The following is a 109,754-nucleotide window of genomic DNA, read 5'->3' on the forward strand; positions in this document are numbered from 1 at the left end:
TCGCCTTCGGCGACGGCGGCTCGGGCCTTTGGGGCGGACTGGGCAAGGCGTTTCTGAACGGCGTCGATGCCGACAGCCTGTCGGGCACCCTGCCCGAAGTGCTGTTCTTTGCCTTCCAGATGACCTTTGCCATCATCACCCCGGCCCTGATCGTCGGTGCCTATGTGGAACGCGTGGGCTTTGGTTTCGTGCTGGTCTTTTCGGGCCTTTGGATGCTGTTGTGCTATGCGCCGGTGGTGCATTGGATCTGGGGCGGTGGCATCCTGACCGATGGCGGCATCCTGGGCGAGGTTGGCGTGCGCGACTTTGCCGGTGGCATCGTGGTGCACGAAACCGCCGGTCTGGCCGCTCTGATCATCGCGTGGGTCCTGGGGCCGCGCAAGAACCGCACCACCCCGCCGCACAACCCCGGATACGTCATGATCGGGGCCGCGATGCTGTGGGTCGGCTGGTTCGGCTTCAACGGCGGCTCGCAGCTGGCCGCGGATGGCGGCGCGGCCATGGCGCTGACGGTCACGCATATCTCGGCCGCCACCGCATCGCTCAGCTGGGCGCTTTGGGAGCGGATCAAATACGGCAAGGCCTCGCTGGTCGGTCTGGTCACCGGGACCATCGCGGGTCTGGCCTCGATCACGCCGGCCTCGGGCTATGTCGATCCTATTCAGGCGCTGATCATCGGCGCGGTCGCCGGCATCCTGTGCCAGGAGGCGGTAAACGTGGTCCGCAACGTGTTGAACATCGACGATACGCTGGACGTGTTCGCCGTGCATGGCGTGGGCGGCATTTTCGGCACCATCATGATCGCCGTCTTCGGCTTGGGCGCCTGGACCGCGCAGTTGGGCGGGCTGGTGATCGTGGGTGTCTTTACGTCAGTTGTCACGTTTGTGCTGATCAAGGTGGTTGCGCTTGTCATCCCGCTTCGCGTAGACGCCGAGACCGAAACGAACGGGCTCGACCTGTCGGTCCACGGCGAACGGGCCTATGACATGAGCAGCTAAGCCCACCTTGGCTGGCTCGACTGCCCATCCGGGCATCAAGCGGACCTCTTGGGAGGTCCGCTTTTCTTTTGCGCCAACCCCTCTCGACATCGGGCCGGTCGGCAGGCTATCAGCCCGCAACGTCATTTCAGCGCCGAGGTCCCGCCATGATCCCCAGTTCCTTTCCCGACAGCACGGAAATCGCCCGCCTGACCGCGCGGATGCTGCTGGAGATCAAGGCGGTGCATTTCAACGCGCGCGAGCCGTTCACGCTGGCCAGTGGCCTGCCCAGCCCCACCTATATCGATTGCCGCAGGCTGATCTCGTACCCGCGCATCCGGTCGACCCTTATGGACTTCCTGACGGTCACCGTCATGCGGAATGCCGGGTTCGAAGCCTTCGACAACATCGCCGGTGGTGAGACCGCGGGCATCCCCTTCGCCGCGATGGTGGCCGAGCGCATGGCCCTGCCGATGACCTATGTGCGCAAGAAGCCCAAGGGCTATGGCCGCAACGCCCGGATCGAAGGGGCCATGACCGAAGGCCAGCGCGTGCTGCTGGTCGAGGACCTGACCACCGACGGCGGCTCAAAACTGTCCTTCGTGGACGCAATCCGCGAAACCGGCGCCACCTGTGGGCATACGGCGGTGATCTTCTATTATGGCATCTTCCCCGAAACCGAAAAGACGCTGGGCGATCACGGTGTGCAACTGCACCACCTGTGCACCTGGTGGGACGTTCTGGCCGAGGCCAAGGCACAGGGCACGTTCGACGCCGAAACGCTGGACGGGGTCGAGGCCTTCCTGAACGACCCGCGCGGCTGGCAGGACGCCAACAAGAGCTGACTGTCGAGCCATTGTTGCCGGCCAGGAAACACTGGCCGTCAGCCTTGCTACCTATCCACAAGATGTTGACGAATGACCGATCCCTGCGGCAAGATGCAGGAGCGGAAGATATGCACAGCATATCCCCAGAAAACATACAATTTGCCCCGACTCACGGGGCCGCGATATGACCTTTGTCCCATGGGGACAGCGAGAGCAGCAATGAACGAGATCAGCAGTATCGAGCAGGCAGCGGCGCAGATTCAGAACGCCGAGACCATGCCGCATTCCATCGAGGCCGAACAGCAGCTTCTGGGCGCGATCCTGACCAACAACGACCTGTATGACCGGGTCGCCTCGATCATCGGGCCCGAGCATTTCTATGACCCGGTCCATGCCCGCATCTATGAGGTCGCCGCCGCGCGCATCGCCAAGAACGCGCTGGCATCGCCGGTGACGCTGAAATCCTTCATGGCCGAGGACGAGGGTTTGAAGGAACTCGGCGGCCCGGCCTATCTGGTCAAGCTGGCCGGGGCCTCGATCAGCGCCTTCGCCGTGCATGACTATGCCCAGATGATCTATGATCTGGCGATCCGGCGCGAACTGATCCGGCTTGGTCGCGACATCTCGGACAAGGCCGCGCGGGTCGAAGTGGCCAGTGAGCCCAAGGAACAGATCGTCGAGGCCGAGCAGAAGCTCTACAAGCTGTCCGAACAGGGCCAGACCGAACAGGGGTTCAAATCCTTCCTCAAGGCCGTGACCGAGGCGGTGAATGTCACCAACGAGGCCTATCAGCGCGGCGGCGGCATGGCCGGGATTTCGACCGGGCTGGTCGATCTGGACAAACAGCTGGGCGGGTTGCACCCGTCGGACCTGATCATCCTTGCCGGGCGTCCGTCGATGGGTAAGACCTCGCTGGCGACCAACATCGCGTTCAACGTGGCCAAAGCCTATAAGCGGGGTCAGCGCGCCGATGGCACCGAGGGTGCGGTGGACGGCGGCGTCGTCGGTTTCTTCTCGCTGGAAATGAGCGCCGAGCAGCTGGCCGGACGGATTCTGGCCGAGGCGTCCGAAATCTCCAGCCACAAGATCCGTCAAGGCGACATGACCGAGGACGAGTTCCGCCGTTTCGTCGATGCGGCCAAAGCGCTGGAAGCCTGTCCGCTTTACATCGACGACACACCGGCTCTACCGATCTCACAATTGGCGGCCCGGGCGCGGCGGCTCAAGCGGACGCATGGGCTGGACCTGCTGGTCATCGACTATCTGCAGCTGTGCCGCGGCATGTCTGACAACCGCGTGAACGAGATCGCCGAGATCTCGATGGGCATGAAGGCCATCGCGAAAGAGCTGAATATTCCCGTCATCGCCCTGTCGCAGTTGTCGCGTCAGGTGGAAAACCGCGACGACAAGCGCCCGCAGCTGTCCGACCTGCGCGAATCCGGCTCGATCGAGCAGGACGCCGACGTGGTGATGTTCGTGTTCCGCGAGGAATACTACAAAGAGCGCGAAAAGCCAGGCGATCACGAGCTGGAGAAGATGGAAGAGTGGAAGCAGGCGATGGAGCGCCTGCACGGCAAGGCCGAAGTCATCGTCGGCAAGCAGCGCCACGGCCCCATCGGCACGGTCGAGCTGTCCTTCGAGGCGCAGTTCACCCGATTTGGCAACCTTGTCAAACCCTGGCAGCAGGGTGGCCAGATCGAAGGCTACTAAGCCCATCAGGCCCGAATCCATGTGCCGCGGCCCAATGCGCCGGATGAACGATCTGGATCAGCCAACGGTTTTGGCCCGGATAGGCGGACAATGCTGGCAGGCTGTCTTGCCCGCGTTCAAGCCCGCCCGGACCTGCGCAACCCGGCTACAAGCCGCCCATGGCAAGGACTTTACGCGCGTTTGCAGCGCATTCCCCCTTGACCTCGTGCGGCGCAATGTCATGAACGGGTCATGAGTACTGCACGTTTGACGATCAACCTTCATGCGCTGGCCAGTAACTGGCGGGCGCTGGACGCAAAAACCGATGTCGAGACCGGAGCCGTGGTCAAGGCCGACGCCTATGGTCTGGGCGCCGGACCTGTGGCCAACACGCTGGCCGAAGAAGGCGTCCGCAAGTTCTTTGTCGCCGTTGCCGAGGAAGGAGCCGCCGTCCGCCAAGCGATTGGCCCCGGCCCCCTGATCTGCGTCTTTTCAGGCCATATGGAGGGCGACGCCGACCTGTTGCGCGATCACGACCTTGTGCCGCTGATCAACTCGCCCGAGCAATTCCGACGCCACCTGCAGGCGCTGCCGGTCCATCCGTTCGGGATTCAGTTGGACAGTGGCATGAACCGCCTCGGGCTGGAGCCTTCCGACTGGGCCGCTCTGCGCAGCCGGGCCGAGGCGCTGAACCCTGTCGTGGTCATGTCGCACCTGGCCTGTTCGGACGAACCGGACCATCCCATGAACCGGCAACAGCTGAAAACCTTCCGCGAGATGACCGGTGGCGTATCGGCTCCGCGTTCGTTGGCGGCCACCGGTGGCCTTCTGCTGGGGCCGGAATTCCACTTTGATTTCTGTCGGCCCGGCATCGGCCTGTATGGCGGCTTGCCCTTTGCGGGCGCCAAACCTGTGGTCACCGTCGATCTGCCGGTGATACAGGTGCGCGACCTAGCAGTCGGAGAAACCGTCGGCTACGGCAACACGTGGAAAGCCCGGCGCCCCTCGCGGATCGCAACCGTGGCCGCGGGTTATGCCGACGGGCTGCACCGCGCCATCGGTGGCGGCATCGACACCTTCGCCGGCGACCTGCCCTGCCCCGTCGTCGGACGTATCTCGATGGATCTGATCACCGTCGACGTCACCGACCTACCGCACACGCCCGAACGTCTGCGCATTCTGAACGGCCATCAGACGGTGGACGACCTGGCCGAGGCCGCAGGCACCATCGGGTACGAGATCCTGACCTCACTCGGCAGCCGCTACTCGCGGGGCTATGTCGAATGAATCCACTCGCATGGCTTGGCGAACTGGGCCGCGCGGTCCTGAACCTGCTGGCGGCGTTCGGCCGCGTGGCGCTGTTTGCATTGGATGCTCTGTCACACATCTTTCGACCGCCGTTCTACCCGCGTGAACTGGGCATGGCTCTGCTGAACATCGGCTGGCTGTCGCTGCCGGTCGTAGGCCTGACGACCATATTCACCGGCGGCGCACTGGCGCTTCAGATCTACGCCGGCGGCGCGCGTTTCAACGCCGAAGCCGTCGTGCCCCAGATCGTGGCCATCGGCATGGTCCGCGAGTTGGGTCCTGTCATGGTCGGCCTGATGATTGCGGCGCGCGTCACCTCGTCGATCGCCGCCGAGATCGCCACAATGAAGGTGACCGAGCAGATCGACGCCCTGGTCACCCTGTCGACCCACCCGATGAAATACCTGGCGGCCCCGCGCGTTCTGGCCGCATTGATCACCGTCCCTGTTCTGGTTGCCGTGGGCGACATCATCGGCATCGCGGGCGGCTACGCCGTGGCGACGCAGAACCTCGGCTTCAACCCGGCAGCCTATCTGAAAAACACGGTCGATTTCCTCGAGCCGCTCGACATCCTGTCCTCGCTAGTCAAAGGAGCGGCGTTCGGCATGATCGCGGCCATCATGGGCTGCTATTTCGGCATGCATTCGGGACGCGGCGCGCAAGGCGTGGGCCGCGCAACCAAGGGCTCGGTCGAGGCCGCCGCTGTGCTGATCCTTGCCGCCAACTTCGTTCTCACGGGGGTGTTCTTCTCGCTATGATCCGGATGGAGAACGTACACAAGGCCTTCGGCGACAACCACGTGCTCAGGGGCATGAACCTCGAGATTGCCAAAGGCACGTCCATGGTGATCATCGGTGGCTCGGGCACCGGAAAATCCGTGGCGCTGAAATGCATCCTTGGTCTGATCAAACCCGACAGCGGCAAGATTTTCGTCGATGGGCAGGACGCCCAGACCGGTGACCGAGACGCCTTTCTAGCCAGGTTCGGTATGCTGTTCCAAGGGGCGGCCCTGTTTGACTCGTTGCCCGTCTGGCAGAACGTGGCCTTCCGCCTGCTGCGCGGCTCGCTGAAACGACCGACGGACGAGGCACGTGAAATCGCGATCGAGAAACTGCGCCGCGTGGGCCTGCGCGCCAAGGTGGCAGATCTCTACCCGTCCGAACTGTCGGGCGGCATGCAGAAACGTGTAGGTCTGGCCCGCGCCATCGCCGCCGAACCCGAGATCATTTTCTTCGACGAACCCACTACGGGGCTGGACCCGATCATGTCGGGCGTCATCAATGACCTGATCCGCGAGATCGTGACCGAAATGGGCGCCACCGCAATGACCATCACGCACGACATGAGCTCCGTCCGCGCGATTGCCGACAACGTGGCGATGCTGCATGACGGGGTAATCCAGTGGACCGGACCGGTCAGCCAGATGGATTCCTCCGGCGATCCTTATGTCGAACAGTTCATCAGTGGGAGTGCGGAAGGGCCGATTGAGGCGGTGCGGTAGGTCTATTCTACATCCATCCACAGTTTCGCTTTTTCTGAAACATCACCGGGCAACACCTCAGCCCGGCGTGTTTCCAAGTTCAGCAAAACACATTTAAACACAGCGGTGAAAGCCGTTTCACCGTCCGCTACTTTTCTAAGCGTGTGGCGGAAAGTCATGGATTTCTTTCCAATTTCCAGAATTTCGCTCTCCATTTGGATCGCTTCGCCCGAACCAAGTTCCTGCCGGAAGTCGCTGTTGATATTCACCACTGCGAAGGAAAGCCGCCTACCGCTCCGCATATCGTCTGCCGTCAAACCCATTTCTGCCTGCATGGCTAAAACGGAATCTGAACATGCTGCAAAATACCTGGATACATTCATGTGCCCAAGGAAATCGCAATCGGAAGGATCAACCACCGACTTGAACGCCAAATAGGCGGGCATAGAAATTATCTCCTTGCCGAATGACTTTACATGACTTCACTTGTAGACGTTATCACATCATTCAGTCGAAGAAAGCGTCGTCCATAAACCCTACGATTTAAGCATAATGACCCTCCGCCTCGCCACCCTCTCGCTCCTGATCCTCTACCCCATCGCGTGGTTCGCCCCGCTGATGCGCGCGGGCCTGCTGCCGATCTTCGGCCTCAGCGAGATCAGCGTCATCACCGGCCTCCAGTCCTTGTGGAAATCCGACATCTTCCTCGCGCTGGTCGTCACCGTCTTTGCCCTGTTCGCCCCGTACATCAAAACCATCGGCACCGCGCTGGTCCAATGGGACCTGCTGGACCCGCGTGTCCAACCCGCGCTGAACATCATGGGCAAGCTCGCCATGGCCGATATCTTCCTCATCGCGCTCTACATCACGTTGGCCAAGGGCATCTCATACGCAACGATCGAAACAGCGTGGGGCCTGTACCTTTTCACCGGCTGCATCCTTGCGTCGATCGCGCTGGGATACGTTACCGAAGTGAAACTTGGTTCACGAAACCTCCGGACCTGATTGATTGAAAACGCATTTCTGGCTATGATGGCCAGTATTCGAGCAGCCAAGTCATTTTTGTTTCAGGGTCCGACGCGGACCGTCTTGCACGTTTGATGGATACTCCGCCCGGGCCCGGTATTGCCGGTTTCAAAAGGAGTAGGACTGCCATGGCCGCCCTCCATTCGATTTCAATTCATTTCCAGAACGTATTCCTGCGACTGACTTTTTTCCTGATCTGCGCTGCCGCTCTGTTTGCCGTATCCGCCACCCTGCTTGCCGCCGTGAATGTCTGGCCTTGGCTGACGATGCAGGCTGGATTGGGCGGTCAGGACATTCCGAACGCCGGCGTCTACATCCAGATCGGCCTGACCGCTCTGGTTCTGATGCTCGCCTTCTACCTGCCCTCCAGCGCGCGCATGATGGCGTTGGAAAACGCGCATCGGAAGTTCTCGCTGCAGATGCAGGACGTGGTCGATGCCTACCAGATCGCCCATGCGGCCGACCGCAGCGGCGTGTTCGCGCTGGCCTCGGAGTTTGACGCGGTCAAGGAGCGCATGGCCTTCCTGCGCGATCATCCCGACCTGCAATCGCTGGAGCCCGAGATCCTTGAACTGGCCGCGCAGATGAGCCAGGTCAGCCACGAACTGGCCGAAACCTACGGCGCGGCCAAAGTCGCCCGAGCGCGGGCGTTCCTGCAACAGCGGCAGGAAGAGGTCGAACTGTTCCAGCAACGGATCGAAGACGCCCAGACCATACAGCATGAATTGCGCCAGTGGACCCGCGACATCGAGATCGAGGAATCCATCGCCAAGGCGCAATTGTCCCGTCTGCGCGAAGAATTGTTCGAGCTTTTGCCCGAGCTTTCCGCCCAGTTGCAGACACCGCCGGACGACAGCGACCCGACCGCGTCGAGCGTCATCGCCATGCCCCCGCCCCGCGCCGCCGAATAGCCACTCACTCACCAGGTGCGCCAGCACCCGCCGCGAAGGATGGCCCGCCCGGGCCTGACGCCGCGGCCCGTCAGTCCGGATTGAACACCGGAAGGGCTTGAAGAACCGCGCAAGCTCGGGCACGAATTGCGCCATGGCAAAGACGACGACTTTCATCTGCTCGGCCTGTGGCGCCTCGCAATCCCGCTGGTCCGGCCGCTGCGACGGCTGTGGCGAGTGGAACACCATAGTTCAAGAGGCCCCATTGTCGGCAGGCCCGGCCAGGAAATCGCTGGGCGGCAAACGGGGCCAGGCCGTCACCCTGACGGACCTCTCCACCGAGGAGGCCCCGCCGCCCCGCACAGTCTGCGGCGTCGAGGAACTGGACCGTGTCCTGGGCGGCGGGCTGGTCCCTGCCTCGGCCCTGCTGGTGGGCGGCGATCCGGGCATCGGCAAATCCACCCTGCTGTTGCAGGCCGCCGCGCGATTTGCCCGGTCGGGCCTGAAAACCATCTATGTCTCGGGCGAGGAAGCCAGCGCCCAGGTTCGCATGCGCGCGCGCCGCCTGGGGCTCGAGGACGCGCCGGTGCAACTGGCGGCCGAGACCAACCTGCGCGACATTCTCACCACGCTCGAGGCCGAGAAACCCGGCCTTGCCATCATCGACTCGATCCAGACCATGTGGGCGGACAATGTCGACAGCGCGCCGGGATCAGTCAGTCAGGTCCGCGCCGCCGCGCACGAGTTGACCAGCTTTGCCAAGCGCCACGGCGTGTCCATCATCATGGTCGGCCATGTCACCAAGGAAGGCCAGATCGCTGGCCCCCGCGTGGTCGAACACATGGTCGATACCGTCCTCTATTTCGAGGGCGAGCGCGGCCACCAGTTCCGCATCCTGCGCGCGGTCAAGAACCGCTTTGGCCCCGCCGACGAAATCGGTGTGTTCGAGATGACGGGCAAGGGTCTGGCACAGGTCACCAACCCCTCGGCCCTGTTTCTGTCGGAACGCGGCACACCCAGCCCTGGCTCGGCGGTTTTTGCAGGCATCGAGGGCACCCGGCCCGTTCTGGTCGAACTGCAGGCGCTGGTTGCGCCCTCGCCCCATTCACAGCCCCGCCGCACGGTCGTCGGCTGGGACAGCGGGCGGCTTGCGATGATCCTCGCCGTGCTCGAAGCGCGCTGCGGCATCCCCTTTGCCGGGCTCGACGTCTATCTGAACGTGGCCGGGGGGCTGAAGATCAGCGAGCCCGCAGCCGACCTTGCCGTGGCCGCCGCCCTGCTGAGCGCGCGCGAGGACACCGCCCTGCCCGCCGACACCGTGGTTTTCGGAGAAATCTCGCTATCCGGGGCACTTAGACCAGCGCCGCAGACCGAAAACAGGTTGAAAGAAGCGCAAAAACTTGGTTTCACAGCAGCAATTGCTCCGGCAGGCGGCAAAACCGGTACTGTGGCAGGTCTGACACTCACCCGACCCTCTGATTTGGTCGGGTTTGTTGGCGAAACCTTCGGAGCAGGTTAAAGTCGCGCCTCGAGGGGCAGAAAAAGAACAGGCGAGGGCCATGGAAGGTTTTACAATAATTGACGGGCTCGTTGCCCTGATCATCGTGCTGTCGGGGATTCTGGCCTATTCGCGCGGCTTCATGCGCGAGGTCATGGCCATTGCAGGTTGGGTTGCCGCCGCAGTTCTGGCCTTCATCTTTGCACCGCAAGCCGTGCCGCTGGTCAAGGAAATCCCGGTGGTCGGAGACTTCTTGCGTGACAGCTGCGAATTGTCGGTGATTACGGGCTTTGCCGCGGTGTTTGCCATTGCGCTGATCGTGGTCAGCATCTTCACCCCGTTGTTCTCGTCCCTGGTACAGCGCTCGGCGCTGGGTGGGCTGGATCAGGCGCTGGGGTTCTTCTTCGGCATTGCCCGCGGCATTCTGCTGGTTGCCATCGCCTTCTTTGTCTACGACACCGTGATGACCGGCCAGTCCTACACGATCGTCGATGAAAGCCGCTCGGCCAAGGTATTCGAGCAGTTCAGCGACAGGATCGAAGAGCAGAACCCCGAGGCCGCCCTGGGTTGGGTGACCACCCAGTACGAAGAGCTTGTTGCATCCTGCACAGCGGATTCTCAGGGCCAGTAACAGCTACCAGCCAAGCAAAACGAAGCAGCCCGGCGGCCAGCCGGGCTTTTCTTTTGTCAGAGGGTCAGACGAACCCTTCGCCCCCACAAACCGAACAGCGGTTGGTTTTCAGGCCAAAGCATCCGTCGCACCGGCTGAACTGGGGCTTGCCCAAGTGATCTCGGCCCTTCAGGACTTCGCCCTTGCCGTTGCATATCTGACAAGGTGCACGTCCCATTCCGCGGCACCGATGGCACCGGCGTTTGACGTGCTCGTCCTTTTTCTGGCTCGGTCGTCCCTGCCACATACCTGTTTTGCCCTCGGTCAAATGCTGCCGGCGTCATACCATGCAGCGCGTTCAAAACACGGGAAACACTCATGTTCGCGGCCCCATCAAACCAGAAACCCGGCCTGCGGCAAAACGAATTATGATCCTTTGGTGACATGGGGGGCATTAGGCATTATGTGAGGGCCAACTCGCCATGGAATCGGAGCTGCCTGTCTTGCATAGCCCGCAGATGCCCCCCGCCCACCCGTTCGATGATGACAAGCTCCGCGAGGAATGCGGGATTTTCGGGGTCGTCGGTGTCAAAGATGCCGCCAATTTCGTTGCTCTTGGTCTGCATGCCCTGCAGCACCGCGGGCAGGAAGCCGGCGGGATCGTCACCCATGATCCTGAACTCGGCTTCAACTCGGCCCGTCGATTTGGCTATGTGCGCGACAATTTCACCTCGTCCGACGTGATGGAAAGCCTGCCCGGGCCGATCGGGATCGGCCATGTGCGCTATTCCACGGCCGGGTCCAAGGGCCAGACCGCCATCCGTGACGTACAGCCGTTCTTCGGCGAGTTTTCGATGGGCGGCGCCGCGATTGCGCACAATGGCAACATCACAAACGCCAATGCCCTGCGGCGCGAGCTGATCGAGCGCGGCTCGATCTTCCAAAGCTCGTCCGACAGCGAATGCATCATCCACCTGATGGCCCGCTCGCTACAGCGCAACATCCCGGAACGGATGGAAGACGCACTGCGCCGGGTCGAGGGCGCCTTCTCGGTGGTCGCCATGACCCGCACCAAGCTGATCGGCGTCCGCGATCCTCTGGGTGTGCGCCCGCTGGTATTGGGCAAAATCGGCGATGGCTGGTGCCTGGCCTCGGAAACTTGTGCCCTGGACATCATCGGTGCCGAATTCCTGCGCGAGATCGAGCCCGGCGAAATGGTGGTGATAAATGCCCAGAATGGTGTTGAAAGCCACTTCCCGTTCCGCCGACAACCCAGCAAATTCTGTATCTTCGAGCATGTCTACTTTTCGCGCCCCGACTCGATTCTGGGTGGACGCTCGGTCTATGAGACACGCGAAGCCATTGGGCGCGAGTTGGCCAAGGAAAGCCCCGTCGAGGCGGATCTGGTCTGCCCCGTGCCAGACAGCGGCACGCCCGCGGCCATTGGGTACTCGTTGGAGTCGGGCATCCCCTATGCGATGGGGATCATCCGCAACCAATACATGGGCCGCACCTTCATCGAACCCACCGAACAGATCCGCAACATGGGCGTGCGGCTCAAGCTGAACGTGAACCGCGCCCTGATCGAGGGCAAGCGGGTGATACTGGTCGACGACTCGGTGGTGCGCGGTACGACCAGCCGCAAGATCAAGGAAATGATCCTGGATGCCGGCGCGAAAGAGGTGCATTTCCGCATCGCCTCGCCGCCCACGGCCTGGCCCTGTTTCTACGGCGTGGACACGCCACAGCGCGAAAAGCTGCTGGCCGCCACGATGACCGAGGAAGAAATGACCAAGCATCTGGCTGTCGACAGCCTCAAGTTCATCTCGCTGGACGGGCTGTACCGGGCGGTCGGCGAATCGCAGGGTCGCAGCAAGGACTGCCCGCAATACTGCGATGCATGTTTCTCGGGCGAGTATCCCGTTACTCCGGCGGACATGGTTGAACAAGGGTTCAAGATGCAACCGGCGGCCGAATAAGGCCGGAATTCAGAGACTTCTCCAAGGGGCCGCAGGGCCCCTTTTTTTCATGGTTCGGATCAGCGTGGCGAAACATGGCCGAAACCTGATGCACCGGCTTTTCCTTCCCCTTTGGCTCTGCTAGCCAACCGGCTGCTCACTCACGCAATCACACGGAGGCCGGGCCACCGGGCCGGCCAGTTTTCATGGCAAATCCCAGAGTCGACAGCGCGGCCACCCAAAAGGGCGCGCTCAGCAAGAATGGTACGACCGTCCTGGGCGTCTTTGGCCCGCAGAACGACATGCGCGCCCTGATGCGCTCATCGTCTGGACGGGTGAAAGAGGTCAAGACAGGCAGCCGCTTTGGTTCGGGCACGATCGTGGCCATCGACAAAGACGGCATCATGCTGCGACAAAGCGGCCGGACCCAGCGCATCGCCATCCCCGGAAGCTGATCCGGGCTTGACGGGCTGCGCGCTTGGGTTCAAACCCCGCGCATGACCGATCACACCAAAACCGCACTTGTTACCGGCGCGTCGCGCGGCCTTGGTGCCGCTCTGGCCGAGGCGCTGGCGCCCGAGTATCACATCGTCGCCGTTGCCCGCACCACCGGCGGGCTGGAAGACCTGGATGACCGCATCAAGGCCAAAGGGGGCGCGGCCACCCTGGCGCCGATGGACATCGCCGACCCCAACGCCATGGCCACGCTGTGCCGCGGCATCCATGACCGCTGGGGCAAGCTGGATCTGTGGCTGCATACGGCCATTCACACCGCACCGCTGACGCCCGCAAATTTCATCGACCCCAAGGATTGGCAAAAGTCCGTGGACGTGAACGCCTCGGCAACTTCGGTGCTGATCCCCTATATCGCGCCCTTGCTGGGTGAGGCTGGACAGGCCGTGTTCTTTGACGACCCGCGTGCCGGCGAGAAGTTCTGCGCCACCTACGGCGCAACCAAGGCCGCGCAGATCGCCATGGCGCGCAGCTGGGCCGCCGAAACCGTGCGCACCGGGCCGAAGGTTCATGTGTTGCAGCCCGAGCCGATGGCCACAGCCCTGCGCGCGCGTTTCTTCCCCGGTGAGGACCGGTCTAAGCTGGCCAGCCCCTCGGACGAGGCAGCGCGCCTGCTGTCGATGCTGGGCTGAGATTTTTCGGCCAGATCGACGGGAAAGATGTTGCGGCGCCCCAAGCGGGCGCCGTTTTCATTCGATGTGAACGCCCTTCCGGCCAGCCAGATCGACAAAGAACTGCCACGCCACGCGGCCCGAACGCGCGCCGCGCGTGGCCTGCCATTCGATCGCCTCGGCCCGCAGAACGTCGGCATCGACGCTTACGCCATAGGCCGCGCAATACCGGTCGATCATCGCAAGGTATTCGTCCTGATCGCAGGGGTGGAACCCCAGCCACAGGCCGAACCGGTCGGACAGCGAAACCTTTTCCTCGACCGCCTCGGACGGGTTGATCGCGCTCGAGCGTTCGTTCTCGATCATGTCGCGCGGCATCAAGTGGCGGCGGTTCGACGTGGCATAGAACACCACGTTTTCGGGCCGGCCCTCGATCCCGCCGTCCAACACGGCCTTGAGCGACTTGTAGTGCTGGTCGTCATGGCTGAACGACAGGTCGTCGCAGAACAGGATGAACCGGTAAGGTGCGGCGCGCAGGTGGTTCAGCAACCGCGCGACCGAGCCCATGTCCTCGCGCTGAAGCTCGACCAGCTTCAGGTCGGGAAACTCGGGCTGAAGGGTGCCGTGCACCGCCTTGACGAGGCTGGACTTGCCCATTCCGCGCGCCCCCCACAAAAGCGCGTTGTTGGCCTTGTACCCGGCCGCGAAGCGGCGCGTGTTGTCCAGCAGCGTATCGCGCGACCGGTTGATGCCCACCAGCAGATCCAGATCGACGCGGTTGACATGGTGCACCGGCTCCAACCGGTCGGGCCCGATGTGCCAGACAAAGGCGGGGGCGGCCGAGAAATCGGGCGCGGCCAAGGGCGCCGGGGCCATGCGCTCCAAGGCGTCGGCGATGCGGTTCAGGGCTTGGTCGTCCATGGGTCCTCCGAAGTCTTGCGGCCGATTTCAACCACGTTCACGGGCCGCCAACAAGACCCGCATGAAGAAAGGGCGCACCCGCCAAGGCACGCCCTTCCCCATTTACTGCTCGGGTTTATTTGCCGTCTTCTGCGTCAAACTCGTCCATCATCGCATCATCGGCGGCTTCTTCATCGTCATAGTAGCCTTCGGCCCGCAGCTGTTCTTCACGCTTTCTCTCGACCCGAGCCACCAGGAAAATCGAAATCTCGTACAGGCCATAGACCACGACGAACAGGATGATTTGGGTGATCACGTCCGGCGGGGTCACGATGGCGGCCAGAACCAGAATGCCCACCACGGCATATTTGCGCACCGCGCCCAAACCTTCGGCGCTGACCAGCCCGGCCTTGCCCATCAGGGTCAGCAGAACCGGCAACTGGAAACACAGGCCAAAGGCCACGATGAACTTGATCGTCAGGTTCAGATATTCCTGCGCCGATCCCTGGAACACCACGCTCAGCGGCGCGGTGGCGCCATCCGCCAAGGCCTCACCCTCGGCCCCGAATTGCTGGAACCCAAGGAAGAAGTCATAGGCCAGCGGCGTGACCACGTAAAAGGCAAAGCTCGCGCCCAGCAGGAACATGAAGGGCGAGGCCAGCAGGAACGGCAGGAAGGCGTTCTTCTCGGATCGATAGAGCCCCGGCGCCACGAACCGCCACATCTGCATACCGATATATGGAAAGGCCAGAATGAACCCACCCAAGAGCGAGACCTTGATCGCCACGAAGAAGCCCTCCTGCGGCGAAATGAAGATCAGGTCGCAGTCCTGTCCGCGCTCGGACAGAACATCGCACAGGGGCTGGGTCAGAAAGTTGAAGATCGGCGTGGCAACCGTGAAACAGATGATCATACCGATCAAAAAGGCCACGACGCTGTGGATCAACCGCGTGCGCAGCTCGGTCAGATGCTCGATCAGGGGGGCCGAGGTATCTTCGATCTCGTCGGTCTTGCTCATGTCTTGCCTTCGGTTTTCAGCGCGGCTTCGGCCTCTTCGGCCTTGGCCAAGGCCTCGGCGGCTTCTTTCGCTTTGCGCTCGGCGGCGGCACGGGCGGTTGAGGCCTGGATCTTCTTGGCCCGCTCGGCCCGCTCAGCGGCCAGTTTGCCGGTTTCGCTGTCGGGGTCGAACTTGGTCGGGTCCATGCTCTTGGCCATGTCCTGGGCCGCCTGCTTGACGCCGTCCATCGCACTGCCCACCGGGTTGGTGGCCGCGTCCAGACCTTTCTTGATGTCGTTCACGCCCGCCTGGTCGGCCGCCTCGTTCATGGCGCTTGAGAACTCGCGCGCCATACCGCGGGCCTTGCCGACGAACCGTCCGACATTGCGGAACAGAACCGGCAGGTCCTTGGGCCCCACGACGATCAGGGCAACGATGCCGATGACCAGAAGTTCGGTCCAGCCCAGATCAAACATGGGCGATTAGACCTTGTCTTTGTCGGACTCGGGCGTGACATCCTTGGCCAGCTCGGACGCGTCCTGTTCGATCTCTTCGGTACCGTCCTTGACGCCTTTCTTGAATGCGGTGATGCCCTTGCCCACTTCACCCATCAACGAGCTGATCTTGCCGCGGCCGAACAGCACCAGCACCACGACGGCGATCAGCAGCAGGCCGGGAAGGCCGATATTGTTGAGCATGTCTCTTCTCCTTCTACGTCGGCGCGCCGCGCCGGGAATGTGATCTGGAAGCCTGTCTACGCCCACCGGGCAGCCGAAAAAAGTGACGCAAGTCAAATCCGCGTTCAAATCCGGGCCGCTCGGGCGCTTTTTGCGGGCTGGCAATTCTCTACTGACAGGTTTATGTCAGTTGCAGGCGACTAGGAACAGGGCATCGAAACCTGGTCAACGGAGACTCACATGACCCATGTTGCTGAAATCGTCACCTTCACCCTCGCCGATGGCACCACGCCGAAGGAGTTCGTCAGGCTCAGCCAGACGACCGAGGCCTTCGTGCGCGCGGCCCCGGGCTTTGCCCACCGACAGCTGAGCCAGGGCGAGGATGGCCGCTGGACCGATTATGTCATCTGGACCGACATGAAGGCCGCGCAGGACGCCGCCGCGCAGTTCCCGCAGCAGGATTTTGCCGCCGGTCTGATGGCGGCCATCGACCCCTCCAGCATCCAGATGCGTCACGAGAAAGTGCTATGGAACATGACCGCCTGATCGCGGTCCGGACGGCGTGTCATGCGCCGCACTGACCGCCTGTTCGACATCATCCAGATCCTGCGCGACGGCAAACTGCACCGCGCGCAGGACATCGCGGACCGGCTCGAGGTTTCGGTCCGCACCATCTATCGCGACATGGACACGCTGGTGGCGTCTGGCGTCCCGGTCGAGGGCGAACGCGGCGTGGGGTACATGGTGCGCGAGCAGATCACCCTGCCCCCGCTGAACCTCACCCCAGCCGAGCTTGAGGCCCTGAACCTCGGCATGGCGATCGTGGCCGAGGCCGCCGACCCCGACCTGAAGGCCGCCGCCGAGGCGCTGGCCGCCAAGATCGACGCGGTACTGCCCACCCAGGTGGTGGCCGAGGCGGATGCGTGGAAATTCGCCGTCTACCCCTTTGCCGATGCCGCGCGCGGGCTGGCGCATATGGCTCCGATCCGGGCGGCCATCAAATCGCGCCAGAAACTGCGGCTGACCTACCGGCGCATCGACGGAACCCTGACCGAACGCACGATCCGCCCCCTGCACATGGAATACTGGGGCCGGGTCTGGACCCTGACCGCCTGGTGCGAGCTGCGCGACGCCTTCCGCGTGTTCCGCATCGACCTGATCGAAAGCGTCACACCGCTGCCCGAGATATTTGCGGACGAACCCGGAAAGCGGCTGGCTGACTACAACCCGACCGCCTGATCCCGTTTTTCGCGCAAGGCTACTTGGAACGGCGCTCAGACCCTCAGCGCAGATAGGTTTCGGGGTCGACGGACTCGAACCCTTTGCGTACCTCGAAGTGCACATAGGCGTTCTCACCCCCGCGCAGCTTGGCAATGCTCTGGCCGCGGCTGACCCGGTCGCCCTTCTTGACCGAGATGTTCTCGACATTCGCGTAGACCGTCAGCAAATCGTTGGTGTGCTTGACGACGATGATCGGGATCTGATCCGCATCCGCCGTAATGGCCGCCACGGTACCGGCTTCGGCCGCCTTGACCGATGCACCGGGCGAACCGGCGATGTCGATCCCTTCGTTCTTGCCTTTGGCATACGGGCGAATGATCTTGCCGGTTACCGGCAGAGCCAAGGCTGACGAGCTGGAATTCGTCGGGGCCTCGGCCGTCACGTCCGGAGCGGGCGTCAACGGCGCAACTTTTTCGTCCGGCAACGGCTGCGTTGCACTGGGCGGCGTCGGGGTGGGCGATCCCTGCCCCGGTTCGGTGGTCGCCGTGGGCGCTGCGGCGGCAGCTTGGCGCGGTGCAACCTGATTCTTGACGGGGATCAGCAGAAACTGCCCTTCGCGCACGGCGAAGTCCGAACCCAAACCGTTCCATTCAGCCAGCGCATCGACCGGAACCTGATACAGGCGCGAAATGGTATAGGCCGTCTCACCCCGCTTGACCTTGTGCCGGATCGGCTCGTCCGTCGAGGTGACGGGTGCCGGTTTGGCCGGCTCAAGGTTCGTGACCCGCACGCCGCCCGTGTCCGGCGCCTGATCAATCGCGGTCGTGGCAATCGAGGCGATATCGACGTTCCCCGCTCCGGCGCCGACGGACCGTGGCAAGGCCAGCACCTCGCCCTCGCGCAGCTGGTCGGTGGGCTTGAGACCGTTGAACCGGGCCAGCTCCGCCTCGGGCAGACCGACCCGCGCAGCCACGGCGGCGACGTTGTCACCCCGTTGCGCGACGGCAACCTGATATGTCGGATAGGTGATCACGCCACGGCTGTCCGGCGCCGGTCGGTTCGTGGTGGCTGATTGTGCGGCCGGAGTGGTCGAAAAACCGCCGACCTGACCGCGCAGGTCGTAATCCAGCGGGCCTTCGCAACCGGCAAGCACCAGCGCGGCAACCATCGCCGTTGTTCCACGACCCAAGACTGACTTGGAAACTGCTCTCATATCACTGTCCTCAACACCTGCCCCTGTTTGCCGGGGTTCTGGCGCCCAATTCCTAAACCTACGTTACGCCTCGTCCTTTCCAAGCCCTTCCAGCAAGGGCACGAACCGAACAGGCAACAGTTCGTCATATTCCAGCCCGGTCTCGGTTCTGGTGACCCGTATCAGGGTCTGAACCGCATCCGACTGCCCAACGGGCAAGACCATGATACCGCCGATTTTGAGCTGCGCCAAGAGCGGGCCCGGCGGGTCCTCGGCCGCGGCGGTGACGATGATGCGGTCAAAAGGAGCCTGTTCGGGCAACCCGAAAGATCCATCCGACAGCATCGCCGTGATATTCGTCAGCCCCAACTCTCGAAACAGCTCTCCGGTTTCGCGTACCAGACGCTTGTGGCGTTCCACGGTGTAGACCCTCCGCGCCAGCTTGGACAGCACCGCAGCCTGATACCCCGAACCCGTCCCCACCTCGAGCACCTTGTCGCGCGGCGTGACCTGCAGCGCCTGCGTCATCAGACCTACGACCGAGGGCTGGCTGATCGTCTGGCCGCATGCAATCGGCAGTGGCGTGTCCTCGTAGGCACGCTCGGCGAACAGGCCCCGCACGAACTTGCCGCGGTCGATCTGCTCCATCGCGTCAAGAACACGCGCATCCGTCACCCCGCGCGACCGCAGGGCGAACAGGAACTGCATCTTGGTTTCGGGGTCCAGTCCGGTCATTCGATCGTCTTCAACGCCTCCAGCGCATCATCGGCGGTCAGGTCGGCCCGCATCGGCGTGACCGAGATATAGCCGTCCAGGTTCGCCGCTGCATCCGTTCCCGGAGCCGTCGGGTTGTGCTGATAGCCCCCCTTGATCCACAGGAAACGGCGGCCCGAGGGCGAGCTGTGCGGTTCCACCCCAAAATGCGTGTCGCGTCGGAATCCCTGACGCACCACGCGGGCGCCAAGAACTTCTTCGGCAGGCACCGGAGGGAAATTTACGTTGTAAAACAGGCGGTAGTCTTCCTGCGCGGGCGGATCGGCCTCAAGAATGCGTCGTACCAGGTCCGCTCCGAACCGCGTGGCGGCCTCGAACGGGTCGTCCAGGCCAAGATTGCGCGGACCAAAATACTGTGACAAGGCAATCGCCGGAATGCCCTGGAGCGCCGCCTCCATCGCGCCGCCGATCGTGCCTGAGTACAAAGTGTTCTCGGCCGAATTGTTGCCCCGGTTCACGCCTGAAAGAACCAGATCAGGTCGCGCGTCCTTCATCACGTCATGAAGCCCGGCCAGTACGCAGTCGGCCGGCGACCCTTCGGCCGCGAAACGACGCTCGCCCAGTTTGGCGACCATCATGGGATGGGTATAGCTGATGCAATGCCCGACCCCTGACTGTTCGAAAGCCGGAGCCACGATCCAGACCTCACCATCCGGGCCGGCCACATCCGCAGCAATCGCCTCGAGCGCGATCAGGCCCGGGGCGTTGATCCCGTCGTCATTTGTCAGAAGTATGCGCATTGCCTGCCTGTGCCCCCGCGTTTCGCCCTTGATAGACGGCCCCAAAGGATGCGGCAAGCGATGCCCCGGCGCATTCTGCGGCATTCGCGCACCACTCGCCGGGAAATCGACCTGCTGCAGCGTCTAGGCTGGAAAAACGAAGCAGCGATCCCGCCGGATGGTCAACCACATCACCCGGCCCGGATTGGGCACGAACACGTTCGGGACGGTCGCCTTGAGGATCGAACCGTCATAGTCCATCCGAAACTCGATCAGGCTTTCGTTGCCCAGAAAGCGAGCGCGCTCGACCACGCCGCGGGCTGCAACGCCATCGGTCGCCGTCGGCAGCGGTCCCTTGCCATTGCGATCAAAGTCCAGCCGCACATGCTGAGGGCGGAAAACGATTTCGACGTCCGTGCCATCGGGAACGCCCGGCGCCAGGAATTGACCAAATGGCGTTTGCGCCAATGCTCCATTCACCTGGGACTGCAACACATTGACATCACTAAAAAATGCCACGGCAGCCTTGTCTACGGGTCGGGTGTAGACATTGTAGGGCGCGCCCTGCTGCACGATCTTGCCGCGGCGCATCAGTGCAATCTCGTCGGCCATGCGCATCGCTTCTTCGGGCTCGTGCGTGACCAGCAGCACGGCGGCGTCCTCTTCCTTGAGGATGGCGAGGGTCTCGTCGCGGATGCCGTCGCGCAGACGGTTGTCGAGGCCAGAAAACGGCTCGTCCATCAGCATGATCCGCGGACGCGGCGCCAACGCTCGGGCCAGCGCGACCCGCTGCTGCTCGCCCCCTGACAGTTGATGCGGAAACCCGTCGATATGGCGGATCAGGTCGACCTTTCTCAGCAACTCTTCGACACGTTCCCGTTTTTGCTCTTTGGCCCCCTTCAGGCCAAAAGCCACGTTGTCGGCCACGCTGAGGTGCGGAAACAAAGCGAAATCCTGGAACATCAGTCCGATCTCGCGACGTTCCGGCGGCACCCTGAACACCGTGTCACAGACCAACTTGCCATCGACGTAGATTTCGCCCGAGTCCTGCATTTCGACGCCGGCAATCATCCGCAACGTAGTGGATTTGCCGCAGCCCGACGGGCCCAGCAGACAGGTCACCTGCCCCGCCTGAACAGTCAGCGAGACATCATCCACCACCGTGCGCCCGCCGAACCGACAGACCAGATTGCGGATTTCCAATCGCGGAGGAGCTGTGTTGATTGCCACCGACGGACCCCAATTGCCTTTTCCCGATCAATTTCATCGGGCTTGCGCCGGGATAACAACCCCGCCCATCGGGCGCAAGAGAGGCGCTAGGCCAGCAACTCGAACGGCACGCCCGCGCGGACCTTGCCGTTGACCTGAATCTCAAGCCTGTGCGGCCCCGGAACCAGCCGAAACGTGGTGGCGTCGCCCTTGAGTTTGTGACGCTTGCTCAGCCGCAGGCGGCCATCTGACAGATTGGCCTGCTTGAGCTTGTGAACCTTAGGTGAGATTTTCCCGCCAGGTCGCTGAAAATGCACGATATAGTCAATCAAGACCGGATGATCATCGGGCCCTGATACCGAGACGGCGAACTCCAGAACCCCGCCGATGCGGGCCTCGCCAATCACCTCAACATTCACCTCTAGCGGTGCGTCGGGATCATAACCCAGCAGCGCCATCGCCCCGCCATGGCCGGACTTGACCAGCCCGCGCAGCGCATGTGCGGTGATCCACCGCATCTCGTCGCTGTCTTGCGCGCCCGAGGCATGCCACGCCTTCAGGCGGTTCAATGCCAAGTCGGGGTCTTTCTTGGTGATGTCGTTGAGATGGTTCGCCACCGACCGCGTGACATAACGCGTCGGATCCGAGTGTAACCGATCCAGCAGCGGCAGCGGGTCCGACAGGTCCAGCCCAACCGCCTGCCCCCAGGGCAGCCGCGGGCGCGTGCCTTCCGAGACCAGCCGCCGGACGTGATAGCTGGAATGCCCGCACCAGTCCTGCATCCGGTCCAGCACCAGATCGGGATGGCTGTTCAGAAAGGGCCGGATCGCCCATTCCATCGAAAATCGCTGAGTGATCTCTGCAAGGACATCCAGCGCCATGTCGGGATGGTCCGCGCCGACCTGCGCCACCCACTCGCCCAATGGGGCAAAGATGAAGTCACCGAAATCGTCATCACTCAGGGACGGGTCCAGAGGCTGCGGCAAGGCGCGCAGGATCACCGGGGCCACGTCGGGCAGCGCGCCGGGAAAGGCCGTCTGCAAACAATCGGCAATCCACGCGATCCGCTGCTTCAGCTCCAGCTCCGGCAGGCGCGACATGATCCGCGCCTCAAACGCCTCTCCGTCAAACCCGGGGTCGGCCTGCGCGAACAGGCCGGCCAGGTAACGGGTCTTTTCCGCGTTGAACAGCTGATCCTTCAGCGAAAACCCCTGCGCCACGGTCACATCGTCAGGTTGGTCGCGCCACCATCCAGCAGGATGTTCTGCCCCACGATGAAACCGGCATGTTGCGAGCACAGAAACGCGCAGGTCGCGCCGAATTCCTGCCGCGTGCCATAGCGCCGCGCCGGGATCGTGGCCGCGCGTTCGGCCCGTGCCTCGTCCAGCGAGATGCCCTTCTGCGCCGAAACTCCGGCATCCAGCGAGTCCGCCCGGTCGGTGGCATGAATGCCGGGCAACAGGTTGTTGATGGTCACGCCGTAGGGCGCAACCTGCCGGGCGGTTCCGGCCACATAGCCGGTCAGCCCGGTGCGCGCCGCGTTCGACAGGCCCAGTACCGCGATCGGCGCCCGCACGGATTGCGAGGTGATGTTGACCACGCGGCCCCAACCCTTGTCCATCATTGACGGCAACAGCGCCTTCATGAAGGCGATCGGCGTCAGCATGTTGGCATCCAGCGCCTTAATGAAATCCTCGCGGTCCCAATCGGACCACAGGCCCGGCGGCGGACCACCGGCGTTTGTCACAAGGATATCAACGCCCTGCGCGGCCTCGATCACCTGCGCCTGGCCGTCAGGCGTGGTCACATCGCAGGCCACGGTCTGCACCTCGACGCCATGTTCGGCGCGCAACCGGTCGGCCTGCGCCGCCAGCGCGTCAGGCCCACGTGCGTTCATCACCAGATCAACACCCTCGGCCGCCAGCGCCTCGGCGCAGCCCAGCCCCAAGCCCTTGCTGCTGGCACAGACCAGCGCGCGTTTTCCTTGTAGTCCCAGATCCATGTGATCCCCCCTGTCATTTGTTACCCGCATGTCTAGCACCGGCCAGACAGGGAAGACCAGATTGGCGTCGGCAAATCAGTAGAAGAACTCTTCCCGCACGATCTTGCCGTTGACCACGTGATAGACGCCGACCTCGCGCATGTCGAAAGCTTCACCGCTTTCCTTCACCTTGCCCTGCACTTCAAAAATCACGGCGAAGCTGTTTTCACCATGCAGGAACGGGTCGCTGACCGACGCGCCCGAGACCTCGTGCGCGCTTTCCCACCAATCATGCTTGCCGCGGATGCCCTCGATGCCGTGGGTCTCGCGGCCCATGCCCTGCATGTCCATCGCCTCGACCGAGACGGCATCGGCTGCATACAACTTGTCCAGATTCTCCTTGGCGCGGTTTTCGCGGCAACCCGCCACCAGTTCCTGGGCGATTTCTTTCAAATTCATTGATCCACTCCATTATTTGTTCACTATATGTTCTTATTGGCATATCCACCTGATTCGAACCACCCCCTTTGTCTTGCCTCGGCAGGATTCCCCGCCTATACGCGCCTTCATGCTTGATACCGCCTCGAACCAACCCACCCTGCCGCCCGAGATCGCGCGGCGCCGGACCTTTGCCATCATCTCGCACCCGGATGCGGGCAAGACGACCCTGACCGAAAAGTTCCTTCTGTATGGGGGTGCTATCCAGATGGCCGGACAGGTGCGCGCCAAGGGCGAGGCACGGCGTACGCGCTCGGACTTCATGCAAATGGAAAAGGACCGGGGGATCTCGGTCTCGGCCTCAGCCATGTCGTTCGACTATGGCCCCTATCGGTTCAACCTGGTGGACACACCCGGCCACTCGGACTTTTCGGAAGACACCTATCGCACGCTGACCGCCGTTGACGCCGCGGTCATGGTGATTGACGGGGCCAAAGGCGTGGAAAGCCAGACGCAGAAGCTGTTCGAGGTCTGCCGCCTGCGCGATCTGCCGATCCTGACCTTCTGCAACAAGATGGACCGTGAGAGCCGCGATACGTTCGAAATCATCGACGAGATCCAGGAAATGCTGGCCATCGACGTGACCCCGGCCAGCTGGCCCATCGGCGTGGGGCGCGATTTCATCGGCTGCTACGACATGCTGCGTGACCGGTTGGAACTCATGGACCGCGCCGACCGCAACAAGGTGGCCGAAAGCATCGAGATCAACGGGCTGGACGACCCCAAACTGGCCGAGCATGTGCCCGCAGAACTGCTGGACAAGCTGCTGGAAGAGGTCGAGATGGCGCGCGAATTGCTGCCTGCGCTGGACCCGCAGGCGGTGCTTGAAGGCCACATGACCCCGATCTGGTTCGGCTCGGCCATCAACTCGTTCGGCGTCAAGGAACTGATGGAAGGCATCGGTGCCTATGGACCGCAGCCGCAGGTGCAATCGGCCGAACCGCGCCAGATTTCGCCGGACGAGAAAAAGGTGGCGGGCTTTGTCTTCAAGGTGCAGGCCAACATGGACCCCAAGCACCGCGACCGGGTGGCCTTTGTCCGCATGGCCAGCGGCCACTTCAAGCGAGGCATGAAGCTGACCCATGTGCGCAGCAAGAAGCCCATGGCGATCACGAACCCGGTTCTGTTTCTGGCCTCTGACCGGGAACTGGCCGACGAGGCATGGGCCGGCGATATCATCGGCATCCCCAACCACGGCCAGCTGCGCATCGGCGACACCCTGACCGAGGGCGAGGCGATCCGCGTTACCGGAATTCCATCCTTCGCGCCCGAGCTGTTGCAGGGCGTGCGCGCGGGCGATCCGATGAAGGCCAAACACCTGGAAAAAGCGCTGATGCAGTTTGCCGAGGAAGGTGCTGCCAAGGTGTTCAAGCCTTCGATCGGCTCGGGCTTTATCGTCGGCGTGGTGGGCGCGCTGCAGTTCGAGGTGTTGGCCAGCCGGATCGAGTTGGAATACGGCCTGCCGGTGCGGTTCGAGGCCTCGCAATTCACCAGTGCGCGCTGGGTGTCGGGCGACAAGGCCGAGGTCGAGAAGTTCGTCAATGCGAACAAGCAGCACATTGCCCACGATCACGATGGCGACATCGTCTTTCTCACCCGCCTGCAATGGGACATCGACCGCGTGGTGCGCGATTATCCCAAACTGACGCTTACGGCGACCAAGGAAATGATGACCTGATGCTGACCCCGCCCCCCGCCAAAGCAACAGAGGCCGTCATCGCATGACCGCAGCCGGGCCGAGCTGGGGCATCGTCTCGACGGTGCGTGGATCGGCCCGCGACATTCTGAGTTTTGCGGCCTACCACCTGGATCTGGGCGCGGATCACCTCTACCTCTACCTTGATGAGCCCAACCGGCGGGCTTTTCGCCCCCTGCGCCGCCACCCCAAGGTGACCGTCCGCATCTGCGACGATGCGTTCTGGGCGGCGCGCAAACGGGACAAGCCCGAGCGCCACCAGGTCCGCCAGACCGTTCATGCGACCTTTACCTATCGCCACACCGATCTCGATTGGCTAGCGCATATAGATGTGGACGAGTTCCTGTGGCCCACGGCCCCCATCGCGGACTTGCTGGGCGAAGTGCCCGAAACGGTGCACGCGGTTCGGGTTCGTCCGATCGAGGCCCTGGCCTGCGGCGACGATCTCTACAAAGCGTTCATCCCCCAGGGCCCCGAACGCGAAGCGCTTGTCGAGACGATCTATCCAAACTACGGCGCTTTCGTTCTGGGCGGCTTTCTGAGCCACGTACAGGGCAAGCTGTTCGTGCGCGCGGGGATGGAGAACCTCAATTATCGCATCCACAATCTGTTTCAGAACAAGGTCATCTTGCCCTGTAAGACCGAGATGCCGCAGATCGACCTGTGCCACCGCCACGCCCCGGATTGGGAGCATTGGTGGTCACACTATCGGTTTCGACTGGAACGCGGCTCGTACCAGCCCGGCATGGCTCCGAACGTACATCGCGATCGGGGCGGGTTGAACATGAACGAACTGCTCAGTTGGATCGAGGCCGAAGAAGGCGAGAAAGGTCTGCGCAAGTTCTTTGACGAACTCAGCGCCACCGACCCGCAGGTTCGCGCGCGCCTGCAGGAACGGGGCCTCATCAAGCACCGACCGCTTGATCTTGAGGAAAAGCTGCAGAAACACTTTCCCGGAAGCTGCTGAATTGTTGCACGAAATCGCCAGTGACGCGATGTAGCGGTATAGATGAAACTGTCTTCATTTGACCCTGCCACACCTTTTTGTTATGTCCGCATCCAAGCCGAAACGCGCATGGTGCGCATGGCCATCCGGGCCCGGCATTTTTCATACGCGCGGGCCAGGTCAGTGTCCGCATGAACCGGACATACATGACGAAATTCAACGATCTGAACCTGAACCCCAAGGTCCTCAAAGCTATTGAGGAAGCCGGCTACGAAACCCCGACCCCGATCCAGGAAGGCGCCATCCCACCGGCGCTGGAAGGGCGAGACGTTCTGGGCATCGCCCAGACCGGCACTGGCAAGACCGCCAGCTTTACCCTGCCGATGATCACTCTGCTGGCGCGCGGCCGCGCCCGGGCACGGATGCCGCGTTCGCTGGTGTTGTGCCCGACGCGGGAACTGGCGGCGCAAGTGGCGGAAAACTTCGACACCTACACTAAGCATCTGAAGCTGACCAAAGCGCTGCTGATCGGCGGCGTCAGCTTCAAGGAACAAGAGGCCCTGATCGACCGCGGCGTCGACGTGCTGATCGCCACGCCCGGCCGTCTGCTGGACCATTTCGAACGTGGCAAGCTGCTGCTGACCGGCGTACAGATCATGGTCGTGGACGAGGCTGACCGGATGCTGGACATGGGGTTCATTCCCGATATCGAACGCATCTTCTCGCTGACGCCCTTTACCCGGCAGACGCTGTTTTTCTCGGCCACCATGGCGCCCGAGATCGAGCGGATCACCGACACGTTCCTGTCGGCCCCGGCCCGGATCGAAGTGGCCCGTCAGGCCACCGCGTCCGAGACCATCGAACAGGGTGTCGTGATGGTCAAAGGCGGTCGCCGCGACCGTGAGGGCAGCACCAAGCGCAAGGTCCTGCGCGCGCTGATCGATGCCGAAGGTGACAAATGCACCAACGCCATCATCTTCTGCAACCGCAAGACCGATGTGGACATCACCGCGAAATCGCTCAAGAAATACGGCTATAACGCCGCGCCGATCCACGGCGATCTGGACCAGTCGCAGCGGATGAAGACGCTGGACGGGTTCCGCGACGGCTCGGTACGTTTGCTGGTGGCGTCTGACGTGGCCGCGCGCGGGCTCGACATTCCGTCGGTCAGCCATGTGTTCAACTTCGACGTGCCCAGCCACCCCGAGGACTATGTGCACCGCATCGGCCGCACCGGCCGCGCCGGGCGCGAGGGCAAGGCGATCACCATCTGCTCGGCCCGCGATGAAAAGGCGCTGGATGCGATCGAGAAGCTGATCCAGAAGGAAATCCCGCGTCTGGACAACCCGGTTCAGGCCGAACCGGCCGAGGCCGAGGACAAAAAGCCCGAAAAGAAATCGCGCGCCTCGACCCGCAAGGACGAGGTCAAGAAGGACAAGCCCGCCAAGGACGTCGCGTCGAACGACAAACCTGCCAAGGAAAAGCGTGGCAAAGGCCGTGGACGTCGCGACGATGGCGGTCCGGCCGTCGTCGGCATGGGCGATCACCTGCCCAGCTTCATCGCACTCAGCTTTGACGAACGCCGCGCGGGCTGACCCGCCTGCATGGCAAAAAGTTCAGAAGGCGCACGGACCTCCGCGCGCCTTTTTTTGCATCTCAGATCGCGGCGACCAGGATCAGGATCGAAAGGCCTAGCAGGACCATCCCCGCAATCTCGCGCCGGGTCACCGTCTCGCGGAACACCAGGACCGAGGCCATGAGGCTGAAAATCAGCTCCACCTGCCCCAGCGCTTTGACGTAGGCTGCGTTCTGCAGGCTGAAGGCCCAGAACCAGCAGAACGACCCGCCCAGGCTGGTCAGCCCGACAAAGATACCGGTGCGCCGCGTGTCCCACACCGCGCGCAGCTCGGCCCGGTCGCGCCAAACCAGCCACAGCGCCATAGACAGGAACTGGATCGAGACCACGACCGCCAGCGTCACCAGCGCCCGAAACCAGGCCTCGCCATCGCCCAGTTGCAGCGACGCGCCGCGATAGCTGACCGCGGAAAAGGCGAACAAGACGCCCGATCCCAGCCCCAGTTGCGAGGCGCGGTTGGTCAGGTGACGCCACCACGCCCCACTGCCGCCCGGCGTCTTCGACAACAGCAGAACCGCCAGCAGCCCCAGCAGGATGGCCGCGAACGCACCGGTTGAAACCCGGTCACCCAGCACGACGAAACCGACGATTGCGGTCTGGATCACCTCGGTTTTCTTGAAGGTGATGCCGACGGCAAAGTTGCGCTGTTTGAACAGCGCCACGACGCAGATCGTGGCAAGGATCTGGGACAGCCCGCCGATGGCGGCATAAAGCCAAAACAGAGGCGGCAGCGCCGGCAGCGGCAGACCGCTGAGCCGGATCGCTCCTGCCAGACCCAGCAGCACCAGAGGCATCGAGTAGGCAAAGCGCGCAAAGGTCGCGCCAGTCGCCGACAGCTTCACGCTGCTCAGCGACTTCTGCAGCATGAAGCGCACCGTCTGAAAGGTGGCGGCGGCCAAGGTTACGGGAATCCACAAACTCATGGATCCCCTTCTGTCGTCAAATCAGAGTTTTGGCCAGAGCGGATGCGCCACAGGATCCTTGGCACGCCAGAAATATTGCCGGAAAACCTGACCGTACGAGCGATAGACATAGGCCTCGTTGCAGGCCAGATAGCGCTCTTTTCCTCGGCGATAGAGCGCGGGCAACCGATACCATGGCGCCGCCGGGTTCATGTGATGAACGACGTGCAGGTTGTTGTTCAGAAACAGAAAGGCAAGCGGCCCGCGGTCTTCGACGATCACCGTGCGGGCGCGCGACTTTTCGTGCGCGCGGTGTTCCAGAAAGGTGCGGATCTTGACCAACGCCAGCCCCAGATAGGCCGCCAGGACAAAGGCCCAGACCGGCATCGCGGATTGCGCCACGATCCACAGAACCAACGCCACACCCGGCAGGTGCAAGGCCCAGGCCAGCCAGATGTCGCGGTCCCCGCGCACCGCACCGCGCCAGTCGTCGCGCAGAAAAGCCAACTGGCCGATGATCGGACCCAGCGCCATGCGCCCCAACAGCGTGTTGTTCGCCTTATAGACCCACCGCTGCCACCGCGGCAGCCTGACCCAGACCGCCGGGTCCAGATAGTTGGATTCCGGATCGTCATAGGGGTCGGTCAGGTTGGCATCCTGATGGTGCGCCAGATGCAGATCGCGGAAGCGGTTGTAGGGGATGAACAGGGTCAGCGGCAGCGCCATCAGCGCCTCGTTCAACCACTTTGCACGGAACGGGTGGCCGTGCAGCGCTTCATGCGTCAGCGAAGAATGCAGCGCCGCGACGACACCCATCATCGGCACCGCCAGCCACAGCGACCACGCCGCCACGCCGAAAATCGCAATCAGCCAAAGGGCATAGCAGGCTACGATCAGGGCAAAGGTCGGCCATTCGGGGGATTTTGGGGTGGTCGCCTCAGCCATGTCGCCCCCAGGAGATTCCGGCCCAGATGCGTTCGTAAATCACGTAGAGCGTCAGCCCGATGGCCGTGTTCACCACCGCCAATGCGCCTCCGATAGCGGCCGAGCCGGTGGCGACCAGCCCCACCACGGTCATGACCGCAAGGCCCATCGCATTCCAAATGATTGCCTTCACGACAGATCTTCGCCGCGTTTCCATTCCGGTCCCCAGTCTTTTTTGGTTTTCCCATAAGCGTTACCTGCCGCCGGCCCTGTCGAGAATTCCGAATATGATTAACAAATCTCAGCGACCGTGATATTTATCATCACATGCAGGAAAATTTCGACAAACGAGACCGCGCCGCGCAGTTCCGCCTGCGCCTGGCCCGTGCGATGGACCAACGGAAGATGAGCCAAAGCGCACTGGCGCGCACCATCGGGGTCGATCGCTCGACCGTGTCCCAGTTGCTGACCGATACGGGCGCGCGCCTGCCCAACGCCCATGTCGTGGGCAGCTGCGCCTCGGCTCTGGGGGTGTCGGCGGATTGGCTGCTCAGCCTCTCGAACCGACCCGAGAGCGCGGCCGAGCTGCTGGCCAGTTCTCTGACCATGACCGAGGCACCCCGCGCCCTGGTCGACGAGCGCATCTTTGAATGGCATCAGGAGGCCGCCGGCTACAAAATCCGCTATGTTCCGGCCACCCTGCCCGACATGCTGAAAACCCGCGCCGTGCTGGAATGGGAATATGCGCCGCATCTGGGCCGAACCGCCGACCAGGCCATCGGCGCCTCCGAGGACCGCCTGACCTGGATGCGCGGGGCCCAGTCTGACTATGAAATCGCCATGCCGCTGTATGAGATTCACAGCTTTGCCCACGGCACCGGCTATTATGACGGGCTGCCCTTGAATGTGCGGCTGGACCAGATCGACCACATGCTGGAGCTGTGCGAGCAGCTGTACCCGCGCATGCGCATCTACCTGTTCGATGCCAAGCGGCTCTACTCCGCGCCGGTCACCATCTTTGGTCCGCTGCTCTGCGTGTTCTATGCCGGCAGCCATTACATGGCCTTCCGCGACCGGGACCGGATCGAGGTTTTTACGCGCCATTTCGATACCTTGGTCCGCGAAGCTGATCTAACCGCCCGGCATTTTCCGACTCATCTGCGCCAACTGCGCGCGGTCATTTCGGCAGGGTGACGCCAGTCCACAGGTGCAATTTCCCACCTGATCCTCTATATTGAGGTGCGCGAAAATCCGAACGATCCGACCCAAAGGAGGATATCAGGAATGGACGCTCTCAAAACCGCTCAATACGCACGCGCCCTCTACTCGGCGCATGGCGACAAGGCCGAGGCCGAAGCCGCCCAGAAAGCCCGCGAATTCGAAGCCGCCGGAAACGTGGAAGAGGCGCAGAACTGGCAGGCCGTCCGCGCCTCGATCCGCCAGATGCGCGGCCCCAACCAAGGCTAAAGCTTGGGGTCGGGGTTCACGGTGTGCCCATCGACGGCGATGACCTGCCCCGACACCAGCCGCGCCGCATCCGAGGCCAGGAACACCGCCATGGCGGCAATGTCACGCGCTTCGACGAAGCGGCCCATCGAAGTACCCGCCGCATAGCCCCGATAGACCTGATCCCGGGTCATGCCCTTGGCGGCCGCTTCGCGCTGCAGCACGCCCTCCATCCGCGGGCCCTCCACCGCGCCGGGGCAGATGACGTTGCAGCGCACGCCGTGCGGCCCCAGCTCCATCGCCAGGGTCTTGCCCAGCCCGATCACCGCCCATTTCGCCGCTGCATAGGGCGCACGGTTGGGATAGCCGTACTGCCCGGCGGTCGAGGATGTGATCAGCACCACGCCGTTCCCCTGCCGTTTGAGCATCGGCGCGGCGTATTTCGCGCACAGAAACGCCCCATCCAGATTGACAGAAATACATTTTTGCCAATCGCTTAGCGCCACATCCTCGATCAATGCGGTCGGCCCCGCGACACCCGCATTCGCGCACAGAACGTCCAAACCGCCCCACTTCGCCGCGATCTGGCCGAACAGCGCAGCGACGGCGCCCTCATCCGACACATCGACCTGCGACCGCCCCCAGTGATCCGGGCAGGCCTGAAGCGCAGCCGCGTCCACATCGGCCACCCAGACCTGCGCGCCGGCGGCGTCGAACGCTTCGGCCATCGCGCGCCCCACGCCCGAGGCCCCGGCGGTGATCAGAACCCGACCGGTCATGACGGTTTGCGGATCGCCGCCCCTGCGCCCTCGGGATAGGGCAACCCGGCCTGCGCTTCGGCGATGCGGGCCATTTCGGCTTCGATCTGCGGCGACGGCGCACAGGGCCGACGGGTTTCCAGGCTGACATGCAGCAGAAAGCTCTCGCCCGTGGCCAGCAGTTTGTCGCCCTCGTACATGCTGTGGAACAGGTGCAGCTTCTTGCCCTGCCCCAACAGCATCTGCGTGCGCACCTCGATTTTCGCCCCGGCATGGGCCTCGTCCAGATACCGGATGTGATTTTCAGCCGTGAAATAGCTGCCGCCCGAGGCGATGTAGTCGGCATCGCAGCCGATGATCTCCATGAAACGGTCGGTCGCTGCGGCAAAGGCCTCGAGATACCGCGCCTCGTTCATGTGACCGTTGTAATCGGTCCAGTCCAGCGGCACCGCGCGGGCCAGCGTCAGGATCGGCTGGCTCAGATCGGCCTGATCCAGCGCCGGCAGGGCACCCGGCTTCAGCAGCGCGTCATGCCGGTTCAGCACCGACCCCGCGCCCCAGTCGCGCGCCTTCAAGGCCCGCATCATACCCACCAGATTGTTGTCGCGAATGCGCTCCAACTCGCGGATCGAGTGCATCCCCGATTGCGCGTCCGACTGATCGGCGATCATGTCAACCAAATCGTCGGTGAACTCGGGCACGTCCATCAGTTTGGTCCAGGGCCATTTCAACGCCGGGCCGAACTGTGCCATGAAATGCCGCATCCCGGCCTCGCCCCCGGCCACGCGATAGGTCTCGAACAGGCCCATCTGCGCCCAGCGGATGCCAAAACCCATGCGGATCGCCTCGTCCACCTCCTCGGTCGTGGCCACGCCGTCCTTGACCAGCCACAGCGCCTCGCGCCACACGGCTTCGAGGAACCGGTCGGCGATATGCGCGTCGATTTCCTTGCGGACCTGCAGCGGGAAAAAGCCGACCGAGCGCAACACATCCTTGGCCTGCCCGACCAGTTCGGGCGGGTTGGCGGCCGAGGGCACCAGTTCGACCAGCGGCAGAAGGTAGACCGGGTTGAACGGGTGCGTCACCACGATCTGTTCGGGCCTTAGCGCACCTTCCTGCAACTCGGAGGGTTTGAACCCGCTGGTCGAGGACCCGATGATCACCCCCGGATCACAGGCCTCCTGCAGCCCCTTGTAAACCTTCAGCTTCAGGTCCAGCCGCTCGGGCACGCTTTCCTGTATCCAAGTGGCCCCCTGCACCGCGTCGGCCATGTCGGCATGAAAGCTTAACGCGCCTTCGGGCGGCAGCGGCACATCGCTCAGCCCGGGCAATGACCGCCGCGCGTTGTCCAGGACCTCGCCGATTTTTCGCTCGGCCTCGGGGTCCGGGTCGAACACCCGCACGTTCCAGCCATTCAGCAGAAACCGCGCGGCCCATCCGCCGCCGATCACGCCACCACCGATGATCGCTGCCGTCTTCATCTTCTCTCCTTCGCCCCGAACGTCCAAGCCGCACCGGGGGCCATCGTTGTTCGACAGATTTTGTGAGGGTCGCCCGCCGTCAGGACGCCACAGGCGCCCGTTTGACCAATCCCAGCTTCTCGCGCACCTCGGCCGGGCCGATCACCCGCGCGCCCATGTTCTCGATGATCGTTCCGGCGCGCTCGACCAGTTGCCAGTTTTCGGCCAGCACCCCCTTGTCCAGCCACAGGTTGTCCTCGAGCCCCACGCGCACGTTGCCGCCCGCAAGAACCGAGGCCGCCACATAGGCCATCTGATGCCGCCCCAGCGAGAACGCGCTGAAGGTCCAGTCGTCGGGCACATTGTTCACCATCGCCATGAAGGTGTTCAGGTCATCCGGCGCGCCCCACGGCACGCCCATGCACAGTTGCACCAGCGCGTTCGGGGCCAGAACGCCCTCTTTCACCAGTTGCTTGGCAAACCACAGATGGCCAGTGTCAAAGGCCTCGATCTCGGGCTTCACGCCCAGATCAGTCATCATCTGCCCCATCGCCCGCAACGCGCCCGGCGTGTTGGTCATCACATAGTCGGCCTCGGCAAAGTTCATGGTGCCGCAATCCAGCGTGCAGATCTCGGGCAGACATTCGGCCACATGGGCCACGCGTTCCGACGCACCGATCATGTCGGTCCCCTCGGCCACGGGAAACGGAGCTTCGACCCCACCGAACACGATGTCACCGCCCATGCCGGCGGTCAGGTTCAGAACCACGTCCACCTCGGCGTCGCGGATGCGGTCGGTCACCTCGCGATACAGGTCCAGACGGCGGCTGGGCGCGCCGGTTTCGGGGTCGCGCACATGGCAATGCACCACTGCCGCCCCGGCCTTGGCCGCCGCGATGGCGCTCTCGGCGATCTGCTTGGGTGAACGCGGCACATGTGGGCTGCGATCCTGCGTTCCACCCGAGCCGGTCACGGCACAAGTGATGAAGACTTCGCGGTTCATTTCCAAAGGCATGGTGTTATCCCCAAGTTATACCCGGCTTCGCCATGGGTTTTCCCCAGGCTTGTCCCCGGATTCCGATTTGCGTCTGGCCCCGACTCTGGCGCAGCCTTGACCAGACAACTTGCCAGAATGCGAATCAGACTTGATGAAATCCGCAAAAAACATCCTCCAGCCGGAGCACCGCGCGCTGAAAACCGCAGTACTGGTGCTGGACGAGTGCAACACGCTCAGCTTCGCCTCGGCGGTGGACCCGATGCGCGCCGCCAACCGGCTGGCCGACCGCCCGGCCTTCGACTGGGACTACGTGACCGCCACGCCCGAGCCGGCGATGCTGACCAGCGCGCTGCAAGTGCCGGGCATCCCGCTGGCGCGTCTCGACCACTGCGACCTGATGATCGTGATCGCGGGGTTCAATCTGGTGCGCCACGCCACCCCCAGCCTGCTGGCCGGACTGCGCCGCATCGCCAATACCGGCGCCACTATGGCGGGCATCGACGGAGGCCCCTGGCTGCTGGCCGAGGCGGGGCTGCTTGACGGCCACGCCGCCACCACCCACTGGGAGGATCTCGAGACCTTCGCCACCCGTTTCCCCGAAGTCGACGTGCGCCCCGACCGGTACACCGTGTCCGGCAACCGCCTGACCTCGGGCGGTGCGATCCCCGCGGTCGAGATGATGCTGCACATCATCGCGGCACGCCACGGCGCCGGCTTCGCGGCCCGTGTGTCGGGCCTGTTCCTCTACGAAGGCGCCCCCGAACCCGGCAGACCACAGAGCCGTACCGGGGCGCCACACCGCCACAACGCCCTGACCGCCCGCGCCAACGCGATCATGCAGGCCGCGCTGGACGACCCGCTGCCCCTGGCCGAGATCGCAAGGGCCCTGGGAACCAGCCCGCGCACCCTGCAGCAGCAATTCCGCCTGCGTCTGAACACCACGCCACAGGACCACTACCTGCAACTGCGCCTGGCCGAGGCCCGCCGACTGGTCACCGACACCGACATGGCGCTGATGGATGTGGCACTGGCCACGGGGTTCACGTCACAATCCAGCTTTGCGCGCGCTTTCCGCACGGCGCATGGACTATCCGCCCGCGACCTCAGGCAGGACCGCACCCAGCCCACCCATCACTGACGGGCGAGCTTCATCTGGTCATAGATTTGGGGGGAGTTGGCCACGGCGACGGGGGCAGCGCCCCCATCCCTCAGTACGGCATCGGATGCGCGCGATGGGCCGCGTTGATCTCGGCCATAACCTCATCGGACAGCACGACATCCCGCCCCTCCAGGATCCGTTCCAGCTGCGCCTGCGTGGTCGCGCCGAAGATGACCGAGGTCATGAACGGCCGCGCCTGGCACCAGGCCAGCGCCATGTGCACCGGGTCCAGCCCGTGTTTCGCGGCAATCGCCAGATAGGCTTCGACCGCGTCGAACACCCGGTCGCCCTTGCGCCCGCCCATCTGCGGCACGATCGACATGCGCGATCCCTCGGGCACCGCCCCGCTCTGATACTTGCCGGTCAGAAATCCGGCGGCCAGCGGCGAGAAAGCCAGAAGACCCACATCCTCATAGGCGCTCAGCTCGGCCATGTCGGTGTCATAAAGGCGGCACAGCAGCGAATACTCGTTCTGGACCGACGCCACCCGTGGTGCCCCCATCTCGTCCGACAGGCGCAGCCACTGAGCGGTGCCCCAGGCGCTTTCGTTCGACAGGCCGAAGGCGCGGATATTGCCCTGGTCCACCTGCGACTGCAGCGCCTCGAGGCATTCGCGCATATTGTCCAGAACCGCCTGCCTGTCGCCGCCCGAGGGGTCATAGTCCCAGTTCTGCCGGAACATGTAACTGCCGCGGTTGGGCCAATGGAATTGGTACAGGTCGATGTAGTCGGTCTGCAGACGCCGCAACGATCCCTCGATGGCCCCGGGGATCGTGCTGGCCGAGATCGGTGCTCCGTCCCGCGCATGCGCGAAGCCCGCGCCCGAATGCTTGGTAGCCAGTACATAACTGCCGCGGCGGGCCGGATGTGCCGCATTCCAGTTGCCGATAATCTGCTCGGTCTTGCCCACGGTCTCCTTGGTGATCGGGTTGACCGGGTACATCTCGGCGGCATCAAGGAAATTGATCCCGGCCGCCAGCGCCGTGTCGATCTGACGATGCGCATCCGCCTCGGGGGTCTGCGTGCCGAATGTCATGGTTCCGAGGCACAGGTCCGAGACCTGGATGCCCGTGCGGCCCAACGGTTTCATTTTCATCAATCAATCTCCTGTCGCGCGGATCGCCACGCCTGCAATCTGATTTCGGTCCCGAGTCAGCCGGATTCGGCCTTTTTCTCCCAGCGGCCGGATTCCTCCGACCAATACTGCGCCGCGCAACCCGCCGCGGTCAGCGTCTTCCATTGACCACGCGCATGGTCCACCGCGCTTGGATCGTTGCCGTCGAACAGGATGCAAACCCGCTCCGAGGCGGTCACCTCATCCGGCGTCACCTCGGCCCCGTCCACCGCCATCAGGCAAGACGGGTTGTTGGCAGCGTCCGCCTCGGTAGTCAGCAGAATCGGCTGAACCGCGTCATACGGCCCACCTGCCTGCCCATGCGGCAGAAACGCGTCTTCGGGGCCCAGCCAAAGCCTTTCGTCCAGCCAGTCCATCCGCGCAGGGTCAGTACCTCGCACCGCAATCCGCCACCCGGCCTGTCGTGCCTTGTCCAGCAATACCGGCAAGGTCTGCTCAAGTGGATGGCGGGTCAGGTGGTAGAAGTAGACGGCGCCCATCGACCTACTCGAAATTGTCCTGCACGAAACGGCTGAGCGCACGGACGCCCCAACCCGTGGCGCCCTTGGGCGCATAGGACGTTTCCGCCGCGACCGAGGCCACGCCCGCGATATCCAAATGGATCCAGGGTGTTTCTTCCTTGACGAAACGCTGCAGAAACTGCGCTGCGGTGATCGAACCGGCCGGCCGGCCGCCCACGTTCTTCATGTCCGCGATGCGCGACTTCAGCAGATCGTCATAAGCCTGCCCCAGCGGCATACGCCACGCGCCTTCATCCTCGGCCCGGGCCGCCTTCAGGAACGCGTCGCAGAAGGTGTCGTTGTTGGAAAACACGCCTGCGTTTTCATGCCCCAGCCCGATGATGATGGCTCCGGTCAAGGTGGCCAGATCGATCATGCCGACCGGATTGAACCGCTCCTGCGCGTACCACATGACGTCACACAGCACCAAACGCCCCTCGGCGTCGGTGTTGATGATCTCGACCGTATCGCCCTTCATCGACTTGACGACGTCGCCCGGCCGCGTGGCACTGCCCGAGGGCATGTTCTCGACCAGCCCGACCAGGCCCACGACATTGGCCTTGGCCTTACGCTTGGCCAATGCGCGCATGGTGCCCGCAACGACGCCTGCGCCGCCCATGTCCATGGTCATATCTTCCATACCAGCGGCCGGTTTGATCGAAATACCGCCGGTGTCGAAAACGACCCCCTTGCCGACCAGAGCCAGCGGCGCGTCATCGGCATCGCCGCCATTCCACTGCATCACGACGACTTTCGAGGGGCTGTCCGACCCTTGCCCGACGCTCAGCAGGGTCCTCATGCCCAACTCGGCCAGTTTGTCTTCGTCCAGCACCTCGACCTTCAGGCCCAACTCCTCCATCTCTTTCAGACGGTTGGCAAATTCGGTCGTTGTCAGGATGTTGGCCGGTTCGTTCGTCAGGTCGCGGGTCATGCGCACACCATCAGCAACCGCATAGAGCGGTGCGAAGGCGGCCTTGGCGTCGTCGGGCTTGGCGTGGCAGATGGTCACCGCGCCTTTTGCGTCATCGTCCGTGGTTTTGTGCGCGTCGAAATCATAGCTGCGCAAAGCAATGCCCAAGGCCAGTTCCTCGGTCCGTACTTGGTTGCCCGCCATGACCAGCAGCTCCTTGCCACCTGCCAGCTTGGCCAGCGCGGCTCCGCCCTTGCGGGCTTCGTCCGGCTCGGGGCGGCGTGGCAGGACGAGAATGTCCAATGCCTCGGCCTCCATCCCGCCGGGCCAAGCCAACGAGATCACGTCGCCAGTCTTGACCTTGGCGAAACGGTCGCTTTCCACCAGCCGGGCCACGGCACCACGTGTCAAACGGTTTGCGCGGCGCGCGGCGGGGTTCATCTTGCCATCGGCCGGTATGAGAATGGCCACCCGGCCTTGGGCCTGTGCCATCAGGTCCAGTTCGAAGGCTTGAAAACGGATCGGTACCAGACTGCTCATTTCTTGCTCCTGAAAAACTCTGCCCACAGACCTAGCCCGCGCTGCCGCCATTGACCAGATAGCAGTTTTCCCCGCCCGCCAATTGCATTAAGGTCGCGCCAAAATGACCGGCAGGCTCGGGGGAGAAAATTTGGCATCATTCGGCAGGCATAGGCCGTCGCGCATGTTTTTGTGCCTTGGCGATTCTGGCAACAGGCCTGCTGGACGCCCCGTGCCGGGGATGCGGCCGTGATTCTGGACCGGTACTTCGCCCGCCGCTTTTTGCAGAGCTTTCTGGTGATTGGGGCCATCTTCCTGACACTGATGATCCTGATCGACCTGATCGAACAGGCCCGTCGGTTCAATGACGCCGACCTGTCCTTTGGCCAGGTTCTGCAGCTGACGCTGTTGAACACGCCCGCTGCGATCAGCGAGATGCTGCCGCTGTTGATGATCCTGTCGACCATTGCCCTGTTTGTCGGCCTCGCCCGCAGCTCGGAGTTGGTGGTGACCCGGGCGATCGGCCGCTCGGGTATCCGCGCGCTGGTGGCACCGGTCCTTCTGGCGCTGCTAATCGGAACGCTGGCGGTGGCCCTGCTGAACCCGATTGCGGCGGCCACGTCCGAGCAGTACCGGCATTTCTCGGATCTATACAAAAACGGTGGCAGTTCCGCCCTCTCGATCAGCCGCGACGGGCTTTGGCTGCGTCAGGGCTCGCCGCAGGGCCAATCGGTGATCCATGCCCGCGCATCGACCAACGACGCCGAGCTTGAATTGATCGACGTGACCATCATCACGTTTTCGCCCGAAGGTCTTCCGACCCGTCAAATCATCGCCAACGGCGCTCGCCTCGAGGACGGGGCCTGGATCCTGCGCAACACCAAGGAATGGCCCCTGTCCAACGACACCAACCCCGAGACCCATGCCGTCACGCATGAGACCCTGCGGCTGCCCACTTCGCTGACCCGTCAGCGCATCCTTGAAACCTTGGGCCAACAGGACAGCGTCTCGGTCTATGACCTGCCCCAACTGATCCGTGACCTGCGCGAGGCGGGCTTTTCGACCAAGCAATACGAGGTTTGGCTGCAGGTGCAGCTGGCGCGCCCATTCTTCCTGATTTCGATGGTGTTGATCGGCGCGGCTTTCACCATGCGGCACGTGCGGTTCGGCGGCACCGGCGTCGCCGTGCTGACGGCTGTTCTTCTGGGGTTCGGCGTATACTTCGTGCGCAATTTCGCTCAGATTTTGGGAGAGAACGGCCAATTGCCAATTGTGATTGCGGCCTGGGCACCGCCGTTTGCGGCCATATTGCTGTCGCTCGGCCTTCTGCTGCACGCGGAGGACGGCTGATGCGGCGCCTTCTGCCCCTTCTTTTGTCCAGTGCTGTGTACTTTTCCGGTCCGGGGCTGGCATTGGCCCAAACCTCGGAGACCAGTACGCCCGCGTCTGACACGGCACAACAACAGGATCAGCCTGCCTTGCTGGTGGCTGACAGGATCTTCATCACCCCGGATCGCAAACTGGTGGCCGAGGGCAATGTCGAAGCCTTTCAGGGCGACGTCAAACTGTCCGCACAGCGCGTGGTGTTCGACCGCGAGTCGGGCGAGCTGACGCTGGAAGGTCCGATCCGGATCGATCAGGGCGGACGCTCGACCGTCCTTGCGGACTCAGCGCAACTGGATGACGGCATCCAGAACGGGTTGCTGACCGGCGCACGGCTGGTGTTCGACCAGCAGGTGCAGATCGCGTCGGTTCAGGCGACCCGCGCGGCAGGACGATACACGCAGTTCAGCAAGGTCTCGGCCACGTCCTGCCATGTCTGCGCCGACGGTCGGCCGCCCCTCTGGCAAATCCGGGCCCGCAAGGTCACGCATGATCAGCTCGAACGGCAGTTGTATTTCGAGGGCGCCCAGTTCCGCATTCTGGATGTGCCGGTTTTCTACTTTCCAACCCTGCGGCTGCCGGACCCGACACTGGACCGGGCAACCGGATTTCTGGTGCCGTCAATCCGCACGACCTCGCAGTTGGGTACCGGCGTCAAGACGCCGTATTTCTTCAAACTGGGCGATCACAGGGATCTGACGCTGACCCCCTACCTGTCGTCCAAGACCACGACGCTTGGCTATCGCTACCGGCAGGCCTTCAAGAACGGCCGCATCCAGTTTGAAGGGGCCTATACCCGCGACGATGTCCAGCAGGAGCAGGATCGGGGCTATTTCTTTGCGAATGGCTGGTTCAATCTTCCGAACGACTTCCGGCTCACCTTTGACGTCCAGACCGCATCGGACGACTCATACCTGGCGGACTATGGGCTGCCTGACTATGACCGCCTGCGCAGCGAGATCGCGCTTGAGCGCATCAAACGAGACACGGCGTTTCGGACCAGCTTCATTCACTACAAGACCCTGCGCGACAGCGAGGAACAGGATGAGATCCCGTCGCAGGTCTTCGATCTGTTCTACCAGAAACGCTATTTCCCCGCGTCCGCTGTCGGCGGTGAGGTGCGGTTGGGCTTCGTCACCCACACCCACACCCGGACCAGCGACGAGGATATCATCGGGCGCGATGTGGCGCGCGCGACATTCGACGCCCAGTGGCTGCGCAGCTGGACCTTTGCCTCCGGGCTGCGCGCGGATGCGGAACTGGGGGCTTCGGTAGACACGTTCGACATTCGCAACGACAGCGCCTACCCCGACCAGATCACCCGGTCGACCCCGCGTGCGGCTCTGACACTGCGCTATCCGATGACCCGGCGCGAAGCCTCTGGCGCGACCCAGTTTCTGGAGCCGATCGCGCAGTTTGGCTGGACTCATGTTTCGGACACCGATGTGCCCGATGACGAAAGCACCTTCCAGGAATTTGACCAGGGCAACCTGTTGTCCCTGTCGCGCTTTCCGGCCGAGGATCGACGCGAAGACGGCACGACCGCGGTCGTGGGCGTGAACTGGGCGCGGTATGCCCCGGGCGGTTGGCGGGCATTGGCCACGGTCGGCCAGGTCTTCCGCTCGACCGCCGATCCGAACTTCACGGCTACGTCCGGCCTGCAGGGAACTTCGTCCGACCTGCTGCTGGCAGGGCAAATCAAAACGAACAATGGCCTGACGCTGGCCGCACGTGGATTGATGGATGGCGATTTCAGCTTTACCAAGGCTGAATTGCGCGGAACCTGGGCCAACGAGGGGACCCAACTGGGCGGAAGCTATATCTGGCAGCAGCCGGACCCGGCCGAAAACCTTGACATGGAAACATCCGAGATACGGTTGACCGCACGTCAACGACTGGATGAAAACTGGAGAGCCAACGCCCTGGCCCGCTATGATCTGGCAGAATCCGAACCGCTGCGGCTGGGCTTGGGTGTGACGTATGAAAATGAATGTGTGCAGGTTAACATGTCCGTCAGCCGGCGATATACTTCGACATCAAGTATTGAGCCTTCGACGGAATTCGGCTTTACCGTTGCACTGACAGGATACGCCGTTGAAGGCGGGGGCAAGAAGTATAGAAGAAAATGCAGCTGATTTCAGGTTTTTCCAGGTTCTTTCGTTCCCGTTGGCTGACGGTATTTGCGCCCGGCCTCGCGGTCGCCATGCTGACAGTTGCGCCTCAGCAAGCCCCCGCGCAAAGCTTGTTTTCACCGGCTATCCGCGTGAATCAGGATATCGTCACCTGGTACGAACTGGATCAGCGCCAGCGGTTTCTCGAAATTCTGGGTATCCCGGGCAGCTCGGAGGCCGAAGTCCGCAAGGCGCTGATCGACGAGCGCCTGCGCAAACAGGCCATGCGCGAAGCCGGCATCCAGCCCACACCCGAAGACATTCAGGTTGCGATCGACGAATTCGCCTCGCGTGGTCAGCTGACCCCGGATCAGTTCCTGAAGGCACTGGCTGATGCGGGCATCGACCGCGAAACCGTGCGGGATTACGTATCCAGTCAGCTGGCATGGCGCGACTATGTCAGCGCCCGCTTTATCTCTCAGGCCCGTCCGACGGACGACGAAATTGACCGTGCAATGGGTCAGACCGGCGGTGGCGGTCTTCAGGTTTTGCTGTCCGAAATCATCATCCCCGTGAATGCGCAAACCTTGGCACAGGCCGAAGCCTTGGCCGACGAGATCGCCCGTGTCGAAACCATCGATGCATTTTCGGCCGCCGCCACGCAGTACTCGGCAGCGCCGACACGCGAAAATGGCGGACGCCTGGACTGGTTGAACGTCAGCAACCTGCCTCCGGCGCTGCAACCGGTTATCCTTGGCCTGAAGAATGGCGAGGTCACGGCCCCGCTGAGCCTGCCCAACGCCGTAGCCCTGTTCCAGATGCGCGGCCTGCGAGAAGTGGCCGCCAGCACGCCGCGGTTCTCCAAGATCGACTATGCGGCCTATTACCTGCCTGGCGGACTCAGCCCCGAAACACTGCAAAGAGCCGCCGAACTGAAGGAAACGGTGGATACCTGCGACGACCTGTACGGCATCGCCAAGGGGCAACCGCCCGAGGTACTCGACCGGGTCTCGGCAAGTCCGTCCGAAATCCCGCGCGACATCGCGCTGGAACTCGCCAAGCTGGACCCAAACGAGGTGTCGACCTCTCTGACCCGAAACAACGGCCAGACGCTGGTGTTCCTCATGCTGTGCAATCGGACGCGCGATCTGGGTGAGGACACGTCGCGCGAGGACGTGGCCAACGCGCTGACGCAGCAACGCCTGCAGGCATTCGCCAACAGCCTCGTCGAACAACTGCGCGCCGACGCCACCATCATCGAGCAATGACCGCGCCCATCGCGCTCAGCTGCGGAGAACCTTCGGGCATCGGTCCGGAGATCGCCGCCAAGGCTTGGACCGCATTGCGCGACAGCTGCCCATTCTTTTACATCGGCGACGCCGGTCACCTGCCCGACGACATCCCCACGACCGAGATCGTAGACCCGGCCCAAGTGGCTGACATCTGCGCAGAGGCGCTGCCGGTGTTGCCGTTGACCTTTCCGGCCCCGAACCTGCCCGGCCACCCCGACCCAGCCAATGCGCCCTCGGTGATCGACGCCATCGAAACCGGCGTGTCGCTGGTGCGATCCGGCGCGGCCTCGGCCCTCTGCACGGCCCCGATCCACAAGAAGGCCCTGATCGACGGCGCCGATTTCGCCTATCCAGGCCATACCGAGTTTCTGGCGGCGCTGGCAGGTCGCTCCCTCGTGGTGATGATGTTGGCCAGCGAGCAACTCCGCGTGGTACCCGCCACGATCCACATCCCGCTGTCGCAGGTGTCCTCGCGGCTCACGCCTGACCTGCTGCGCGACACGATCGCGATCACCGCTGACGGCCTGCGCCGCCAATTCGGCATCCCGCATCCTCGCATCGCGGTGGCCGGGCTCAACCCCCATGCCGGCGAGGGTGGCAAGATGGGCCGCGAGGAACTGGACTGGATCGCCCCTCTGCTGGCCGATCTCACCCCCGAGGGCTACACCGTCACCGGCCCGCATCCGGCAGACACGATGTTCCACGCCGCCGCACGCGCCCGCTATGACGCCGCCATCGCCATGTATCACGATCAGGCGCTGATCCCGATCAAGACCCTCGACTTCGACCGTGGCGTGAACGTGACCCTGGGCCTGCCCTTCATCCGCACCTCGCCCGACCATGGCACCGCGCTCGATATCGCCGGACAGGGCATCGCAAACCCCACCAGCCTGATCGAGGCGCTGAAACTCGCCCAACGCATGGCACAAAGCACTTGATCCTTCATCTGGCGCCAAATATCCCCGCCGGAGGCAAAAATTCTCTGGCGCACCGCCTGCCCCTCGCGCCACGGTAACCGGATCATGAGCGCAATCGACACCCTCCCCCCGCTGCGCGAGGTCATCGCCAAGCACCAGCTCTCGGCGCGCAAGTCGCTGGGTCAGAACTTCCTGCTCGATCTCAACCTGACGGCCAAGATCGCCCGGCAGGCCGGCGACCTGAGCCAATGCGACGTGCTGGAGATCGGCCCCGGCCCCGGAGGCCTGACCCGCGGTTTGCTGGCCGAAGGTGCGCGCAAGGTGGTGGCGGTGGAAAAAGATATCCGCTGCATCGCCGCGCTTCAGGAAATCGCCGCTGCCTATCCCGGGCGGCTCGAGGTCATCAATGGCGACGCTCTTGAAATCGATCCGCTTGAACATCTGAACCCGCCCATCCGCGTGGCGGCCAATCTGCCCTACAATGTGGGCACGGAACTGCTGGTGCGCTGGCTGACCCCGCCGGAATGGCCACCCTTCTGGCAGAGCCTGACCCTGATGTTCCAGCGCGAGGTGGCCGAGCGCATCGTGGCGCAGCCCGGCACCAAGGCTTATGGGCGGCTGGCGATCCTGGCCCAGTGGCGGGCCGAGGCGCGCATCGCCATGTCCCTGCCCCCCGGTGCGTTCACGCCGCCGCCCAAGGTCAGCAGCGCCGTGGTCCACCTGACCGCCCTGCCCGAACCCCGCTTTCCGGCCGATGCCGGTATTCTGTCACGTGTCGTGGCCGCTGCGTTCAATCAACGCCGCAAGATGCTGCGCGCGTCGCTCAAGGGGATGGCCCCCGATATCGAGGACCGCCTGAACGCCGCCGGCATCAAGCCCACCGACCGTGCCGAGCAGATATCTCTCGAAGCGTTCTGCGCGCTGGCGCGCGAGATACAAAAAACCTGATCCCGAACGAAAACGGCCCCGGACATCTCTGACCGGGGCCTTTGAACTCTGTGCGCAACCGCTATGGCTTATTCGGCAGCCTCTGGTGCATCACCGCCGCCTTGGGGGGCCTGCTCTTCTACGGCCTTAGGCTTGCGTGCGCGCGGTCTCCGGGCAGGTTTGTCCTTGCGCTCGGCCGCTTCGGCCTTGGCGCCCGCGCTTTCGGGCGTCTCGACAAGCCCGGATTCAGGAGTATCCGAATCGGCGTTCAGATCAACGATGTCCGGCTGCGGAGCCTCGGCCGGGTCCGCCTGGCGTGCGGCTTCACGTTCCTGCCGTTCCGCCCGCTCCCGATCGCGCTCGGCCTGACGCTCGCGGTTCTGGCGTTCCTGCTCTTCCCGACGCGCTTCCATTTCGCGTTGCGCCTCGCTCAGCAGGCGCAGGTAATGCTCGGCATGTTGCTGAAAGTTTTCGGCAGCGACGCGGTCATTGGCCAGCTGTGCATCGCGCGCCAGCTGGTTGTACTTGTCAATGATCTGCTGCGGCGTGCCGCGCACCTTGCCCTCGGGCCCCGAGCTGTCGAAAACCCGGTTAACGACGTTTCCACCAGAGGGACGATTGCGGTTGTTCTTTGCCCGCGAGCGGGATTTGGAGGATCTCATCTTACTGTACGTCAGCCTTGTCTTGCACTGTCGATCCACCCGTATTCTGCGCTGCTCTGTGGCCTGTGCCGTCACGGGATGTCGACTTTTTTGGGCTTGGCGTCAGGGGTGCGCCGAAGGGGCGTCAACCGCGCTGACTACTCTGAGTAAGCATGTCCTGACGGCGCAGACAAGGGGTTAATACACCAAATGCCGGGTTTTTTACCCCGACCGGCGTAAATCGGCCTCAGAATCCGCGGCTAGCCCGGCATTCTGGCGCCCACCACCCGGTCCCGCCCGTCCAGATCAGGAACCACACGGATATCCGCCAGCCCCGCCGCGTCGAACAACGCGCCGACCGCCTGCGCCTGTGTCGGGCCGATTTCCACCAGAAGCCGTCCGCCGGGCACAAGGTGATCAGGGGCGCCGGCCGCAATCCGGCGATAGGCGTCCAGCCCGTCCGCTTCATCCGTCAAGGCCAGGCGCGGCTCGTGCTCGCGCACTTCGGGCGACAAGTCATCCATTTCGTCGAGCGCGATATAGGGCGGATTGGAAACGATCAGGTCGAAATGGCCACCAATGTTTTCGAACCAGTCCGAGCGCTGGATTTCCGCCCGATCCTGCACCCCGTGGGCCACCGCATTCGCACTTGCCTGCAGACAGGCTGCCTCGCTCAGATCGACGCCCAGCCCGGTTGCGCTGGTGCGTTCTGCCAGCAGGGTGATCAGGATGCAGCCTGAGCCGACGCCCAGGTCGAGCACCCGGTCAAACGGCTGGCTCAGGGCCGCTTCGATCAGCGCTTCAGTTTCGGGGCGCGGGTCCAGCACGTCGCGGCTGACGCGGAAGCGTCGGCCGTAGAATTCGCGCTCGCCCAGAAGATGGGAAACCGGCACCCGGATCGCGCGCAGCGACACCAGTTGCTCATACCGTTCGGCGATCTCGGGCGAGAGCTCTTCGGGCGCGATCAGGGTCACGCGGCTGGCCTCGATCCGGGCGGCATGGGCCAGCAGAACCCGGGCGTCCCGCGCCGGGTCGTCCACACCTGCGGCCCGCAGGCGCGCGGTGGCGGCCACCATGGCCTGTGCCGCTGTCAGCGCCGCGATCATTGCGCCATCTCCGCCAACAGGCGCGCCTGATCATCGGCGGTCAGCGCATCGATCACCTCGTCTAGGTCGCCCTGCATGATCTGGTCGAGCTTGTAGAGCGTCAAGTTGATCCGGTGATCTGTCATCCGGCCCTGCGGGAAATTATAGGTACGGATGCGCTCGGAGCGGTCGCCCGACCCCACCTGGCTGGCCCGGTCGGCCGAGCGTTCGCTGTCGATCCGCTGACGTTCGAGGTCATAGAGACGCGTCTTGAGCACCTGCATCGCGATCTCGCGGTTGCGGTGCTGCGACTTCTCGGAACTGGTCACCACGATCCCTGTCGGCAGGTGGGTGATCCGTACCGCCGAGTCGGTGGTGTTCACATGCTGCCCGCCTGCACCCGAGCTGCGCATCGTGTCGATGCGAATGTCATTCGGGTCGATCTGGATATCCACGTCCTCGGCCTCGGGCAGAACCGCCACAGTCGCCGCCGAGGTGTGGATGCGCCCGCCGCTCTCGGTTTCGGGTACACGCTGTACGCGGTGCACGCCGGATTCGTATTTCAGCCGGGCAAAGACGTTGTCGCCCTTGATATGGGCCACCACTTCCTTGATGCCGCCCAGTTCGGTCTGCTGTTCTTCGATGATCTCTAGCTGCCAGCCGCGCGCCTCGGCATAGCGCTGATACATCCGCAGCAGGTCGCCCGCGAACAAAGCCGCCTCGTCGCCGCCGGTGCCGGGGCGGATCTCCAGCATCGCCGGCCGCGCATCGGCCGCGTCCTTGGGCAGCAGCGCCAGTTGCAGCGCATGCTCGACCTCGGGGATGCGCGCCTTGAGCTGCGGGATCTCCTCCTCGGCCAGCTCTTTCATTTCGGGGTCGCCCAGCATCGCTTCGGCCTCGGCCAGATCGGCCCGCAGCTGGCGCCAGGCTGCGATCTGTTCGACCACCGGTTTGAGGTCGGAATATTCCTTGGCCAAAGCCGCGATATCCCCGCCCGAGGCGCCATCGGACATGGCCGCTTCGAGGTACTGGAATCGCTGGGTGATCTGTTCAAGACGTTCTTCGGGGATCATTGGGGCGGTGTCTATCATCCGACGGCTTTGGTCAAGGCCCCGGCTTGTGCTAAGCTATGCCCATGAAACGGATCATGGCCCTGCTGATCGTCTGCGCAACGCCCGGTCTGGCCGATGTCATCGGCCCCGGTGGCAAGGTGCAGGATTGCTATTGCACCGACACCTCCGGCGCGCGGGTGGAACTGGGTGAGATGGTCTGCCTGCAGGTCGATGGCCGCATGTTCATGGCTCAGTGCCAGATGTCGCTGAACGTGCCGATGTGGCGCGAGGTGTCCGAGGGGTGCCTGTCTTCAGGACTGCAGAGCCGCCAGCCAACCGTCGACCCGGGTGCGGTTGACGTCGAAATCCCGTCGGCCAAATCGTAACCGTCCATAGATGCGCAACGTGTCGCCGTCCTGCTGGGCGGTAGTGTAGTCGGGAAAGCCGAACACCCGGCTGCGGGACACATAGGTGATCAGGCCCTCATCCACCGATCCGGCCAGCACCGTCGTACGCGGCGTCGACCGCGCCATCTTGTCCAGCCGCGCGAGGCCGTCCGGCCCGGTCTGCACCACGCGGATCACGCCTCCGGGCAGGTCACGATCTGCCTCGGCCACGACTGGCACATGCCAGCGCGCGGGATCGGCCGGTGCCAGCCGCACATAGAGGCCAAGCCCGACAACCGCGGCGACGATCAACCAAAGAACCATGCGTTTCATTCCAATCAGACCTTCCGGCAGAACCCTAGCCGCCCGCCGGTACCTGGCAAGACCTGCCGGCCCCGCTTACCGTGACGTCACACCGGGCAGGATGCACAGCAGCTCGAACAGCAGGTTGGCCGCCGTCAGCGCAGTGTTGCCCGACGGATCATAGGGCGGTGAGACCTCGACCAGGTCGCAGCCGACCACGTTCATGCCCCCCAGCGCGTGGATCAGCTGCAGCGCCTGCGGCGTGGTCAGCCCGCCGATCTCGGGCGTGCCGGTGCCGGGGGCATAGGCCGGGTCCAGGCTGTCGATGTCGTAGGTGACATAAACCGGATGCTCGCCGATTTCCTTGCGGATCAACGCTCCGATTTGAGTCAGGTTTTGTTGCCACAACTCCCACGCAGGAAACTGCCGGAACCCCCAGCCCTTGGCCTCGGTGAAATCGCTGGCCGCATAGCCCGACCCGCGGATACCGACCTGAAAGGTCTTGTCGGGCACGATCAGCCCCTCTTCATACGCGCGGCGGAAGACGGTTCCGTGGGTCTCGCGCTCACCGAACATCTCATCATTGACGTCGGCATGGGCGTCCACATGCACCAAGGCAACGGGCCCGTGTTTCGCGGCAACGGCCCGCAGGATCGGCAAGGTGATCGAATGGTCGCCCCCCATCGCCACCGGGATCACGCCCTGTGCCAGGATCGCGTCATAGCTTTCCTTGATGATCCGAAGGCTGTCGGCCAGCGAGAAGGTGTTGATCGCCAGATCTCCGATATCGGCGATCTGGAGGCTGTCGAAAGGCGCGGCGAAGGTAGCCATGTTGTAGGGCCGGATCATCGCGCTTTCGGCGCGGATCTGTTTGGGGCCGAATCGGGTGCCCGACCGCCATGAGGTTCCGATATCCATCGGCACGCCCAGCACCGCCACGTCCAGCCCCGCCAGCGTATCGGCCGCGGGCAACCGCATGAAGGTGTTCGGCCCGGAAAACCGCGCCAGATCATTGCCGCTGATGGGTTGGTTGAATTGGCTCATGGCGTGCGCGCCCCCTGTCCCGTTGGTTCACCTGATACCGGCCATAGCAAAACCAAGGCTAACCAAAGGTTAAAGCCGCCCGTCTTTCGCCAGCTTGGTCCATCCCAGCAGGCAGATGATCTGGGTCGCCACATGCGCCCCCGCGATCGCCGTTGCACCGGACGTATCATACGGCGGAGACACCTCGACCACGTCGCCGCCCTTGATGTTGATCCCGGCGATGTCGCGCAGAATGATCTGCGCCTGAATCGAGCTGAGCCCACCCCAGACCGGCGTGCCGGTGCCAGGCGCAAAGGCCGGGTCCAGCCCGTCGATGTCAAAGCTCAGATAGACCGGACTGTCGCCCAGGATGCCTTTGATCTTCTGCGCCACGGCGGCGGGTCCAGATTCATAGACCTCGCGCGCGTCGATGATGTTGACGCCCAGCGTGTCCTCGTTGGTGGTGCGGATCCCCACCTGGACCGAGCGTTTCGGGTCCACGATTCCCGACTTCACCGCCTTGTAGAACATGGTGCCGTGGTCCACCCGGCTCATGTCGTCATCGGCCCAGGTGTCGGTATGGGCGTCGAACTGCAACAGGGACATCGGGCCGTATTTCTCGGCATAGGCCTTGAGGATCGGAAAGCTGATATAGTGGTCGCCCCCCAGCGTGACCGAGGCCACATCCGCCGCCAGAATGGTACGGATATGATTGGTCAGCGTGTCGGGAAAGGCCGGGATGTTGGCATAGTCATAGGCCATGTCGCCATAGTCGATGATCGCCAGCTCGCTGAGCGCATCGAAGGGCCAGCCATAGGGCGCATCGGGCGATTGCAGGGCGCTGGCCTCGCGGATCGCGCGCGGACCCAGACGGGTACCGGGGCGGTTGGTCACCGCCTGATCGAACGGCACGCCGGTCACCGCGATATCGGCGCCGGTCAGATCCTTGGTGTACAGCCGCCGCAGAAAGGACGTCGCCCCGCCAAAGGTGTTTTCATAGCTCAACCCCTTCAGGTCGGGGTTGGTAAAGGCCTCATCGACCTGATTTTTTGCGTCTTCCAATGCCATTTTGGCCCGTTTCCTTCCTGATATCGACCGGACCGTCAGGTCAACGGCTGCGCCTTTTCGACGATGCGCGCAAAGAACGAGGCACCCACCGGTGCGATCTCGTCGTTGAAATTGTACTTGGGGTGGTGCAACCCGGGCCCGTCGCCCTGCCCCAGGAACAGATAGGCACCCGGACGTTCCTGCAGCATGTACGAGAAATCTTCGGCCCCCATCTCGCGCCCGGCTTCGGCGATCACCCGATCGGCTCCCGAGACCTCGCGCGCAACTTCGGCGGCGAAACCGGTCTTGTCCGCATCGTTGACCGTGGCCGGATAGCCGACGACATAATCCAGCGTCGCCGTGACCCCGTAGGACGCCGCCTGCCCCTGCACGATTTCTTCAAGACGGTTCATCACCATCTGCTGCACCGCCGGATCGAAAGTGCGGACGGTGCCGTTCAGATAGGCGGTGTCGGGGATCACATTGTTCACGGTCCCGGTGTGGATCTGGGTGACCGAGATCACCAGATCGTCCAGCGCATAGTGGTTGCGGCTGACGATGGTCTGGATCGCCTGGGCGATTCCGCAGGCGGCCATGACCGGGTCGCGCGTCTCGTGCGGCATGGCACCGTGGCCACCCACGCCCTGAATGTGGATGTCGAACGTATCGACCGCCGCCATGATCGGCCCAGGCGTGGTATAGAACGCGCCCTCGGCAAAGCCCGGCGCGTTGTGCAGGGCATAGACCTGAGCGATGTCGAACCGGTCCATCACACCCTCTTTGACCATGATATCGGCACCACCGCCCTCTTCCTCGGCGGGTTGGAACAGCAACGCCACCCGGCCCCGGAAATTCCGCGTCTCGGCCAGGTACCGCGCCGCGCCCAGCAGCATAGTGGTGTGCCCGTCATGCCCGCAAGCATGCATCATGCCCGGTGTCTTCGAGGCATAGTCCACACCCGTTTCCTCAGCGATCGGCAGCGCATCCATGTCGGCGCGCAGCCCGATCGTGGGGCCATCGCCCTGCCCGGTGATGATCGCCACGATCCCTGTCTGCGCGATCCCTTCGTGCAATTCGTCCACGCCGAATTCACGCAGCCGCTCGGCCACGAAAGCGGCGGTCTGGTGGCAGTCGAACTCCAGTTCCGGGATCGTGTGCAGGTGCTGGCGCCATTCGGCCATGTCGGCGGCGTAATCGGCAATGCGGTTGACGACGGGCATCGGGGGTGGACTCCTGATCCAAGCTGCGGGATGGATGCATCTGACACCGGAACAAGGGGCTTCGCAATGGCTGAAAATCCACTGATCCACGATACCGACGCCGGAATCGAGCGGCTGCTGGAGATCATGCGCCGCCTGCGCGACCCGGAAACCGGCTGCCCGTGGGACATCGAACAGGATTTCGCCACCATCGCCCCCTACACGATCGAAGAGGCTTACGAGGTCGCCGACGCCATCGAGCGACAAGCCTGGGACGAGCTCAAGGGCGAGCTGGGCGACCTGCTGTTCCAGTCGGTCTTTCACGCGCAGATGGCCGAAGAGGCGGGGCATTTCACCTTTCAGGACGTGGTGCGCACCATGTCCGACAAGATGGTGGCCCGCCATCCGCATGTCTTCGGCGACGAATCCCGCGACAAGTCCGCCGAACAGCAGACCCGCGACTGGGAGGCGATCAAGGCCGCCGAGCGCGCGGGCAAGGAACAGAAAGGCGCTCTGGACGGGGTGGCCGCCAACCTGCCCGCCCTGCTGCGCGCCTACAAGCTGCAGAAACGCGCCGCGCGGGTGGGTTTCGACTGGCCCGATGTCAGCCATGTGCTGGCCAAGATCACCGAAGAGGCCGCCGAACTGACAGAGGCGCGCGACCAGATGGACGCGGACGCGCTCGAGGACGAGTTCGGCGACCTGCTGTTCGTGATCGTCAATCTCGGCCGCCATATGGGCATCGAGCCCGAGGCCGCGCTGCGCCGCACCAACGCCAAGTTCACCCGCCGGTTCGAACAGGTCGAAGCCCGGCTGGCCGCACGTGGCAAGACGCCGTCAGACAGCACGCTGGAAGAGATGGACGCCCTGTGGGACGCGGTGAAAACCGAAGAACACCGGGCAAATGGCAAACTCCCGCCGGTGGCCACCGGAACAGGGGCCTGAAACCGCTGGACAAGCGGCGCGCGGATTGACAGTCTCCGCCCTTCAAGACCCCGGAGGCCCCATGACCGCGCGCAAGATCATCATCGACACCGACCCCGGACAGGACGACGCCGTCGCCATCCTGCTGGCGCTGGCCAGCCCAGACGAGATCGAGGTTCTGGGCATCACCGCCGTCGCCGGCAACGTGCCGCTGGAGCTGACCGCAAAGAATGCGCGCATCGTCTGCGAACTGGCCGGGCGCACCGACATTCCGGTCTTTGCCGGGTGCGACCGCCCTTTGAAACGTCCTCTGATCACCGCCGAGCACGTGCATGGCAAAACCGGGCTGGACGGCCCCGTCCTGCCTGACCCGCAGATACCGTTGGCCGAGGGGCATGGCGTCGATTTCATCATCGACACGCTGCGCGCACAGGATTCCGGCACCGTCACCCTCTGCCCGCTGGGGCCGCTGACAAACATCGCCACGGCTTTTCAGAAGGCGCCCGACATTGTTGAGCGCGTGCAGGAAATCGTGCTGATGGGTGGCGCTTACTTCGAAGTCGGAAACATCACACCCACCGCCGAATTCAACATTCATGTCGACCCCGAGGCCGCTGATATCGTGTTCAAATCCGGCGTTCCGATCGTGGTGATGCCGCTGGACGTGACGCACAAGGCGCTGGTTACCAAACCGCGCAACGACGCCTTCCGCGCCCTTGGCACCAAGGTTGGAATCGCAGTGGCCGAGATGACCGATTTCTTCGAACGTTTCGACAAGGAAAAATACGGAAGCGAGGGCGCGCCCCTGCACGATCCCTGCGTGACCGCCTATCTGATCCGCCCCGAGCTGTTCTCGGGCCGCCATGTGAACGTCGAGATCGAAACCCAGTCGGACCTCACGCTCGGCATGACCGTCGCCGACTGGTGGGGCGTCACCGACCGCAAGCCCAACGCGCTGTTCATCGGCGACGTGGACGCCGACGGGTTCTTTGCCTTGCTGACCGAACGGCTGGCGCGGCTATGAGTGCCGCTCTGCGCCTTGCCCGTCCCGAGGACCTTGATCGCCTGATGGGCCTGGTCGCCGCCTTTCACGCTGAGGCCGGGATCGAACAGGACCCCGACCAAAGGCGCGATGCGCTGACGCCGCTGCTGGAAGGCATCCCGCATGGCTGTATTTATCTGATCGGCCCGTCGCGCGCACCGTTGGGCTACATCATCCTGACCTTCGGTTGGTCGGTCGAGTTCGGGGGGATGGACGGGTTCGTCGATGAAATCTACATCCGGCCCGCCATTCGCGGCCGCGGAATCGCCACCGAGGTTCTATTGGACTTGCCCAAAGCGCTGGCGGGTGCCGGCCTGACGGCCCTGCATCTGGAAGTGGATCGAACCAACGAAGCCGCGCAGAAACTCTACCTTAGGACCGGTTTCAAACCGCGCGACCGTTACATGTTGATGAGCAAAAAGCTCTAGCGTGACTCGCCGCGGAAGATCAGCCCGGGATTGTAGTACATCTCTTGCACCGGATCGTTCTGCGACACCGGCTCGCCGGTGATCGGGTAGGTGTCAGGCCCTGCGCAGGCCGCCAGAACCCCGACGGAAAGCACGGAAATAACGAGAAGGATTCTTGAAGCGGACATCACGTTCTCCTTTTCTGCTGTACCGTCAAGCTACGCCCGACAACCTCGCACTTGTAGGAACAAGTTCACACATAATCACATTTATGTTTGCATTTTTTCTCCCTGCCTGCCCCAAACTCGGGCGTAAAGGGAGATTACCCTGCAATTCCATCGGGTTCGGCAGAGTCGTCCGCCAGTGACATTTCGAAGAACAACAGCTGGCCTTGGGCGATCTTGGGTATATCCGAATAGGCATCGCGCAGCTTGAACCCCAGCGACAGATACAGCCGAGTCGCCGCTTCCAGCGGTTTTCCGGTGTCCATCCGGATCATCTCAAACCCGTCCTTGCGGCACTGGGCAATCAGCGCCTGCATGATCGCACACCCCGCGCCAGTGCCCCGAGCGTCATCGGTCACGAACACGCGCTTGATCTCGGCGATACCCGGACCGATCGTCTGGAACATCCCGCAGCCCACCGCCTGCCCGTCCAGCATCGCCAGCCGGGTCCCGCCCTTGGGTGGCATATGCTCGACTTCGATGGCGGACAGAACAGCCGCATATTTCTCGGGTGGATAGAACGTGTTCACGACCTGCCGCGATCGTTCATCCAACGTCAGCAGATAGGCGTGATAATCCCAACACAAACGCCGGACAGCATCGAACTGGTCCGGCGCTCTTGGTTCAACGATACTAAGCATGACGGACCCCCGGCCAATGTCGGGGGTCAGCCTAGCAGCTTGAGCGTTACTTGCGAAGGATCGAACGCCCCGCGTATTCCGCGACCTCGCCCAGCGTTTCCTCGATGCGGATCAGCTGGTTGTACTTGGCCAGCCGGTCCGACCGCGCTAGCGAGCCGGTCTTGATCTGACCGCAGTTGGTCGCCACGGCCAGATCGGCGATGGTAGCGTCCTCGGTCTCGCCCGAGCGGTGCGACATCACGTTGGTATAGCGGGCGCGGTGCGCCATATCCACGGCACGCAGGGTCTCGGTCAGCGAACCGATCTGGTTCACCTTGACCAGCATCGAGTTGGCGCAGCCCTTCTCGATCCCTTCGGCCAGACGCGCGGGGTTGGTCACGAACAGGTCGTCACCTACCAGCTGCACCTTGCCGTCCAGCTCGTCGGTCAGCGCCTTCCAGCCGTCCCAGTCATCCTCGGACATGCCATCCTCGATCGAGATGATCGGATAGTCGTTCACCAGGGCTGCCAGATAGGCCACGTTCTCGTCGCTGCTGAGGGTCTTGCCCTCGCCCGACAGGACGTATTTGCCGTCCTTGTAATACTCGGTGGCGGCGCAATCGAGCGCCAGGTAGATCTCGTCACCCGGCTTGTAGCCCGCCTTCTCGATCGACTTGAGGATGAAATCCAGTGCCTCGCGGGTCGAGGCGATGTTGGGGGCAAACCCGCCCTCGTCGCCGACACCGGTGGCCAGCCCGGCGGCCGATAGTTCCTTTTTCAGAGTGTGGAACACTTCCGAACCCATGCGCACCGCTTCGCGGATGTTGCTGGCGGCCACGGGCATGATCATGAATTCCTGGATGTCGATCGGGTTGTCGGCATGTTCGCCGCCATTGATGATGTTCATCATCGGCACCGGCAGAACCCGCGCCGAGGTGCCCCCCACGTAGCGATAGAGCGGCTGGGTGGTGAAATCCGCCGCCGCCTTGGCCACGGCCAGCGACACGCCCAGAATGGCGTTGGCGCCCAGGCGGCCCTTGTTCGGGGTGCCGTCCAGCTCGATCATGGCGGCGTCGATCGCCACCTGCTCGGTCGCGTCAAAGCCCACCAGCTCTTCGGCGATCTCGCCGTTCACGGCGGCCACGGCTTCGAGCACGCCCTTGCCCATGTAACGGGACTTGTCGCCATCGCGCTTTTCCACCGCCTCATAGGCGCCGGTCGATGCGCCCGAAGGCACGGCGGCCCGGCCCATGGTGCCGTCTTCCAGAACCACGTCCACCTCGACGGTGGGGTTGCCCCGGCTGTCCAGGATTTCGCGTGCGTGGATGTCGATGATGGTGCTCATGATACCGGTCCCTGAAAATGCGTTCGGTTGCATGCCTCATACCAGCACGCGGGGAAAAGTAAACCGGGTCCGTTATCGCTAACACGCATATTTTCCGGCCTTTAGCGCCAACAGCGGCGTGTTTGCGCCAACAGGTCAGCAGACCGCCGGAGCCATGGCCCGCGCAATGCGCCGTTCGCGGATGAACGTGTACATGCCCGACCCGATGATCAGCGACGCGCCGATCATGGTCATCAGGTCCGGCCGCTCGCCGAACATCCACATCCCTGCCAGGATCGAGAACAGCAAACGCGTATAGCGGAACGGGGTCAGGGCCGAGGCCTCGCCCACGCGCATTGCGGTCACGATCCCCAGATAGCCTAGAACACCGAATCCAACGGCACCGAGATAGGGTCCGATCTGCCCCATCTGCAGCGGCGCCAGAGGCTGCGCCGAGGTCAGCATCAGCACGCCGCCGGCAATCGCGACTGCCGCATAGGCCTGCAGCGCCACCACGGCCGAGGCCACGCGCGCGTCCAGCCGGCGGGTGATCAGGTCCCGCGCGGCAATGGCGATGACGCTGGCCACCACGAACAGAGCCTCGGGCCGAAACCCGTCCAGACCGGGGCGGATGATCATCAGAACGCCGATAAACCCGACACCGATTGCGCTCCAACGGCGCCAGCCGACCTGTTCGCGCAGGAAGAGTGCGGCCCCCATCGTGACCACCAGCGGCATCGCCTGGAACACGGCCGCAACGGTCGACAGGTCGACCAGGAACAAGGCGGTGACAAAGCTCAGCGCCCCGACCGCCTCGGTGCACGCGCGGATCACGAACAGCGGTTGCCAGGCGGCCGAGTCAAAGATCGGTTTGCGTGTCACGATGGCCATGGCGGCAAAGACTAGCGCGCAGAACAGCCCCAACACGATCATGACCTGACCGGTCGGCACGGTGACCGACAAATGCTTGATGAACATGTCCTCAAGCGTGAAGGCGGCCATAGCGCCGATGACCAGCAGGATGCCGTTCGCGTTGTTCATGTCATTGCCTATTGAATTCGGACGGCTTAATTGCCGCGTCGCAACGCAGAAGACCCGGATCGCGCGCCCGTGGCAAGCGCGAAGAGGGCTTGGAATCATGAATAGATTTTAGATGACCAATCGCTTTTGGTGATGTGTCCCGGCCGGATCAGTCCTTGTCCAGCGGAACTCCGTACAACTCCAGCCGATGACCTTTCAGGCGATAGCCCAGCTTCGAGGCGATCTTTTCCTGCAGGGCTTCGATCTCGGGGTCCACGAATTCAATCACCTCGCCCGAGTTCATGTCGATCAGGTGATCGTGGTGGTCGCGCTCGGCGTCCTCATAGCGCGCACGCCCGTCGCCGAATTCCAGCCGTTCGAGAATGCCGGCCTCTTCGAAAAGTTTGACGGTGCGATAGACGGTTGCGATCGAAATGCCCGCATCCAGCGCCGAGGCGCGTGCGTACAGTTCCTCGACATCGGGATGATCATCACTGTCCTGCAGTACGTGCGCGATGGTTCGACGCTGGCCGGTCATGCGCAGGCCTTTAGCTTCGCAACGCGCGATGATCGTGTCCGCCATGTCATCCCCCAGAATCCGTTCGGGTTTCTGTCTTAGTACGTCCGCGCAGATTTCGCCACTGTGATTTGCGCCCGCTGCGCCTTAGCCCGCCAGCCGCAGATCGGCCCAGACCGGCAGGTGGTCCGAGGCGATATGCGCGGGCCGTTCCCCGTGCACGCCGTGGGCCAGCGCCTCGAGCCCACCGCCCAGCGCGATCCGGTCCAGCGCGCCCAGAGGCTGCGCGGCGGGAAAGCTGGGCACAGGCGGCAGGAACCGCATGTCGGGAGCCAGACGGTCAAGAATCGGTTGGCGTGACCATTCGTTGAAATCCCCTGCCCAGACGGTGGGCATCCGGTCCAGCGCGCGGCCGTCCTGCCGCAGGTGGATGATCTGCTGACGGCGCCACGCCGAGAACAGCCCCAGATGCATCCCCATCACCCGCAAAGGCCCGATATGGGTGTCGAACTCGACCCGGACCGCCCCGCGCGGCTCCAGCCCCGGCAGATCGTGATGCGCGGCGCAGCGCACCCGGATGTGGTCTCCCCGCCAGATCACCGCGTTGCCATGCCAGCCCAGACTGCCCGCACCGCCCAGATCGACGATCTTCCACCCGGCCTCGTCCAGCATGAAATGCGGCAGCGCCGCCGGGCGCGGCGGCAGGCGTTTGTCGGCCTCTTGAAGCACTACGATATCGGCGCCCAGCCGGTCCAGCACCTGCACGATGCGCTGCGGCTGGCGTCGCAGGTCCAGTCCGACGCATTTCTGGATGTTGTAGCTGGCAAGGCGCAGCTTGGGCAAAGTGGTCATCGGTTTTCTACGGTTGTACCCCGTCAGGATTCGCAGGATCGCGCCCGGACGCAAGCCGATAGTTCAGCACAGATGCCGAAACCCGCTCAGGTGCCGCAAAAGGTGGCATGCACCACCTCGTCCTGCGTGGGCGGGCGCCTCAGGTCGGCGGCGTCGGGCTGGTCGTCATAAGGCCGGGCCAGCACTGCGTTCAGCCGGTGGAACGGGGCATAGTCGCCCTGAACGGCGGCCTGGATCATCTGTTCGACCCGGTGGTTGCGCGGGATGAAGGCCGGGTTGGCCGCGTGCATCACCGCGGCCGGGTCCGCCTCGCGCGTCAGTCGCGCGCGCCACCCCTCGGCCCAGCCGTCAAAAGCCGCCGGATCGGTGAACTGGTCCCGCGCCGCATCGCTGCCCAGCGCGCGGAAGGTGTTGGTGAAATCGGCCTGGTTCTGCGCCATCCGCGTCAGCAGGTCCGAGATCAGCGCAAGGTCGCCGTCCTCCTCGGTGGTCAGGCCGATCTTGGCCCGGAATCGGCGCAGCCAGTGCTGCTGCATCAATTCGGGCATGGCATGGACGATCTCGGTCGCCTCTTCCACGGCGGCCTGCTTGTCCTCGATCTGCTGGATCAGCGCCGTCGCCAGCTGCGCCAGGTTCCACACCGCGATTTCGGGCTGGTTGGAATAGGCATAGCGCCCCATCCGGTCGATCGAACTGTAGACGGTGTTGGGGTGATAGCTGTCCATGAAGGCGCAGGGGCCATAGTCGATGGTTTCGCCCGAGATGGCGCAGTTGTCGGTGTTCATCACCCCGTGGATGAAGCCCACCGCCATCCATTGCGCGATCAGCGCGGCCTGCGCGTCACGCACGGCGCGCAACAGGCCCATCGGCCCGATGGCGTCCGGATAGTGGCGTTCAATGGCATAATCGGTCAGCCGCCGCAGGTCGGCGATCTGGCCGCGTGCGGCGAACACCTGGAACGTGCCCACCCGCAGATGGCTTTGCGCCACGCGGGTCAGTACCGCTCCGGGCATCGGGCCCTCGCGCAGCACGACCTCACCGGTTTCCACTGCCGCCAAGGCGCGCGTGGTGGGAATGCCCAGCGCATGCATCGCCTCGGACACGACATATTCGCGCAGAACCGGCCCCAGCCAGGCCCGCCCGTCCCCCTGCCGTGAGAACGGCGTGCGCCCCGAGCCCTTGAGCTGAATGTCGCGGCGGATCCCGTCCGCGCCCACCACCTCGCCCAGCAGCACCGCGCGCCCGTCTCCCAGCTGCGGGTTGTAGTTGCCGAACTGATGACCGGAATACAGCTGCGCCAGCGGCTCGGCCCCGTTCGGCAGAGCGTTGCCCGCAAACACCTGGGCCATGTCCTGCGCGTCACCGGGCGAGATGCCCAGCACCTGCGCCAGATCGTCATTGAAAGCCACCAGCCGCGGCGCGCGCACGGGCTCGGGCGACTGGAGCGCATAAAAGGCGCCGGGCAGCCGGGCATAGGAATTGTCGAAGGGGATCGTCAGGGTCATGGCGCAAACATATGATCTGTGCGCAGTATTGCCAGCACCAAATCCCATCGCCGTGAAAGGCCCATCATGACCGCCGACCAGATCATCGACCACCTGCAACTGCAGCCCCACCCCGAAGGCGGCTGGTATGCCGAGACATGGCGCGCGGGCAACAGCGGCCGCCCCACCGCGACCTGCATCTATTTCCTGCTGAAACAGGGCGAGGTCAGCCACTGGCACCGGGTTGATGCGACCGAGATCTGGCTGTTTCACGCCGGCGCACCGCTGATCCTGTCGATCAGCGAAACCGACACCGGACCGGCAACCGACCACATGCTGTCCCCCGATCTGAGCGAGGGCGCGCCGCAGGTCATCGTACCTGCCGGGCATTGGCAGGCCGCCCGCAGCACCGGAGACTGCACGCTGGTCAGCTGTGTCGTCTCGCCGGGGTTTCAGTTCGACGGGTTCGAATTGGCGCCGGCGGAGTTCGACATTCCCCGGGGTTAAACCTCAAGCCCCTGCCGAACCATGCTTGAACTTGCCCTGCCCGATGCGGCAAGGTTCGCGTGTGTATGATTGGGCAAAGACGAGGGCGCGATGCGGCTGATCAAGACTTTGGTGACCGTGGCTGTGATCCTCGGCCTGGGCGTGCTTGGGCTGCGGTTGGCCTTTCCGCTGCCCGAGACCAATTTCTCGGAGCGGACATACCGCCAGCCCACGGATTGGACTGGTCCGCTGGGCCAAGCCATCGAGCCGGCGATGCAGCGCAACCCCGGACTGGACGGCGTCCGCCCCCTCGGTCAGGGGCATACCGCATTTGCTGCCCGCGCCATTCTCGCGCGTGAGGCGGTCTCGTCCATAGATGCCCAATACTACATCTGGCAGGATGACGTGACCGGCCTGATGCTGCTGGACGAATTGCGTGCGGCGGCGGAACGGGGCGTGCGCGTGCGCCTTCTGGTCGATGACAACGGCATCTCGGGGCTGGACCCTCTTCTGGCTGAACTGGATGCCATGCCAACCGCCCGTGTCCGCATCTTCAACCCGTTCACGCTGCGCAATCCCAAGCTGCTGTCCTATGTGTTCGATTTCGGCCGCTTGAACCGCCGCATGCACAACAAGTCCATGACGGTGGACGGTGTGGCCACGATTGTCGGTGGCCGAAACATCGGCGACATCTATTTCGACTACGGGGCCGGGACACACTATCTGGATGTCGATACCATCGCGATCGGTCCGATCGTGGACGAGGTGGCCGAGTCGTTCGATGCCTACTGGAACAGCGGCTCGGCCTATGATGCCGCGTTGTTCCTGCCCGCTGCGACCGACCCAAGCCTGAAAGCACTGGCCGAGGCCGCGCGCCAGACCGCGGCCGGGGCCGGATACCAAAAGGCGATCCGCGACAATGAACTGGCCGACCGCATCGCCGCCCGCGATCTGCCGTTCGAATGGAGCGCGGTCGAACTTTTTGTCGATGACCCGGCAAAGGGGCTTGGAGAGGTCGAGGACGAGAACCTCATGGTCGAGCGTCTCATCGCCTTTGCCGAAAGCTCGGAGACTTCGCTCGATCTGGTCTCGGCCTATTTCATTCCCGGTCCCCGCGGGGCCGAGCTGCTCGAACGGTTGGCGTCATCCGGGGTCAAAGTCCGGGTCCTGACCAACTCACTGGATGCGACCGATGTAATGCCGGTTCATGCGGCCTACATGGCCTACCGCGACGACCTGCTGGCAAGCGGGGTTCAGTTGCTGGAGCTGCGCGCGTTGCGCGACGAGCACAAGGAACGCAGCCTGCCCGAAATTCTCGCAGGCTCTGCGTCGGGCCTGCATGCAAAGGTGTTTGGCTCGGATGGCAAACGGATCTTTATCGGCTCATACAATCTGGACCCGCGTTCGGCCCGGCTGAACACCGAGATGGGGCTGCTGATCGAGAGCCCCACGATCGCGACAGATCTGGCCCGGCAACTGGACAAGCCGGAATTTGCCTATCGCGTCGAGATGGACGATGACGGTGGGCTGGTCTGGGTTCAGCAGAACAAGGACGGGACGACCACGACCTTTGAGACCGACCCGAACACCTCGCGTTTCCAGCGCGGCCTTGCCGCCGTCGTCAGATGGCTGCCGGTCGAGTGGATGCTCTGACCACCGCTGGCGTCAGTTCAGGACCGCGATCGACAGGTTCAGAACAGTCGCAAACGCCACCCATGCCAGATAGGGCACGAACGCCCATGCCGAAACGCGGTCCACCGGGCGGACACGCGCGATGAACAGCACGATCACCACCAGCAGCGACAGGATCACTACCAATGCCAGCCACGGCTGGTGCAGCACGAAGAATGCGGGCGACCACAGGAAGTTCAGGCCCAGCTGCGCCCACCACAGGCGCATTGCGGGCGATCCCCGGTCGCGTTCGAACTGCCGCCATCCCGCCATCGCGATCAGGACGTACAGAACCGTCCAGACCGGGCCGAACACCCAGCCCGGCGGGTTGAAGACCGGTTTGTTCAGGTTTGCATACCACTCCCCCGGCCCCGTCAGAGTGCCGATCAGTATGCCGCCTCCCATTACCAGAACCAGAAATGCGATACGTGTCAGGGTCTTGGTCATGCCGGTTCCATCCGCAGGTGCACTGCCGCTCAGCAGGTCCCGACCGGTATAGCCGCGCGGGCCGCCGAGGAAAAGACGCCACGCGGCGGGCTCTGCGCGCCTTCCAGAGAGACCGTCGCGCCCTGAATCTCGGCCCCCGACACGGTGATCTCTCGTCCGCCGCCCGTGTCATCCACGTCGATCGTAAAGGCGATTTCCGCACCGGGCGGCATGGCACGGATGTCCAGATCGACCATTGACTGCCCGTCCTGAACCTGAGGCAACCCGTTCAGAAACTCGGACCCCGAAACCATTTCAAAGGGCTGAAATACTTCAACCCCTGCCCCCGCACCGGTGACATCAAAGATCAGCCCGCCCTGCGACGAGGACAAATCCAGACGCACCGTTGCAGCAGACAGGCTGCAATCGCTGGCGTTGCGAAGAACGAAGCGGTCCTTTGGCGCTCCCTCGACGAACTCAACCTGCACGTCGGCCATGGCAGGCACTGCGAGCATGAACGCGGCGGCACAACCGGCCGCATTTTTGACAAGGGAACCGATCATCTTCATCTCCGGCGTTGTTGTGGCTACTGCTACAATTACGCCCGAGCGCATTGGCAGGATCATTTTTCGCTGCGTTTCAGCGCGGTGCGCCCTGCGACACCCGGCTGACCGTCCCCCCGCCAACCAACGCCTTTACCCCGGTGGTGCCGGGGCAAGAGGTCGGCATCCCCCGCGCCACGCGCACCGCCAGATAGGCAAAGGCCTGCGCCTCGAGCATGTCGCCATCCAGACCTACGGCCTCGACCGGATCGACCGGGCAGTCCATCGCCACGCGCAGCATCTCCATCAAGACCGGGTTCCTGCGCCCGCCGCCGGTGACCAGCACCCGCGCGGGCGGTCTGGGGCAATGCTCCATCCCCTGCACCACCGCCGCCGCACTCATGCCTGTCAGGGTGGCGACGGCGTCAGCGTCGCTCAATTCCCTCACCAGGCCGATCATCTCGGCGAAATCGTTGCGGTCCAGAGATTTGGGCGGCAGACGGTTGAAATAGGGCTCGGCCAGAAACAGCTCCAGCGCTCCGGTCTCGACCGTGCCCTGCCGGGCCAGCGCGCCGTCGCGGTCCATCGGCAGACCCAGGCGCGCCTGCACCAGATCGTCGATCGGCGCATTGGCCGGGCCGGTGTCAAAGGCCAGCAGCGCACCGAGCGCCTCGGGCCCGTCAAAGGACGGGTCCACATAGGTCAGGTTGCCGACACCACCCAGATTCAGAAAGCACACGGGCGCCGTGGCCCCGACGTATTTTGCGCAGGCAAAGTGGAAGAACGGCGCTAGCGGCGCGCCCTCGCCGCCCATGGCCACGTCATCGCTGCGGAAATCCCAAACCACTGGCACACCCAGCGCGACCGCCAGCCCCTCGCCATCGCCCACCTGCAACGTGCCCTTTCCGCGCGGCTCATGCGCAAGGGTCTGGCCGTGAAAGCCGATCAGCTCCACGTCTTCGAATTCCGACAGTAGCTCGGCATGGGCGCGGGTCACCAGATCTTCGGCGGCGTGCACCTCGGGGCCACTCCATTTGCCCAACGCGGCGCGCAGCAGCTTGCGCTCGTCCTCGGTATAGGGCCGGTAGGCACTGTCGCCGAACCGCAAGATCTGCCGCCCGTCGGTTTCCACCACCGCCGCGTCGACCCCATCGAGCGAGGTGCCCGACATGGCCCCCAGTGCCCGCACTGCCCCAACTTTGCCTCGGGCCTTATTCATGGCCTTTTCCTTCCCTCGTTCGCCGCCTATAACGTGCCCCGCAATTCAACCCCGAGGCAAGACATGACGTATCACCCCAAATCGGATTTCATCGCCACGATGATCGAGCGCGGCTTTCTGGCCGATTGCACCGATTATCAGGGCCTTGACGATGCTCTGACAAGCGGGGTGCAGACAGCCTATATCGGGTATGACGCCACCGCCCAGTCCCTGCATGTCGGGCACCTTATGAACATCATGGTTCTGCGCTGGTTCCAGAAGCTGGGGCACAAGCCGATCACCCTGATGGGTGGCGGCACCACCAAGGTGGGCGATCCCTCGTTCCGCTCGGACGAACGCCCCCTGTTGGGCCCCGAGCAGATCGACGCCAACATCGCCGGCATGCAGAAGGTGTTCGACAAGTACCTGTCCTATGACGACAGCGACACCGGCGCGCTGATGCTGAACAATGCCGAATGGCTGGACGACCTGAACTATCTCGATTTCCTGCGGGACATCGGGCGGCATTTTTCGGTCAACCGGATGCTGTCCTTTGAATCGGTGAAATCGCGGCTGGACCGGGAACAATCCCTGTCGTTCCTCGAGTTCAACTACATGATCCTGCAGGCCTATGACTTTCTGGAGCTGAACCGTCGTTACAGCTGCATCCTGCAGATGGGTGGATCGGACCAGTGGGGCAACATCGTCAACGGCATCGACCTGACCCGACGCGTGCTGGATCATGAGATCTATGGCCTGACCACGCCCCTGCTGACCACCAGCGACGGGCGCAAGATGGGCAAAAGCCAGGGCGGCGCCATCTGGCTGAACGGCGACATGCTGTCGCCTTACGAGTTCTGGCAGTTCTGGCGCAACACCACCGACGCCGACGTGGGCCGCTTCCTGAAGATCTTCACCGAGCTTCCCGTGGACGAATGCGACCGCATGGGCGCGCTGCAGGGGTCCGAGATCAACGAGGCCAAGATCCGTCTGGCCAACGAAGTCACGACCCTTCTGCACGGGGCCGAGGCCGCGGCCAAGGCCGAGGCCACCGCGCGCGAGGTGTTCGAGAAGGGCGGCGTGGGCGGCGACCTGCCCACCCTGACCCTGACAGCCGAGGATCTGGGCGACGGCATCTCGGTCGTGCAGCTGATCGTGAAGTCGGGCCTGGCGAAATCGGGCAAGGAGGCCAAGCGCTTGATTTCCGAAAACGGCGCCCGTCTGGACGACGCACCGCTGACCGATGCCGGGCTGATGATCGACGCAGCGGCCCTTTCCTCGCCCATCAAGCTGAGCGCGGGCAAGAAGCGGCACGCGCTGGTGCAACTGGGCTGAACCGGCCTGACCCTGAACACAACGGCCGCCCTGGGGCGGCCGTTTTTCTATCCGCGCTCGACCGAGCCCAGCGGAAGGTCCAGACCGGCCGGCGTCACGAACAGCTCGATCTGATCGCGCGACAGCGCCCAGTGATCGGCCGCCAGCTGCCCCGCCGCCGCCTCGTCGCGCGCCTCGATCGCGGCGATGATGGCGTCATGCTGGGCGCAGGCCAGATCGAGGCTTTCGCCCATCCCGCCTTGACCCGGGCGGTAGAAGGTCATGCCGATGCGCGCATGGTCGATCAGCAGCCGCTGAAACGACGGCAGCAGGTAGACATTCGCCGCCATCTCGCCGGTGATCTCGTGGAACTGGTTGTTGGCCAGCGCGCGATCTTCGGCCGAGCTCGCCCGCAACGTTTCCCGAAACGCCGCCTGCGCCGCCTTCAACCGATCGATCTGGTCACCTGTCGCGTTCTGCGCCGCCAGCCGAAGCACCGCGCCATAGATCATCGGCGCCACCAGGAAGAAATCGCGCAGCGTGGCATAGGACATCTGCGACACCCGCGCGCCCCGGTTTTCACGCAGTTCAAGATAGCCCAGCCCGGCCAGATGCCGGAACACTTCGCGCAGTGGCGTGCGCGACAGGCCGAACGCCTCGGACAGCTGCGCCTCGTCCAGATCATCGCCAGGGCGCAGTTTCAGCGTCATCACCGCCGCCTTCAGATGCGCGGCCAGCGCCGCCTTGCGGCTTTTCGTGTCGTCTTTCATCCCCAACCTTCGCTTTGGTCGAATCGCGACACCCAGGATGTCGCCTCTGCTCTTGCCCGATAAAATGCAACTTGTACACAATCAGTCTGACCGCCCGTGATAGACTGAGCGCATGACCCGCCCGCAACATTTCTGTTTCATCCTCGTTCCCGAGTTCTCGCACCTGGCCTTCTCCTGCGCGGTCGAGCCGCTGCGGATCGCCAACTGGGTCAGCGGCGAGGAACTGTACCGCTGGTCCTTCGCCTCGGAGGACGGCGCGCAGGCGGTGTGTTCGAACGGGTCCGTGACACTGGTGCATGGCGGGTTGGCGGACCTGCCGAAATGCGACCAGATCTTTGTTTTGTCGGGCATTCACATGCGCGATCACGTCAGCCGACCCCTGCTGGCCGCGCTGCGCCGCGAACGGGCGCGCGGCACGGCCATCGGGGCGCTGTGTTCGGGTGCGTGGCTGCTGGCCGAGGCCGGGTTCCTGAACGGGATGCAGGCGGCGATCCATTGGGAATATCACGACGCCTTCATGGAGGCTTTCCCGGACGTGAATCTGGTGCGCAGCGTCTTCGTGGCCGATGAAAAGCACATGACCGCCTCGGGCGGCACCGCAACGGCCGACCTGATGCTGCACCTGATCGAGCGCGACCACGGGCAGGACCTGTCGATCGCGGTGGCCGACCAGATGGTCTACAACGCCGTGCGCAACGCGACCGCCGATCAGCGTGTGTCGCTGCAATCGCGCAACGGCATGCGCAACGCGCATCTGGCCAAGGCGATCCAGATCATGGCCGACCGCATCAACGACCCGATCTCGCCGGCGGTGATCGCCGAACAGATCGGCATCTCGACCCGCCAGCTGGAACGGTTGTTCGGCAAATACCTCAACGCCTCGCCCAAGAAATACTTCATGGAGCTGCGGCTGGACCGCGCGCGAAACCTGCTGTTGCAGACCGAATCTTCGGTCACCGACGTGGCCTTTGCCTGCGGCTTTGAAAGCCCGGGCCATTTTTCACGCGTGTACCGCGCCGCCTTCGGCGTCACCCCGATGCAGCAGCGCAGCCGGCTGGACTGAGTCACTGCCGACTGGACAGGACGTGCCATCTCGGATTATTTGAACAAACGTTCAGATCACTGGGGAGGAGCCCGCCATGCAATTGTCCACCACCGCTGCCGTCATCACCGGCGGCGCCTCGGGCCTCGGAGAGGCCACCGCCCGTTACTTTGCCGAGAACGGCGCGCAGGTCACCATCCTCGACCGCGATGCCGAGCATGGCGCGCAGGTCGCGACCGAGATCGGCGGACATTTCGCCCAGACCGACGTGACGGACGGGAACTCGGTGGCCGCGGCCATTGCGCTGGCGATGGAGAAGATGGGCAAGATCACCGCCTGCGTGAACTGTGCCGGCATCGCCTATGGCATCAAAACCGTCGGCAAGGACGGCCCGCATCCGCTGGACGCCTTTCAGCGCACCATCGACATCAACCTGGTGGGCACCTTCAACGTGTCGCGTCTGGCCGCCGCCGAGATGGCCAAGAACGCGCCCGAGTCGGATGGCGCGCGTGGCGTGATCATCAACACCGCCTCGATTGCCGCGTTTGACGGACAGAAAGGTCAGGCGGCCTATGCGGCGTCCAAGGGCGGTGTCGTGGGCATGACCCTGCCGATGGCGCGCGACCTGGCCTCGACCGGGATCCGGGTCATGACCATCGCGCCCGGCATCTTCATGACGCCGATGCTGGCCGGCCTGCCCGAAGAGGTGCAGCAGCAGTTGGCCGCCGACGTGCCCAACCCCGCCCGCCTGGGCGACCCGCGCGAATATGGCCGGCTGGCCGGATTCATCGTCGAGATGGGCTATCTGAACGGCGAAGTCATCCGCATCGACGGCGCCCTGCGGATGCGCTGACCCTCACTGACGATTTCCGGCCCGGTCGATCTTCGTCCGGGCCGGCCATTTTCGTTTCGTACAAAACGGAAGACCTCCGTCCCGGGGCCGGTACAAAACAGACGAATTGGCTCAGCCCGCCTCGGCCTTTTCTTCCAGTTCCAGCCATTCCTCCTCGGCGGCGGCCAGCTTCTCCTGCCGCTCGACAAGGGCTTCGGTCGCCTTCTGGAATTTCACCGGCTCGCGGGTGAATAGCTCGGGGTCCGACATCAGTTCCTCCAGCTTGGCGATCTCGGCTTCCAGCCGCGCGATCTCGGCGGGCAGTTTCTCGAGCCGGTGCTTTTCGGAAAAGGACAGGCCGGTTTTCGGCTTGGATTCTTGCTTGACCTTCGGCTTGTTCTCTTTTGTTTTCTCAGGCTTTTTCTCGACCAGATCGCCGCGCTGTGCGACATAGTCCGACCAGCCGCCCGCATAGACGGTCGCGCGGCCGTTGCCCTCCATCGCGATCGTGGTGGTCGCCACGCGATCCAGGAAATCCCGGTCGTGACTGACCAGCAGCACGGTGCCGTCATAGTCGTCCAGCAACTCCTGCAACAGGTCCAGCGTCTCGATATCTAGGTCGTTGGTCGGTTCGTCCAACACCAGCAGGTTCGACGGTTTCGCCATCAGCTTGGCCAGCAGCAACCGCGCTTTTTCGCCGCCCGACAAGGACTTGACGGCCGCTCTTGCCTGCCGTTCGTCGAACAGGAACTCCTTGAGGTAGCCGACCACATGCTTGGGCTGGCCGCGCACCATCACCTGATCGGCCTTGCCCGAGACGCGCATCTCGGGGTCGCCGGTCAGGCTGTCCCACAGGGTCATCTCGGGGTCCAGCTGCGCGCGGGTCTGGTCGAAAACCGCGATTTCGAGGTTGGTGCCCAGCGTCACCGCCCCCTCGTCCGGCTCCACCTCGCCCAGCAGCATCTTCAGAACGGTGGTCTTGCCCACGCCATTCGGCCCGACAAAGGCCACCCGATCGCCGCGCTGCACCAGCAGGTCTAGGTTACGCACGATAGGCTTGCCGTCGAACGCCTTGCTGATGCCGCGCGCCTCGATCACCTTGCGCCCGGATTTCGGACCGGTCTCCAAGGACATGGCCGCCGAGCCCTGACGCTTGATCTGCGCCGCGCGTTCGGCCCGCAGGGCCTGCAACGCCCGCACCCGGCCCTGGTTGCGCTTGCGGCGGGCGCTGATCCCCTCGACCGCCCAACGCGCCTCGGACTTGATCAGCCGGTCCAGCTTGTGGCGTTGCTGATCTTCCTCCTCCCAGATCTTTTCACGCCACGCCTCGAAGGCCTCGAACCCCTGCTCCTGCCGGCGCACCAAACCGCGGTCAATCCACAGTGTTGCCCGGGTCAGTGCTCGCAGGAATGCGCGGTCATGCGAGATCAGGACAAAGGCCGCTCGCGTCGCACCCAGTTCACGTTCGAGCCAACCGATGGCCTCGATGTCCAGATGGTTGGTCGGCTCGTCCAGCAGCATCAAATCGGGGGCCTCGGCCATCAGCTTGGCCAGCGCCGCGCGGCGCCGTTCCCCGCCCGAGGCAGTCTGAACCGCGCGCGAGGGGTCGAATTTCAACCCTTCCCCGGCCCGTTCCACCTTGTACAGCTCGCCGGGTTCCAGCCCGCTGGCCGCATAATCGCCCAGCGTGGCAAAGCCCTCCATCGTCGGGTCCTGCTCCATGTAACCCACGGATTTGCCGGGCGGCACCACAATGTCGCCCCGGTCCGGTTCGACCAGACCGGCCATGACCTTCATCAGGGTGGATTTGCCCGAGCCGTTCCGCCCGACCAGCGCAACGCGGTCGCCGGGCTGAACCACCAGGTCCAGATCGGAAAACACCGGCTCGCCCCCGAAGGTCAGCGAGATACCGGACATCTGCAACAAAGGAATACGTGCCATAAGCGCCAGCTAAACCGGCAGGCATTGGGCGTCAACGCCCCAACCTCACCTTTTGCCAGCAGCGCGGCTTCAGCCCGCGATCATCCGCAAGAGGCGTTTCCGCGCCGCGGGAATCGCGCCGATCTCGACGCCGGTGAAGACATGCAGCGTGTTCAGTTGGCGGTCCACCACCGCATGATCGCTGACCCAGCCACCCATCATAAGATAAGTACGCAGCAACGGCGGCATTCGCAGCATGGCCTTTCTGGCATCCGGGCGCCGCCGCAGCCGCGCGGCAAAGCGGAACACGTCCGGCGCCTTGACCCGCGGTAACCAGCGCTTGGGCGCAAGGTGGCGATGCTTGAGGATCGCGAAGGCATCCAGGTATTCCGCAGTCTCAGTTCCTGCGAAGGACGAGCATCCGAACAGCAACTGGACCCCGTTGCGGTCGACGAAGGCCGTCATCGCGCCCCAGGCCACCCTCAGGATATCGGGGTCAGTCCAATCGGGATGGATGCAGAACCGCCCCATTTCCACCATGCGCCCATCAAAGCTCTGCAAAGCGGAAAGGTCATAGAACTGGGCCGAATAACTCCGGCTGATGTCGCTGCCGCTGTCCATGACCAGCATCCGGAAACAGCAGACCAACTGGCCACCTGCCTGCGAATCCTCGACCAGAACATGGGCGCAGGTAACGTCGAATTTGTCCTGATCCGTCTCGGCTGTTCGGAATGCAAGAGTACGAAGATTCTGGGCTGCCCGCACGTCCTCGGGACACCGCGCCAGGCGCGCGCGGAAGCGGCCTTTGTCCAACAAAATATCATCGGCCATGGTCGCATCCTCCACGGTTTCTCACCGATTGCGATCTGCCTGATCCCATGCACCAATAGTGTGACCGCCGTGTGAAGCTTTCAACCGGCGGCCGGAAATTAGCTGGCCCCCGGGATGTTCGACGGGCTGAATTGGCCGATGTTGCCCAGCAGCTGCCGCAGGAAGCCTTTGTCCTGAACACTGGAGTCCGTCACACGGCGATCCAGCACGATGACATAGCCGTCTTCGAGACCGAATTTCTCGATATTGCGGACGACGCCACGCTGGTCAAAGCTGATCGCCACCAATTCGCGCGAGACGACCTCGGGGCGTTTGGGGCCATAGTGGCGAACGCGCGACGCCACATAGTAGAAACCCGAATCCTTCAACACACCTGACGAGCTGGGCGCGCCAGCCTTTTCCAGAACCGTGTCGCGGGTATCGACGCCAACCTTGATCTCGGCCAGCTCTTCCGGGGTGGGGATATAGCCGTGTTTCTTGTAGACCGGGGTACAGGCAACAGCGGTGGCCAGAACAAGCGTGCAGGCAACCGCCCTGGACGCCGGTTTCAGCCTGTTCAGTACTTTCAACATGTTCACCCTCTTGCCTTGGTCCCTTGCGGCTTCTATCCGATTACAGAAACCCATGCCCCGGTTCAACACAGGAAAGGGTCACAATGACCGACCTCTCAACATTGCGCGTCGCCGATCTGCCTCAAAACAGCCCGACCGCGTTCGAATTGCGCCCCTCTGCCCGGCAACTCGAGGAAATTCGTGATGCGTTGGGCCTGCTCGGGCTGCGCAAGCTGAGTTTTGTCGGCGAGCTGCGCGCGCAGGGTAAGCGTGATTGGGTGTTGACCGCCAAGCTGGGCGCGACCGTCATTCAGCCCTGCGTGGTGACGCTGGACCCGGTCACGACCCGGATCGAGGCCCCGGTGCGGCGCATTTTCCTGGCCAATTGGACCGAACCGGACGAACCCGAGTTCGAAATGCCCGAAGATGACGAGACCGAAGCCTTGGGCCCGGAGATCGATCTGGACCAGGTGATGCGCGAGGCACTGTCCCTTGCGTTGCCCCAATACCCCCGGAAAGACGGCGCACATCTGGGCGACGCGAACTATACCGAACCGGGCAAACAGGCGATGACCGACGAGGATGCCAAACCCTTTGCCGGGCTGGCGTCCCTGCGTGACGCGCTAAAAAAAGACGAGTGACAGGGGATCGATTTCCTGTCATAGCAGGCGCTCAGAAAAATCGCTTGAACATGTCGAGAATCGCAGTATTTTCGCGCGCTCATCGGAATTTGGGTTGGACATCGCGGGGCTTGTTCCCTAAACGCACGTCACACCACGAGAAAACGAAGAATGAAACCCGGCCTGCAGCGAATCTGCTGGCCCTTAGTAGACAAAGGTTGAGACCATGGCCGTCCAACAGAACAAAGTTTCCAAGTCGCGTCGCAACAACCGCCGCGCACACGACGCTCTGGTTGCTGCAAACCCGAACGAATGCGCGAACTGCGGCGAGCTGAAGCGCCCGCACCACGTTTGCGCAGCCTGCGGCCACTATGACGATCGTGAAGTCGTCGCTCAGGCCGACGACATCGACCTGGACGAAGACGCGGCCTAAGCCTGATTGAACGCAGGTTCTGGCATGACAGCGCAGCCCACGCAGACCGGAAAGATCATCATCTCGGTTGACGCAATGGGCGGGGATTCAGGTCCCGGCGTGGTCGTGGCTGGAATCGCGAAGTCAGCAAAGAAGAACCCCGAGGTCGGATTTCTTCTGCACGGCCCGAAAGATGTGCTGAGCAAGCTTGTATCGAAACGGCGTGTCCTCGACGGACGCGTCGTTTTTCGTGATTGCCCGGACGTGGTCACGATGCAGGACAAGCCCAGCCAGGTGGTGCGCAGCGGCAAGAACACCTCGATGTGGTCGGCGCTGGAATCGGTGCGTCAGGGCGAGGCCCATGGTGCCGTCTCCTGCGGCAATACCGGCGCGCTGATGGCGCTGTCGATGATGCGGCTGCGCAAACTGCCCGGGGTGAACCGCCCCGCCATCGCGATTCTGTGGCCATCCCGCAACCCTCAGGGCTTCAACGTCATGCTGGACGTGGGCGCGGATGTGCGGGCCGACGCCAAGGATCTGCTGCAGTTCGCGTTGATGGGCGCTTCTTATGCGCGCAACGGCATGGAACTGACCCGCCCGCGTATCGGGCTGCTGAACGTCGGCACCGAAGAGCACAAAGGCCGCGCCGAACTCAAGGAAGCCCATGCCCTGATCACCGAATTCGCGGATCAGGCAAACTTTGATTTCGTGGGCTTCGTGGAAGGCAGCGACATTCCAGGCGACAAGGCGGATGTCATTGTTACGGATGGGTTTACCGGAAACGTCGCCATCAAGACCGGAGAAGGCACGGCCAGCCTGATCGGTGACCTGCTCCGCGAGGCCTTCAAGTATTCGCCCCTATCTCGCCTGGCCTCGGTTCTGGCCATCACCTCTCTGCAGCGATTGAAGAAACGCATCGACCCGCGCCGCGTCAACGGCGGGGTCTTTCTTGGCCTGAACGGCACTGTCATCAAATCCCACGGAGGCGCCGACGCCACCGGCGTGTCTGCCGCGATCAAGCTGGCTTTCACCCTGGCCAAGTCCGGCTTTGCGGAAAAATTGGCAGCACGGGTTGCATCCACGGCTGAGCTTGAACAAGATGCAGCGCAATCTGCGCTGCAGACCAAATAAGAACAAAGAAGGCAGTACCCCAGATGGCAGGCCGTTCAGTCGTTGTAGGTGTCGGGCATTACCTGCCCAAGCGGGTGGTTCCGAACTCCGAATTCGAAAAGACGCTTGATACGACCGATGAATGGATTCGCACCCGTTCCGGTATCGAACGTCGGCACTTTGCGGCCGAAGATGAAACCACGTCCGATCTGGCAACCTATGCGGCCAAAGCCGCTTTGCAGGACGCCGGCCTTACAGCTGATGACATTGACGCAATCGTACTGGCGACCTCGACCGCGGATCTGACGTTCCCGTCGGCCGCAACCATGGTTCAAGCCAATCTGGGCATGACCCGGGGGTTTGCCTTTGATGTTCAGGCCGTCTGCGCCGGTTTCGTGTTTGCGCTGAGCAACGCCAACGCCCTGATCCTTTCGGGTCAGGCCAAGCGGGTGCTGGTGATCGGCGCCGAAACTTTTTCGCGGATCATGGACTGGACCGACAGATCGACTTGCGTGTTGTTCGGGGATGGGGCCGGTGCTCTCGTGCTCGAGGCGCAGGACGGTGCCGGAACAAGCGATGATCGAGGTATCCTGTCCACGGATCTGCATTCGGATGGACGTTACAAGGACCTTCTGTACGTGGACGGCGGGGTGTCGACGCAATCGACGGGCCATCTTCGGATGCAGGGCAACCAGGTGTTCCGCCATGCGGTCGAAAAGCTCACCGCCACGGCAGAAACTGCCCTGGAACGCGCCGGACTGAACAGCCAGGACGTCGACTGGATCGTGCCGCATCAGGCCAATATCCGCATCATTCAGGGCACCGCAAAGAAGATGGGCCTGCCCATGGATCACGTTGTGGTGACCGTTCAGGACCACGGAAACACATCGGCCGCCTCGATTCCCCTGGCCCTGTCGGTGGGCAAGGAACGGGGCCAGATCAAGCAAGGTGATTTGATCGTGACCGAGGCGATTGGCGGCGGTTTGGCATGGGGCTCGGTGGTCCTGCGCTGGTAACCGGCGCAATCCGGCTTACACAGCCGCCCGCAATTCATTGATATTGACAGCGAATTTGCGCTACCCCTATGCTCGAAAATCAATAGGGGAAATGTCATGGGCGATAATACACTGACGCGAATGGATCTGAGCGAAGCCGTGTTTCGCGAAGTTGGGCTGTCACGCAACGAAAGTGCACAGCTTGTCGAAAGCATTCTGAACCACATGTCGGACGCGCTGGTGCGTGGCGAACAGGTCAAGATTTCGTCCTTCGGCACTTTCAGCGTTCGTGACAAATCAGCCCGTATTGGACGCAACCCGAAAACCGGTGAAGAGGTTCCGATCCAGCCGCGCCGCGTGCTGACTTTCCGCCCGTCGCATCTGATGAAGGATCGCGTCGCCGCCGGGAATCGCAAGTAAACCCGGGGCCAGGAGGATATGAGCAAGTCACCCGACGCGTTTCGCACCATCAGTGAAGTTGCGGATTGGCTCGGTGTTCAGGCCCATGTCCTGCGATTCTGGGAAAGCCGGTTTGCACAGGTCAAACCGGTTAAACGGGCTGGCGGTCGCCGTTACTACCGCCCCAACGACATGCGCCTGCTGGGCGGCATCAAGAAGCTGCTGCACGAGGACGGCATCACGATAAAAGGCGTTCAACGCATCCTGAGGGAACAGGGCGTGGCCCATGTGGCGGCGCTGTCACCCGACATCGATGTCAGCGCAGAATCACCACAGACGCCACAGGACGTGGTGGTGTCCTTTCCGCCCAAATCGACCGGTCAGCAAATCGACCTCGATCTGCAGGCCGGCACTGATGGTCCCGGATCGCCAGAGCCTCAGGAAACACCCAGTTCCCCAGACCCCGAGCCGGCGCCCGCGCCCACTGCGGTCAACGGGGACGATGGCATCAGCCCTGCCCCGCTGTTCGGCGGCATCGCCTCCAAAGCTTGGCAGACTACGGATTTTGACGCTGAGGCGCTGCGCCAGATCGCCCCGATCGCGAGGGACCTCAGGGCATGGCTCAGCCGGGTCGAAGGTCAAAAGGCGGGATAAGAAGAAAGGCAATGTTTTCCTCTTGCCCCTGCCGGGAAAATCATTATGAACAGCCCAACGTCGGGCTATGGCGCAGCCTGGTAGCGCGTCCGTCTGGGGGACGGAAGGTCGCAGGTTCGAGTCCTGCTAGCCCGACCAAATCACACCGACGTTTATGGCAGACAGGCCAGATCCCGCTCTGGCACCAGGGGGGATCGGAATGACAGGTGTATGCCCGAACCAGCAAATCGAGGCGATGATCGCGCGCGGTGAGATCTCCGCCGAGCCGGCCATTCTGCCCGCTCAGATCCAGCCCGCCAGCCTTGATCTTCGTTTGGGAACAGTTGCTTACCGCGTCCGTGCGTCATTTCTGGCGGGCGAAGGGCGTTCGGTGTCCGAACGGCTGGCCGAGTTCGAAATGCACCGGATCGACATCACCGACGGCGCCGTTCTCGAAAAAGGTTGCGTCTACCTTGTGCCCCTGATGGAAGCGTTGTCCCTGCCCGGTGACGTGACTGCTGTCGCCAACGCCAAAAGCTCGACCGGGCGTCTGGACCTTCTGACCCGTACCATCACCGACGGCGGAACCGAGTTCGACCGGGTGCCCGCAGGCTATTCGGGGCCCCTCTACGCCGAAATCTGCCCGCGGTCCTTTTCTGTTCTGGTGCGTCCGGGGATGCGGCTGAACCAGATCCGTTTCCGGCAAGGCCAGGCAGTTTTGTCCGATGCGGACCTGACCGCTCTGCATGCGGAATCACCATTGGTCGATGGTCCGGCCGTCATTCAGGACGGTCTGGGGTTTTCGGTCGACCTGCGCCTGCCCAACACCGACCTTGTTGGCTATCGCGCGAAACCGCATACCGGCGTGATCGACCTTGACCGGATCGGCGAATACGACCCGCAGGAATACTGGGAAGAAGTGCGCACCAAGGACGGGCGGATCATTCTGGATCCGGGCGCATTCTATATCCTGGTCAGCCGAGAGGCAGTTCACATCCCACCGATGTACGCGGCCGAAATGGCGCCCTATCTGGCGATGGTGGGCGAATTCCGGGTGCACTACGCGGGCTTTTTCGATCCGGGCTTCGGTCATGCCGAAGCCGGAGGCGCCGGGTCACGTGGAGTTCTGGAAGTTCGCTGTCACGAAGCGCCCTTCGTGCTGGAGCATGGACAGGTCGTCGGGCGGCTGGTCTATGAGCGTATGGCCGAGATGCCGACACAGCTGTACGGCGCAGGAATTGCTTCGAACTATCAGGGCCAGGGCCTGAAATTATCGAAGCATTTCAAGTCCGCACAGTAAACCTCAGAACCGCATGAACCGCCGCATCTGGCGGGTCAGCTGCTTGGCCTGTTTCATGCTCGGGCTCTGTCCGCCTGCACTTTGCGCCATGCGCCGGTCGGTTTGAGGATCGCGCGCCTGGCTCTGTTGGCCCGGCTTGCGGGTCGCACGATCGGCAAGGTCAAAACCTTTGTCGACACCACGCGTGACCAGCCTGCGCATGACTTGCCGAACGATCATGTCGATGATGCGGTTTGCGTTCATTTCGGTCTCCGTTCCTCTGCGCCGAACCTAACGGCGATATGCGCCGACAAATGGGCGACGCAATCAATCTTCCTCGAACAGTTCGGACTGATCTTCGTCACCCGTTTCATCTTCGTTGGCCTCGCCGATCGGCATCGCCCCCGGCGGCGGCCGGTTTTCCAGCAAGCCAGCAGCGCGCAGTTCCTTAAGGCCCGGCAAGTCACGCGCGCTTTCCAGACCGAAATGGTCCAGGAATTGAGGCGTTACGACAAAGGTCACCGGACGGCCCGGCGTCATGCGGCGACGGCCCAGCCGGATCCACTCCATCTCCAGCAGCTGGTCGATGGTTCCCCGCGACACGGACACGCCGCGGATTTCTTCGATCTCGGCGCGGGTGCAGGGCTGATGATAGGCCACGATCGCCAGGGTCTCGATGGCGGCTCGGCTCAGCTTGCGGGTCTCGACCGTTTCCTTCTGCATCAGGAATCCTAGATCGGGGGCCGTGCGAATGGCCCACGCCTCGCCCACTTTGACCACGCGGACCCCGCGCCCTTCATAACGTTTCTGCAGCAGTTCCAGCGCTTGCGCTGCGTCGCAACCATGCGGCATCCGCGCTTCAAGATCGGCAACTGTCACTGGCTCAGCGCTGGCGAACAGTACCGCCTCGACCATACGCTCCTGCTCAGCCAGCGGAGGCGCTTCGAACAGGGTGCCGGTGCCGTCGTCTTCGGGGGCGTCAGTCACGTTTGTCAGTCCTTCTGCGCAGTTGGATCGGAGCAAAGGTCTCGCTTTGCTTGATCTCCATATGTCCTTCCTTGACCAGCTCCAGCGAGGCCGCAAACGTCGCCGCCGTGGCCGAGCGCCGCCGCACCGGGTCAACGTCCCATCCGTCGGGCAGGTAGGTTTCCATGTCGGTCCAGGTTCCGGCAAATCCGATCAGCGGGCGCATCCGTTCCAGCGCCTGCTCCATCGTGAAAACGGCGTCGCGGTCCATCACGAAGGGCCGGAACTCGTCGCGGGTGCGTATGCGGGCATAGCCCTGCATCAGGTCCAGCAAGGTGGCGGAATAGGTGACCGTGCGGATGCGGGTGACATCCTCGCCCTGCCCGCGCCTGAAGAAATCGCGCCCCAACTGGTCGCGCGCCATCAGGCGGGCGGCCGCGTCGCGCATCGCCTGCAGGCGTTCCAGCTGAAAGGCCAGGTGCGCGGCCAGTTCCTCGCCCGTCGGCCCCTCTTCGTCGGGGTCGGGCGGCAGCAACAGCCGGGATTTCAGAAAGGCCAGCCATGCGGCCATCACCAGGTAATCGGCGGCCAATTCGATCCGCAGGGCGCGGGCGCGTTCGACAAAGGCCAGATATTGCTGCGCCAGCGCCAGAACCGAGATCTTGCGCAGATCGACCTTTTGCGTCCGCGATAGGGTCAGCAGCACGTCCAGCGGGCCTTCAAACCCGTCGACGTCCACGATCAGCGCCTCGGCGGCCAGCCGATCGGCGACCGAAACCGGGTCTTCGCTGAAAAGGTTATCCGTCATATACCTGCCCGCCCATCAGACGGGATAGTTCCGTCTCGGCGGCACGGATGTCAAGTTCCTCGGGCGATTGCCGCTGTGCCAGCGCCTTGTCTGCGCGGGCTTGTGCCGCCTCGAACATCTCGCCCGCAGCTTCCATGACCGCCGCCCTGTCGGCAAGCGAGCCGTTGCAGTGCAGCACAACATCGCATCCTGCGGCCAGGGCCTGACGTGACAGGTCGGCCAAAGACCCGCTGAGCGCCTTCATCGAGATGTCGTCGGTCATGATCAGGCCGTCAAACCCGATCTGATCTCGGATCACAGCCATCATCTGCGGAGAGATCGTTGCCGGTCGTTCATCCAGCTGCTCAAAGACCAAATGGGCCGTCATGCCCATCGGCAGATCGTTCAAGGCGCGAAACGGGGCAAAATCGGTCTGCAACAGATCGTCCAACGGCGCATCGACATGCGGCAGATCGAAATGGCTGTCCAAAGTCGCCCGCCCGTGGCCGGGAATATGCTTGACGATGGGCAACACGCCACCGTCCAGATGACCCTGCGCAACAGCCCGGCCGATTTTCGCGACCGTAGCAGCATCGCTACCGTAGCACCGGTTGCGCAAAAATGCGTGGGTGTCCGGACGCGCCAGATCCACCATCGGTGCGCAGTTGCTGTCGATCCCCATGGAATACAGTTCATGCGCGATCAGGCGGTACCGCAGGTACATGGCCCGCTCGGCATGTTCGCCGGCACGCTCCGCATGATCCAATGGGGGCATCCATTGCCGCGCAAGTGGCGCGCGCAAACGTTGGACTCGTCCGCCCTCTTGGTCGATGGTGATCGGACAGTTTCGACCGACGGCCTCGCGAAAGTCGTCACACAAGGCGCGGACCTGATCTGCGGTTTCGATATTGCGGGCGAACAGAATGAACCCGAACGGGTTCATCTGTCGAAACAACGCCTTCTCTTCGGGTGTCAATCGCAGCCCGGCCGCATCGGTGATCGTGGCGCCAAACCTCACCGCACGGCAACCGGGATACAGTCAGCGTCCTGTGCGACCAGGGCGGCGCAGAACTGGCGCGAGTCGCTCAGGTCATCGAACCCCAGGACCCGCAGACGGTAAAACGTGCGGCCTCCGCTTGAGGTTTTCTGGATAACCCTCTGCTTCCCATCCATATATTCACCAAACCGACGATACAGCCTGTCCCATTCCGCCTGCGCGACCTCGGGGCTTTCAAACGCACCCAGCTGCGCCAGCCGGGTACCTTTGGTCAAGGTGTTCGGGTCGACATCCAACCCTACAGCAGCTTTGACCGCGGCGTTGATCGCGTCTTCACTGACTGCAGGCTGTACAGCCGAAGCTGCGCGCGCCGGGCGGCGGAGCGGACGCAGAGACCGGCGCACGCCCGGCAGGGCCGCGATTTCGGGATCGGGCAGCTGAGCGGCGAGATCGGCCGGATCAATGGCTGGCTCGTCATCGTCCAAGTTCAGGGATGCAAGCTGCACGCCCTCTTCGGTCTGCGGTGTCTCAACGGCAGGCGCGCCGGACAGTTCGGCCACCACGGCGTCAACCGCGCCTTGGCGCAGTTCGGCGGCTTCCTGGTTCGAGATTTCCTGTTCGACGACATGCACGGCGGGGGTCGGCTTCAGCTCACCCATCGCCACGTCTTCATCCGTCAGGGAAACGGGGCGCGGCGCAAGGATCAGCCGGTCGGCCGGAGGCGCCGCGGTTCCAACCGCCGCAACTGCATTGACCGCAAGACCCTGGTGATCGGCGGGTGTGCCCCCGGGAGTTTCCGGCTGCACCCGCATCGGCCCCTCGGCCGCGCGTACGACCGGTACGCCGCTCACATCGCGCATGACCAGCTTGTACCCCCAGATCGCGACGCCAGCGACAAGCGCCAGAGACGCGGCAGCACCCAGCAGGTTGACGACCCGCCCGAGGGCCGCGTCCGCCGGCACACCCTCAGCCTGGTTCATCATGTTGTCGGGATATTCATACCCATCTTCGGGGTGGAACTGATTCGAGTAATGCGCGTGCTCGGGGCTGGTCTGCCCCGAGAAATCGTAACTGGTCATATCCGCCTCACTGCCCGTTTCGCGCCTGAAATTGGGGCGCGCGGGTCATTTCTTGCCTACCTCGGGCCGGCGGTTCGGGCAGTGTTGGTTACCGCATCTCCTTCGCCGGCGTGACACCAAGAATACCCAAGCCTGCTGAAATCACAACAGAAACGGCCCGGGCCAGCGCGATTTTTGCCTGGCTTGTTGCCGCGTCACCATCTTGCAGGAAGCGCAGCGACATTTCTTCGTTGCCCTTGTTCCACAACGCATGAAAATCCCCTGCAAGTTCATACAGATAGAAGGCAACCCGATGCGGTTCGTTGGTACGCGCAGCGATCTCGACCAGCCGTGGCCATTCGGCCAGCTTTTTGGCAACAACCAACTCGGACGCGTGGTCGATCTTGCTCAGATCAGCAGCTTTGAGAGTTGCATCGTCCGCGGCAACGCCCGCTTCGGCGGCCCGGCGCAGCACGCTCCTGACCCGGGCATGGGCGTATTGCACGTAGAACACGGGGTTCTCGCGGCTTTGCTCAAGCACCTTGTCGAAATCGAAGTCCAACGGCGCATCGTTCTTGCGGGTCAGCATCACGAACCGGGTCACGTCCGGGCCGACCTGGTCGACCACATCGCGCAGTGTGACGAAATTGCCGGCCCGCTTGGACATCTTGAACGGCTCGCCGTTTTTCCACAGCTTCACCAACTGGGTCAGCTTGATGTCCAGCGGCACCTTGCCGTCTGACAAAGCCGAAACAGCGGCCTTCATCCGCTTGACGTAGCCGCCGTGATCTGCGCCGAACACGTCGATCAGCGCGTCGAACCCGCGGCTCACCTTGTCGTAGTGATAAGCGATGTCCGGAGCAAAATAGGTCCAGCTGCCGTCGGATTTCTTGACAGGGCGATCCACATCGTCGCCATGCGAGGTGGACTTGAACAGGGTCTGCTCGCGCGGCTCCCAGTCTTCGGGGGTTTTGCCCTTGGGCGGCTCAAGAACGCCTTCATAGATAAGCCCCTTGTCGCTGAGCGACTTCAGAGCGGCCTCGATCTTGCCGGTTCCGTACAGCGACTTCTCCGAGAAGAACACGTCCATCTCGACGCCCAGCGCCTTCAGATCGGCGCGGATCAGATCCATCATCGCGTCGGTTGCAAAAACGCGGACCTCGGCCAGCCACTCGCTTTCAGGCTTGTCCAGCAAGCTGTCGCCGTATTTTTCCTTCAGCGCCTCACCGATCGGGATCAGGTAGTCGCCCGGGTAAAGGCCTTCGGCGATCTCCGGGCTCAGGCCGTTGGCCTCGCGGTACCGCTCGAACGCGGACCGGGCCAATACATCCACCTGCGCACCGCCATCGTTGATGTAGTATTCACGGGTCACGTCGTGGCCGGAATAGGCCAACAGGCTGGCCAGCGCGTCGCCGAACACCGCGCCACGCGTGTGGCCCACATGCAGCGGTCCCGTGGGGTTGGCCGAGACGTATTCCACGTTCACCTTCAACCCCTGCCCCATGTTCGAGCGACCATAGTCCGTGCCCTGTTCCAACACCGCACCCAGAACGCCCTGCCAGACCGACGGAGCGAGCCGCAGGTTGAGAAAGCCCGGACCTGCAACCTCGGCACTCGTGATCCGCTCATCGGCGGCCAGTTTCGCGGCCAGCGCATCGGCAATGTCACGCGGCTTCATCTTGGCCGGCTTGGCCAACACCATCGCGGCATTGGTCGCCATGTCTCCATGGGCGGCGTCGCGCGGGGGTTCGACCGCAACGTTGTCAAAGCTCAGCCCCTCGGGCAGCGCGCCTTCGGACTGCATCTGCGTCAGCGCGTCCAGAACAAGGCCGCGGATCTCGGAGAACAGGTTCATTTCGGATGTCCTTTTGCTTGCGCAGCGGTTTACCACGCAAGGCGGCAAGGTCAATGCAGGCGAGCGGTCCAATCCAGCTTTCGCAGCATGCAGCCCTAGACCTGCGGGGGCTGCGCGCCGGTCAGGCGCGCATGATCCTGCAATGCAAAGCGATCGGTCATGCCCGCAATATAGTCTGATACGATCCGGGCCAACGCAGTCTCGTCCGGCGCCGCTTCGATATCCGAATGCCAATGCCGAGGCATCTGGCGCGGGTCGCTCAGATAGATCGGGAACAGCTCCTCGACTACGCGACTGACCTTGGCGCGCACCTCCATGACGCTGGGCGCCCGGTACATGCGGGTGAACAGAAACGCCCGGATATCGTTGAGCTGCGCCCAAAGATCATCCGAAAAGCGGATGACAGGCGCCCCGAGGTGACGAACATCCTCGACTGTTTGCGCACCCGATCTCTCCAGAACCTCGCGCGAGGTGTCGATTACATCCGAAACCATCACGCCGAACACCCGCCTCAGCGCCTCGTGACGACGCCGGTAGAAATCCAACCCGGGATACTTGCGATCCACCTCGGCATAACACTCCCGGACAATCGGCAATTGGGCGATCTCGTCGTCGGTAAAAAGTCCGGCCCGCAGGCCGTCGAACAGGTCATGATTGTTGTAGGCGATGTCGTCGGACAGTGCCGCAACCTGCGCCTCTGCGCTGGCATGGGTGTGCAGTTCAAGGTCAAAATCGGCATTGCACTCGGCCAGCGCCCAGGGCAGCACGCCCGTAACCGGGCCGTTGTGCTTGGCGATGCCCTCAAGGCATTCCCATGTCAGGTTGCACCCGTCGAAATCCGCGTAATGCTGTTCCAGCTTGGTGACGATGCGGATCGCCTGGGCGTTGTGGTCGAAGCCCCCGTAGGGCGCCATCAGCGCATGCAGAGCGTCCTCGCCGGTATGGCCAAACGGCGTGTGGCCCAGATCATGCGCCAGGGCCACGGCCTCGGTCAGTTCGGGGTTCAGCCCCAATGCCCCCGAGATCGTGCGCGCGACCTGCGCCACCTCGATCGAATGGGTCAGGCGCGTGCGATAGCTGTCGCCCTCATGCTCGACAAAAACCTGTGTCTTGTGCTTAAGACGTCGGAACGCGCTGGCGTGTATGATCCTGTCCCGGTCCCGTTGAAAGCACGACCGGAAACTGCTTTCTTCCTCTGGCACCAGCCGCCCGCGCGCCCGGCCCGGATCGGCAGCAAATCCTGCTCGCTCCAATGGTCTTGTCCTTGTCGCCTGTCTCCGGGGTTTCTATATTGTAGACCAACGAGGAAATAAACCTTTGGAGCATGGCATGAATCTGCCTCCGAGAGTCACAGAACGCGCCTTCGAGAGGCTTGCCGAGATCGGCGCCGCCGACAACGGCAAGGCCCTGCGCATCGCCGTTGAAGGCGGAGGGTGTTCAGGCTTTCAGTACGAAATCGCATTGGACGAGCCCAAGGACGATGATCTGGTACTGGAAGGCAAAGGCCAGAAGGTTGTCGTCGACGAAATATCTTTGCCGTTCCTGGAAAATGCGACGATAGATTTCACGCAGGAACTGATCGGCGCCCGGTTCGTGATCGACAACCCCAACGCAACCTCTTCCTGTGGGTGCGGCACGTCTTTTTCGATGTGATCAATCGTGGGGGCGTTGCGCCCCCGTCCTCTGAATATCTCTATGATCTGCAGGAGCGCCCGCTGTCCCGCGATCAGGCCTTAGGGCGCGGGTTGACCGTGTTTGGCCCCACGCCCACTGGGCCAGTTCGTCGTCGCGTCATCCGTCCCCAAACGCCCCCGGTGCCCGCGGCAGGCCTGACTGACACCTTGTGATGGCCTCCGTTCTGGGCGATAGGTTTCGGCAGAGCTTCGGAGGGACCGGGATGAAAATCGCAACATTCAACATCAACGGCATCAAGGCGCGGGCCGAGGCTCTGCCCCGCTGGTTGGACGAAGCCCAGCCCGATGTAGTCCTGCTGCAGGAAATCAAATCCGTCGACGAAAACTTTCCCCGCGAGATCTTTGAGGAACGCGGCTACAACGTCGAAACCCATGGCCAGAAAAGCTTCAACGGCGTGGCGATACTTTCGAAATATCCGCTGGAAGACGTCTCGCGCGGGCTGCCCGGGGATGAAGAGGACGAGCAGGCGCGATGGATCGAGGCAACCGTCATCGGCAAGCGGGCGCTGCGGATTTGCGGGCTTTATCTTCCCAACGGGAACCCTGCTCCGGGGCCGAAATTCGACTACAAGCTTGCGTGGATGGAGCGGCTGTACGAGCGCGCCCGTGATCTTCTAGCCACGGAAGAGCCGGCCCTCATGGCCGGGGACTACAACATCATTCCGCAAGCCGAGGACGCGAAACGCCCGGAGGCCTGGCGCGAAGACGCCCTGTTTCGGCCGGAAAGCCGCGCGGCGTTTCGCAAGGTGCTGAACCTTGGCTTCACCGAAGCGTTCCGCGCGCGGACACAAGGCCCGGGCCACTATTCGTTCTGGGATTATCAGGCCGGCGCGTGGAACCGGAATGACGGCATTCGCATTGACCATTTCCTTCTGACACCACAAGCGGCGGACCTGATGCGCGATTGCCAGATCGACGCCGCAGTGCGCGGACATGAAAAACCGTCCGATCACGTCCCTGTCTGGGTGGACCTCGACATCTGACCCGTCAGGCCGTCGGATCGTAGTCGTAGATCCAGTCGTATCGACGCGTCAGGCGAGGACCAATCAGGGCCAAGGCCGCCTGCGCCGCCAGTCGTGCGGGACCGCGCAAATGAAAGTTCCGCGCGTTGGCACCGGCAGCTGCGACCACCTTGCGCGCGCGGGGTTTCCTCGTGCTTTCATAGGCTTCGAGTGCGCGGCGGACACCCGACTGTTCGTCAAAAGATCGGGCCAGGATCCAAGCATCCTCAAGCGCGAGGCACGCCCCTTGAGCCATAAACGGCAATGTCGGATGCGCGGCGTCCCCCAGAAGGACAACGCGACCATTCTGCCATTTCTGTGCCACCGGGCGCAGAAACAAAGCCCACAGATGGACATCCTGCACCTGCGCAAGCGCGGCGCCGGCCGGACCGCCGAAATCGGAAAAACGCGCCCGCAGGTCCTCGGGGTCACCGCGCAGGCGCCAGTCCTCTTCCCGCCAGTCGGACCGCTCTTCTACCGCCACGATGTTCAACATGGACTGCTTTCGCAGCGGATAGGTCACGACATGACGCCCGGGGCCCATCGTCAGCGATGCCATGGGCTCGGCTTCGTGGTCGGTCCAGGGCACAGTTGACCGCCAGGCCACCTGATGCGTGAACGCGGGCGCTTCGGTTCCGTTCAGGATGGGCCGGATACCGCTGCGCCCGCCATCCGCTGCAACGGCGAATTCAGCGCGCAGCCGGGTGCCATCCTGCAGCGCAATCTCGGCTTCGGCTGGATGCTTCCGAACATTGGTGACGCGGGCATTCAGTCTGATCGACACCCCTGCGCGCTCGGCCGCCTTTTGCAACACGTCCAGAAGGTCAGCGCGATGGAAATACCACGTGGGTCCGGCCGAAGGTGCCGGAAGACGGCTGACGACGCGGCCCCGCCGATAATCGCGCAGAAGAGTGCCGTGAGAGAGTTGTGCGACCCGACCGGGATCATCCACGACACCCAGCGCACGCAGGACCGCCATGCCGTTGGCGCTGATTTGCAGGCCGGCCCCGACCTCGGTCAAGGCCTCGGCCTGCTCGAGCACGGTCACCCGTGCACCGCGTTGCTGCAAGGCCAACGCAGCGGCCATGCCGCCGATCCCGCCGCCGATGACACAGATTTGCAAACCGTCGATCTTCATGACACTGGTCTAACGCAAAAAGGCCGGAGCCATAGGCCCCGGCGCATGTCTTTTTTGAAAGAACCCAGCGATCAATCGTCGCGGTGAACTTTTTCGCGACGCTCGTGACGCTCTTGTGCTTCCAGCGTCATGGTCGCGATCGGACGCGCATCCAGACGCTTGAGCGAGATCGGGTCACCGGTCTTTTCGCAGTAACCGTATTCGCCCTCGTCGATCCGGCGCAGAGCGGCGTCGATCTTGGCAACCAGTTTGCGCTGTCGGTCCCGGGTGCGCAGCTCCAGCGCACGGTCGGTTTCCTCGCTGGCGCGGTCTGCAACGTCGGGAATGTTACGGGTGCTGTCCTGCAGCCCCTCGATCGTGTCCCGGCTGCCTGCCAAAAGTTCGTTTTTCCAGTTCAGCAGCTTGCGGCGGAAATACTCAAGCTGGCGTTCATTCATGAAAGGTTCATCTTCGGCCGGACGATAGTCCTCCGGCAGAAAAACTTCCTGCTTCATATTGGCTCCCTCGGTATGGCCAGAAACGTCTTTTGCGGTCGTGTCGCCTGACATTTGGCACCCCCTTCTGCGCAGCGTTTAACTGACGGGACGGGGAATGTCACTATCCAAACGCAACCCCGACGCGCCGTTATGAGAACCGGTATAAATATGAGACTTTGGACACCAAATCGTTGCCATTCTGTGAAAGCGAAAGGACTATTTTGCGGCAGAACACCCGCGAGCGGATGATGGAATCGGTGCGATTCGTCCCTCGCGCGCGCCGTTGGCAGCCCGCGACGCTGCGGCCCGGCTTGTCATTCGGCCCCGCCCTAGGTAACCCGGTTCCCGTCTCCTGTTGCTGCGACCATCATACGAGGGCCCCATGACCGCACGTTTCAAAGGCACAGCCGAATACGTTGCCACCGACGACCTGACCATTGCCGTAAACGCAGCCGTCACGCTGGAACGACCGCTGCTGGTCAAGGGTGAACCCGGCACGGGCAAAACCGAACTGGCCAAACAGGTCGCCGGCGCGCTGGGTCTCAGGATGATCGAGTGGAACGTCAAGTCGACCACCCGCGCGCAACAGGGTCTCTACGAATATGACGCCGTCAGCCGTCTTCGCGACAGCCAGCTGGGCGACGAACGTGTGCACGACGTGTCGAACTATATTCGCAAAGGCAAGCTGTGGCAGGCCTTCGACGCCGATGAAAAGGTCGTGCTGCTGATCGACGAGATCGACAAAGCCGATATCGAGTTCCCCAACGACCTGCTGCAGGAACTCGACAAGATGGAGTTCCACGTCTACGAGACCGGCGAAACGATCCGGGCCAAACACCGACCCATCGTGATCATCACCTCGAACAATGAAAAGGAACTGCCAGACGCCTTCCTGCGCCGCTGTTTCTTCCACTATATCCGTTTCCCCGACGAAGCCACGATGCGCCGCATCGTCGAAGTGCATCACCCCGGCATCAAAGAGGCGTTGCTGACCACCGCCCTGACCCAGTTCTACGAGATCCGCGAAACGCAGGGGCTGAAGAAAAAGCCCTCGACCTCCGAGGTGCTGGACTGGCTCAAGCTGCTCCTGGCCGAGGATCTGGATGCCGAAGACCTGAAGCGCGATGGCGTCAATGCCCTGCCCAAGCTGCACGGCGCCCTGCTGAAGAACGAGCAGGACGTGCATCTGTTCGAACGGCTGGCCTTCATGGCGCGCGCCAAGCGCTGAAGCCCGCCCATTCATGAATACTTGGTGATCACGGCTTGCCTTGCGGCAAGCCTGATGCCAGCATTGCTGCAACAAAGATCAAAGACCACGACACCGAGCACGCTGTAGAGCAGGACCACCCGAATTGACCCAAGCGCCGCGCATTCGTCCCCTCAAGCCCGAAGACCGGCCGAGCTGGGACTTGTTGTGGCGGGCGTATCTTGAATTCTACGAAACGGTATTGCCCGACGAGGTCTACGACAGCACGTTTGCGCGCCTGCTGGGGGATGATCCGCAGGACTTTTCATGCCTAGTGGCCGAGTTGGACGGCGAATTGATCGGGCTGACCCACTTCCTGTTTCATCGCCATGCCTGGAAGATCGAAAACGTCTGCTATCTGCAGGATCTCTATGCCAGCCCGCATGTGCGCGGCACCGGTGTCGGTCGGGCGTTGATCGAGGCCGTCTATGCCGAAGCCGACCGAAAAGGCGCGCCCGATGTCTATTGGCTGACGCAGGAGTTCAACCACACGGCGCGCCAGCTTTATGACCGCGTCGGCCAACTGACGCCTTTCCTCAAGTATCGGCGTCCATGAAACGTCTGGCCGGCATATTTCTTGGCTTTGTCCTTGCCGGATGCAGTTCGGTCGACCGGATTGAGTTGCCCGATGAAATCAAGGTGACCGAGGCCGCGGCACCGGTGTCTCAGGCTTTCGGCACGCCACGTCCTTTCCCGCCGGCCCGGTCAAATACGAACATCGCGGCAGATTTTGTGGACCTGCATTTCTCGCTGGAAAGCGGCACCGCCCTGCCCGTGTTTACGCGGTTCGAGGGTCCGATCACAGTTCGGCTGACGGGCGCCCCTGCCCCCACGATGCAATCCGACCTGACGCGTCTGCTGACCAGACTGCAGCGCGAAGCCCGGATCGACATCCGCCAGGTCAACGATGGGCCAGCCAACATCACGATCGAAGCAGTGACCCAGCGCCAGATCCAGCGGCTGCTGCCGCAAGCCGCATGTTTCGTTGTACCCAACGCGTCCAGCCTCGAGGAATACAACCGAGACAAGCGCAAGACCAAAAGCAGTTGGCGCGCGCTGCGCAGCCGCGAGCGGTTGGCGATCTTCATTCCCAACGATGTCAGCCCCCAGGAAATGCGGGATTGCCTTCACGAAGAACTTGCACAGGCGATCGGGCCTCTGAACGACATGTACCGCCTGCCGGATTCGGTCTTCAACGACGATAATTTCCACACTGTCCTGACCGGGTTCGACATGCTGATCCTGCGCGCGACCTATGTGCCGGAACTACAGACCGGAATGACCCGGGAACAGGTGGCGCAGGTCATACCCGGGGTCATCGCCCGCCTGAACCCGCGCGGTGCCAATTTGCCCGTCCAGCCAATCTCGGAGACCCCGCGCGAATGGATCGACGCCGTGCAACTGGCGGTCGGCAAGGGCCGGGCCTCGCCGCGGCAAATGCGGGCCATCGACCGCGCGATGCGGATCGGCCGAGAGCAAGGTTGGACCGATCACCGCCGGGCGTACCCCCATTATCTGAAGGCCCGTTTGGGTGAATTCGGCGCCCCCGAGGAAGCGCAGCGCGAATATGCCATCGCCCTGCAATACCTGCGCGCGACCCCCGGAACCGAGCTTCAGCGCGCGCATATCTCGGTTCAGACGGCGGCCTATGCCTTGACCCAGGGGCGCGGCCCCGAAGCCCTGCCGGACCTCGACCGGGCCATCGCGACGATGACGCGGGCCGAAAACGCCTCGATGTTGGCGACGCTGCTGCTGCTGAAGGCCGAGGCCCTGAAGCAGGCCGGCAAACCCGAACAGGCACGCTCCGTCAGGCTGGACAGTCTGGGGTGGGCGCGCTACGGGTTTGGCTCGGAATTGGTGGTCAGCACGTTGATGCAGGACGTCGCGCTGGGGGCCCCGTAACATCGCAAAAGGCGGGTGACTAACACATGCTAGTGGTTGTGGGAATGGCGGTCCTGGGGGCGGCTCTGGGCGCGCTGACGGCACGAAAACGCAAAGGCAGCGGCGCGGATATCGCCCAGTATGCGGCCGGCTACGGCATTGCATTTGCATTGGCGGGACTGGCCATTTCGCTTGTTCTAGTGCGGGTGATAGGCTGAGCCGATGTTCATCCCCTTTTTCGAAAACCTCAGAAAAGCAGGCATCCCCGTCTCGTTGCGGGAATACCTGACTTTTCTGGAGGGGATGAAAAAGGGGCTGGCCACCTACGACATCGAGGCGTTCTACTACCTCGCCCGTGTCTCGATGGTGAAGGACGAGCGCAACATCGACAAGTTCGATCGCGCCTTTGCCGCCAGCTTCGAAGGGCTGTCCGAGATCACCTTCGATCAGGTGCTCGAGGCCGTGGACATCCCGGCCGAGTGGCTGGCCAAGATGGCCGAGAAGCACCTGTCAGACGAGGAAAAGGCTGAGATCGAAGCGCTTGGCGGTTTCGACAAGCTGATGGAGACGCTGCGCGAGCGGCTGAAGGATCAGCAAGGCCGCCACCAGGGCGGCAACAAGTGGATCGGAACGGCGGGCACCTCGCCCTTCGGCGCTTACGGCTACAATCCCGAGGGCGTGCGCATCGGCCAGAAAGAAAGCCGCCACCAGCGTGCGGTCAAGGTCTGGGATAAGCGCGAGTTCCGCAATCTGGACGACACGGTCGAACTTGGCACCCGCAACATCAAGGTCGCGCTGAAACGCCTGCGCCGCTGGGCCCGTGAGGGCGCCGCCGAAGAACTGGACCTCGACGGCACCATCCGCGCCACGGCCGAGCACGGATACCTGGACGTCAAGACCCGGCCCGAACGGCACAATGCGGTCAAGGTGCTGCTGTTTCTCGATGTGGGCGGCTCGATGGACCCGCATATCAAGGTGGTCGAGGAATTGTTCTCGGCCGCGCGGTCCGAGTTCAAGCACCTGGAATATTTCTATTTCCACAACTGCCTGTACGAAGGCGTCTGGTGCGACAATCGCCGCCGGTGGGATGCGCAGACCCCCACGCATGAGGTGCTGCGGACCTACGGCCCCGACTACAAGTGCATCTTCGTGGGTGATGCGTCGATGTCGCCTTACGAGATCGCCTATCCCGGCGGCGCCAACGAGCACTGGAACGCCGAGGCCGGGCAGGTCTGGCTGCAGCGCGCGCGCGAACAGTGGACGTCGAACCTGTGGATCAACCCGGTGCCCGAGAAATACTGGGAATACACCCATTCCATCGGCATGATCCGCGAGATCTTCGAAGACCGGATGGTGCCGATGACGCTGGCCGGGCTGGAACGCGGCATGCGCGAGCTGACGCGATAGCGCCAGCCCGGCTTTGCTTTTATCCGGCGATTGCCTGAATTCCCAGGAACAGCAGACCTGACAGCAGGGCCGCCGCGGGCACGGTGATCACCCAGGCCGCGATGATCGTCAGGAAATGCGACCGGCGCACCAGCTTGCGGCGGCGGCGCTCTTCGGGGGCCAGCACCGGGCGTTCCGGCACAGCGCCGCGCGCCTTGATCAGGCGCCGCTCGGCGTCCCATTCCCGGAAGAACCCGACACCGAACACTGCGCCCACGGCGATGTGGGTCGAACTGACCGGCAGGCCAAGCCAGCTGGCCACGATCACGGTGATCGCCGCCGACAGCGCCACACAATAGGCGCGCATCGGGTTCAGCTTGGTGATCTGGCTGCCGACTACCCGGATCAGCTTGGGCCCGAACAAGAACAGACCGAACGAAATGCCGAAGGCGCCGATGATCATGACCCAGGGCGGAATGTTCACCGCATGGGTGAAATCACCCACCGCCGAAGCCTGAACGATGGCGGCCAGAGGTCCGACGGCATTTGCCACGTCATTGGCCCCATGCGCAAAGCTGAGCAGCGCCGCCGAAATGATCAGCGGGATGCCGAACAGGATCTTCAGCGACTTGTTGCGGTTCTCCAGCCCTTCGGCCTGACGGCGAATGACAGGAATCGTCACCATCCAGATCAGCACTCCGCTGACCAGACCGATCACCAGGGCCGTCTGCAGGTTGATCTTGAACAGGTGTTTCAGGCCTTTCAGCGCAAGGTACGAGGCAAACGCCCCGGCCATGATGCCGACCAGAACTGGAACCCATTTGCGCGCAGCGGCGATCTTGTCGTCCTGGTAGATGATCCGCGCCTTGATGAACCACAGGAATCCGGCGGCGATGATGCCGCCCAGAAGCGGCGAGATGACCCAGCTTGCAGCGATCTGGCTCATCTTGACCCAGCTGACCGCGCCGAACCCCGCCGCCGCGATCCCTGCCCCCATGACGCCCCCCACGACCGAATGCGTGGTCGAGACCGGAGCGCCAACCCAGGTGGCCAGGTTGATCCAAAGCGCAGCAGACAACAGCGCGGCCATCATGGCCCAGATGAAGACGGTTGCCGTTCCCATGCTTTCGGTATTGATGATGCCCTTGGCGATGGTCGAGACCACGTCTCCACCCGCGATCAGGGCGCCGGCGCTTTCGAAAACTGCGGCAATCGCGATGGCGCCGCCCATGGTCAGGGTGTTCGCGCCCACCGCCGGGGCCATGTTGTTGGCCACATCGTTCGCCCCGATGTTGAGCGCCATGTAGGCTCCGAACATGGCCGCAATCACGACGATCATCGTGTTGCTGGCCTGTCCGAACAACAAAGCAGCCGTGATCCCGGCGATCACGATGAACACGAAGGCGATGCCCGATCCGACGAACGGCCGCCCGACCTGCGCCGTTGCAACCTCAAGGCGGGAAAACCGCCGCAGGTCACGATCCAGTGTTTCAAGGTGCCGGGCTTCTAAATCATTGTTGGCCATTTGTCCCTCTTGCATAGCGCGCGCTCGCAAAGCGTGCGCCGTGCCCTAGAAGGCTTTTGCCTTCATTTCAACCTTTGAAATATGGAAACTGCGATCTGACGCCGCGCGATTTCCGTCTCACGAACTGCCCCTGGTCGCCCATGTTGCCCGAAAGTGATGAGGAACGACTTGCCCCCGCATCCCGATCCGCCCATATCTGAGATATGTTGCGTCTGACCCCAATTCTGCTGGCGATCGCCTATGCCATTGTGATGTATCGGATTTCCGTCTGGCGCACCCATCGCGAGCTGGATGCGAAGTCGACCGAACTGGCTGATCCCGAGTTGAAGCGTATGACCGACCGCCTGGCCGCCGCCTTGGATGTGGCGCGCGTGCCGGTCTATATCTATGAAATCGACCCGGTGAACGGGCTGGCCGCACCGGACGGGCGCATTTTCATCACCCGAGGCTTCTATCGCAAGTTCCGCAATGGCGAGGTCTCAGCCGAGGAGATGGCCAGCGTCATCGCGCACGAGCTGGGACATGTTGCGCTGGGCCACGCCCGGCGGCGGATGATCGATTTTTCCGGTCAGAACGCGATGCGGGCGGCGCTGATGATGCTGCTCAACCGGTTCATTCCCTTCATCGGCGCGTGGATCGCAAATGCGCTGACCGCGCTGCTGGCCTCGCGCCTGTCGCGGGCGGACGAATACGAGGCGGACGAATACGCAGCCGCCCTGCTGACCAAGGCCGGAATCGGGATCGGGCCGCAGAAATCCCTGTTTCACAAGCTTGAGGATCTGACCCAGCAGCGGGCGGGCGTGGTTCCGGCCTGGCTGATGAGCCATCCCAAGACGGCCGAGCGGATTGCCGCGCTGGAGGCCCTTGAACAACGTTGGGAGCGTGGCTGAGGGTCAGAGTGCGAGAGGCCACACTCTCGCGATATTTGAAGCCAGGGGAAGAGGTCAGGCCGCCAAAGCCTTGCCGAGACGCGGCAGGCGGGCTTTTTTCATCAATGCGCGCAGAGTCCATCTGTCGCCCGACAGACGGTTGGCTTCGGTCAGGACCGATTGAGCCACCTCTTCGACACTGCTCGGGTCACTCTGCCAGATGCCGTGAAGGAAGCTGTCGGGGTCGATACGCGCAAGGCCCTCTTCCGCCAGAATATTCCTTGGAAAGTCTTTGGCATTCAAGGTGATGATCGTGTCGGCCGAAGCGGCGACCGCGGTGGCCAGCACATGGGTGTCGGCCGGATCGGGCAGCCAGAGTCGCTGTTCGAGGCCGGGTGCCTCGGGGCGTTCGGCCTGCGGCCAATGTGCCTGCACCAGCGCGATTTCGGCCCGGGCCTGCGCCTCGCCCTCGGGTCCGAGTTTGCGGGCGGCGCGGGCCCATTCCTCGAGGATGCGAGCCGACCAGAGCGGGGTGAAATGGCCCCGCGTGGCCACGCCCAGCAGCATCTCGCGCATCACCGTCGGATAGATGACGCAGGTGTCAAGAACCGCCTTCACAGCCGGTAGAACACGGATTTCAGATAGCCGCTCTCGGCCAGCTGCGGCAGTTGCGGATGGTCGGGTCCGGCAAAGCCGGTGTGGATCATCTGCGCCTGACGCCCGGCCCGACCGATACCGCGGGCACAGGCCTCGCGAAAGCGGGTCAGGTCGGCGGCATGCGAGCAGGAACACAGGCCCAGATACCCCCCCGGTTTGACAAGCGGCGCGGCCAGGCGGGCGATCCGCTCATAGGCCCGCAGCCCGGCATCCAGCGCCTGTTTCGACGGCGCAAAGGCCGGCGGATCGCAGATGACCACGTCGAACTGCGCACCGTCCTCACCCAGCTGGGTTAGAACGTCGAAGGCATCGCCCTGTCGGGTTTCAAAGCGGTCACCGAAGTCCGATGCGGCGGCGCCCTGCTCGGCCAGAGTCAACGCGGCGGCCGAGCCATCGACCGACAGCGCATGATCTGCCCCACCGGCCAGCATGGCCAGGCCAAATCCGCCCACGTGGCTGAACACGTCCAGCACATGCGCGCCGGGGCCCGCCAGCCGGGCGGCAAGAGCGTGGTTGGGGCGCTGGTCGTAGAACAGCCCGGTTTTCTGGCCCCCGGTCAGGTCGGCCATGTAGGTCGCGCCATTCATCGGGACGGGCAACGGAGCATCGGGCGCGGTGCCGCGCAGTGTCTGGTTCACGTCATCCAGACCTTCCAGCCCGCGGGTGCGGCCCGAGGCGTTCTTGAGCACGGTCGTCACCCCCGTCACCGAGACCAGCGCGTCGGTCAGAAGGTCCAGATGCGCCTCGGCCCAGGCGGCGTTGGGCTGGATCACGCAGGCATCGCCAAAGCGGTCGATGATGACACCGGGAAAACCGTCGGCCTCGGCATGGACCAGCCGGTAGAAGGGCGCATCGAACAGCCGTTCGCGCAGGTCGAGCGCGCGGCGCAGGCGGGTTTCGAACCACCCGGCGTCCAGCTGTGCCGACAGGTCACGATCCAACACCCGGCACATGATCTTGGAATCCGGGTTCACTGCCACCAACGCGATCGGGGCGCGTTTGTCATCCTCTAGCACGGCCAGCGCACCAGGCGCGATCTTGCGGGTGCGCCGGTCGGTAACGATGTCATTGGCATAGACCCAAGGAAAGCCGTGGCGCAGACCGCGCGCATTGGCTTTGGGTTTCAAACGGATTCTGGGGCGGTCGGGCATGTCGGCATGGGTCATGGCGCCCTCATAGTCGCGATTGCGCGGGCAGAAAAGCCCCTCTGGCTATCCGTCAGCGTTGGCGCGCCCGCCAGCCGCCGCGCCGGCGCGGAGCCTGCGCGGTGTCCAGCCCTTCGCGCAGAACCTGTGTCATGGGATGGTCGGCATCCTGTGCGGTATAGACAGCATGCAACTCGGTCAGCGCCTGCTTCTGGTCGCGCCCGTCCGGCAGGCTGAGCGCCCAGTCCAAAAAGATGCTGCGACACTCGGGCAGCGTGATTCCGTCGATGCGATAGGCCTCGCGAATCAGGCCCTTGGGGTCGTTCGGGTCGTCACTGCGCGCCATCCGCACTCTCCTCGATCACCGCGCCGATCACTTCGGCTGCGGCAGCATAGCTGTCCTGCAAGGCGGACTGTAACTGCTCGACCTGCTCGAACCCGGTCGCCCGGCACAGAAAGGCCGTGCCCCCCTGCCCGATCTTGTCGGCCTCGATCACCTTGCCAGACAGTAGCCGCGCCGCGCATTGCACCGACCAGCATAGGTCATATGCGTCCTGCAACACCTGCGCCTGAGCGACATCCAAAAGGCCCGCAGCGACCGCTCCGTCCAGACCCGAGTCGACGTCGCGCTGTGGCGCTCCGGACAACAGTGCGCCGGTTTCGGCCATCAGCTCGATATCCAGCAGACGGCCGGGGCCGTTCTTGACATCCCAGACACCAGCGGGAGATTTCGCGGCCGCGAGGCGTGCGCGCATGTCGGACACTTCGCGCAGGGCTTGATCCTTGTCGCGCGGGCGAGACAGGAACTGCGTTCGGAAAGCTTCGAAATCGTCTGCCAGATCCGTGTTGCCTGCAACTGCGCGCGCGCGGGTCAAGGCCAGATGCTCCCAAACCCAGGCTTCCTCTTGTTGGTAATGAGTGAAGCTGGCCCAGCTTGTGGCGACTGGCCCCTGATTGCCGGACGGCCGCAGTCGCATGTCGACCTCGTACAACCGTCCTTGCGCCATCGGTGCCGACAGGGCGGTAATCAGCGCCTGTGTAAAGCGCGCATAGTAGGTGCGCGTGGCCAGTGGCTTGGGGCCGTCGGACATGTCCACCGCTTGCGGGTCGTAGATCACGATCATGTCCAGATCGGATTGCGAATTCAGCCGAGCGGCCCCCAACGACCCCATGCCCAGCACCACAGCGCCACGCCCTGGGGGGGAGCCGTGCTTCTGCGCAAACTGCCGCTCTACGCAGGGTAAGATCGCGGCGATGACAACCTGCGCGAGGTCCGCGTATTGCCGCCCCGCCTGCAACCCGTCGATCAGACCGCGCAGGTGGTGCACACCGATACGGAAATGCCATTCCTTGCACCAGCGTCGGGCCAGATCCAACTGCGTTTCATAGTCAGATTCAGCTGCCAGCGCGTTGGACAGTTCAGCCTGCAAGGCGGACTGACCGGGCCAATCGGCAAAGAAGCTGCCACCGATCACCGCGTCGAACACCTGCGCATTGCGCGACAGGTGCGCGGCCAGTGCATGCGAGGTTCCGACGATGTCGACCAGCAGGTCGATCAGATGCGGGTTGGCTTCGAACAGCGAAAACAGCTGCACACCGGCGGGCAATCCGGCCAGAAACCCATCCAGCGCCAGCAGCGCCTCGTCGGGGCGGGCGGTCTTGGCCAGCCGGGCCAGCAATTCGGGCTTGAGCCGCTCGAAAATGCGCGCGCCTCGTAGCGAGCGCAGCGCAGGATAGGTTGTCCACCGGGCCAGAACGCCGGCGTCGAACTCGACCGCGGGCGCTGCGGTCGGTGCGGGGCCGGCACCGGGTGCAAAAAAGCCCTCGGTCAGCTCGTGCACCTCGGTCAGGCGGCGGGTCAGATCGGCTGTCAGGTCGGCGCTGGTGGTGCCCATCAAGCAGGCGATGCGCTCGATCCCGTCGGGCGATTGCGGCACCTTGTGGGTCTGCGCGTCATGCACCATCTGAATGCGGTGTTCGACCTCGCGATGGGCGCGGTAATGGTCGGTTAGCTTGTCGGACACGTCCTGCGGCACCCAGTCCTTGGCTGCCAGCGCGGCCAGTCCCGGCACCGTGCCGCGCACGCGCAGGTCGGGGTCGCGGCCCCCGGCAATCAACTGCCGCGTCTGGGTAAAGAACTCGATTTCGCGAATGCCGCCCTGCCCCAGCTTCATGTCATGGCCGGGGATCGTCAGAGCCCCCCCGGTGCCCTTGTTCTCGCGGATGCGCAGGCGCATGTCGTGAGCGTCCTGGATGGCGGCGAAATCCAGATGGCGGCGCCAGACAAAGGGCCGCAGGGTCTCCAGAAACCGCTGCCCGGCGGCGATGTCACCGGCGCAAGGGCGGGCCTTGATATAGGCTGCACGCTCCCATGTGCGGCCCAGGCTTTCGTAATAGCGCTCGGCCGCCTCGGTCGCCATGCAGACGGGGGTGACCGCAGGATCGGGGCGCAGGCGCAGATCGGTGCGGAACACATAGCCATCTGCCGTCTTGTCGCTGAGCGTAGCGCAGAAATTGCGCGTGGCCCGCACCATGCCCTGCCGCGCCTCATAGAAATCGTCGGGATCGTACCGGGTTTCGTCGAACAGCACGATCAGGTCGATATCCGAGCTGTAGTTCAACTCGTGCGCACCCATCTTGCCCATCGCCAGGATCACCATCCCCGCGGCGGTTTCCACGTCGTCTTCGGTCATGCCCGGCAGCCTATTGCGCCGGATCAGCGCCGCGATCTCGGCCTTGGCCGCGATGTCCACGGCAAGCGCGGCGAAATCGGTCAGTGCCGTCGTGACCTGCTCGAGGTTCAAAGCTCCGGACAGGTCGGCGAGGGCCGTCAGCAAGGCAAGCCGATGCTTGGCCTGCCTCAGGCCCGGTTTCAACTGGTCAGGAGCCAGCGCGCGCGCGTCGTCCATGATCTGAGCAAGAGCGTGCTGCGGCCGATCCAGCGCCGGGGCCAACCAATTGCGTTCACGGTCGATCAAGCTCTTGAGGTACGGGCTGCTGCCTGCGGCACCGGTCACCAGTTCGGACTGATCAGCGGTCAGATCCGGCACTGCGGCGCAGGCTTCTCGCCCCAATTCGGGGTCGTAGGGACGCGGGACGCGTTGGATGGTAAGACTGTCGGTCATGGGCGCATTCCGGTCAGGTAACGTCGACCGGAGTGTCCTGGCTGAAGCTATTGATCCAGCCATCATCCCGGCGTTCCCACAACGATGAGATCAGCATCGCCTCGCGCGCGGACGCACCCGGCCGCTGATAGTCCGCCCGGTAGGACAACAGGACGATATCCGCGGTCAAAACGCGCAATTGCGCCGCACTCAACTCATATGACTCCATGGTCGGGCTGTCTGCGAACTGACCCACATGATCGTCACGATTGGCGAAACCGGATGGGTAGACGCCCAGAAAATCGGCGCTCAGCAAAGCCCGGTCCGCCTGCGCATCACCCTCGACCAAAGCGGTCCAGACCTGTTGCTCCAGGTTCAGGATTTCTTCAAGCGTCGGGGCGGGCTTGTCGTCGTGCGTGTTCATGCCCGCACGTTGCGCAGGATCGGAACTGTCGTCAACCGGGGCACTAAATGTAAATCTTTTTCACATCGCCCCTTGCATCCGGGCCGGGCCACCCCATCTAGATCAATGTGAACACAATTTACATCAACCTGGAGAGCCCAAATGACCGCATTGTCCGAACACGCCGTCCCCCGCAACCCGGGATGGTTGCACCGTGCAGAGGCCTGGCTAGACGACAAGGGCAAAGGCGCCTGGATCGCTGCCATGGTCCTTGGTTTCATCTTCTTTTGGCCCGTCGGCCTGGCCCTTCTGGCCTATATGATCTGGAGCAAACGCATGTTCAGCAAATCCTGCAGCCGCCGCCATTCCTGGCACAGCCACATGAGCGCGATGAAGCCCTCGGGCAACAGCGCATTCGACGCCTACAAGGCCGACACGCTGGCCCGCCTGGAACGGGAACAACAGGATTTCGAAGCCTTCCTGCACCGCCTGCGTGAAGCCAAGGACAAGGCCGAGTTCGACCAGTTCATGAATGAACGCGCTCAGGAGAATACGGCGGACGACAAGGACGAAACCGCCTGATACCCTACCGCCCTGCCCCTCTCTGTGGGACAGGGCAAACCTCAACAACCGACCGGAAATTCCTTCATGTCTCATCTGCCCGACCCGGATCGTCAGCCGGACTTCTACAAATCCGTGGCGATCAAACGTTTCTTCGCGTGGCTGTTTGATATCGCCTTCATTTCGCTGCTGTGCACGGTTGCCATTCTGCTGACCTTCGGCATGGGCCTGTTCGTCATCGCGCTGATCTATGCGGTCGTCAGTTTCATCTACCGTGTCGTCACCATCGCAAACGGGTCTGCCACGCTGGGCATGCGCTTTATGGGAATCGAGCTGCGCGACGCATTTGGCGAACGCATGGATACCGGCAAGGCCGTCGCGCATACAGCCGGTTACTTTGTCAGCATGGCGTTTCCGATCCTGCAGATCATCTCGGTCATCATGATGCTGACCAGTGCCCGCAACCAGGGCCTGACCGATGCCTTCCTCGGCACCGTAATGCTGAACCAGCGCGCCTGACACGGCCCGTTTCTGGGACTTGGCGACCCCAGAAACGGTTGCTATCATCGGCCCCGAGGAAACACGGGGCCTTCATGCGACACACGCTGCCGATTGCGCCGCAGTTCTATGTGACTGCACCACAGCCCTGCCCTTATCTCGAGGGCAGGATCGAGCGTAAGCTGTTCACCGCCCTGCAGGGCGAAGGCGCGGATCAGCTGAACAACTCTCTGTCGCAGCAGGGTTTTCGCCGGTCTCAAAACGTTCTGTACCGGCCCTCTTGCACCGATTGTGCGGCCTGCCTGTCGGCCCGGATCGACGTCTCGGCCTTTTCTCCGACCAAAAGCCAGAAACGCGCGGCGCGGCGCAATGCGCACCTTCAGCGACGCGCGACCTCACCTTGGGCCACCGACGACCAGTACGAGCTGTTTCGGCGGTACCTGGACACACGGCACGCTGATGGCGGCATGGCAGATATGGACGTGTTCGAATTCGCCGCGATGATCGAAGAGACCCCGATCCGCAGCCGCGTCGTTGAATACGCCGACCCCAAAACCGGAAACCTGATCGCCGTCAGCCTGACCGATGTTCTGGATGACGGGTTGAGCATGGTCTATTCGTTCTATGACCCGAACCAGCCGCAAAGCTCGCTGGGAACCTATATGATCCTCGATCATATCGACATCGCGCGCGAGGCCGGGCTGCCATATGTATATCTGGGCTATTGGGTCCCCGGCAGCCCCAAGATGGGCTACAAGGTGAAATTCGCCGGGCTCGAGGTCTATGTGAAAGGCGGGTGGCAGCGTGTGGACGACCCGGAGGCATTCACCGACTCAACGCATCACCCACTTTCGACTGCTCCGATTGCCGAGCAGGTCGCGAATATCCAACTTCCCGATCGCCACCCTACCAAAGGTTGAATTCTGATGCAGCAAGGTTTGCACGCCGTCACCCTGGTGGTGCCGGACTATGATGACGCGATCGCGTTCTACACCAAGACGCTTCGGTTCCGGCTGACCCAGGACATCGATCTTGGCGAAGGCAAACGATGGGTTTTGGTTACGCCCCCTGGCAGCGATGGGGCTGCTCTGCTGTTGGCCAAGGCTGACGGAGGCAGCCAACGGGCCGCAATCGGTAATCAGACCGGAGGTCGTGTCGGGTTTTTCCTCAGAACCGGTGATTTCGCCCGCGATCACGCAGACATGCTGGCCAACGGGGTCCGGTTCGAGGAAGAGCCCCGCCATGAACCCTATGGCATCGTTGCCGTCTGGCAGGATCCGTTCGGGAACCGTTGGGACCTGATCCAGTTCACCTGACAACCGGCGTCAGCCGGGACCAAAGCAAAGGGGGCCTCGCGGCCCCCTTTTCAGTTGGATAACGCCATCACCGATCAGTTCGGGATCAGGTCCGGCACGATCGTCACAATCGACGGGAAGAACCACAGAATTCCGATGCCCACCACCTGGATCAGCACGAAGGGGATGATCCCGCGGTAGATATGGCCCGTCGTTACCTCTTTCGGCGCCACGCCGCGCAGATAGAACAGCGCAAAGCCAAATGGCGGCGTCAGGAACGAGGTCTGCAGGTTCACCGCCACCATGATCGTCACCCATTTCGGGTCGAACGACCCGCCATAGATCACCGGACCCACGATCGGGATCACGATGTAGATGATCTCGAGGAAGTCCAGCACGAAGCCAAGGATGAACAGCACCAGCATCACGATCAGGAAGACCGTGAACTCGTTGTCAAAGCTCTTCAGGAACTGCTGGATGTAGTGTTCCCCGCCGAACGAGATCACCACCAGGTTCAGCAGCTGCGAGCCGATCAGGATGGTGAACACCATCGAAGTCACCTTGGCGGTTTCCCGCACCACCGGTGTCAGAACACCGCTGGCATACAGCACCCAGCAAGCGAACAGCAGGCCGAACAGCGCATAGAGGTAGGTGGCATAGGCCAGGATGAACGCAATCCAGGTCTCGACGCTTACATCGCCTTGGTTCACGCGGAGGTCAAAGTTGACACCCAGCAGAAGGCAGATGATGACGGCGAAGGTGGACCAAATGATCACCTTGCCGGATCGCCCCTGATCCTGCAGTTTGCGATAGGCCGCCAGCATGATGGCCCCGCCTGCCCCCAGCGCTGCTGCCGGAGTCGGGTTGGTCACACCACCCAGGATCGACCCAAGTACCGCGATGATCAGAACCAACGGCGGGAATACCACGCGGATCAGATCATTGGTCGCACAGCGCGCCGCCGCTTCCTTGCAGCCATACATGGCAAGCCCGAAAGGCAGCGCCAGCAGCAGGAAGGTGGCCCCCGACGAGGTGGTCGGCGCAATCAGCAGCACATCGACCAGCAGCATCAGGATCAGCCCGATTGCACCCACGATCAGCGGCTGCGGCGATTGCGAAGGCGCAATGCCGCGACCCAGAACCAGCGTCAGACCCAGCAGTACGACCATGACCGCGACACCGGTGCCGATCGGGGCGGCAGCCGCAATCTTGGCTTCACGGGCCGAAGCCAGTTCTTCTTCGCTCAGTCGTTGCGCTTCGGTTGCGCCGCCGGCAGCATCGATGGCTTCCTGCTCGGCCACGGCCTTGTCCCAGGCCGCCTGACCATGCAGGTCGATCATCGAGGCCTTGCACTCCTCGGATACGTTGGTGCGCAACGAGGCTGCCTCACCGATATCCGAGAAGCCGGAAACCGTGATGTTCTGGCTGCCGATGACACCGGCGCTTCCCAGCAGAACCGCGCCCACGATCAGTGCGACCGGGGCACCCAGCAGCCAGGTCAGCCCTTCCGAGCGGGTGATGGTCTCGCCGCTGCCCCCTGACAGTTCGACCGCAGGTGCCTTGTGCGGGTTGAGCAGCGCGTATCCAAAGGCATAAAGCGCATAGAGCAGCGCCAGCATGATCCCCGGCAGCAGCGCCGCCTGGAACAGCGTCCCCACCGAAACCACGGCAGGCTCGCCCAGATAGGTCAGCGCGTCGGTACATCCAGCTTCGACTGCGCGGGTCTCCTGCGCCGTCGAATACAGGTCACCCGCCAGCGTGCCCAGCAGAACAATCACGATCGAGGGCGGAATGATCTGCCCCAGCGTGCCCGAGGCCGCGATCACGCCCGTCGCCAGCTCTGGCGAGTAGTTGTTGCGCAGCATGGTCGGCAGGGCCAGCAGGCCCATCGTCACCACGGTCGCGCCCACAATACCGGTCGAGGCCGCAAGGAATGCCCCCACAACCACGATCGACACCGCCAGACCACCCGGCAGCGGGCCAAAGACGCGCGCCATTGTGGTCAGCAGATCGTTGGCGATTTTCGAGCGTTCCAGCGTGATGCCCATCAGCACGAACATCAGCACCGCCAGCAGAGTCTCGATCGACTGACCGGCCAGAACTCGTTCGTTGATACGGTTCACGATGAAGGATACGTTGCGGTCCAACGCGGTTTCCCAACCCTGAACAAAGACCGGCTCGGCGATCCTTGGCAGGTCCGGGTATCGGAACACGGATATCACATCGGGTTTCACACCCGAATTCACGATGTCCCGATAGGCTTGCGAGCTTGTGTCGATCGCCTGGTGGATCAGCAACCCGGCGCTGTCCAGCGCGGCGATGATCCCGAAGGAGATGATACCGGCCCCGCCGATGGCAAACGCCACCGGAAAGCCGCTGAGAATCCCGCCAAACAGGCAGAGGAATACGATAATGAGGCCTATCTCGACGCCATCAAGTCCGAATAGCATTGTCTTGGTCTCCGTCCTTAATGTGTGCCTTCGTAGGCTTCTTCACCCTCGCCAAGGCTGTCCTTGTCGAGGTATTTTCCAGTGCTTTCCGGGCCTTCGACATATTCGAGATAGGACCGGTAGAAGAACGCGATCGCGTGCAGGAACACCATCGCGGCAAAGGCCACAAGCAGGATCTTGAACAGGAAGTAGGCATTGAAACCGTTGGGGCTGAAGCCGATGGTTTCTACGTTCCAGCGCAGCGCGCGAGATTTCATCACCAGCCGGTCCAGCGTGTCGCTGGCCGAGGGCTTCGGCACGATCAGGTGACGCCACATGAAGTACCAGCCATACATCCAGGTCAGCACGGCGATGGGCATCATGAAAAGGATCGAGCCCAGCATGTCGACCACACGCTTGGCCCGGTGTGAAATGCCGGCATAAACGAGGTCCACGCGGACGTGGCCGCCCTGCACGAAGGTGTAGGTGCAGCACAGGCAGACGACGAGCGCGTTGTACAGCTTCAGCTCTTCGGCATACCAGCTGATATCCATCTGGAACGGGATACCCAGACCAAACGCCATGTCAGGCCGCGCGAACACGCGCTGCATGAATACGATGACGATTTGCTGGATCACCATCAGCAGGCCCGCCCAGGCAAAGAAACGCCCGGTCGTGTTGGCGAACCCTTCCAAAACGCGCACCATGCCCCACATGAAGCCACGGAAGTAAAGCCCGATCGCGGTCAGCACGAGGAAGATCGTGAAGACCACGAAAAAGAACTCGACCGACCCGCCGTAGTAGACAAAGCGCATGATTGCTTCTTTGTCCGACCAGTTCAGCCACAGCTGCGGATGCGTGATGGCGTATCCGAAATTATAGAAGGCTTCGGCGATGCTCTGAACGAACCAAACCAGTCCGTTCCACAGGGCGCCGAAGAACGAGATACCGTTTTCGTCCTGCATAATGTCCCCAGGTCCCGTTGGTTGCGACGCTGATTATAGCGGAAAACCGTGCGATCCGCGCATCTGCAACAGGAAAGGTTTCCCCGCACGTGGCGGGGAAACCGTTTGATTGCCAGACGGCCAGTTAGCCCAGAACGCGGTCGCGCTGCGCGGTGTAGACGCCCGAAGACATGTTCAGCCACGACGACGAGGCTTTCATCGATGCCATCGCGCTGTCGTGGATCTTCTTGAACAGCTCGTCGCTCATGTTCTCGGCCAGAACTTCCTGGCTGGCTTGTCCGAAGGCATCCCAGACACTGTCGGGGAATTCCATGACCTTTACGCCACCGGCCTGCAGACGCTGCAGCGCCGCGCCGTTGTTGGCCAGGAACTGTGCCAGGTTCCACTGGTGCGCTTCGCCGGCAGCGATCTCGATGATCTTCTGGTGCGCCGGCGAGAGGCTTTCGAACACGTCGCGGTTGGTGGCCAGCGACAGGCCTGCGCCCGGCTCGTGGAAACCGGCGGTGTAGTAGATCTTGGTGATCTCCTGGAAACCGGCCTTTTCGTCGGCCCAGGGACCGATCCACTCGGTGCCGTCGATGGCACCCGAGGACAGCGCCTGGTACACTTCCGAACCCGGAATGTTCTGAACCGATGCGCCCAGTTTGCCCAGAGCCTTGCCGCCCAGACCCGGCATACGGAACTTCAGGCCGTTGAAGTCTTCGGGGCTGTTGATCTCTTTCGAGTACCAGCCGCCGGCCTGCGCACCGGTGTTGCCTGCCAGGAACGATTTCAGGCCGAAGATCTGGCCCAGTTCGTCATGCAGCTCCATGCCGCCATCGAAATAGTACCAGTTCACCAGTTCCTGCGCGGTCATTCCGAACGGAACGGCGGTGAAGAACGCATAGCCCGGGTGCTGACCGACAAAGTAATAGTCAGCGGCGTGATACATGTCAGCCTGACCCGACGAGACCGCGTCGAACACTTCGAACGCGCCCACCAGTTCGCCCGCGGCCTTGATGTCAACGGTTAGGTTGCCGTCGGACATTGCGGTGATGCTGTCGGCGCAACGCTGCGCGCTGTCGAACACGCCAGCCAGACCGCGGCCCCACGAGGTAACCATGGTCAGCGTGCGCTTGCCCTGCGCATAGGCAGGTGCCGCCAGTGCGGTTGCCGCTGCGGCCGAGCCGCCCAGTGCCGACGTCTTTAGAAACTTACGACGATCCATAAGAGTATTCCTCCCCTTCATAGTCACGACTCGGGCAGCGCCCGAGCCAGTCGTTTACGGTAGCGTCACCCTAATGATGGCCGGTTGAAAAGGAATACCTATTACTACGTAGATCAGATGGTTTTTTCTGCAGAACGCGCAATTCCCGGGCTCATTTCTACCCGCAAACCGCGAGTTCCGGGCGTTCCGAGCGCCGGAATGCCCAATCTCTTTGCAATTTCACCCCCGCTTGCGTATCGATTCGACCATGGGGAAATTCCGCGCTCTGCTTTCACTGACCTATGCTCAGAAGCTGTCGCTGGTTGCGGCCATTCCGCTGGTCGTGGCCGTGGCCGCGATCGCGGTCATGGTGGCCTACGAATCCCGCGCGACGGCTGAACGCGAGATCAAGGCGTTGGAGCGTCGGCTGATCGAGGCCAAGAAGGAAGAGCTGCGCAATTACGTGACACAGGCCCGAAACGGGTTCGCATACATCTACGGACGCGCGTCTCCGGATGACAAGGTCGCCCAGAATCTGGTGACCCAGATCCTGTCGGCGATGATCTACGGAAAGGACGGGTTCTTCTTCGTGTATGATTATGACGGCAACAACCTTGTCAGCCCGCGCCAGACCGAGTTCATCAATCAGAACTGGGAAGGCCTGACGGACAGCGAGGGTGTTCCGGTCGTCGACGAGTTCATCCGCCTGGCCCGGCAGGGTGCCGGATGGCACAGTTTCATGTGGCAGAAGCCCTCGACCGGGGAAGAGGCGATGATGATCGCTTATGTCGTCGGCCTGCAGGATTGGCGTTGGGCCGTGGGAACCGGTGTATTCATCGACGACATCGTGGCCACCGTTGCAAATGCCCGCGCCGAGGTCGAAGCGCGGGTGCAACGCACGTTCCTGTATATAGGCGGTATCGTTCTGGCGGCGGTTCTGATCGTCTTCGCCTCGGGGATGCTGTTGAACATCCGCGAACGCCGGCTTGCGGATGCCAAGCTGAAGGAACTGACCAAGCGGGTCATCGACGCGCAGGAGGAAGAGCGCGGCCGGGTGGCGCGTGAGCTGCATGACGGGATCAGCCAGATCCTGGTCGGGGTGCGCTATGCGCTGGACAATGCCCGGCGGCGCCTGTCCAAGGGCGATCATGACGGCGCACGTGCGCCGCTGGACAAGGGCATCGACAACCTGGGAACCGCGATAACCGAAGTGCGCCGCATCAGTCGCGACCTGCGGCCAGGCGTCTTGGATGACTTGGGCCTTGGCCCGGCCCTGAAGGCGCTGACCGACGATTTCCGCGAACGGACCGGGATCGAGACCGAGTTTTCGACCGTCGTGTTCCGCAATCGTCTGGACCAGGACAGCAAGATCGCCCTCTACCGTATCGCGCAAGAGGCGCTGACGAATATCGAACGCCATTCTGGCGCAACCCGCGTCACGATCGACCTGCGCGGCCACAAGAAGGGCGCGACCATGCGCATCACCGACAACGGGCGTGGCCTTCGGTCACGACCGGGCCGGGTCAGCACCGGGATCGGGCTGCGCAACATGCAAGAGCGCATAGAACAGCTTGACGGGTCCCTGCGTATCCTGTCATCACGCGGCGCACAAAGTGGTACAGTGATCGAAGTCAGCCTGCCGCTGAGCCACCTGTTGCCGCCGCAGGAAGACGCGACACCCAAAGGAAAGGCCGGTTCCTGATGACCGAAACGATCCGAGTCCTTATCGTCGACGATCACCCCATGGTCGCCGAGGGCATCCAGTCGATCCTCGAGAGTTTTGACGACATCAAGGTCGTCGGCACGTTGGGCAATGGCCGTGACGCGGTTGATCAGGCCGCGCGCCTGCAGCCCGATGTCATCCTGATGGATCTGAACATGCCGGGGCTCGGGGGGCTCAGCGCCACTGAACTGATCCTCGAACGGTTGCCCGACACCCGCATTCTCATTCTGTCGATGCATGACAGCCCGGAATACATCTCGACCGCATTGAGCCACGGGGCCAAGGGCTATGTTCTCAAGGATGTGCCGACTGACGAAATCAAGCAGGCCATAGACGCGGTCATGCGTGGAGAGCGCTATCTGTGCACCGGGGCGATCGGATCGCTGGAACCGAAAGAGGATGCGGCGCGCGAAGCACTCACCGGACGCGAGCAGACGATCCTTCTGGAATTGGCGCAAGGCAAGTCGAACAAGGAAGTCGCGCTGGCGCTGGATATTTCGGTTCGCACGGTCGAAACCCATCGCAAAAACATCAAGCGCAAGCTGGGCATCTCATCGACTGCCGGCCTGACCCGATATGCGCTGGAACATGGCGTTCTGCAAGGAACCGGCGTGGCCTTCTGACGGCCGCACCATCAGCGCAGCTTCCGCGCTTCAACGGATTCCTTCGCCGAAAAAGATCAGCGTGCCGTCCTCATCCAGAACGTGAAACTCTCGCTGTTGATATGGCTGATCAAATGGCGCACGAACCCGCCCTTCGGGCAGGTCTTCGAGTTTGGGACTCAGGCTTTCGTACAAATCGTCTATATCCTCGACATCGATATAAAAGGATTGCTCGTGGCCCAGCGGCAGGCCATCTGCGCGCGGCGGGCATTCCAGCAGGCGAATTGCAACCGGGCCAAGCCTGAGAAAAGCATAGTTGTCTTGCGTGAACCCACACGCGAAACCCAGGCGATCGCAGTAGAATGCAATTTGCCGGCTCAGCGAGGAACACAGGACAAAGGGGGTCAGCTGAAGAATACGTGGCACCTTGCACTCCCTGGCAGGATCTGACTGCTCCACCCTAGCACGGGTCAGTCCAGAAGCTCATCGTTTCGCACCCCCTCCCTGTCGCGATGACACGGCAGCACACGGCCGTAGAGCTGCCGAGTACGCTCGACCCCGCCACACATGCCTTCGGCCTCGACAAAGGAGAATATCCCCACGTAGCGCGGCCGTGCACCCGACACTGGCGCCACGCGATGCAAGGAATAGCGCCCCCGAAAGATTTGCAGATCACCGGGATTGAGCTCCAACTGGCGCACCATTCCCATATTGCCGTCTAGAACCGAGGCCACCTTGTCAAAGTTCTCCTCCTCAGCGGTGCGCAGGTTCGGCGCGTATTCAAAGGCGCCGCCTTGCTCGCCATTCTGGATCGCCAGAGTAACCGTGTAGTTGTTCGTGTCGAAATGCCACGGAAAGCCCTGCCCCTCTTCGACCACGTTGATGATCACATCCGCCAATGGATCATCGTAGCGAAAGAACCGATCCGCGGGTTCATTCAACGCGTCGCGGAT

General features: G+C 63.0%; 118 protein-coding genes and 1 tRNA gene (2 of these 119 cut by a window edge). 57 read left to right on the top strand and 62 right to left on the bottom strand.

The genetic code is table 11. The features are described from left to right. The 6 genes from GOW72_RS06395 to GOW72_RS06420 all read left to right on the top strand — a co-directional run. A protein-coding gene (locus GOW72_RS06395) for an ammonium transporter (RefSeq protein WP_170366102.1) crosses the window boundary here: on the top strand, nt 1–998 show its 3' portion. Its footprint begins 184 nt before the window's first position; the window shows 998 of its 1,182 coding nt (coding positions 185–1,182); its start codon lies off the left edge, out of view; its stop codon occupies nt 996–998. 146 nt (nt 999–1,144) lie between these two features. Continuing rightward, nucleotides 1,145–1,822 (top strand): orotate phosphoribosyltransferase, encoded by a 678-nt coding sequence (locus GOW72_RS06400; protein ID WP_170358994.1) that lies wholly within the window; start codon nt 1,145–1,147, stop codon nt 1,820–1,822. Between the two features lie 201 nt (nt 1,823–2,023). Then, entirely contained in the window at nt 2,024–3,514 is a 1,491-nt protein-coding gene (locus tag GOW72_RS06405) for a replicative DNA helicase (RefSeq protein ID WP_170366104.1), read from the top strand. Nucleotides 3,515–3,745: 231 nt separating this feature from the next. Then, nucleotides 3,746–4,780 (top strand): alanine racemase, encoded by a 1,035-nt coding sequence (gene alr / locus GOW72_RS06410; protein ID WP_170366106.1) that lies wholly within the window; start codon nt 3,746–3,748, stop codon nt 4,778–4,780. Beyond that, complete coding sequence (locus tag GOW72_RS06415; protein WP_170338351.1) at nt 4,777–5,559, top strand: MlaE family ABC transporter permease; 783 nt, start codon at nt 4,777–4,779, stop codon at nt 5,557–5,559. Before alr ends, GOW72_RS06415 begins: the two co-directional genes overlap by 4 nt. Then, complete coding sequence (locus GOW72_RS06420; RefSeq protein ID WP_170338853.1) at nt 5,556–6,302, top strand: ABC transporter ATP-binding protein; 747 nt, start codon at nt 5,556–5,558, stop codon at nt 6,300–6,302. The genes GOW72_RS06415 and GOW72_RS06420 overlap by 4 nt, the downstream gene beginning before the upstream one ends. Nucleotides 6,303–6,304: 2 nt before the next feature. Here the strand turns inward: GOW72_RS06420 and GOW72_RS06425 are convergent, their stop codons facing one another. Continuing rightward, entirely contained in the window at nt 6,305–6,727 is a 423-nt protein-coding gene (locus GOW72_RS06425) for an acyl-CoA thioesterase (RefSeq protein WP_170366109.1), read from the bottom strand. Nucleotides 6,728–6,833: 106 nt separating this feature from the next. Between GOW72_RS06425 and GOW72_RS06430 the strand changes: the two genes are divergently transcribed. The 7 genes from GOW72_RS06430 (at nt 6,834) to GOW72_RS06460 (ending at nt 13,408) form a co-directional block, all read left to right on the top strand. After that, the gene (locus GOW72_RS06430; protein WP_170338849.1) at nt 6,834–7,286 is read left to right on the top strand and encodes a paraquat-inducible protein A; all 453 of its coding nucleotides are present in this window, start codon (nt 6,834–6,836) and stop codon (nt 7,284–7,286) included. Nucleotides 7,287–7,435: 149 nt separating this feature from the next. Next, nucleotides 7,436–8,218, top strand: a complete 783-nt coding sequence (locus GOW72_RS06435; protein ID WP_170366111.1) for a kinetochore Spc7 family protein — start codon at nt 7,436–7,438, stop codon at nt 8,216–8,218. Between the two features lie 133 nt (nt 8,219–8,351). Then, entirely contained in the window at nt 8,352–9,716 is a 1,365-nt protein-coding gene (gene radA / locus GOW72_RS06440) for a DNA repair protein RadA (RefSeq protein ID WP_170366113.1), read from the top strand. Nucleotides 9,717–9,756: 40 nt separating this feature from the next. Then, nucleotides 9,757–10,326, top strand: coding sequence for a CvpA family protein (locus GOW72_RS06445; RefSeq protein WP_093962256.1), 570 nt, complete (start codon nt 9,757–9,759; stop codon nt 10,324–10,326). Nucleotides 10,327–10,823: 497 nt separating this feature from the next. After that, nucleotides 10,824–12,284 carry an amidophosphoribosyltransferase gene (gene purF / locus GOW72_RS06450; protein WP_093962976.1) on the top strand — a complete coding sequence of 487 codons (1,461 nt, stop codon included), beginning with the start codon at nt 10,824–10,826 and terminating at the stop codon, nt 12,282–12,284. A 185-nt stretch (nt 12,285–12,469) separates the two neighbouring features. Next, complete coding sequence (locus GOW72_RS06455) at nt 12,470–12,718, top strand: hypothetical protein (RefSeq protein ID WP_093962257.1); 249 nt, start codon at nt 12,470–12,472, stop codon at nt 12,716–12,718. A 42-nt stretch (nt 12,719–12,760) separates the two neighbouring features. After that, complete coding sequence (locus tag GOW72_RS06460) at nt 12,761–13,408, top strand: SDR family NAD(P)-dependent oxidoreductase (protein ID WP_170366115.1); 648 nt, start codon at nt 12,761–12,763, stop codon at nt 13,406–13,408. 57 nt (nt 13,409–13,465) lie between these two features. On the opposite strand, the gene GOW72_RS06465 is transcribed toward GOW72_RS06460, so the two are convergent. From GOW72_RS06465 to GOW72_RS06480, 4 genes are all read right to left on the bottom strand, one after another. Beyond that, entirely contained in the window at nt 13,466–14,308 is an 843-nt protein-coding gene (locus GOW72_RS06465) for an ATP-binding protein (protein WP_170363335.1), read from the bottom strand. Between the two features lie 115 nt (nt 14,309–14,423). After that, nucleotides 14,424–15,305: a twin-arginine translocase subunit TatC gene (gene tatC, locus GOW72_RS06470; protein ID WP_170366117.1), complete on the bottom strand. Its 882-nt coding sequence runs from the start codon at nt 15,303–15,305 to the stop codon at nt 14,424–14,426. Continuing rightward, complete coding sequence (gene tatB / locus GOW72_RS06475) at nt 15,302–15,760, bottom strand: Sec-independent protein translocase protein TatB (RefSeq protein WP_170366119.1); 459 nt, start codon at nt 15,758–15,760, stop codon at nt 15,302–15,304. The genes tatC and tatB overlap by 4 nt, the downstream gene beginning before the upstream one ends. Nucleotides 15,761–15,766: 6 nt before the next feature. Further along, entirely contained in the window at nt 15,767–15,982 is a 216-nt protein-coding gene (locus GOW72_RS06480; protein WP_170338833.1) for a twin-arginine translocase TatA/TatE family subunit, read from the bottom strand. A 219-nt stretch (nt 15,983–16,201) separates the two neighbouring features. On the opposite strand from GOW72_RS06480, the gene GOW72_RS06485 reads away from it, so the two are divergent. Together GOW72_RS06485 and GOW72_RS06490 are read left to right on the top strand one after the other, a co-directional pair. Continuing rightward, entirely contained in the window at nt 16,202–16,507 is a 306-nt protein-coding gene (locus tag GOW72_RS06485; RefSeq protein WP_170366121.1) for a hypothetical protein, read from the top strand. A 21-nt stretch (nt 16,508–16,528) separates the two neighbouring features. Next, entirely contained in the window at nt 16,529–17,200 is a 672-nt protein-coding gene (locus GOW72_RS06490) for a helix-turn-helix transcriptional regulator (RefSeq protein ID WP_170358978.1), read from the top strand. 43 nt (nt 17,201–17,243) lie between these two features. Here GOW72_RS06490 and GOW72_RS06495 read toward each other — a convergent pair whose 3' ends face one another. From GOW72_RS06495 to GOW72_RS06525, 7 genes are all read right to left on the bottom strand, one after another. After that, nucleotides 17,244–18,395: a M23 family metallopeptidase gene (locus GOW72_RS06495; RefSeq protein ID WP_170366123.1), complete on the bottom strand. Its 1,152-nt coding sequence runs from the start codon at nt 18,393–18,395 to the stop codon at nt 17,244–17,246. 63 nt (nt 18,396–18,458) lie between these two features. After that, nucleotides 18,459–19,109, bottom strand: coding sequence for a protein-L-isoaspartate(D-aspartate) O-methyltransferase (locus tag GOW72_RS06500; RefSeq protein ID WP_170338827.1), 651 nt, complete (start codon nt 19,107–19,109; stop codon nt 18,459–18,461). Further along, entirely contained in the window at nt 19,106–19,888 is a 783-nt protein-coding gene (gene surE, locus GOW72_RS06505; protein WP_170366125.1) for a 5'/3'-nucleotidase SurE, read from the bottom strand. Before surE ends, GOW72_RS06500 begins: the two co-directional genes overlap by 4 nt. Before the next feature lie 123 nt (nt 19,889–20,011). After that, nucleotides 20,012–21,097: an ABC transporter ATP-binding protein gene (locus GOW72_RS06510; RefSeq protein WP_170338320.1), complete on the bottom strand. Its 1,086-nt coding sequence runs from the start codon at nt 21,095–21,097 to the stop codon at nt 20,012–20,014. 86 nt (nt 21,098–21,183) lie between these two features. Beyond that, nucleotides 21,184–22,296: a hypothetical protein gene (locus GOW72_RS06515; RefSeq protein ID WP_170366761.1), complete on the bottom strand. Its 1,113-nt coding sequence runs from the start codon at nt 22,294–22,296 to the stop codon at nt 21,184–21,186. Nucleotides 22,297–22,298: 2 nt separating this feature from the next. Further along, nucleotides 22,299–23,078: an SDR family oxidoreductase gene (locus GOW72_RS06520; RefSeq protein ID WP_170366127.1), complete on the bottom strand. Its 780-nt coding sequence runs from the start codon at nt 23,076–23,078 to the stop codon at nt 22,299–22,301. Between the two features lie 75 nt (nt 23,079–23,153). Continuing rightward, complete coding sequence (locus GOW72_RS06525) at nt 23,154–23,516, bottom strand: nuclear transport factor 2 family protein (protein ID WP_093962268.1); 363 nt, start codon at nt 23,514–23,516, stop codon at nt 23,154–23,156. Nucleotides 23,517–23,625: 109 nt separating this feature from the next. Here GOW72_RS06525 and GOW72_RS06530 point away from each other — a divergent pair, with 109 nt between their 5' ends. From GOW72_RS06530 to GOW72_RS06540, 3 genes are all read left to right on the top strand, one after another. After that, entirely contained in the window at nt 23,626–25,233 is a 1,608-nt protein-coding gene (locus GOW72_RS06530) for a peptide chain release factor 3 (protein WP_170366129.1), read from the top strand. Nucleotides 25,234–25,276: 43 nt separating this feature from the next. Then, nucleotides 25,277–26,218, top strand: a complete 942-nt coding sequence (locus GOW72_RS06535) for a glycosyltransferase family 2 protein (protein WP_170366131.1) — start codon at nt 25,277–25,279, stop codon at nt 26,216–26,218. A gap of 185 nt (nt 26,219–26,403) precedes the next feature. Next, nucleotides 26,404–27,792, top strand: coding sequence for a DEAD/DEAH box helicase (locus tag GOW72_RS06540; RefSeq protein ID WP_170366762.1), 1,389 nt, complete (start codon nt 26,404–26,406; stop codon nt 27,790–27,792). 61 nt (nt 27,793–27,853) lie between these two features. Here the strand turns inward: GOW72_RS06540 and GOW72_RS06545 are convergent, their stop codons facing one another. The 3 genes from GOW72_RS06545 to GOW72_RS06555 are packed head-to-tail and all read right to left on the bottom strand — an operon-like array spanning nt 27,854 to nt 29,876. Further along, on the bottom strand, nt 27,854–28,756 hold the full coding sequence (locus GOW72_RS06545; protein WP_170366133.1) for a DMT family transporter: 903 nt from the start codon (nt 28,754–28,756) through the stop codon (nt 27,854–27,856). Between the two features lie 21 nt (nt 28,757–28,777). After that, complete coding sequence (locus GOW72_RS06550; protein WP_170366135.1) at nt 28,778–29,680, bottom strand: fatty acid desaturase; 903 nt, start codon at nt 29,678–29,680, stop codon at nt 28,778–28,780. After that, nucleotides 29,673–29,876, bottom strand: a complete 204-nt coding sequence (locus tag GOW72_RS06555) for a DUF2061 domain-containing protein (RefSeq protein WP_170366137.1) — start codon at nt 29,874–29,876, stop codon at nt 29,673–29,675. Before GOW72_RS06555 ends, GOW72_RS06550 begins: the two co-directional genes overlap by 8 nt. A 110-nt stretch (nt 29,877–29,986) precedes the next feature. Between GOW72_RS06555 and GOW72_RS06560 the strand changes: the two genes are divergently transcribed. Then, nucleotides 29,987–30,853 carry a helix-turn-helix domain-containing protein gene (locus tag GOW72_RS06560; protein ID WP_170366139.1) on the top strand — a complete coding sequence of 289 codons (867 nt, stop codon included), beginning with the start codon at nt 29,987–29,989 and terminating at the stop codon, nt 30,851–30,853. A 90-nt stretch (nt 30,854–30,943) separates the two neighbouring features. Further along, nucleotides 30,944–31,126 carry a hypothetical protein gene (locus GOW72_RS06565; protein ID WP_093962276.1) on the top strand — a complete coding sequence of 61 codons (183 nt, stop codon included), beginning with the start codon at nt 30,944–30,946 and terminating at the stop codon, nt 31,124–31,126. Here GOW72_RS06565 and GOW72_RS06570 read toward each other — a convergent pair. The 3 genes from GOW72_RS06570 to bcoG form a co-directional block, all read right to left on the bottom strand. Continuing rightward, on the bottom strand, nt 31,123–31,884 hold the full coding sequence (locus GOW72_RS06570) for an SDR family oxidoreductase (RefSeq protein ID WP_170366141.1): 762 nt from the start codon (nt 31,882–31,884) through the stop codon (nt 31,123–31,125). The genes GOW72_RS06565 and GOW72_RS06570 overlap by 4 nt on opposite strands. Beyond that, nucleotides 31,881–33,344: a carnitine 3-dehydrogenase gene (locus GOW72_RS06575; protein WP_170366143.1), complete on the bottom strand. Its 1,464-nt coding sequence runs from the start codon at nt 33,342–33,344 to the stop codon at nt 31,881–31,883. The genes GOW72_RS06570 and GOW72_RS06575 overlap by 4 nt, the downstream gene beginning before the upstream one ends. 79 nt (nt 33,345–33,423) lie before the next feature. After that, a complete protein-coding gene (gene bcoG, locus GOW72_RS06580; RefSeq protein WP_170366145.1) occupies nt 33,424–34,338 on the bottom strand; it encodes a 3-dehydrocarnitine:acetyl-CoA trimethylamine transferase BcoG in 915 nt (304 codons plus the stop codon). 133 nt (nt 34,339–34,471) lie between these two features. Here bcoG and GOW72_RS06585 point away from each other — a divergent pair, with 133 nt between their 5' ends. Continuing rightward, a complete protein-coding gene (locus GOW72_RS06585; protein ID WP_170366147.1) occupies nt 34,472–35,458 on the top strand; it encodes a GlxA family transcriptional regulator in 987 nt (328 codons plus the stop codon). Nucleotides 35,459–35,528: 70 nt separating this feature from the next. On the opposite strand, the gene GOW72_RS06590 is transcribed toward GOW72_RS06585, so the two are convergent. Genes GOW72_RS06590 through GOW72_RS06600 form a run of 3 tightly spaced genes read right to left on the bottom strand, consistent with a single transcriptional unit; the run spans nt 35,529 to nt 38,564 of the window. Further along, nucleotides 35,529–36,575, bottom strand: a complete 1,047-nt coding sequence (locus GOW72_RS06590; RefSeq protein ID WP_170366149.1) for an aldo/keto reductase — start codon at nt 36,573–36,575, stop codon at nt 35,529–35,531. Between the two features lie 56 nt (nt 36,576–36,631). Continuing rightward, the gene (locus GOW72_RS06595; protein ID WP_170366151.1) at nt 36,632–37,093 is read right to left on the bottom strand and encodes a DNA polymerase III subunit chi; all 462 of its coding nucleotides are present in this window, start codon (nt 37,091–37,093) and stop codon (nt 36,632–36,634) included. A gap of 4 nt (nt 37,094–37,097) precedes the next feature. Next, nucleotides 37,098–38,564, bottom strand: a complete 1,467-nt coding sequence (locus tag GOW72_RS06600; RefSeq protein ID WP_170366153.1) for a leucyl aminopeptidase — start codon at nt 38,562–38,564, stop codon at nt 37,098–37,100. Nucleotides 38,565–38,792: 228 nt separating this feature from the next. Between GOW72_RS06600 and lptG the strand changes: the two genes are divergently transcribed. From lptG to rsmA, 5 genes are all read left to right on the top strand, one after another. Continuing rightward, nucleotides 38,793–39,893: an LPS export ABC transporter permease LptG gene (gene lptG, locus GOW72_RS06605; RefSeq protein ID WP_170366155.1), complete on the top strand. Its 1,101-nt coding sequence runs from the start codon at nt 38,793–38,795 to the stop codon at nt 39,891–39,893. Beyond that, nucleotides 39,893–42,061 carry an LPS-assembly protein LptD gene (locus GOW72_RS06610; RefSeq protein WP_170366157.1) on the top strand — a complete coding sequence of 723 codons (2,169 nt, stop codon included), beginning with the start codon at nt 39,893–39,895 and terminating at the stop codon, nt 42,059–42,061. Before lptG ends, GOW72_RS06610 begins: the two co-directional genes overlap by 1 nt. Before the next feature lie 68 nt (nt 42,062–42,129). Continuing rightward, on the top strand, nt 42,130–43,305 hold the full coding sequence (locus GOW72_RS06615) for a peptidylprolyl isomerase (RefSeq protein WP_254432895.1): 1,176 nt from the start codon (nt 42,130–42,132) through the stop codon (nt 43,303–43,305). Then, the gene (gene pdxA, locus GOW72_RS06620; protein ID WP_170366161.1) at nt 43,302–44,267 is read left to right on the top strand and encodes a 4-hydroxythreonine-4-phosphate dehydrogenase PdxA; all 966 of its coding nucleotides are present in this window, start codon (nt 43,302–43,304) and stop codon (nt 44,265–44,267) included. The genes GOW72_RS06615 and pdxA overlap by 4 nt, the downstream gene beginning before the upstream one ends. Before the next feature lie 84 nt (nt 44,268–44,351). Next, nucleotides 44,352–45,194, top strand: coding sequence for a 16S rRNA (adenine(1518)-N(6)/adenine(1519)-N(6))-dimethyltransferase RsmA (gene rsmA / locus GOW72_RS06625; protein ID WP_170338787.1), 843 nt, complete (start codon nt 44,352–44,354; stop codon nt 45,192–45,194). 68 nt (nt 45,195–45,262) lie between these two features. Here rsmA and GOW72_RS06630 read toward each other — a convergent pair whose 3' ends face one another. From GOW72_RS06630 to prfA, 3 genes are all read right to left on the bottom strand, one after another. Continuing rightward, the gene (locus tag GOW72_RS06630; protein WP_170338278.1) at nt 45,263–45,835 is read right to left on the bottom strand and encodes a DUF4167 domain-containing protein; all 573 of its coding nucleotides are present in this window, start codon (nt 45,833–45,835) and stop codon (nt 45,263–45,265) included. Nucleotides 45,836–46,074: 239 nt separating this feature from the next. Next, entirely contained in the window at nt 46,075–46,920 is an 846-nt protein-coding gene (gene prmC / locus GOW72_RS06635) for a peptide chain release factor N(5)-glutamine methyltransferase (RefSeq protein ID WP_170366162.1), read from the bottom strand. Further along, on the bottom strand, nt 46,917–47,972 hold the full coding sequence (gene prfA, locus GOW72_RS06640) for a peptide chain release factor 1 (protein ID WP_170366164.1): 1,056 nt from the start codon (nt 47,970–47,972) through the stop codon (nt 46,917–46,919). Before prfA ends, prmC begins: the two co-directional genes overlap by 4 nt. Before the next feature lie 56 nt (nt 47,973–48,028). On the opposite strand from prfA, the gene GOW72_RS06645 reads away from it, so the two are divergent. Next, nucleotides 48,029–48,337 carry a hypothetical protein gene (locus GOW72_RS06645; protein WP_425328542.1) on the top strand — a complete coding sequence of 103 codons (309 nt, stop codon included), beginning with the start codon at nt 48,029–48,031 and terminating at the stop codon, nt 48,335–48,337. Here GOW72_RS06645 and GOW72_RS06650 read toward each other — a convergent pair. The 4 genes from GOW72_RS06650 to GOW72_RS06665 form a co-directional block, all read right to left on the bottom strand. Continuing rightward, a complete protein-coding gene (locus tag GOW72_RS06650) occupies nt 48,263–48,670 on the bottom strand; it encodes a DUF1499 domain-containing protein (protein ID WP_170358933.1) in 408 nt (135 codons plus the stop codon). The genes GOW72_RS06645 and GOW72_RS06650 overlap by 75 nt on opposite strands. A gap of 66 nt (nt 48,671–48,736) precedes the next feature. Further along, entirely contained in the window at nt 48,737–49,684 is a 948-nt protein-coding gene (gene speB, locus GOW72_RS06655) for an agmatinase (protein ID WP_170366166.1), read from the bottom strand. Between the two features lie 69 nt (nt 49,685–49,753). Then, on the bottom strand, nt 49,754–50,731 hold the full coding sequence (speB, locus tag GOW72_RS06660; protein ID WP_170366168.1) for an agmatinase: 978 nt from the start codon (nt 50,729–50,731) through the stop codon (nt 49,754–49,756). A gap of 35 nt (nt 50,732–50,766) precedes the next feature. Continuing rightward, a complete protein-coding gene (locus GOW72_RS06665) occupies nt 50,767–51,930 on the bottom strand; it encodes a M20 aminoacylase family protein (protein ID WP_170366170.1) in 1,164 nt (387 codons plus the stop codon). Between the two features lie 66 nt (nt 51,931–51,996). On the opposite strand from GOW72_RS06665, the gene mazG reads away from it, so the two are divergent. The 3 genes from mazG to GOW72_RS06680 all read left to right on the top strand — a co-directional run bounded on the left by mazG (nt 51,997) and on the right by GOW72_RS06680 (nt 54,303). Next, nucleotides 51,997–52,854, top strand: coding sequence for a nucleoside triphosphate pyrophosphohydrolase (gene mazG / locus GOW72_RS06670; RefSeq protein ID WP_170366172.1), 858 nt, complete (start codon nt 51,997–51,999; stop codon nt 52,852–52,854). Between the two features lie 61 nt (nt 52,855–52,915). Further along, nucleotides 52,916–53,857, top strand: coding sequence for a nucleoside hydrolase (locus tag GOW72_RS06675; RefSeq protein ID WP_170366174.1), 942 nt, complete (start codon nt 52,916–52,918; stop codon nt 53,855–53,857). Further along, nucleotides 53,854–54,303, top strand: a complete 450-nt coding sequence (locus tag GOW72_RS06680; RefSeq protein WP_170358922.1) for a GNAT family N-acetyltransferase — start codon at nt 53,854–53,856, stop codon at nt 54,301–54,303. Before GOW72_RS06675 ends, GOW72_RS06680 begins: the two co-directional genes overlap by 4 nt. Here the strand turns inward: GOW72_RS06680 and GOW72_RS06685 are convergent. The 7 genes from GOW72_RS06685 to GOW72_RS06715 form a co-directional block, all read right to left on the bottom strand. Then, entirely contained in the window at nt 54,300–54,470 is a 171-nt protein-coding gene (locus GOW72_RS06685) for a hypothetical protein (RefSeq protein ID WP_170338259.1), read from the bottom strand. The genes GOW72_RS06680 and GOW72_RS06685 overlap by 4 nt on opposite strands. A gap of 134 nt (nt 54,471–54,604) precedes the next feature. Then, the gene (locus tag GOW72_RS06690; protein WP_170366176.1) at nt 54,605–55,147 is read right to left on the bottom strand and encodes a GNAT family N-acetyltransferase; all 543 of its coding nucleotides are present in this window, start codon (nt 55,145–55,147) and stop codon (nt 54,605–54,607) included. A gap of 46 nt (nt 55,148–55,193) precedes the next feature. After that, nucleotides 55,194–56,471: a phosphopyruvate hydratase gene (gene eno, locus GOW72_RS06695; protein ID WP_170366178.1), complete on the bottom strand. Its 1,278-nt coding sequence runs from the start codon at nt 56,469–56,471 to the stop codon at nt 55,194–55,196. A gap of 135 nt (nt 56,472–56,606) precedes the next feature. Then, nucleotides 56,607–57,491, bottom strand: coding sequence for a DMT family transporter (locus GOW72_RS06700; protein ID WP_170366180.1), 885 nt, complete (start codon nt 57,489–57,491; stop codon nt 56,607–56,609). 148 nt (nt 57,492–57,639) lie between these two features. Continuing rightward, nucleotides 57,640–58,053: a Fur family transcriptional regulator gene (locus GOW72_RS06705; RefSeq protein WP_170366182.1), complete on the bottom strand. Its 414-nt coding sequence runs from the start codon at nt 58,051–58,053 to the stop codon at nt 57,640–57,642. Between the two features lie 81 nt (nt 58,054–58,134). Continuing rightward, nucleotides 58,135–58,839, bottom strand: a complete 705-nt coding sequence (locus GOW72_RS06710; protein WP_170366184.1) for an endonuclease/exonuclease/phosphatase family protein — start codon at nt 58,837–58,839, stop codon at nt 58,135–58,137. 86 nt (nt 58,840–58,925) lie between these two features. Then, a complete protein-coding gene (locus tag GOW72_RS06715) occupies nt 58,926–60,344 on the bottom strand; it encodes a protein adenylyltransferase SelO (protein ID WP_170366186.1) in 1,419 nt (472 codons plus the stop codon). Between the two features lie 66 nt (nt 60,345–60,410). Between GOW72_RS06715 and GOW72_RS06720 the strand changes: the two genes are divergently transcribed. Then, entirely contained in the window at nt 60,411–60,830 is a 420-nt protein-coding gene (locus GOW72_RS06720) for a cupin domain-containing protein (protein WP_170366187.1), read from the top strand. A 69-nt stretch (nt 60,831–60,899) separates the two neighbouring features. Beyond that, nucleotides 60,900–62,462, top strand: coding sequence for a phospholipase D family protein (locus GOW72_RS06725; RefSeq protein WP_244952353.1), 1,563 nt, complete (start codon nt 60,900–60,902; stop codon nt 62,460–62,462). 12 nt (nt 62,463–62,474) lie between these two features. On the opposite strand, the gene GOW72_RS06730 is transcribed toward GOW72_RS06725, so the two are convergent. The 3 genes from GOW72_RS06730 to GOW72_RS06740 all read right to left on the bottom strand — a co-directional run bounded on the left by GOW72_RS06730 (nt 62,475) and on the right by GOW72_RS06740 (nt 64,667). Beyond that, nucleotides 62,475–62,927 (bottom strand): TspO/MBR family protein, encoded by a 453-nt coding sequence (locus tag GOW72_RS06730; RefSeq protein WP_170366189.1) that lies wholly within the window; start codon nt 62,925–62,927, stop codon nt 62,475–62,477. Between the two features lie 29 nt (nt 62,928–62,956). Further along, nucleotides 62,957–63,469, bottom strand: coding sequence for an aggregation factor core (locus GOW72_RS06735; RefSeq protein ID WP_170366191.1), 513 nt, complete (start codon nt 63,467–63,469; stop codon nt 62,957–62,959). A gap of 76 nt (nt 63,470–63,545) precedes the next feature. After that, entirely contained in the window at nt 63,546–64,667 is a 1,122-nt protein-coding gene (locus tag GOW72_RS06740; RefSeq protein WP_170366193.1) for an anhydro-N-acetylmuramic acid kinase, read from the bottom strand. 63 nt (nt 64,668–64,730) lie between these two features. Here GOW72_RS06740 and tyrS point away from each other — a divergent pair, with 63 nt between their 5' ends. Then, on the top strand, nt 64,731–65,981 hold the full coding sequence (gene tyrS, locus GOW72_RS06745; RefSeq protein WP_170366196.1) for a tyrosine--tRNA ligase: 1,251 nt from the start codon (nt 64,731–64,733) through the stop codon (nt 65,979–65,981). 47 nt (nt 65,982–66,028) lie between these two features. On the opposite strand, the gene GOW72_RS06750 is transcribed toward tyrS, so the two are convergent. Further along, entirely contained in the window at nt 66,029–66,730 is a 702-nt protein-coding gene (locus tag GOW72_RS06750) for a GntR family transcriptional regulator (protein ID WP_170366198.1), read from the bottom strand. Nucleotides 66,731–66,842: 112 nt separating this feature from the next. Between GOW72_RS06750 and GOW72_RS06755 the strand changes: the two genes are divergently transcribed. Together GOW72_RS06755 and GOW72_RS06760 are read left to right on the top strand one after the other, a co-directional pair. Beyond that, nucleotides 66,843–67,793, top strand: a complete 951-nt coding sequence (locus GOW72_RS06755; RefSeq protein ID WP_170338740.1) for a GlxA family transcriptional regulator — start codon at nt 66,843–66,845, stop codon at nt 67,791–67,793. A gap of 76 nt (nt 67,794–67,869) precedes the next feature. Next, a complete protein-coding gene (locus tag GOW72_RS06760; RefSeq protein WP_170366200.1) occupies nt 67,870–68,625 on the top strand; it encodes a 3-hydroxyacyl-CoA dehydrogenase in 756 nt (251 codons plus the stop codon). Nucleotides 68,626–68,736: 111 nt separating this feature from the next. Here the strand turns inward: GOW72_RS06760 and GOW72_RS06765 are convergent, their stop codons facing one another. From GOW72_RS06765 to GOW72_RS06775, 3 genes are all read right to left on the bottom strand, one after another. Beyond that, on the bottom strand, nt 68,737–70,545 hold the full coding sequence (locus GOW72_RS06765) for an ABC-F family ATP-binding cassette domain-containing protein (RefSeq protein WP_244952354.1): 1,809 nt from the start codon (nt 70,543–70,545) through the stop codon (nt 68,737–68,739). Between the two features lie 69 nt (nt 70,546–70,614). After that, the gene (locus GOW72_RS06770; protein WP_170366201.1) at nt 70,615–71,355 is read right to left on the bottom strand and encodes a GNAT family N-acetyltransferase; all 741 of its coding nucleotides are present in this window, start codon (nt 71,353–71,355) and stop codon (nt 70,615–70,617) included. 98 nt (nt 71,356–71,453) lie between these two features. Next, entirely contained in the window at nt 71,454–71,927 is a 474-nt protein-coding gene (locus tag GOW72_RS06775; RefSeq protein ID WP_093962985.1) for an outer membrane protein assembly factor BamE, read from the bottom strand. Nucleotides 71,928–72,010: 83 nt separating this feature from the next. Here GOW72_RS06775 and GOW72_RS06780 point away from each other — a divergent pair, with 83 nt between their 5' ends. The 8 genes from GOW72_RS06780 (at nt 72,011) to GOW72_RS06815 (ending at nt 77,375) form a co-directional block, all read left to right on the top strand. Further along, the gene (locus GOW72_RS06780) at nt 72,011–72,547 is read left to right on the top strand and encodes a YceD family protein (protein ID WP_170366203.1); all 537 of its coding nucleotides are present in this window, start codon (nt 72,011–72,013) and stop codon (nt 72,545–72,547) included. A gap of 205 nt (nt 72,548–72,752) precedes the next feature. Beyond that, nucleotides 72,753–72,959 (top strand): 50S ribosomal protein L32, encoded by a 207-nt coding sequence (gene rpmF / locus GOW72_RS06785; protein ID WP_093962313.1) that lies wholly within the window; start codon nt 72,753–72,755, stop codon nt 72,957–72,959. A 24-nt stretch (nt 72,960–72,983) separates the two neighbouring features. Beyond that, entirely contained in the window at nt 72,984–74,069 is a 1,086-nt protein-coding gene (gene plsX, locus GOW72_RS06790; protein WP_170366205.1) for a phosphate acyltransferase PlsX, read from the top strand. Nucleotides 74,070–74,092: 23 nt separating this feature from the next. After that, nucleotides 74,093–75,064 (top strand): beta-ketoacyl-ACP synthase III, encoded by a 972-nt coding sequence (locus tag GOW72_RS06795; protein WP_093962315.1) that lies wholly within the window; start codon nt 74,093–74,095, stop codon nt 75,062–75,064. 96 nt (nt 75,065–75,160) lie between these two features. Next, nucleotides 75,161–75,463 carry an integration host factor subunit alpha gene (gene ihfA, locus GOW72_RS06800; RefSeq protein ID WP_093962316.1) on the top strand — a complete coding sequence of 101 codons (303 nt, stop codon included), beginning with the start codon at nt 75,161–75,163 and terminating at the stop codon, nt 75,461–75,463. 18 nt (nt 75,464–75,481) lie between these two features. Further along, nucleotides 75,482–76,096: a MerR family transcriptional regulator gene (locus GOW72_RS06805; RefSeq protein ID WP_170358886.1), complete on the top strand. Its 615-nt coding sequence runs from the start codon at nt 75,482–75,484 to the stop codon at nt 76,094–76,096. Nucleotides 76,097–76,157: 61 nt separating this feature from the next. Further along, nucleotides 76,158–76,234 (top strand) — tRNA-Pro (locus GOW72_RS06810). Between the two features lie 61 nt (nt 76,235–76,295). Continuing rightward, on the top strand, nt 76,296–77,375 hold the full coding sequence (locus GOW72_RS06815; protein WP_170363291.1) for a 2'-deoxycytidine 5'-triphosphate deaminase: 1,080 nt from the start codon (nt 76,296–76,298) through the stop codon (nt 77,373–77,375). A 3-nt stretch (nt 77,376–77,378) separates the two neighbouring features. Here the strand turns inward: GOW72_RS06815 and GOW72_RS06820 are convergent, their stop codons facing one another. From GOW72_RS06820 to GOW72_RS06850, 7 genes are all read right to left on the bottom strand, one after another. Continuing rightward, nucleotides 77,379–77,618 (bottom strand): hypothetical protein, encoded by a 240-nt coding sequence (locus tag GOW72_RS06820; protein WP_093962319.1) that lies wholly within the window; start codon nt 77,616–77,618, stop codon nt 77,379–77,381. Between the two features lie 63 nt (nt 77,619–77,681). Beyond that, nucleotides 77,682–78,341 carry an SMC-Scp complex subunit ScpB gene (scpB, locus tag GOW72_RS06825; RefSeq protein WP_170338220.1) on the bottom strand — a complete coding sequence of 220 codons (660 nt, stop codon included), beginning with the start codon at nt 78,339–78,341 and terminating at the stop codon, nt 77,682–77,684. Further along, a complete protein-coding gene (locus GOW72_RS06830) occupies nt 78,334–79,128 on the bottom strand; it encodes a segregation and condensation protein A (protein ID WP_093962321.1) in 795 nt (264 codons plus the stop codon). The genes scpB and GOW72_RS06830 overlap by 8 nt, the downstream gene beginning before the upstream one ends. Further along, a complete protein-coding gene (gene nagZ, locus GOW72_RS06835; protein ID WP_170366207.1) occupies nt 79,118–80,125 on the bottom strand; it encodes a beta-N-acetylhexosaminidase in 1,008 nt (335 codons plus the stop codon). The genes GOW72_RS06830 and nagZ overlap by 11 nt, the downstream gene beginning before the upstream one ends. After that, complete coding sequence (locus GOW72_RS06840; protein ID WP_170366209.1) at nt 80,122–81,183, bottom strand: SPOR domain-containing protein; 1,062 nt, start codon at nt 81,181–81,183, stop codon at nt 80,122–80,124. The genes nagZ and GOW72_RS06840 overlap by 4 nt, the downstream gene beginning before the upstream one ends. 88 nt (nt 81,184–81,271) lie before the next feature. Then, the gene (gene argS / locus GOW72_RS06845) at nt 81,272–83,017 is read right to left on the bottom strand and encodes an arginine--tRNA ligase (protein ID WP_170366212.1); all 1,746 of its coding nucleotides are present in this window, start codon (nt 83,015–83,017) and stop codon (nt 81,272–81,274) included. 95 nt (nt 83,018–83,112) lie between these two features. Then, nucleotides 83,113–84,270 carry a deoxyguanosinetriphosphate triphosphohydrolase gene (locus GOW72_RS06850; protein ID WP_170366214.1) on the bottom strand — a complete coding sequence of 386 codons (1,158 nt, stop codon included), beginning with the start codon at nt 84,268–84,270 and terminating at the stop codon, nt 83,113–83,115. A gap of 76 nt (nt 84,271–84,346) precedes the next feature. Between GOW72_RS06850 and GOW72_RS06855 the strand changes: the two genes are divergently transcribed. Both GOW72_RS06855 and xth read left to right on the top strand, forming a co-directional pair. Next, the gene (locus tag GOW72_RS06855) at nt 84,347–84,670 is read left to right on the top strand and encodes a HesB/IscA family protein (RefSeq protein ID WP_093962326.1); all 324 of its coding nucleotides are present in this window, start codon (nt 84,347–84,349) and stop codon (nt 84,668–84,670) included. Nucleotides 84,671–84,914: 244 nt separating this feature from the next. After that, nucleotides 84,915–85,694 carry an exodeoxyribonuclease III gene (gene xth / locus GOW72_RS06860; protein WP_170338208.1) on the top strand — a complete coding sequence of 260 codons (780 nt, stop codon included), beginning with the start codon at nt 84,915–84,917 and terminating at the stop codon, nt 85,692–85,694. Nucleotides 85,695–85,698: 4 nt separating this feature from the next. On the opposite strand, the gene GOW72_RS06865 is transcribed toward xth, so the two are convergent. Together GOW72_RS06865 and dksA are read right to left on the bottom strand one after the other, a co-directional pair. Next, entirely contained in the window at nt 85,699–86,850 is a 1,152-nt protein-coding gene (locus GOW72_RS06865) for an FAD-dependent monooxygenase (RefSeq protein ID WP_170366216.1), read from the bottom strand. A 71-nt stretch (nt 86,851–86,921) separates the two neighbouring features. After that, entirely contained in the window at nt 86,922–87,344 is a 423-nt protein-coding gene (gene dksA, locus GOW72_RS06870) for an RNA polymerase-binding protein DksA (protein WP_093962986.1), read from the bottom strand. Nucleotides 87,345–87,708: 364 nt separating this feature from the next. On the opposite strand from dksA, the gene GOW72_RS06875 reads away from it, so the two are divergent. From GOW72_RS06875 to GOW72_RS06895, 5 genes are all read left to right on the top strand, one after another. Further along, nucleotides 87,709–88,554 (top strand): AAA family ATPase, encoded by an 846-nt coding sequence (locus GOW72_RS06875; RefSeq protein ID WP_093962329.1) that lies wholly within the window; start codon nt 87,709–87,711, stop codon nt 88,552–88,554. Between the two features lie 124 nt (nt 88,555–88,678). Further along, on the top strand, nt 88,679–89,128 hold the full coding sequence (locus tag GOW72_RS06880) for a GNAT family N-acetyltransferase (RefSeq protein ID WP_170338202.1): 450 nt from the start codon (nt 88,679–88,681) through the stop codon (nt 89,126–89,128). Further along, the gene (locus GOW72_RS06885) at nt 89,125–90,474 is read left to right on the top strand and encodes a DUF2927 domain-containing protein (protein WP_170366218.1); all 1,350 of its coding nucleotides are present in this window, start codon (nt 89,125–89,127) and stop codon (nt 90,472–90,474) included. The genes GOW72_RS06880 and GOW72_RS06885 overlap by 4 nt, the downstream gene beginning before the upstream one ends. A 26-nt stretch (nt 90,475–90,500) precedes the next feature. Then, nucleotides 90,501–90,671: a hypothetical protein gene (locus GOW72_RS06890; RefSeq protein ID WP_170338198.1), complete on the top strand. Its 171-nt coding sequence runs from the start codon at nt 90,501–90,503 to the stop codon at nt 90,669–90,671. Between the two features lie 4 nt (nt 90,672–90,675). Further along, nucleotides 90,676–91,860 carry a vWA domain-containing protein gene (locus GOW72_RS06895; RefSeq protein WP_170366220.1) on the top strand — a complete coding sequence of 395 codons (1,185 nt, stop codon included), beginning with the start codon at nt 90,676–90,678 and terminating at the stop codon, nt 91,858–91,860. A 19-nt stretch (nt 91,861–91,879) separates the two neighbouring features. On the opposite strand, the gene GOW72_RS06900 is transcribed toward GOW72_RS06895, so the two are convergent. Further along, nucleotides 91,880–93,364, bottom strand: a complete 1,485-nt coding sequence (locus GOW72_RS06900; protein WP_170358865.1) for an inorganic phosphate transporter — start codon at nt 93,362–93,364, stop codon at nt 91,880–91,882. 203 nt (nt 93,365–93,567) lie between these two features. Between GOW72_RS06900 and GOW72_RS06905 the strand changes: the two genes are divergently transcribed. After that, entirely contained in the window at nt 93,568–94,254 is a 687-nt protein-coding gene (locus GOW72_RS06905; protein ID WP_170366222.1) for a M48 family metallopeptidase, read from the top strand. A gap of 54 nt (nt 94,255–94,308) precedes the next feature. Here the strand turns inward: GOW72_RS06905 and GOW72_RS06910 are convergent, their stop codons facing one another. Genes GOW72_RS06910 through GOW72_RS06930 form a run of 5 tightly spaced genes read right to left on the bottom strand, consistent with a single transcriptional unit; the run spans nt 94,309 to nt 99,563 of the window. Continuing rightward, complete coding sequence (locus GOW72_RS06910; protein WP_170366224.1) at nt 94,309–94,851, bottom strand: RSP_2648 family PIN domain-containing protein; 543 nt, start codon at nt 94,849–94,851, stop codon at nt 94,309–94,311. After that, a complete protein-coding gene (locus GOW72_RS06915; protein ID WP_170366226.1) occupies nt 94,848–96,056 on the bottom strand; it encodes an RSP_2647 family RNA methyltransferase in 1,209 nt (402 codons plus the stop codon). The genes GOW72_RS06910 and GOW72_RS06915 overlap by 4 nt, the downstream gene beginning before the upstream one ends. Before the next feature lie 52 nt (nt 96,057–96,108). After that, the gene (locus tag GOW72_RS06920; RefSeq protein WP_170338699.1) at nt 96,109–96,381 is read right to left on the bottom strand and encodes a hypothetical protein; all 273 of its coding nucleotides are present in this window, start codon (nt 96,379–96,381) and stop codon (nt 96,109–96,111) included. Next, entirely contained in the window at nt 96,368–99,160 is a 2,793-nt protein-coding gene (locus GOW72_RS06925; RefSeq protein ID WP_170366228.1) for a [protein-PII] uridylyltransferase family protein, read from the bottom strand. The genes GOW72_RS06920 and GOW72_RS06925 overlap by 14 nt, the downstream gene beginning before the upstream one ends. A 13-nt stretch (nt 99,161–99,173) precedes the next feature. Then, on the bottom strand, nt 99,174–99,563 hold the full coding sequence (locus tag GOW72_RS06930) for a nuclear transport factor 2 family protein (RefSeq protein ID WP_170366229.1): 390 nt from the start codon (nt 99,561–99,563) through the stop codon (nt 99,174–99,176). 141 nt (nt 99,564–99,704) lie between these two features. Here GOW72_RS06930 and GOW72_RS06935 point away from each other — a divergent pair, with 141 nt between their 5' ends. From GOW72_RS06935 to GOW72_RS06950, 4 genes are all read left to right on the top strand, one after another. Further along, nucleotides 99,705–100,124, top strand: a complete 420-nt coding sequence (locus GOW72_RS06935) for a DUF2852 domain-containing protein (RefSeq protein WP_170338185.1) — start codon at nt 99,705–99,707, stop codon at nt 100,122–100,124. 66 nt (nt 100,125–100,190) lie between these two features. Further along, the gene (locus GOW72_RS06940; RefSeq protein ID WP_093962341.1) at nt 100,191–100,622 is read left to right on the top strand and encodes an RDD family protein; all 432 of its coding nucleotides are present in this window, start codon (nt 100,191–100,193) and stop codon (nt 100,620–100,622) included. 74 nt (nt 100,623–100,696) lie between these two features. Next, nucleotides 100,697–101,521 carry an arginyltransferase gene (locus tag GOW72_RS06945; RefSeq protein WP_093962342.1) on the top strand — a complete coding sequence of 275 codons (825 nt, stop codon included), beginning with the start codon at nt 100,697–100,699 and terminating at the stop codon, nt 101,519–101,521. A gap of 6 nt (nt 101,522–101,527) precedes the next feature. Continuing rightward, nucleotides 101,528–101,917 (top strand): VOC family protein, encoded by a 390-nt coding sequence (locus GOW72_RS06950; protein WP_170366232.1) that lies wholly within the window; start codon nt 101,528–101,530, stop codon nt 101,915–101,917. A 74-nt stretch (nt 101,918–101,991) separates the two neighbouring features. On the opposite strand, the gene GOW72_RS06955 is transcribed toward GOW72_RS06950, so the two are convergent. The 3 genes from GOW72_RS06955 to GOW72_RS06965 form a co-directional block, all read right to left on the bottom strand. Then, on the bottom strand, nt 101,992–104,346 hold the full coding sequence (locus tag GOW72_RS06955) for a TRAP transporter large permease (protein ID WP_170366234.1): 2,355 nt from the start codon (nt 104,344–104,346) through the stop codon (nt 101,992–101,994). A gap of 17 nt (nt 104,347–104,363) precedes the next feature. Continuing rightward, nucleotides 104,364–105,290, bottom strand: a complete 927-nt coding sequence (locus tag GOW72_RS06960; protein WP_093962345.1) for a TRAP transporter small permease subunit — start codon at nt 105,288–105,290, stop codon at nt 104,364–104,366. 124 nt (nt 105,291–105,414) lie between these two features. Next, nucleotides 105,415–106,497 carry a TRAP transporter substrate-binding protein gene (locus tag GOW72_RS06965; RefSeq protein WP_170338175.1) on the bottom strand — a complete coding sequence of 361 codons (1,083 nt, stop codon included), beginning with the start codon at nt 106,495–106,497 and terminating at the stop codon, nt 105,415–105,417. Nucleotides 106,498–106,744: 247 nt separating this feature from the next. Between GOW72_RS06965 and GOW72_RS06970 the strand changes: the two genes are divergently transcribed. Both GOW72_RS06970 and GOW72_RS06975 read left to right on the top strand, forming a co-directional pair. Continuing rightward, on the top strand, nt 106,745–108,178 hold the full coding sequence (locus GOW72_RS06970; protein ID WP_170363273.1) for a cache domain-containing protein: 1,434 nt from the start codon (nt 106,745–106,747) through the stop codon (nt 108,176–108,178). After that, nucleotides 108,178–108,822 carry a response regulator transcription factor gene (locus tag GOW72_RS06975; protein WP_170338171.1) on the top strand — a complete coding sequence of 215 codons (645 nt, stop codon included), beginning with the start codon at nt 108,178–108,180 and terminating at the stop codon, nt 108,820–108,822. Before GOW72_RS06970 ends, GOW72_RS06975 begins: the two co-directional genes overlap by 1 nt. Nucleotides 108,823–108,852: 30 nt before the next feature. On the opposite strand, the gene GOW72_RS06980 is transcribed toward GOW72_RS06975, so the two are convergent. Continuing rightward, entirely contained in the window at nt 108,853–109,227 is a 375-nt protein-coding gene (locus GOW72_RS06980; RefSeq protein WP_170366236.1) for a VOC family protein, read from the bottom strand. A 44-nt stretch (nt 109,228–109,271) separates the two neighbouring features. Next, on the bottom strand, nt 109,272–109,754 hold the 3' portion of the coding sequence (locus GOW72_RS06985; protein WP_170366237.1) for a HalD/BesD family halogenase. It continues 363 nt past the right edge of the window; only the last 483 of its 846 coding nucleotides appear in the window; its start codon lies beyond the right edge, outside the window — the gene reads right to left on this strand; it ends in the stop codon at nt 109,272–109,274.

Source organism: Ruegeria arenilitoris (assembly GCF_013032855.1).
Taxonomy (GTDB): Bacteria; Pseudomonadota; Alphaproteobacteria; order Rhodobacterales; family Rhodobacteraceae; genus Ruegeria; species Ruegeria arenilitoris.

Bases quoted from the DNA above. Each gene is read 5' to 3' on its own strand.
- alr (WP_170366106.1), top strand. From the start codon at position 3,746: ATGAGTACTGCACGTTTGACGATCAACCTTCATGCGCTGGCCAGTAAC.
- GOW72_RS06875 (WP_093962329.1), top strand. From the start codon at position 87,709: ATGACCGCACGTTTCAAAGGCACAGCCGAATACGTTGCCACCGACGAC.
- rsmA (WP_170338787.1), top strand. From the start codon at position 44,352: ATGAGCGCAATCGACACCCTCCCCCCGCTGCGCGAGGTCATCGCCAAG.
- GOW72_RS06400 (WP_170358994.1), top strand. From the start codon at position 1,145: ATGATCCCCAGTTCCTTTCCCGACAGCACGGAAATCGCCCGCCTGACC.
- GOW72_RS06490 (WP_170358978.1), top strand. From the start codon at position 16,529: ATGCGCCGCACTGACCGCCTGTTCGACATCATCCAGATCCTGCGCGAC.
- GOW72_RS06795 (WP_093962315.1), top strand. From the start codon at position 74,093: ATGGCAGGCCGTTCAGTCGTTGTAGGTGTCGGGCATTACCTGCCCAAG.
- GOW72_RS06480 (WP_170338833.1), bottom strand. From the start codon at position 15,982: ATGCTCAACAATATCGGCCTTCCCGGCCTGCTGCTGATCGCCGTCGTG.
- GOW72_RS06585 (WP_170366147.1), top strand. From the start codon at position 34,472: ATGAAATCCGCAAAAAACATCCTCCAGCCGGAGCACCGCGCGCTGAAA.
- GOW72_RS06500 (WP_170338827.1), bottom strand. From the start codon at position 19,109: ATGACCGGACTGGACCCCGAAACCAAGATGCAGTTCCTGTTCGCCCTG.
- GOW72_RS06540 (WP_170366762.1), top strand. From the start codon at position 26,404: ATGACGAAATTCAACGATCTGAACCTGAACCCCAAGGTCCTCAAAGCT.
- GOW72_RS06690 (WP_170366176.1), bottom strand. From the start codon at position 55,147: ATGCTTAGTATCGTTGAACCAAGAGCGCCGGACCAGTTCGATGCTGTC.
- GOW72_RS06675 (WP_170366174.1), top strand. From the start codon at position 52,916: ATGACCGCGCGCAAGATCATCATCGACACCGACCCCGGACAGGACGAC.
- rpmF (WP_093962313.1), top strand. From the start codon at position 72,753: ATGGCCGTCCAACAGAACAAAGTTTCCAAGTCGCGTCGCAACAACCGC.
- GOW72_RS06755 (WP_170338740.1), top strand. From the start codon at position 66,843: ATGACCCGCCCGCAACATTTCTGTTTCATCCTCGTTCCCGAGTTCTCG.
- GOW72_RS06465 (WP_170363335.1), bottom strand. From the start codon at position 14,308: ATGGACGACCAAGCCCTGAACCGCATCGCCGACGCCTTGGAGCGCATG.
- GOW72_RS06665 (WP_170366170.1), bottom strand. From the start codon at position 51,930: ATGCCCGTCGTCAACCGCATTGCCGATTACGCCGCCGACATGGCCGAA.
- ihfA (WP_093962316.1), top strand. From the start codon at position 75,161: ATGGGCGATAATACACTGACGCGAATGGATCTGAGCGAAGCCGTGTTT.
- GOW72_RS06420 (WP_170338853.1), top strand. From the start codon at position 5,556: ATGATCCGGATGGAGAACGTACACAAGGCCTTCGGCGACAACCACGTG.
- GOW72_RS06550 (WP_170366135.1), bottom strand. From the start codon at position 29,680: ATGGCTGAGGCGACCACCCCAAAATCCCCCGAATGGCCGACCTTTGCC.
- GOW72_RS06650 (WP_170358933.1), bottom strand. From the start codon at position 48,670: ATGAAACGCATGGTTCTTTGGTTGATCGTCGCCGCGGTTGTCGGGCTT.
- plsX (WP_170366205.1), top strand. From the start codon at position 72,984: ATGACAGCGCAGCCCACGCAGACCGGAAAGATCATCATCTCGGTTGAC.
- speB (WP_170366168.1), bottom strand. From the start codon at position 50,731: ATGGCATTGGAAGACGCAAAAAATCAGGTCGATGAGGCCTTTACCAAC.
- GOW72_RS06740 (WP_170366193.1), bottom strand. From the start codon at position 64,667: ATGAATAAGGCCCGAGGCAAAGTTGGGGCAGTGCGGGCACTGGGGGCC.
- GOW72_RS06920 (WP_170338699.1), bottom strand. From the start codon at position 96,381: ATGGCGCGCAGTGACGACCCGAACGACCCCAAGGGCCTGATTCGCGAG.
- GOW72_RS06760 (WP_170366200.1), top strand. From the start codon at position 67,870: ATGCAATTGTCCACCACCGCTGCCGTCATCACCGGCGGCGCCTCGGGC.
- GOW72_RS06820 (WP_093962319.1), bottom strand. From the start codon at position 77,618: ATGAACGCAAACCGCATCATCGACATGATCGTTCGGCAAGTCATGCGC.
- eno (WP_170366178.1), bottom strand. From the start codon at position 56,471: ATGAGCACCATCATCGACATCCACGCACGCGAAATCCTGGACAGCCGG.
- argS (WP_170366212.1), bottom strand. From the start codon at position 83,017: ATGAACCTGTTCTCCGAGATCCGCGGCCTTGTTCTGGACGCGCTGACG.
- GOW72_RS06565 (WP_093962276.1), top strand. From the start codon at position 30,944: ATGGACGCTCTCAAAACCGCTCAATACGCACGCGCCCTCTACTCGGCG.
- GOW72_RS06495 (WP_170366123.1), bottom strand. From the start codon at position 18,395: ATGAGAGCAGTTTCCAAGTCAGTCTTGGGTCGTGGAACAACGGCGATG.
- GOW72_RS06805 (WP_170358886.1), top strand. From the start codon at position 75,482: ATGAGCAAGTCACCCGACGCGTTTCGCACCATCAGTGAAGTTGCGGAT.
- GOW72_RS06900 (WP_170358865.1), bottom strand. From the start codon at position 93,364: ATGGCCAACAATGATTTAGAAGCCCGGCACCTTGAAACACTGGATCGT.
- GOW72_RS06885 (WP_170366218.1), top strand. From the start codon at position 89,125: ATGAAACGTCTGGCCGGCATATTTCTTGGCTTTGTCCTTGCCGGATGC.
- tatB (WP_170366119.1), bottom strand. From the start codon at position 15,760: ATGTTTGATCTGGGCTGGACCGAACTTCTGGTCATCGGCATCGTTGCC.
- GOW72_RS06935 (WP_170338185.1), top strand. From the start codon at position 99,705: ATGACCGCATTGTCCGAACACGCCGTCCCCCGCAACCCGGGATGGTTG.
- GOW72_RS06895 (WP_170366220.1), top strand. From the start codon at position 90,676: ATGTTCATCCCCTTTTTCGAAAACCTCAGAAAAGCAGGCATCCCCGTC.
- GOW72_RS06840 (WP_170366209.1), bottom strand. From the start codon at position 81,183: ATGACCAGTTACGATTTCTCGGGGCAGACCAGCCCCGAGCACGCGCAT.
- GOW72_RS06425 (WP_170366109.1), bottom strand. From the start codon at position 6,727: ATGCCCGCCTATTTGGCGTTCAAGTCGGTGGTTGATCCTTCCGATTGC.
- GOW72_RS06950 (WP_170366232.1), top strand. From the start codon at position 101,528: ATGCAGCAAGGTTTGCACGCCGTCACCCTGGTGGTGCCGGACTATGAT.
- GOW72_RS06460 (WP_170366115.1), top strand. From the start codon at position 12,761: ATGACCGATCACACCAAAACCGCACTTGTTACCGGCGCGTCGCGCGGC.
- GOW72_RS06520 (WP_170366127.1), bottom strand. From the start codon at position 23,078: ATGGATCTGGGACTACAAGGAAAACGCGCGCTGGTCTGTGCCAGCAGC.
- GOW72_RS06735 (WP_170366191.1), bottom strand. From the start codon at position 63,469: ATGATCGGTTCCCTTGTCAAAAATGCGGCCGGTTGTGCCGCCGCGTTC.
- GOW72_RS06615 (WP_254432895.1), top strand. From the start codon at position 42,130: ATGCTGACAGTTGCGCCTCAGCAAGCCCCCGCGCAAAGCTTGTTTTCA.
- pdxA (WP_170366161.1), top strand. From the start codon at position 43,302: ATGACCGCGCCCATCGCGCTCAGCTGCGGAGAACCTTCGGGCATCGGT.
- GOW72_RS06765 (WP_244952354.1), bottom strand. From the start codon at position 70,545: ATGGCACGTATTCCTTTGTTGCAGATGTCCGGTATCTCGCTGACCTTC.
- GOW72_RS06610 (WP_170366157.1), top strand. From the start codon at position 39,893: ATGCGGCGCCTTCTGCCCCTTCTTTTGTCCAGTGCTGTGTACTTTTCC.
- GOW72_RS06590 (WP_170366149.1), bottom strand. From the start codon at position 36,575: ATGAAAATGAAACCGTTGGGCCGCACGGGCATCCAGGTCTCGGACCTG.
- GOW72_RS06555 (WP_170366137.1), bottom strand. From the start codon at position 29,876: ATGGAAACGCGGCGAAGATCTGTCGTGAAGGCAATCATTTGGAATGCG.
- GOW72_RS06925 (WP_170366228.1), bottom strand. From the start codon at position 99,160: ATGACCGACAGTCTTACCATCCAACGCGTCCCGCGTCCCTACGACCCC.
- prfA (WP_170366164.1), bottom strand. From the start codon at position 47,972: ATGATCCCCGAAGAACGTCTTGAACAGATCACCCAGCGATTCCAGTAC.
- GOW72_RS06445 (WP_093962256.1), top strand. From the start codon at position 9,757: ATGGAAGGTTTTACAATAATTGACGGGCTCGTTGCCCTGATCATCGTG.
- GOW72_RS06535 (WP_170366131.1), top strand. From the start codon at position 25,277: ATGACCGCAGCCGGGCCGAGCTGGGGCATCGTCTCGACGGTGCGTGGA.
- dksA (WP_093962986.1), bottom strand. From the start codon at position 87,344: ATGAAGCAGGAAGTTTTTCTGCCGGAGGACTATCGTCCGGCCGAAGAT.
- GOW72_RS06525 (WP_093962268.1), bottom strand. From the start codon at position 23,516: ATGAATTTGAAAGAAATCGCCCAGGAACTGGTGGCGGGTTGCCGCGAA.
- GOW72_RS06575 (WP_170366143.1), bottom strand. From the start codon at position 33,344: ATGAAGACGGCAGCGATCATCGGTGGTGGCGTGATCGGCGGCGGATGG.
- GOW72_RS06560 (WP_170366139.1), top strand. From the start codon at position 29,987: ATGCAGGAAAATTTCGACAAACGAGACCGCGCCGCGCAGTTCCGCCTG.
- GOW72_RS06855 (WP_093962326.1), top strand. From the start codon at position 84,347: ATGAATCTGCCTCCGAGAGTCACAGAACGCGCCTTCGAGAGGCTTGCC.
- surE (WP_170366125.1), bottom strand. From the start codon at position 19,888: ATGCGCATACTTCTGACAAATGACGACGGGATCAACGCCCCGGGCCTG.
- GOW72_RS06960 (WP_093962345.1), bottom strand. From the start codon at position 105,290: ATGCAGGACGAAAACGGTATCTCGTTCTTCGGCGCCCTGTGGAACGGA.
- GOW72_RS06415 (WP_170338351.1), top strand. From the start codon at position 4,777: ATGAATCCACTCGCATGGCTTGGCGAACTGGGCCGCGCGGTCCTGAAC.
- GOW72_RS06815 (WP_170363291.1), top strand. From the start codon at position 76,296: ATGACAGGTGTATGCCCGAACCAGCAAATCGAGGCGATGATCGCGCGC.
- GOW72_RS06680 (WP_170358922.1), top strand. From the start codon at position 53,854: ATGAGTGCCGCTCTGCGCCTTGCCCGTCCCGAGGACCTTGATCGCCTG.
- GOW72_RS06905 (WP_170366222.1), top strand. From the start codon at position 93,568: ATGTTGCGTCTGACCCCAATTCTGCTGGCGATCGCCTATGCCATTGTG.
- bcoG (WP_170366145.1), bottom strand. From the start codon at position 34,338: ATGCCTTTGGAAATGAACCGCGAAGTCTTCATCACTTGTGCCGTGACC.
- GOW72_RS06865 (WP_170366216.1), bottom strand. From the start codon at position 86,850: ATGAAGATCGACGGTTTGCAAATCTGTGTCATCGGCGGCGGGATCGGC.
- GOW72_RS06965 (WP_170338175.1), bottom strand. From the start codon at position 106,497: ATGGATCGTCGTAAGTTTCTAAAGACGTCGGCACTGGGCGGCTCGGCC.
- GOW72_RS06975 (WP_170338171.1), top strand. From the start codon at position 108,178: ATGACCGAAACGATCCGAGTCCTTATCGTCGACGATCACCCCATGGTC.
- GOW72_RS06430 (WP_170338849.1), top strand. From the start codon at position 6,834: ATGACCCTCCGCCTCGCCACCCTCTCGCTCCTGATCCTCTACCCCATC.
- xth (WP_170338208.1), top strand. From the start codon at position 84,915: ATGAAAATCGCAACATTCAACATCAACGGCATCAAGGCGCGGGCCGAG.
- GOW72_RS06780 (WP_170366203.1), top strand. From the start codon at position 72,011: ATGACCGACCTCTCAACATTGCGCGTCGCCGATCTGCCTCAAAACAGC.
- GOW72_RS06545 (WP_170366133.1), bottom strand. From the start codon at position 28,756: ATGAGTTTGTGGATTCCCGTAACCTTGGCCGCCGCCACCTTTCAGACG.
- GOW72_RS06630 (WP_170338278.1), bottom strand. From the start codon at position 45,835: ATGAGATCCTCCAAATCCCGCTCGCGGGCAAAGAACAACCGCAATCGT.
- GOW72_RS06890 (WP_170338198.1), top strand. From the start codon at position 90,501: ATGCTAGTGGTTGTGGGAATGGCGGTCCTGGGGGCGGCTCTGGGCGCG.
- prmC (WP_170366162.1), bottom strand. From the start codon at position 46,920: ATGATCGCGGCGCTGACAGCGGCACAGGCCATGGTGGCCGCCACCGCG.
- purF (WP_093962976.1), top strand. From the start codon at position 10,824: ATGCCCCCCGCCCACCCGTTCGATGATGACAAGCTCCGCGAGGAATGC.
- GOW72_RS06715 (WP_170366186.1), bottom strand. From the start codon at position 60,344: ATGACCCTGACGATCCCCTTCGACAATTCCTATGCCCGGCTGCCCGGC.
- tatC (WP_170366117.1), bottom strand. From the start codon at position 15,305: ATGAGCAAGACCGACGAGATCGAAGATACCTCGGCCCCCCTGATCGAG.
- GOW72_RS06700 (WP_170366180.1), bottom strand. From the start codon at position 57,491: ATGAACAACGCGAACGGCATCCTGCTGGTCATCGGCGCTATGGCCGCC.
- GOW72_RS06720 (WP_170366187.1), top strand. From the start codon at position 60,411: ATGACCGCCGACCAGATCATCGACCACCTGCAACTGCAGCCCCACCCC.
- GOW72_RS06775 (WP_093962985.1), bottom strand. From the start codon at position 71,927: ATGTTGAAAGTACTGAACAGGCTGAAACCGGCGTCCAGGGCGGTTGCC.
- GOW72_RS06710 (WP_170366184.1), bottom strand. From the start codon at position 58,839: ATGACCACTTTGCCCAAGCTGCGCCTTGCCAGCTACAACATCCAGAAA.
- tyrS (WP_170366196.1), top strand. From the start codon at position 64,731: ATGACGTATCACCCCAAATCGGATTTCATCGCCACGATGATCGAGCGC.
- GOW72_RS06705 (WP_170366182.1), bottom strand. From the start codon at position 58,053: ATGGCGGACACGATCATCGCGCGTTGCGAAGCTAAAGGCCTGCGCATG.
- GOW72_RS06685 (WP_170338259.1), bottom strand. From the start codon at position 54,470: ATGTCCGCTTCAAGAATCCTTCTCGTTATTTCCGTGCTTTCCGTCGGG.
- GOW72_RS06570 (WP_170366141.1), bottom strand. From the start codon at position 31,884: ATGACCGGTCGGGTTCTGATCACCGCCGGGGCCTCGGGCGTGGGGCGC.
- GOW72_RS06600 (WP_170366153.1), bottom strand. From the start codon at position 38,564: ATGAGCAGTCTGGTACCGATCCGTTTTCAAGCCTTCGAACTGGACCTG.
- GOW72_RS06435 (WP_170366111.1), top strand. From the start codon at position 7,436: ATGGCCGCCCTCCATTCGATTTCAATTCATTTCCAGAACGTATTCCTG.
- speB (WP_170366166.1), bottom strand. From the start codon at position 49,684: ATGAGCCAATTCAACCAACCCATCAGCGGCAATGATCTGGCGCGGTTT.
- GOW72_RS06930 (WP_170366229.1), bottom strand. From the start codon at position 99,563: ATGAACACGCACGACGACAAGCCCGCCCCGACGCTTGAAGAAATCCTG.
- GOW72_RS06955 (WP_170366234.1), bottom strand. From the start codon at position 104,346: ATGCTATTCGGACTTGATGGCGTCGAGATAGGCCTCATTATCGTATTC.
- GOW72_RS06915 (WP_170366226.1), bottom strand. From the start codon at position 96,056: ATGACCCATGCCGACATGCCCGACCGCCCCAGAATCCGTTTGAAACCC.
- GOW72_RS06750 (WP_170366198.1), bottom strand. From the start codon at position 66,730: ATGAAAGACGACACGAAAAGCCGCAAGGCGGCGCTGGCCGCGCATCTG.
- radA (WP_170366113.1), top strand. From the start codon at position 8,352: ATGGCAAAGACGACGACTTTCATCTGCTCGGCCTGTGGCGCCTCGCAA.
- GOW72_RS06940 (WP_093962341.1), top strand. From the start codon at position 100,191: ATGTCTCATCTGCCCGACCCGGATCGTCAGCCGGACTTCTACAAATCC.
- GOW72_RS06945 (WP_093962342.1), top strand. From the start codon at position 100,697: ATGCGACACACGCTGCCGATTGCGCCGCAGTTCTATGTGACTGCACCA.
- GOW72_RS06970 (WP_170363273.1), top strand. From the start codon at position 106,745: ATGGGGAAATTCCGCGCTCTGCTTTCACTGACCTATGCTCAGAAGCTG.
- GOW72_RS06405 (WP_170366104.1), top strand. From the start codon at position 2,024: ATGAACGAGATCAGCAGTATCGAGCAGGCAGCGGCGCAGATTCAGAAC.
- GOW72_RS06730 (WP_170366189.1), bottom strand. From the start codon at position 62,927: ATGACCAAGACCCTGACACGTATCGCATTTCTGGTTCTGGTAATGGGA.
- GOW72_RS06485 (WP_170366121.1), top strand. From the start codon at position 16,202: ATGACCCATGTTGCTGAAATCGTCACCTTCACCCTCGCCGATGGCACC.
- GOW72_RS06530 (WP_170366129.1), top strand. From the start codon at position 23,626: ATGCTTGATACCGCCTCGAACCAACCCACCCTGCCGCCCGAGATCGCG.
- GOW72_RS06770 (WP_170366201.1), bottom strand. From the start codon at position 71,355: ATGGCCGATGATATTTTGTTGGACAAAGGCCGCTTCCGCGCGCGCCTG.
- GOW72_RS06645 (WP_425328542.1), top strand. From the start codon at position 48,029: ATGCCCATGAAACGGATCATGGCCCTGCTGATCGTCTGCGCAACGCCC.
- GOW72_RS06830 (WP_093962321.1), bottom strand. From the start codon at position 79,128: ATGACGGATAACCTTTTCAGCGAAGACCCGGTTTCGGTCGCCGATCGG.
- GOW72_RS06455 (WP_093962257.1), top strand. From the start codon at position 12,470: ATGGCAAATCCCAGAGTCGACAGCGCGGCCACCCAAAAGGGCGCGCTC.
- mazG (WP_170366172.1), top strand. From the start codon at position 51,997: ATGGCTGAAAATCCACTGATCCACGATACCGACGCCGGAATCGAGCGG.
- GOW72_RS06595 (WP_170366151.1), bottom strand. From the start codon at position 37,093: ATGGGCGCCGTCTACTTCTACCACCTGACCCGCCATCCACTTGAGCAG.